Annotated in this window: 110 protein-coding genes, 1 tRNA gene and 1 pseudogene (1 of these 112 running past the window's edge); 45 read left to right on the top strand and 67 right to left on the bottom strand. The window is 62.7% G+C overall.

Annotated features, from left to right (window positions below; translation table 11 throughout):
- Positions 1–881, top strand: the 3' portion of a protein-coding gene (lipA, locus tag PVV74_RS00555; RefSeq protein WP_274591862.1) for a lipoyl synthase. The gene continues 67 nt to the left of window position 1, outside the view; the window shows 881 of its 948 coding nt (coding positions 68–948); its start codon lies off the left edge, out of view; the stop codon is at positions 879–881.
- A gap of 192 nt (positions 882–1073) precedes the next feature.
- Here lipA and PVV74_RS00550 read toward each other — a convergent pair whose 3' ends face one another.
- Positions 1074–1643: a YcbK family protein gene (locus tag PVV74_RS00550; protein ID WP_103761248.1), complete on the bottom strand. Its 570-nt coding sequence runs from the start codon at positions 1641–1643 to the stop codon at positions 1074–1076.
- Positions 1644–1978: 335 nt separating this feature from the next.
- Here PVV74_RS00550 and PVV74_RS00545 point away from each other — a divergent pair, with 335 nt between their 5' ends.
- From PVV74_RS00545 to PVV74_RS00530, 4 genes are read left to right on the top strand one after another with little or no spacing between them, the layout of a single operon-like run.
- Positions 1979–3610, top strand: a complete 1632-nt coding sequence (locus PVV74_RS00545) for a L,D-transpeptidase family protein (protein ID WP_274591861.1) — start codon at positions 1979–1981, stop codon at positions 3608–3610.
- 27 nt (positions 3611–3637) lie between these two features.
- Positions 3638–4729 (top strand): UDP-3-O-(3-hydroxymyristoyl)glucosamine N-acyltransferase, encoded by a 1092-nt coding sequence (lpxD, locus tag PVV74_RS00540; RefSeq protein ID WP_274591860.1) that lies wholly within the window; start codon positions 3638–3640, stop codon positions 4727–4729.
- Positions 4730–4758: 29 nt separating this feature from the next.
- Entirely contained in the window at positions 4759–5019 is a 261-nt protein-coding gene (locus tag PVV74_RS00535; protein ID WP_103761245.1) for an acyl carrier protein, read from the top strand.
- Entirely contained in the window at positions 5016–6227 is a 1212-nt protein-coding gene (locus tag PVV74_RS00530; protein ID WP_274591859.1) for a beta-ketoacyl-[acyl-carrier-protein] synthase family protein, read from the top strand. The genes PVV74_RS00535 and PVV74_RS00530 overlap by 4 nt, the downstream gene beginning before the upstream one ends.
- A 139-nt stretch (positions 6228–6366) precedes the next feature.
- Here PVV74_RS00530 and PVV74_RS00525 read toward each other — a convergent pair whose 3' ends face one another.
- Positions 6367–7071 carry an invasion associated locus B family protein gene (locus PVV74_RS00525; protein WP_245890359.1) on the bottom strand — a complete coding sequence of 235 codons (705 nt, stop codon included), beginning with the start codon at positions 7069–7071 and terminating at the stop codon, positions 6367–6369.
- 529 nt (positions 7072–7600) lie between these two features.
- Here PVV74_RS00525 and PVV74_RS00520 point away from each other — a divergent pair.
- Positions 7601–9142: a helicase HerA-like domain-containing protein gene (locus PVV74_RS00520; RefSeq protein WP_274591858.1), complete on the top strand. Its 1542-nt coding sequence runs from the start codon at positions 7601–7603 to the stop codon at positions 9140–9142.
- A gap of 228 nt (positions 9143–9370) precedes the next feature.
- Here PVV74_RS00520 and PVV74_RS00515 read toward each other — a convergent pair whose 3' ends face one another.
- Positions 9371–10342: a phosphotransferase gene (locus PVV74_RS00515; RefSeq protein WP_274591857.1), complete on the bottom strand. Its 972-nt coding sequence runs from the start codon at positions 10340–10342 to the stop codon at positions 9371–9373.
- Positions 10343–10445: 103 nt separating this feature from the next.
- On the opposite strand from PVV74_RS00515, the gene PVV74_RS00510 reads away from it, so the two are divergent.
- Genes PVV74_RS00510 through dxs form a run of 3 tightly spaced genes read left to right on the top strand, consistent with a single transcriptional unit; the run spans position 10446 to position 13521 of the window.
- Entirely contained in the window at positions 10446–10688 is a 243-nt protein-coding gene (locus tag PVV74_RS00510) for an exodeoxyribonuclease VII small subunit (protein ID WP_103761844.1), read from the top strand.
- Positions 10688–11551: a polyprenyl synthetase family protein gene (locus tag PVV74_RS00505; RefSeq protein WP_274591856.1), complete on the top strand. Its 864-nt coding sequence runs from the start codon at positions 10688–10690 to the stop codon at positions 11549–11551. Before PVV74_RS00510 ends, PVV74_RS00505 begins: the two co-directional genes overlap by 1 nt.
- Positions 11552–11595: 44 nt before the next feature.
- Positions 11596–13521, top strand: coding sequence for a 1-deoxy-D-xylulose-5-phosphate synthase (gene dxs / locus PVV74_RS00500; protein WP_274591855.1), 1926 nt, complete (start codon positions 11596–11598; stop codon positions 13519–13521).
- 55 nt (positions 13522–13576) lie between these two features.
- On the opposite strand, the gene PVV74_RS00495 is transcribed toward dxs, so the two are convergent.
- Together PVV74_RS00495 and PVV74_RS00490 are read right to left on the bottom strand one after the other, a co-directional pair.
- Positions 13577–13762: a Flp family type IVb pilin gene (locus PVV74_RS00495; RefSeq protein ID WP_103761238.1), complete on the bottom strand. Its 186-nt coding sequence runs from the start codon at positions 13760–13762 to the stop codon at positions 13577–13579.
- A gap of 64 nt (positions 13763–13826) precedes the next feature.
- Positions 13827–14033, bottom strand: a complete 207-nt coding sequence (locus tag PVV74_RS00490) for a hypothetical protein (RefSeq protein WP_146049943.1) — start codon at positions 14031–14033, stop codon at positions 13827–13829.
- A 562-nt stretch (positions 14034–14595) separates the two neighbouring features.
- Between PVV74_RS00490 and PVV74_RS00485 the strand changes: the two genes are divergently transcribed.
- A complete protein-coding gene (locus tag PVV74_RS00485; RefSeq protein WP_103761236.1) occupies positions 14596–15024 on the top strand; it encodes a hypothetical protein in 429 nt (142 codons plus the stop codon).
- Positions 15025–15062: 38 nt separating this feature from the next.
- Here PVV74_RS00485 and PVV74_RS00480 read toward each other — a convergent pair whose 3' ends face one another.
- On the bottom strand, positions 15063–16070 hold the full coding sequence (locus PVV74_RS00480; protein ID WP_103761235.1) for a GlxA family transcriptional regulator: 1008 nt from the start codon (positions 16068–16070) through the stop codon (positions 15063–15065).
- Between the two features lie 169 nt (positions 16071–16239).
- On the opposite strand from PVV74_RS00480, the gene PVV74_RS00475 reads away from it, so the two are divergent.
- Positions 16240–17610 carry a class II 3-deoxy-7-phosphoheptulonate synthase gene (locus PVV74_RS00475; protein WP_103761234.1) on the top strand — a complete coding sequence of 457 codons (1371 nt, stop codon included), beginning with the start codon at positions 16240–16242 and terminating at the stop codon, positions 17608–17610.
- 141 nt (positions 17611–17751) lie between these two features.
- On the opposite strand, the gene PVV74_RS00470 is transcribed toward PVV74_RS00475, so the two are convergent.
- Together PVV74_RS00470 and PVV74_RS00465 are read right to left on the bottom strand one after the other, a co-directional pair.
- Complete coding sequence (locus tag PVV74_RS00470) at positions 17752–17868, bottom strand: lipoprotein (RefSeq protein ID WP_057789274.1); 117 nt, start codon at positions 17866–17868, stop codon at positions 17752–17754.
- A gap of 29 nt (positions 17869–17897) precedes the next feature.
- Positions 17898–19730 (bottom strand): extracellular solute-binding protein, encoded by a 1833-nt coding sequence (locus PVV74_RS00465; RefSeq protein WP_425061867.1) that lies wholly within the window; start codon positions 19728–19730, stop codon positions 17898–17900.
- Between the two features lie 323 nt (positions 19731–20053).
- Here PVV74_RS00465 and PVV74_RS00460 point away from each other — a divergent pair, with 323 nt between their 5' ends.
- Both PVV74_RS00460 and PVV74_RS00455 read left to right on the top strand, forming a co-directional pair.
- Complete coding sequence (locus PVV74_RS00460; protein WP_103761232.1) at positions 20054–20827, top strand: 3-hydroxybutyrate dehydrogenase; 774 nt, start codon at positions 20054–20056, stop codon at positions 20825–20827.
- A gap of 45 nt (positions 20828–20872) precedes the next feature.
- Positions 20873–21916 (top strand): patatin-like phospholipase family protein, encoded by a 1044-nt coding sequence (locus tag PVV74_RS00455; RefSeq protein WP_425061866.1) that lies wholly within the window; start codon positions 20873–20875, stop codon positions 21914–21916.
- 147 nt (positions 21917–22063) lie between these two features.
- On the opposite strand, the gene PVV74_RS00450 is transcribed toward PVV74_RS00455, so the two are convergent.
- From PVV74_RS00450 to PVV74_RS00440, 3 genes are all read right to left on the bottom strand, one after another.
- Positions 22064–22807, bottom strand: a complete 744-nt coding sequence (locus PVV74_RS00450) for a DUF502 domain-containing protein (protein WP_274591853.1) — start codon at positions 22805–22807, stop codon at positions 22064–22066.
- A gap of 63 nt (positions 22808–22870) precedes the next feature.
- Positions 22871–23806, bottom strand: a complete 936-nt coding sequence (locus PVV74_RS00445) for a pseudouridine-5'-phosphate glycosidase (protein WP_274591852.1) — start codon at positions 23804–23806, stop codon at positions 22871–22873.
- Positions 23803–24696 carry a PfkB family carbohydrate kinase gene (locus PVV74_RS00440; RefSeq protein ID WP_274591851.1) on the bottom strand — a complete coding sequence of 298 codons (894 nt, stop codon included), beginning with the start codon at positions 24694–24696 and terminating at the stop codon, positions 23803–23805. Before PVV74_RS00440 ends, PVV74_RS00445 begins: the two co-directional genes overlap by 4 nt.
- A gap of 75 nt (positions 24697–24771) precedes the next feature.
- Between PVV74_RS00440 and PVV74_RS00435 the strand changes: the two genes are divergently transcribed.
- The 6 genes from PVV74_RS00435 (at position 24772) to tsf (ending at position 29871) form a co-directional block, all read left to right on the top strand.
- Positions 24772–25380, top strand: a complete 609-nt coding sequence (locus PVV74_RS00435) for a hypothetical protein (RefSeq protein ID WP_274591850.1) — start codon at positions 24772–24774, stop codon at positions 25378–25380.
- A 212-nt stretch (positions 25381–25592) separates the two neighbouring features.
- On the top strand, positions 25593–26666 hold the full coding sequence (locus tag PVV74_RS00430) for a hypothetical protein (protein WP_274591849.1): 1074 nt from the start codon (positions 25593–25595) through the stop codon (positions 26664–26666).
- 11 nt (positions 26667–26677) lie between these two features.
- Positions 26678–27349 (top strand): hypothetical protein, encoded by a 672-nt coding sequence (locus tag PVV74_RS00425; protein WP_146049942.1) that lies wholly within the window; start codon positions 26678–26680, stop codon positions 27347–27349.
- A gap of 10 nt (positions 27350–27359) precedes the next feature.
- A complete protein-coding gene (locus PVV74_RS00420; RefSeq protein WP_170067089.1) occupies positions 27360–27824 on the top strand; it encodes a HEAT repeat domain-containing protein in 465 nt (154 codons plus the stop codon).
- Positions 27825–28025: 201 nt separating this feature from the next.
- Positions 28026–28907, top strand: a complete 882-nt coding sequence (gene rpsB, locus PVV74_RS00415; protein WP_103761223.1) for a 30S ribosomal protein S2 — start codon at positions 28026–28028, stop codon at positions 28905–28907.
- An 88-nt stretch (positions 28908–28995) separates the two neighbouring features.
- Entirely contained in the window at positions 28996–29871 is an 876-nt protein-coding gene (gene tsf / locus PVV74_RS00410) for a translation elongation factor Ts (RefSeq protein ID WP_103761222.1), read from the top strand.
- Positions 29872–30530: 659 nt separating this feature from the next.
- Here tsf and PVV74_RS00405 read toward each other — a convergent pair.
- Together PVV74_RS00405 and aroQ are read right to left on the bottom strand one after the other, a co-directional pair.
- Positions 30531–31286, bottom strand: a complete 756-nt coding sequence (locus PVV74_RS00405) for a LuxR family transcriptional regulator (protein ID WP_103761221.1) — start codon at positions 31284–31286, stop codon at positions 30531–30533.
- Positions 31283–31726, bottom strand: a complete 444-nt coding sequence (aroQ, locus tag PVV74_RS00400) for a type II 3-dehydroquinate dehydratase (RefSeq protein ID WP_103761220.1) — start codon at positions 31724–31726, stop codon at positions 31283–31285. Before aroQ ends, PVV74_RS00405 begins: the two co-directional genes overlap by 4 nt.
- Before the next feature lie 331 nt (positions 31727–32057).
- Here aroQ and PVV74_RS00395 point away from each other — a divergent pair, with 331 nt between their 5' ends.
- Entirely contained in the window at positions 32058–32447 is a 390-nt protein-coding gene (locus tag PVV74_RS00395) for a DoxX family protein (protein WP_274591848.1), read from the top strand.
- Between the two features lie 40 nt (positions 32448–32487).
- Here the strand turns inward: PVV74_RS00395 and PVV74_RS00390 are convergent, their stop codons facing one another.
- A complete protein-coding gene (locus PVV74_RS00390; protein ID WP_103761218.1) occupies positions 32488–33711 on the bottom strand; it encodes an acyl-CoA dehydrogenase in 1224 nt (407 codons plus the stop codon).
- 105 nt (positions 33712–33816) lie between these two features.
- Here PVV74_RS00390 and PVV74_RS00385 point away from each other — a divergent pair, with 105 nt between their 5' ends.
- The gene (locus PVV74_RS00385) at positions 33817–34725 is read left to right on the top strand and encodes a LysR substrate-binding domain-containing protein (RefSeq protein ID WP_103761217.1); all 909 of its coding nucleotides are present in this window, start codon (positions 33817–33819) and stop codon (positions 34723–34725) included.
- A 142-nt stretch (positions 34726–34867) separates the two neighbouring features.
- Here the strand turns inward: PVV74_RS00385 and phoB are convergent, their stop codons facing one another.
- The 11 genes from phoB to PVV74_RS00330 all read right to left on the bottom strand — a co-directional run bounded on the left by phoB (position 34868) and on the right by PVV74_RS00330 (position 44564).
- Positions 34868–35557, bottom strand: coding sequence for a phosphate regulon transcriptional regulator PhoB (phoB, locus tag PVV74_RS00380; protein ID WP_103761216.1), 690 nt, complete (start codon positions 35555–35557; stop codon positions 34868–34870).
- 18 nt (positions 35558–35575) lie between these two features.
- Positions 35576–36301 (bottom strand): phosphate signaling complex protein PhoU, encoded by a 726-nt coding sequence (gene phoU / locus PVV74_RS00375; protein WP_103761215.1) that lies wholly within the window; start codon positions 36299–36301, stop codon positions 35576–35578.
- A gap of 12 nt (positions 36302–36313) precedes the next feature.
- Positions 36314–37111, bottom strand: a complete 798-nt coding sequence (gene pstB, locus PVV74_RS00370; RefSeq protein WP_103761214.1) for a phosphate ABC transporter ATP-binding protein PstB — start codon at positions 37109–37111, stop codon at positions 36314–36316.
- Positions 37112–37125: 14 nt separating this feature from the next.
- A complete protein-coding gene (gene pstA, locus PVV74_RS00365) occupies positions 37126–38460 on the bottom strand; it encodes a phosphate ABC transporter permease PstA (protein WP_103761213.1) in 1335 nt (444 codons plus the stop codon).
- Positions 38457–39929, bottom strand: coding sequence for a phosphate ABC transporter permease subunit PstC (gene pstC / locus PVV74_RS00360; RefSeq protein ID WP_274591847.1), 1473 nt, complete (start codon positions 39927–39929; stop codon positions 38457–38459). The genes pstA and pstC overlap by 4 nt, the downstream gene beginning before the upstream one ends.
- An 83-nt stretch (positions 39930–40012) precedes the next feature.
- The gene (locus PVV74_RS00355; protein WP_103761211.1) at positions 40013–41053 is read right to left on the bottom strand and encodes a substrate-binding domain-containing protein; all 1041 of its coding nucleotides are present in this window, start codon (positions 41051–41053) and stop codon (positions 40013–40015) included.
- Positions 41054–41235: 182 nt separating this feature from the next.
- Positions 41236–42294 carry an ATP-binding protein gene (locus PVV74_RS00350; protein ID WP_103761210.1) on the bottom strand — a complete coding sequence of 353 codons (1059 nt, stop codon included), beginning with the start codon at positions 42292–42294 and terminating at the stop codon, positions 41236–41238.
- The gene (locus PVV74_RS00345) at positions 42291–42821 is read right to left on the bottom strand and encodes a gamma carbonic anhydrase family protein (protein WP_103761209.1); all 531 of its coding nucleotides are present in this window, start codon (positions 42819–42821) and stop codon (positions 42291–42293) included. The genes PVV74_RS00350 and PVV74_RS00345 overlap by 4 nt, the downstream gene beginning before the upstream one ends.
- On the bottom strand, positions 42822–43460 hold the full coding sequence (gene gmk, locus PVV74_RS00340; RefSeq protein ID WP_103761208.1) for a guanylate kinase: 639 nt from the start codon (positions 43458–43460) through the stop codon (positions 42822–42824).
- Positions 43457–43696: a hypothetical protein gene (locus PVV74_RS00335; RefSeq protein ID WP_274591846.1), complete on the bottom strand. Its 240-nt coding sequence runs from the start codon at positions 43694–43696 to the stop codon at positions 43457–43459. The genes gmk and PVV74_RS00335 overlap by 4 nt, the downstream gene beginning before the upstream one ends.
- Positions 43686–44564 (bottom strand): YicC/YloC family endoribonuclease, encoded by an 879-nt coding sequence (locus tag PVV74_RS00330; protein ID WP_274592345.1) that lies wholly within the window; start codon positions 44562–44564, stop codon positions 43686–43688. The genes PVV74_RS00335 and PVV74_RS00330 overlap by 11 nt, the downstream gene beginning before the upstream one ends.
- Positions 44565–44926: 362 nt before the next feature.
- On the opposite strand from PVV74_RS00330, the gene PVV74_RS00325 reads away from it, so the two are divergent.
- Positions 44927–45628, top strand: a complete 702-nt coding sequence (locus PVV74_RS00325) for a PAS domain-containing protein (RefSeq protein WP_274591845.1) — start codon at positions 44927–44929, stop codon at positions 45626–45628.
- On the opposite strand, the gene PVV74_RS00320 is transcribed toward PVV74_RS00325, so the two are convergent.
- The 5 genes from PVV74_RS00320 to trkA form a co-directional block, all read right to left on the bottom strand.
- A complete protein-coding gene (locus tag PVV74_RS00320) occupies positions 45616–46242 on the bottom strand; it encodes a pyridoxamine 5'-phosphate oxidase family protein (RefSeq protein WP_274591844.1) in 627 nt (208 codons plus the stop codon). The genes PVV74_RS00325 and PVV74_RS00320 overlap by 13 nt on opposite strands.
- Positions 46243–46329: 87 nt before the next feature.
- A complete protein-coding gene (gene hflX / locus PVV74_RS00315) occupies positions 46330–47607 on the bottom strand; it encodes a GTPase HflX (protein ID WP_274591843.1) in 1278 nt (425 codons plus the stop codon).
- The gene (gene hfq / locus PVV74_RS00310) at positions 47604–47843 is read right to left on the bottom strand and encodes an RNA chaperone Hfq (RefSeq protein ID WP_057789335.1); all 240 of its coding nucleotides are present in this window, start codon (positions 47841–47843) and stop codon (positions 47604–47606) included. The genes hflX and hfq overlap by 4 nt, the downstream gene beginning before the upstream one ends.
- 179 nt (positions 47844–48022) lie before the next feature.
- Entirely contained in the window at positions 48023–49609 is a 1587-nt protein-coding gene (locus tag PVV74_RS00305) for a TrkH family potassium uptake protein (RefSeq protein WP_274591842.1), read from the bottom strand.
- Positions 49560–50951, bottom strand: a complete 1392-nt coding sequence (gene trkA / locus PVV74_RS00300; protein WP_371931573.1) for a Trk system potassium transporter TrkA — start codon at positions 50949–50951, stop codon at positions 49560–49562. The genes PVV74_RS00305 and trkA overlap by 50 nt, the downstream gene beginning before the upstream one ends.
- A gap of 21 nt (positions 50952–50972) precedes the next feature.
- On the opposite strand from trkA, the gene PVV74_RS00295 reads away from it, so the two are divergent.
- Positions 50973–51512, top strand: a complete 540-nt coding sequence (locus PVV74_RS00295) for a hypothetical protein (RefSeq protein WP_103761202.1) — start codon at positions 50973–50975, stop codon at positions 51510–51512.
- A 128-nt stretch (positions 51513–51640) separates the two neighbouring features.
- Here PVV74_RS00295 and ntrX read toward each other — a convergent pair whose 3' ends face one another.
- The 5 genes from ntrX to dusB form a co-directional block, all read right to left on the bottom strand.
- Positions 51641–53056: a nitrogen assimilation response regulator NtrX gene (ntrX, locus tag PVV74_RS00290; RefSeq protein ID WP_274591841.1), complete on the bottom strand. Its 1416-nt coding sequence runs from the start codon at positions 53054–53056 to the stop codon at positions 51641–51643.
- Positions 53057–53065: 9 nt separating this feature from the next.
- Positions 53066–55306 carry a sensor histidine kinase NtrY-like gene (locus tag PVV74_RS00285; RefSeq protein ID WP_274591840.1) on the bottom strand — a complete coding sequence of 747 codons (2241 nt, stop codon included), beginning with the start codon at positions 55304–55306 and terminating at the stop codon, positions 53066–53068.
- Between the two features lie 153 nt (positions 55307–55459).
- Positions 55460–56824 (bottom strand): response regulator, encoded by a 1365-nt coding sequence (locus PVV74_RS00280; RefSeq protein ID WP_274591839.1) that lies wholly within the window; start codon positions 56822–56824, stop codon positions 55460–55462.
- Positions 56825–57904 (bottom strand): two-component system sensor histidine kinase NtrB, encoded by a 1080-nt coding sequence (locus PVV74_RS00275; protein ID WP_103761198.1) that lies wholly within the window; start codon positions 57902–57904, stop codon positions 56825–56827.
- Positions 57901–58893, bottom strand: a complete 993-nt coding sequence (gene dusB, locus PVV74_RS00270) for a tRNA dihydrouridine synthase DusB (protein ID WP_274591838.1) — start codon at positions 58891–58893, stop codon at positions 57901–57903. Before dusB ends, PVV74_RS00275 begins: the two co-directional genes overlap by 4 nt.
- 167 nt (positions 58894–59060) lie before the next feature.
- On the opposite strand from dusB, the gene PVV74_RS00265 reads away from it, so the two are divergent.
- The 4 genes from PVV74_RS00265 to PVV74_RS00250 are packed head-to-tail and all read left to right on the top strand — an operon-like array spanning position 59061 to position 61640.
- Positions 59061–60194, top strand: a complete 1134-nt coding sequence (locus tag PVV74_RS00265; protein WP_274591837.1) for a bifunctional 2-C-methyl-D-erythritol 4-phosphate cytidylyltransferase/2-C-methyl-D-erythritol 2,4-cyclodiphosphate synthase — start codon at positions 59061–59063, stop codon at positions 60192–60194.
- A complete protein-coding gene (locus tag PVV74_RS00260) occupies positions 60191–60688 on the top strand; it encodes a phosphatidylglycerophosphatase A family protein (RefSeq protein WP_103761195.1) in 498 nt (165 codons plus the stop codon). The genes PVV74_RS00265 and PVV74_RS00260 overlap by 4 nt, the downstream gene beginning before the upstream one ends.
- On the top strand, positions 60685–61152 hold the full coding sequence (locus PVV74_RS00255) for a CinA family protein (protein ID WP_274591836.1): 468 nt from the start codon (positions 60685–60687) through the stop codon (positions 61150–61152). Before PVV74_RS00260 ends, PVV74_RS00255 begins: the two co-directional genes overlap by 4 nt.
- 56 nt (positions 61153–61208) lie before the next feature.
- Positions 61209–61640 carry a GFA family protein gene (locus PVV74_RS00250; RefSeq protein ID WP_274591835.1) on the top strand — a complete coding sequence of 144 codons (432 nt, stop codon included), beginning with the start codon at positions 61209–61211 and terminating at the stop codon, positions 61638–61640.
- Positions 61641–61650: 10 nt separating this feature from the next.
- Here the strand turns inward: PVV74_RS00250 and PVV74_RS00245 are convergent, their stop codons facing one another.
- Positions 61651–62949, bottom strand: a complete 1299-nt coding sequence (locus PVV74_RS00245) for an MmgE/PrpD family protein (RefSeq protein WP_274591834.1) — start codon at positions 62947–62949, stop codon at positions 61651–61653.
- Positions 62936–63391 carry a type II toxin-antitoxin system RatA family toxin gene (locus PVV74_RS00240; RefSeq protein ID WP_274591833.1) on the bottom strand — a complete coding sequence of 152 codons (456 nt, stop codon included), beginning with the start codon at positions 63389–63391 and terminating at the stop codon, positions 62936–62938. Before PVV74_RS00240 ends, PVV74_RS00245 begins: the two co-directional genes overlap by 14 nt.
- A gap of 127 nt (positions 63392–63518) precedes the next feature.
- Here PVV74_RS00240 and PVV74_RS00235 point away from each other — a divergent pair, with 127 nt between their 5' ends.
- Positions 63519–63698 (top strand): hypothetical protein, encoded by a 180-nt coding sequence (locus PVV74_RS00235; protein WP_103761190.1) that lies wholly within the window; start codon positions 63519–63521, stop codon positions 63696–63698.
- A gap of 158 nt (positions 63699–63856) precedes the next feature.
- Here the strand turns inward: PVV74_RS00235 and PVV74_RS00230 are convergent, their stop codons facing one another.
- Positions 63857–65047, bottom strand: a complete 1191-nt coding sequence (locus PVV74_RS00230; RefSeq protein WP_274591832.1) for a carboxylate--amine ligase — start codon at positions 65045–65047, stop codon at positions 63857–63859.
- Between the two features lie 226 nt (positions 65048–65273).
- Between PVV74_RS00230 and PVV74_RS00225 the strand changes: the two genes are divergently transcribed.
- The 6 genes from PVV74_RS00225 (at position 65274) to PVV74_RS00200 (ending at position 70876) form a co-directional block, all read left to right on the top strand.
- Complete coding sequence (locus PVV74_RS00225; RefSeq protein WP_170067088.1) at positions 65274–65936, top strand: RraA family protein; 663 nt, start codon at positions 65274–65276, stop codon at positions 65934–65936.
- Between the two features lie 35 nt (positions 65937–65971).
- Positions 65972–67042 carry a hypothetical protein gene (locus tag PVV74_RS00220; RefSeq protein WP_146049939.1) on the top strand — a complete coding sequence of 357 codons (1071 nt, stop codon included), beginning with the start codon at positions 65972–65974 and terminating at the stop codon, positions 67040–67042.
- Positions 67039–68085 (top strand): Ldh family oxidoreductase, encoded by a 1047-nt coding sequence (locus PVV74_RS00215; protein WP_338020408.1) that lies wholly within the window; start codon positions 67039–67041, stop codon positions 68083–68085. The genes PVV74_RS00220 and PVV74_RS00215 overlap by 4 nt, the downstream gene beginning before the upstream one ends.
- Before the next feature lie 63 nt (positions 68086–68148).
- Positions 68149–68799, top strand: a complete 651-nt coding sequence (locus PVV74_RS00210; RefSeq protein WP_274591831.1) for a YdcF family protein — start codon at positions 68149–68151, stop codon at positions 68797–68799.
- A gap of 206 nt (positions 68800–69005) precedes the next feature.
- Entirely contained in the window at positions 69006–70466 is a 1461-nt protein-coding gene (locus tag PVV74_RS00205; RefSeq protein WP_274591830.1) for a hypothetical protein, read from the top strand.
- Positions 70454–70876: a DCC1-like thiol-disulfide oxidoreductase family protein gene (locus PVV74_RS00200; RefSeq protein WP_274591829.1), complete on the top strand. Its 423-nt coding sequence runs from the start codon at positions 70454–70456 to the stop codon at positions 70874–70876. Before PVV74_RS00205 ends, PVV74_RS00200 begins: the two co-directional genes overlap by 13 nt.
- Before the next feature lie 39 nt (positions 70877–70915).
- Here PVV74_RS00200 and PVV74_RS00195 read toward each other — a convergent pair whose 3' ends face one another.
- The 8 genes from PVV74_RS00195 to PVV74_RS00160 all read right to left on the bottom strand — a co-directional run bounded on the left by PVV74_RS00195 (position 70916) and on the right by PVV74_RS00160 (position 82168).
- Positions 70916–72496, bottom strand: a complete 1581-nt coding sequence (locus tag PVV74_RS00195) for a glucosamine inositolphosphorylceramide transferase family protein (protein WP_443217211.1) — start codon at positions 72494–72496, stop codon at positions 70916–70918.
- A gap of 217 nt (positions 72497–72713) precedes the next feature.
- Positions 72714–73988, bottom strand: coding sequence for a glycosyltransferase family 4 protein (locus PVV74_RS00190; protein WP_274591827.1), 1275 nt, complete (start codon positions 73986–73988; stop codon positions 72714–72716).
- Positions 73989–73993: 5 nt separating this feature from the next.
- Positions 73994–74872 (bottom strand): glycosyltransferase family 2 protein, encoded by an 879-nt coding sequence (locus PVV74_RS00185; RefSeq protein ID WP_274592343.1) that lies wholly within the window; start codon positions 74870–74872, stop codon positions 73994–73996.
- Between the two features lie 282 nt (positions 74873–75154).
- Complete coding sequence (locus tag PVV74_RS00180) at positions 75155–75862, bottom strand: sugar transferase (protein WP_103761180.1); 708 nt, start codon at positions 75860–75862, stop codon at positions 75155–75157.
- Between the two features lie 300 nt (positions 75863–76162).
- Positions 76163–77578, bottom strand: coding sequence for a hypothetical protein (locus PVV74_RS00175; protein WP_274591826.1), 1416 nt, complete (start codon positions 77576–77578; stop codon positions 76163–76165).
- Positions 77579–77669: 91 nt separating this feature from the next.
- Positions 77670–78773, bottom strand: a complete 1104-nt coding sequence (locus PVV74_RS00170; RefSeq protein WP_274591825.1) for a glycosyltransferase — start codon at positions 78771–78773, stop codon at positions 77670–77672.
- Between the two features lie 12 nt (positions 78774–78785).
- Complete coding sequence (locus tag PVV74_RS00165) at positions 78786–80999, bottom strand: GumC family protein (RefSeq protein WP_103761177.1); 2214 nt, start codon at positions 80997–80999, stop codon at positions 78786–78788.
- Positions 80996–82168, bottom strand: a complete 1173-nt coding sequence (locus PVV74_RS00160) for a polysaccharide biosynthesis/export family protein (protein ID WP_274591824.1) — start codon at positions 82166–82168, stop codon at positions 80996–80998. Before PVV74_RS00160 ends, PVV74_RS00165 begins: the two co-directional genes overlap by 4 nt.
- A 305-nt stretch (positions 82169–82473) precedes the next feature.
- Here PVV74_RS00160 and PVV74_RS00155 point away from each other — a divergent pair, with 305 nt between their 5' ends.
- A complete protein-coding gene (locus tag PVV74_RS00155) occupies positions 82474–83967 on the top strand; it encodes an oligosaccharide flippase family protein (protein ID WP_274591823.1) in 1494 nt (497 codons plus the stop codon).
- A 679-nt stretch (positions 83968–84646) separates the two neighbouring features.
- On the opposite strand, the gene PVV74_RS00150 is transcribed toward PVV74_RS00155, so the two are convergent.
- From PVV74_RS00150 to PVV74_RS00075, 16 genes are all read right to left on the bottom strand, one after another.
- Positions 84647–86290, bottom strand: coding sequence for a hypothetical protein (locus PVV74_RS00150; protein ID WP_274591822.1), 1644 nt, complete (start codon positions 86288–86290; stop codon positions 84647–84649).
- Positions 86291–86669: 379 nt separating this feature from the next.
- On the bottom strand, positions 86670–87338 hold the full coding sequence (locus PVV74_RS00145; protein WP_274591821.1) for a hypothetical protein: 669 nt from the start codon (positions 87336–87338) through the stop codon (positions 86670–86672).
- Positions 87339–87674: 336 nt separating this feature from the next.
- Positions 87675–87751, bottom strand: a tRNA-Arg gene (locus PVV74_RS00140).
- Between the two features lie 280 nt (positions 87752–88031).
- A complete protein-coding gene (locus PVV74_RS00135) occupies positions 88032–88331 on the bottom strand; it encodes a hypothetical protein (protein ID WP_103761172.1) in 300 nt (99 codons plus the stop codon).
- Positions 88332–88399: 68 nt separating this feature from the next.
- Positions 88400–89620 carry a cysteine desulfurase gene (locus tag PVV74_RS00130; protein ID WP_274591820.1) on the bottom strand — a complete coding sequence of 407 codons (1221 nt, stop codon included), beginning with the start codon at positions 89618–89620 and terminating at the stop codon, positions 88400–88402.
- Between the two features lies 1 nt (position 89621).
- Positions 89622–90233, bottom strand: a complete 612-nt coding sequence (locus PVV74_RS00125) for a Yip1 family protein (RefSeq protein ID WP_274591819.1) — start codon at positions 90231–90233, stop codon at positions 89622–89624.
- Positions 90230–90715: a YIP1 family protein gene (locus PVV74_RS00120; protein WP_274591818.1), complete on the bottom strand. Its 486-nt coding sequence runs from the start codon at positions 90713–90715 to the stop codon at positions 90230–90232. The genes PVV74_RS00125 and PVV74_RS00120 overlap by 4 nt, the downstream gene beginning before the upstream one ends.
- Positions 90715–92001, bottom strand: a complete 1287-nt coding sequence (gene sufD, locus PVV74_RS00115; RefSeq protein ID WP_103761168.1) for a Fe-S cluster assembly protein SufD — start codon at positions 91999–92001, stop codon at positions 90715–90717. Before sufD ends, PVV74_RS00120 begins: the two co-directional genes overlap by 1 nt.
- On the bottom strand, positions 92001–92756 hold the full coding sequence (gene sufC / locus PVV74_RS00110; protein ID WP_274591817.1) for a Fe-S cluster assembly ATPase SufC: 756 nt from the start codon (positions 92754–92756) through the stop codon (positions 92001–92003). Before sufC ends, sufD begins: the two co-directional genes overlap by 1 nt.
- Before the next feature lie 30 nt (positions 92757–92786).
- A complete protein-coding gene (locus PVV74_RS00105; protein WP_274591816.1) occupies positions 92787–93389 on the bottom strand; it encodes a hypothetical protein in 603 nt (200 codons plus the stop codon).
- Complete coding sequence (locus tag PVV74_RS00100; RefSeq protein ID WP_274591815.1) at positions 93386–93661, bottom strand: hypothetical protein; 276 nt, start codon at positions 93659–93661, stop codon at positions 93386–93388. The genes PVV74_RS00105 and PVV74_RS00100 overlap by 4 nt, the downstream gene beginning before the upstream one ends.
- A complete protein-coding gene (locus PVV74_RS00095) occupies positions 93661–93975 on the bottom strand; it encodes a heavy metal-binding domain-containing protein (protein ID WP_103761165.1) in 315 nt (104 codons plus the stop codon). Before PVV74_RS00095 ends, PVV74_RS00100 begins: the two co-directional genes overlap by 1 nt.
- Before the next feature lie 4 nt (positions 93976–93979).
- A complete protein-coding gene (locus PVV74_RS00090) occupies positions 93980–94198 on the bottom strand; it encodes a hypothetical protein (protein ID WP_274591814.1) in 219 nt (72 codons plus the stop codon).
- A gap of 92 nt (positions 94199–94290) precedes the next feature.
- A complete protein-coding gene (sufB, locus tag PVV74_RS00085) occupies positions 94291–95811 on the bottom strand; it encodes a Fe-S cluster assembly protein SufB (protein ID WP_103761163.1) in 1521 nt (506 codons plus the stop codon).
- Positions 95812–95832: 21 nt separating this feature from the next.
- A complete protein-coding gene (locus PVV74_RS00080) occupies positions 95833–96852 on the bottom strand; it encodes a cysteine desulfurase family protein (protein ID WP_274591813.1) in 1020 nt (339 codons plus the stop codon).
- Between the two features lie 127 nt (positions 96853–96979).
- Positions 96980–97441, bottom strand: coding sequence for an Rrf2 family transcriptional regulator (locus tag PVV74_RS00075; RefSeq protein ID WP_103761161.1), 462 nt, complete (start codon positions 97439–97441; stop codon positions 96980–96982).
- Positions 97442–97622: 181 nt separating this feature from the next.
- Between PVV74_RS00075 and PVV74_RS00070 the strand changes: the two genes are divergently transcribed.
- From PVV74_RS00070 to PVV74_RS00055, 4 genes are all read left to right on the top strand, one after another.
- On the top strand, positions 97623–98276 hold the full coding sequence (locus PVV74_RS00070) for an alpha/beta hydrolase (protein WP_103761160.1): 654 nt from the start codon (positions 97623–97625) through the stop codon (positions 98274–98276).
- 4 nt (positions 98277–98280) lie between these two features.
- Positions 98281–98544, top strand: a complete 264-nt coding sequence (locus PVV74_RS00065) for a hypothetical protein (RefSeq protein WP_103761159.1) — start codon at positions 98281–98283, stop codon at positions 98542–98544.
- Positions 98545–98654: 110 nt separating this feature from the next.
- Positions 98655–99629: a quinone oxidoreductase family protein gene (locus PVV74_RS00060; protein WP_103761841.1), complete on the top strand. Its 975-nt coding sequence runs from the start codon at positions 98655–98657 to the stop codon at positions 99627–99629.
- 215 nt (positions 99630–99844) lie between these two features.
- The gene (locus PVV74_RS00055; protein WP_274591812.1) at positions 99845–101020 is read left to right on the top strand and encodes a DUF2254 domain-containing protein; all 1176 of its coding nucleotides are present in this window, start codon (positions 99845–99847) and stop codon (positions 101018–101020) included.
- Positions 101021–101242: 222 nt separating this feature from the next.
- On the opposite strand, the gene mfd is transcribed toward PVV74_RS00055, so the two are convergent.
- Both mfd and PVV74_RS00045 read right to left on the bottom strand, forming a co-directional pair.
- Complete coding sequence (gene mfd / locus PVV74_RS00050) at positions 101243–104689, bottom strand: transcription-repair coupling factor (protein WP_274591811.1); 3447 nt, start codon at positions 104687–104689, stop codon at positions 101243–101245.
- 10 nt (positions 104690–104699) lie between these two features.
- Positions 104700–105224, bottom strand: coding sequence for a component of SufBCD complex (locus PVV74_RS00045; RefSeq protein WP_103761156.1), 525 nt, complete (start codon positions 105222–105224; stop codon positions 104700–104702).
- A gap of 140 nt (positions 105225–105364) precedes the next feature.
- Between PVV74_RS00045 and hemB the strand changes: the two genes are divergently transcribed.
- The 3 genes from hemB (at position 105365) to PVV74_RS00030 (ending at position 107609) form a co-directional block, all read left to right on the top strand.
- Positions 105365–106363, top strand: coding sequence for a porphobilinogen synthase (gene hemB / locus PVV74_RS00040; RefSeq protein WP_274591810.1), 999 nt, complete (start codon positions 105365–105367; stop codon positions 106361–106363).
- A 138-nt stretch (positions 106364–106501) separates the two neighbouring features.
- Entirely contained in the window at positions 106502–107062 is a 561-nt protein-coding gene (locus PVV74_RS00035) for a YSC84-related protein (RefSeq protein WP_103761155.1), read from the top strand.
- A 91-nt stretch (positions 107063–107153) separates the two neighbouring features.
- Entirely contained in the window at positions 107154–107609 is a 456-nt protein-coding gene (locus PVV74_RS00030) for a hypothetical protein (protein ID WP_103761154.1), read from the top strand.
- A 21-nt stretch (positions 107610–107630) separates the two neighbouring features.
- Here PVV74_RS00030 and PVV74_RS00025 read toward each other — a convergent pair whose 3' ends face one another.
- Both PVV74_RS00025 and PVV74_RS00020 read right to left on the bottom strand, forming a co-directional pair.
- The gene (locus PVV74_RS00025) at positions 107631–108077 is read right to left on the bottom strand and encodes a BrnA antitoxin family protein (protein WP_211286092.1); all 447 of its coding nucleotides are present in this window, start codon (positions 108075–108077) and stop codon (positions 107631–107633) included.
- A gap of 166 nt (positions 108078–108243) precedes the next feature.
- Positions 108244–108513, bottom strand: a complete 270-nt coding sequence (locus PVV74_RS00020) for an usg protein (RefSeq protein ID WP_103761153.1) — start codon at positions 108511–108513, stop codon at positions 108244–108246.
- 244 nt (positions 108514–108757) lie between these two features.
- Here PVV74_RS00020 and gyrA point away from each other — a divergent pair, with 244 nt between their 5' ends.
- The 3 genes and pseudogenes from gyrA (at position 108758) to PVV74_RS22810 (ending at position 112079) form a co-directional block, all read left to right on the top strand.
- The gene (gyrA, locus tag PVV74_RS00015) at positions 108758–111487 is read left to right on the top strand and encodes a DNA gyrase subunit A (RefSeq protein WP_274592342.1); all 2730 of its coding nucleotides are present in this window, start codon (positions 108758–108760) and stop codon (positions 111485–111487) included.
- A 240-nt stretch (positions 111488–111727) separates the two neighbouring features.
- A complete protein-coding gene (locus PVV74_RS22815) occupies positions 111728–111934 on the top strand; it encodes a DUF6614 family protein (protein WP_338020407.1) in 207 nt (68 codons plus the stop codon).
- A pseudogene (locus PVV74_RS22810) lies at positions 111852–112079 on the top strand (DUF6614 family protein). Before PVV74_RS22815 ends, PVV74_RS22810 begins: the two are co-directional and overlap by 83 nt.
- Before the next feature lie 29 nt (positions 112080–112108).
- On the opposite strand, the gene PVV74_RS00005 reads toward PVV74_RS22810, so the two are convergent.
- A complete protein-coding gene (locus PVV74_RS00005) occupies positions 112109–112285 on the bottom strand; it encodes a hypothetical protein (protein ID WP_274591809.1) in 177 nt (58 codons plus the stop codon).
- Positions 112286–112388 lie beyond the last annotated feature (103 nt).

The following is a 112388-nucleotide window of genomic DNA, read 5'->3' as shown; positions in this document are numbered from 1 at the left end:
CGAAAAAGCCGGACTGGATCCGCGTCAAGGCGCCCGTCGGCAAGGGCTATCTGGAAACCCGCCGGATCATGCGCGAGCACAAGCTGGTCACGGTCTGCGAGGAAGCGGGCTGTCCGAACGCGGGCGAGTGCTGGAACCAGGGCCACGCCACCATGATGATCATGGGCGAGGTCTGCACCCGCGCCTGCTCCTTCTGCAACATCGCCACCGGCAAGCCGCCCGAGGAGCTCGACCCGTTCGAGCCCGGGCGCGTGGCGGACGCGGTGCAGAAACTGGGGCTGAACCACGTGGTCATCACCTCGGTGGATCGCGACGACGTCACCGATGGCGGGGCCGAGCATTTCGCCCAGACGATCCGCGCGATCCGCCACCGTTCGCCCGGCACCACGATCGAGATCCTGACGCCGGATTTCCTGCATTGCGACCCTGCGGTGCTCGAGGTCGTGGTCGCGGCGCAGCCGGACGTCTTCAACCACAATCTCGAAACCGTGCCGGGGATTTACCCCGAGGTGCGCCCCGGTGCGCGCTATTTCCATTCCCTGCGCCTGCTTCAACGGGTCAAGGAAATGGATCCGGGCATCTTCACCAAGTCGGGCATCATGGTGGGCCTGGGCGAAGATCGGCAAGCCGTGCACCAGGTGATGGACGACATGCGCGCCGCCGATATCGATTTCCTGACCATCGGCCAGTACCTGCAACCCACGCCCAAGCACCACGCCGTGGATCGCTTTGTGCATCCCGACGAATTCGCGGCTTATGAAAAGGCCGCCTATGGCAAGGGTTTCCTGATGGTCTCGGCCACGCCGCTGACGCGCTCGTCCTATCATGCGGGTGACGATTTTGCCCGGCTTCGCGATGCGCGGATGGCCAGGCTGGGATAGGGGCGCGGCCCGTCGAGAACAGCAAGCGATCCCGGGTCAAGCCCGGGATGACGTCTGCGTCAGGATCGTACCGGACACAAGCCGCGTCCGACCATTCCGGACGTGATCCGGATTCTCATCTCGGCAAACAAAAACACCGACCTCGCGGGGCCGGTGCTTAACAGAAATAGTCGCGTTTTGTCGCGCGGAGCCTTAGCGCCCCCAGCTGCGGACCGGGCCGCAATCCATGTGCACGAAGTTGGAGCCGGAGTAGCGGCCCACGCCGCCGCCGCGACAGGCCGAAGCCGCGCGGTAGATCTGGTTCACCGAGCGCGAGTTCAGCCGCAGGTCGGCTGCCTGGCCGCGCAGGTGGCGCGAATTCTTCGCCACGCCGCTGGAGCGCGAGCGCAGCATCGCGTTGGTTTTCGGGCTGCGGTAGCCGGACAGCAGCAGGTAGGGCTCGTTCACATCCATCAGGTTGTGGGCCGCTGCCATGATGTCCATCGTGCGCATGTCGATGTTGTGGACGTCGTTGGTACGCCAGTCGCGCATGAAGAGGTTGATCTCGCGGACCGCGTCCTTGATGTATTCGCCTTCGATCCAGTAGATCGTGTCGATCTTTTCACCGGTGCGGGGCGAGGCCATGGTCAGCCGACGAATGTCGCCTGCGCCTCGAAGGAACCCTGCTGCGTTGGAAAACGTTGGTGCTGCGACCACTGTCGTAGCTGCAAATGCACCCAGTAACGCACGCCGCGTTACGCTCGTCGAGCTTTGATCGGTCATGTTGTTAGCGCCTGTCCCGTCGCTTGCCTGTTGCCGCGTTAAGTAGCGGCTCTGTTCATCTCATCCCCAGATGTGTGATTGTTATGGCATATCAGGAATCGGTTACCAAGGGGTGAAAGTCGGAAGGTTCCATAGCACAAGAGATTTCGGCAAGAATTTGCGCAAATTCCGTGCAGCCGTGTTTCCAGACCACAGCTGGCTTTGCGTCCTGGCGGCCACATGTTCCGGTTTTTACCTTTAAAACCAATTGTGATTGGACAGCTCATTCGCGATAGGAACAAATGATTGCGTGCGCTTGTTGCGCAGGCAGGGAATTCGTTGATTTGGAGAACGGCATGAGCAGCGCGTTGCGCACCTTTGGACACACCAGCATTTTCACCACCATTGTCAGTGGCCTGATGGCCGTTGTTTTCTGGATGTCCGCGTCACAACCCGCCGCCGCGCAGGTCACCGCCTTCAAACAGGCCGTCGCCGAGGCCGCCTCGGACGACCGCGATCTCGCCGCCTTCTATCGCAGCACCGGTTTCACGGGCATCTGGACCGACCAGGACGCGCACAGGGCCCGCCGACAGGCACTGTTCCTCGCGCTGCAAACGGTGTCGGCCCACGGCCTGCCCCAATCGCGCTACGACATCGACGCGCTGGAACAGACGCTGCGCGCCGCGCGCACGCCCCGCGATATCGGCTTTGCCGAGGTCGCGCTCAGCAAGGCGTTTCTGAACCTGGCCGATGACATGCGCACCGGCGTGCTCGACCCGCGCCGCGTGGTGCCCGCGATCAAGCGCGAGCTGCGCGATTATGACCGCACCCGCACGCTGACCGCCTTTGCCGCCAGCGACGAGCCGCGCCAGTTCATCCGCCAGCTGGCGCCCTCGACCAACGAATACAAACGCCTGATGAAGGAAAAGATGCGGCTCGAAGGTCTCGTCGCCGAGGGCGGCTGGGGGCCGACCGTTCCGGGCGGCAAGCTCGAACCGGGCGCGTCCGGTGCGGCCGTGACGGCGCTGCGCAACCGGCTTATGGCCAAGGGCTATCTCGGGCGCACCGCCACGCAAAGCTATGACGCCACCATCCAGAAAGCCGTGCGGGAGTTCCAGCGCGACCACGGGCTGGAACCCGACGGCGTTGCCGGCGAAAGCACCCTGCGCGAGGTCAACGCCACCGCCGAGGACCGCCTTCAGTCGGTGACCGTGGCGATGGAGCGCGAGCGCTGGCTGAACCTGCCTGAGGGCCGGGGCAAGCGCCACATCCTCGTGAACCTCACCGACTTTTCCGCCCGCATCATCGATGACGATATCGAGACCTTCCGCACGCGGGCCGTGATCGGCGCCAAGGCCGCCGACCGTCAAAGCCCCGAGTTCTCGGACGAGATGGAACACATGATCATCAATCCGACCTGGCACGTGCCACGCTCGATCGCGGTCAAGGAATACCTGCCCAAGATGAAGCGCAACCGCAACGCCGCCGGTCACCTGCGCCTCGTGGACAGCCGCGGCCGCACGGTCAGCCGCTCCCGCATCAATTTCGGCGCCTACAACGCCCGCAATTTCCCGTTTGCCATCAAGCAGCCGCCCTCCAGCCGCAATGCGCTTGGCCTGGTGAAGTTCATGTTCCCCAACAAGTACAACATCTACCTGCACGACACCCCGCAGAAGCACTTGTTCGACCATGAAACCCGCGCCTACAGCCACGGCTGCATCCGCCTGCACCAGCCCTTCGATTTCGCCTACGCCCTGCTGGCCGTGCAGGAGGCCGACCCGAAGGGCAAGTTCCACGGCATCCTGAACACGGGGCGTGAAACCAAGGTCGATCTGGAAAATCACGTGCCGGTGCACATCATCTACCGCACCGCCGTGACCTCTCCCAAGGGGCACGTGAACTACCGCCCCGATGTCTATGGCCGCGATGCGCGGATTTGGTCCGCGCTGGAACGCGCAGGGGTTTCACTGCCCGGCGTTCGCGGATAAACCGGCCCCGAACGAAGGGGTTGCCACATGTCCTATACCATAGACCAGATCGCGCGCGCGCTCGGGGCCAACGCCATGGGCGCGACCGACATCGCCATTGATGGCGTGTCCGAACCCGCCGACGCCGGGCCGGACCACCTCGCGCTGGCCATGAAGCCGGAATATGCCGAAACCCTCTCGCAGGGGCGTGCGCGCGCCGCGCTTGTCTGGGAGGGGGCCGACTGGCAGGCGCTGGGGCTGGAGGCGGCGATCGTCGCGCCGCGCCCGCGCTACGTCATGTCCGGGCTGAGCACGCTTTTCGATCCCGGGCAAGGCTGGGACGACGGGATTCACCCCTCGGCCGTCATTCACGACAGCGCCACTTTGGGGGACAATGTCACGGTCGGTCCGCTGGCGGTGATCTGTGCCGGCGCCCGGATCGGCGCGAACAGCGTGATCGGCCCGCAAAGCTTTGTCGGCACCGACGCGGTTCTGGGCGAACAGGCCTTCCTGCGCGAAGGTGCCCGCATCGGCGCGCGCGTGGTGATCGGCGACCGTTTCATCGCACAGCCCAACGCGGTCGTGGGCTCGGACGGGTTTTCCTATGTCACCCCTAACGTCTCGGGTGTCGAACGCGCCCGCCAGACCCTGGGCGACCAGGGCGACATTGCCGCGCAATCCTATGTCCGCATCCACAGCCTCGGCGCGGTCCGCATCGGCGACGATGTCGAGGTCGGCGCCCATGCCTCGCTTGACCGGGGCACCATCCGCGACACGGTGATCGGCGACCGCACCAAGATCGACAATCTCGTGCAGATCGGCCACAATTGCGTCATCGGCACCGACTGCCTGCTTTGCGGACAGGTCGGGCTGGCCGGCTCGGTCAAGGTCGGCAACAGCGTCGTTCTGGCGGGGCAGGTGGGGGTCGGTGACAATATCTTCATCGGCGACAACGTCATCGCGGGGGGCGGCACCAAGATCCTCGCCAACGTGCCCGCGGGCCGCGTCATGCTGGGCTACCCGGCGATGAAGATGGACACCCAGATGGAGGTCTATAAGTACCTGCGCCGGATCAAGCGGCTCTTTGCCGACGTGGCTGACCTCAAGAAAGCTGTTTCAAAACCGGATCAGAGTGACTAAAGCGGTTCGCGGAAAGAACGGGGTGCACCATGGATACCAAGGACAAGGTCATCGAAATCATCGCCGAACAGGCCGTGCTTGAACCATCCGACGTCACGATGGACAGCACGCTGGAGGAACTGGGCATCGACAGCCTCGGCCTCGTGGAAAGCATTTTCGCCATCGAGGAAGCCTTCGACATCTCGGTGCCCTTCAACGCCAACGCCCCCCAGGAAAGCGATTTCGACATTTCGTCCGTCGCCTCCATCGTGGCGGGAATCGAGAAGCTGGTGGCGGAACAGAAAGCGTGAAGCGGGTCGTCATAACAGGCGCGGGCACGATCAACGCGCTCGGGGCCAGCGTGCCCGAAACGCTCGAGGCGATGCGCGAGGGCCGCTCAGGCATCTCCGAACTGGATATCCGCGACGTCGACCGGCTGGCCATCAAGATCGGCGGTCAGGTCAAGGGCTACGAGCCCGAGGAACGCTTCAACCGTCAGCAACTGGCGCTCTACGACAGGTTCACGCAATTCACCCTCGTCGCCGCCCGCGAAGCCATCGCGCAGGCCGGACTTAAGTTCGAGGGCGAACTGGCCGCGCGGGCCGGCGTGGTGCTGGGCAATTCGGGCGGCGGCATGACCACGCTGGATGAAAATTACCGCTCGGTCTACGAAGAGGGCAAGAACCGCGTTCACCCCTTCGTGGTGCCCAAGCTGATGAACAACGCCGCGGCCAGCCACGTGTCGATGGAATTCAACCTCAAAGGTCCGTCCTTCACCGTCTCGACCGCCTGCGCGTCCTCGAACCACGCCATGGCGCAGGCGTTCCAGATGGTGCACGGGGGTCTCACCCCGGTGATGATCGCCGGCGGTTCGGAATCCATGCTCTGCTTCGGCGGCGTGAAGGCGTGGGAAGGGCTGCGCGTCATGTCCAAGGACGGCTGCCGTCCGTTCTCGGCCAACCGCAATGGCATGGTGCAGGGCGAGGGCGCGGGCATCTTCGTCTTCGAGGAACTGGAACACGCCAGGGCGCGCGGCGCCGAGATCCACGCCGAGGTCGCCGGCTTCGCCATGTCCTCGGACGCCGCCGACATTGTCATGCCGTCCAAGAATGGCGCCTCGCGCGCCATTTCCGGCGCCATGCTGGACGCCAAGATCAACCCCACCGACGTGGGCTATATCAACGCCCACGGCACCGGCACCGCCGCCAATGACAAGACCGAAAGCGCCGCGGTGGCAGATGTCTTCGGCGCCCATGCCGACCGGCTGATGATCTCGTCCACCAAGTCGATGCACGGCCACCTCATCGGCGGCACCGGCGCGGTCGAACTGCTGGCCTGCATCATGGCCCTGCGCGACGGCATTGTCGCGCCCACCATCAACTATGACGAGCCCGATCCCGAATGCGCGCTCGACGTGGTTCCGAACGAGGCGCGCGAGGCAAAGGTCGACGTGGCGCTTTCGAACGCCTTCGCCTTCGGCGGCCTCAACGCGGTGCTGGCGCTCAAGCGCTTCGCCTGACGATTGGCCTGCGGCCTTACGTCCGCGCGATGGATGATTGCCAGCCTCTTCAAAGGTTCAAACCGGACAGTCCGCCCCACAGAAACGAAAAACGCCGCCCCGAAGGACGGCGTTCCAAGTCGCAAGGTGGTGATGCGGCTTACTGGTCCAGCACCGACACCTCGTTATAGGCCGCGGTAAAGCCCGCCAGCGAGGCTTCGATTTCGACCACCTGGTCGGGGGCCTGCGCCGGCACCAGCGTCAGGCGCGCAGCGGCACCTGCCTGAAACGCGTCGATGTCGGCCTGGGTGAACCCGATACGGGCAAAACAACCACCCATCGAGCAGAACGAGTAGTTGTAGTTCTTGGCCTTGCCGCCATCGACCGAGATCTTCAGCCCCTGCGGCAACAGCGTGCCCAGCGGCACCGCGATCGTGGCACCCGCCACGGCCTGGCCGTCACTGGGCAGCTTGAACAGGCTGAACTCGGCCACGGGGTTCCCGCCTTCCTCGCGCAACAGCTGGTACATCTGGCAGGGGTCTTCGCCTGCCTCACTGCGGAAGCATTGAAGCTGCCAGTCGTCGAAGGTCTCCTTGATATAGGATGGATCTTCCTGCTCCTCGCGGCCCAGGTCCAGCCCGCTGGCCGGGTCGGTCTGTCCGGCGGTATCCGCAGCGTCGTCCGTTTCCGCCTGCGCTTCGGTTTCGGTCTCCGTTTCGGTTTCAGTCTCCGATCCAGTGGCGTCCGTCTCGGTCGCCGTGGCACCATCTGCAGTGCCTTCGGTCTCTTCCGTTTCCTGTGCGCTCAACGCCGAGCCGACGCCCAGCAGAACGAGAAAGGGAAGGGTGTGCAAAAGTCTGGTCATGTGGACCCCGTTATCTAGTCTGAAATCAAGCTGCGTGCGCTCTAACATGGGTGATCGCAAGTGTCAGGATAAAACCGTAACGCCCGTGCCAGTGCAAGGCGGATTTTCGCTGCCTCTGAACCGGGGCCGTGCAGCGCTATCCTCTTGAAATAACAGCAGAACATTCCCCATGAAAAAGGAAAAGAGACCCAAAAGGTCTCTTTCCCAATTCTCCCTGCCGGACTGGCCGACTTATCTATTGAGCCGACGCTAGGACAGTTCCGACGAGCCGTCAACAGGCAATCATCAAAAAAACTTATCGAGCCATTTCAAGAGCATGCCCGCTATGGTTGTGCCCGCGCCAACCGCCGGGAACCTTGCCGCAACAAGCCCAGAAAAAGGGCCGCACCCGAAGGCGCGGCCAGTCTGACAGGGAGGAAGTCGCCCCGGACCAAGAGGACACGAGGCCCGGGACGAGATAAACACTGGCAGACAATCCTTAATTTTGTATGTTCGCATCGTGAAAAAACTTGGACGAGGGGGCAGGGGCTTGGAAAACAAGGTTTTCTTGGGCGGTGGCGGCGTCGATTACGCCGAGAAACAGGGGCTCAGCCTCAAATACGCGAACCGCCACGGCCTTATCGCCGGGGCCACGGGCACCGGCAAGACCGTCACGCTGCAGATCCTGGCCGAGGGCTTTTCCGCCGCCGGTGTCCCGGTCTTCCTGTCGGACGTCAAGGGCGACCTTTCCGGCCTCGCCGCCGCAGGATCGGCGGATTTCAAGCTGCATGAGGCCTTCATGAGCCGCGCCGAGACCATCGGCTTTACCGACTATGCCTATGACAGCTTTCCGGTGACCTTCTGGGACCTTTTCGGCGAACAGGGTCACCCCGTCCGCGCCACCGTGGCCGAAATGGGCCCGCTTCTGCTCAGCCGCCTGATGCAACTGACCGAGGCACAGGAGGGGGTGATGAACATCGCCTTTCGCGTCGCCGACGAACAGGGCCTGCCCCTGCTGGATCTCAAGGATCTACAGGCCCTTCTGGTCTGGGTCGGCGAGAACAGCAGCGAGCTTTCCCTGCGCTACGGTAACGTCTCGCGCCAATCCGTCGGGGCGATCCAGCGCTCGCTGCTCGTGCTGGAAAACCAGGGCGGTGCCCAGTTCTTTGCCGAACCCGCGCTGGAGCTGTCCGACCTGATGACCACCGCCCACGATGGCCGGGGCCAGGTCAACATCCTCGCCGCCGACAGGCTGATGGGCGCGCCGCGCCTCTACGCCACGTTCCTTCTGTGGCTTCTCAGCGAGTTGTTCGAGACGCTCCCGGAGGTCGGCGATCCCGACAAGCCCAAGCTGGTCTTCTTCTTCGACGAGGCGCACCTGCTGTTCGAGGACGCGCCCAAGGCGCTTATCGACAAGGTCGAGCAGGTCGCCCGCCTGATCCGCTCCAAGGGGGTCGGCGTCTATTTCATCACCCAGAACCCCGATGACGTGCCCGAGGATATCCTGGGCCAGCTCGGCAACCGGGTGCAGCACGCGCTGCGCGCCTTCACCGCCCGCGACCGCAAGGCGCTGGAACGCGCCGCCGAGACCTATCGCCCCAATGACCGCTTCGATACCGCCGACGCCATCCGCGATGTGGGCACCGGCGAGGCGGTGACCTCGATGCTGCAAGACAAGGGCGTGCCCGGCATCGTCGAACGCACGCTCATCCGCCCGCCATCCTCGCGCCTGGGTCCCATCGACACGGCCGCCCGCCAAGGCGTGATCGCCGCCTCGCCCGTGGCGGGCAAGTACGAGACCGTCCTGGACCGCGACTCCGCCTACGAGATCCTTGCAAAACGCGCCGAGACGGCCGCGCAAGAGGCCGAAAAGGCCGAGACCGCCGCCGAGGAGAAATCCGCCGCCGAACGCGAGTTCAACGCGGGTCGCCGCTACTCCGGGTCCCGGGTCGATCGCTCGTCCTCGCGCAGCCGCAGGGACAGCGACAGTATCGGCGGTGCCGTGATGAACGCCGTGGTCAAGGAACTGGGCGGCACCACCGGGCGCCGGATCGTGCGCGGCATTCTGGGCGGGCTCTTCAAGGGCAGGTAGCCCCATCGCCGTCCCGGTCCTTCACACGGCGCGGCAGTCGGATCCTTGGCTGCAGGAGATCCCGGATCAGGTCCGGGAAGCGGCCCGCTTTAACCAGCTCTTAACGGCTAAGGCGCACGGTTTGTTAAATTCGGTCGCCGGAACCTGGCACCGTCGCGACACCGTAGGAATACCGACGCTTTACCGACGTGGTTTTCGCACCTCCGCTGCCGTTAACCTTCGAGTCGCCTAGCGCCCGATCCGTTCCAGGTCGGCCAGCAGCGCCTCCGACATTTGCCGGGCCCGCCGCACCCGGCTTTGCGAGAGGTTCCGGGTCTCGGCCCGCAACAGCGCCTCCACCGCGATGAAGAAGGGGAGGGTCAGTTCCCGCTCTTCCGCCGACAGCCGGAACGCGTCGCAAAAGGCGATGAAGCCTTGCCGGTCCACACCAAGGCAGGCCTCGCCCGACGGGATCATCGCGCGACGGCCCATATGCATCAGGAACCGCGCCATATCCTTGTATATGGGCGCCGGACGCGACCCGCCACAGTCAATTCCGGTCACCATATTTTCGTTCACGATCAAATTGTTGGGGTGAAAGTCCCCATGCGACACGGCAAACCGCCACTGGCTTTTGTCCATCAGCGGCACCAGGCGCTGGATTTCCTGCAGGATCGGCTTTTCCACTTGTTTCAACCGGGTGAACGCCTGCGTCTTCGACGCCCGCTCGGCCCGCTTGGCCCATCCCGCGGGCTGGGCGGCGGCCTCGGTTTCGGTGCATTCCGTATAAGCCCGCAACCACCGCGCCGCGGGCTCCAGGTACCGCGCCCGCTCGGCCTCCGGCGCGCGGTAGATCCATTGCAGCAAGGGCGTGCCCTCGACCTCCGACACCGCCAGAAGGCCGGCTTCGGGTGCAAATCCCAGCGGCGCGCAGACCCGCAATTCGCCTTCACGCATCTTTGGCCAGATACGGCACAGCTCGTTCCAGTCCCGTGTGCAGTCCTCGACCCGGTCGAGATAGAGCCGGAACACCGCCCGCTGCCCCCCGATCCGGCCACGCAGCACGACCCGCTTACCCGCAACCTCGCGGATGAGCTCCGTCACCTGAGCCGTTGAAAACGCGGCATCTTCCGCCGTCGCAGAATCCAGCCGCCGGGCGACTAGACTGGACAAGTCGGGGTCGGCCACGGGCGCGGCATCGGACGTGGAAAAGGGCTTCATGGCCGGTATCCTTCCCCATGCCCTGCGGGGCGTCAACCGAATTGAAGCCCGCGCCGCGCACCGCTATGGTGCCTGTTGAAAACCCATGCAAGAGGCCCCTGAAATGGACGACGACGCGATCAACACCATGTCTTTCGAACAGGCGATGAAGGCGCTCGAGGACGTTGTCACCCGGCTGGAGCGCGGCGACGTGCCGCTGGACGAATCCATCGCCCTGTACGAGCAGGGGGCCAAGCTGAAAAAGCGCTGCGAAACCAAGCTGAAAGAAGCCGAAGAGAAAGTCGCGGCCATCACGCTCGACGGCGAGGGCACCCCCAAGGGTACCACCCCGGTCGAGGGGCTCTGATGCTTCAGTCCGCGCTCGCGGCGGACGCGACGGCCATCCGACGCTGCCTCGAGGCGCAAATCACCGGCGATCTTCCCCTGCATGCAGCGATGCGCCACGCGCTCTTCGGCGGCAAGGCTCTGCGCGGCTTTCTGGTGATGGAAACGGCCCGTTTGCACGATGTTAATCCTTCGCGGGCAGTCTTTCCCGCGGCAGGAATCGAGGCAATGCACGCCTACAGCCTGGTGCATGACGATCTGCCCTGCATGGATGACGACGACCTGCGTCGTGGGCAGCCCACGGTGCACGTGAAATGGGACAAAGGCACAGCCGTTCTTGTGGGCGACGCACTGCAATCGCTGGCGTTCGAACTTGCGGCCCATCCCGAGGGCGCCGACACATCCGAGGCCCGCGCCGAGCTTGCGCTGACGCTGGCGCGCGCAGCGGGAAAGGACGGCATGGTCTTGGGGCAGGCCCTTGATATCGCGGCGGAAACAGCGCCGGACCCATTGACGTTGGACCAAATCATCGCGCTGCAGGATGGCAAGACCGGCGCGCTTTTCGGCTGGGCTGCCTGCGCAGGCGCGGCCATGGCCCGCGCCGACATTGCGCCGCTCGCCGCCTATGCCAAGGCGCTTGGCCTGGCGTTCCAGATCCAGGACGACGTCATTGACGAGACGGGGGATGCCGCCGCCGTGGGCAAGGCGGTGGGCAAGGACGCCGCCGCCGGCAAGGCCACGTTCGTGTCGCTTCTCGGTCTCGAAGGGGCGCGACGGCGCGCCGCTGCCCTTGTTGACACCGCCTGTGACAGCTTATCTGCTTACGGAGAGGGGGCCGACCGCTTGCGCGACTTGGCCCGCTTCGTTATCTCGCGGCAGAGCTAGCCGCCCGGTCCAGGCCGGCAGCCAAATTCAAGGAGCGGCGACGCGTGACACGCCCCCAGACCCCCTTGCTGGACACGGTGTCCAGCCCCGCCGAGCTCAAGCGTTTCTCCGATGCGGAGCTGCGTCAATTGGCCGACGAACTGCGCACCGAAACCATTTCGGCCGTGTCGGAGACCGGTGGGCATCTGGGCGCGGGCCTCGGCGTGATCGAACTGACCGTCGCGCTGCACCACGTTTTCGACGCGCCGCGGGACAAGATCATCTGGGACGTGAGCCACCAGTGCTATCCGCACAAGATCCTGACCGGCCGCCGTGACCGTATCCGCACCATCCGGCAGGAGGGGGGCCTCAGCGGCTTTACCAAGCGCTCTGAAAGCCCCTACGACCCTTTCGGTGCCGCGCATAGCTCCACGTCGATCTCCGCCGCCCTGGGTTTTGCCGCGGCGCGCGACCTCGGCGGGGCCAGCGACACCGGCCATGGCGATGCCATCGCGGTGATCGGCGACGGGGCAATGTCTGCTGGCATGGCCTTTGAGGCGATGAACCACGCGGGCCACCTGAACAAACGCCTGATCGTGATCCTTAACGATAACGAGATGTCCATCGCCCCGCCCGTGGGGGCGCTGTCATCCTACCTGTCGCGCCTCTATGCGGGTGAACCGTTCCAGGAGTTCAAGGCCGCCGCCAAAGGTGCGGTGTCACTGCTGCCCGAGCCGTTCCAGATGGGCGCGAAACGGGCCAAGGAGGTGCTCAAGGGCATGGCCGTGGGCGGGACGCTGTTCGAACAGCTGGGGTTCAGCTATCTCGGTCCGATCGACGGGCATGACATGGACCAGTTGTTGCCGGTACTGCGCACGGTCAAGGCCCGCGCGCAGGGTCCGATCCTGATCCACATGATCACCAAGAAAGGCAAGGGCTATGCCCCCGCCGAAGGCCGGCGCGACGGGGGGCACGCGACCGCGAAATTCGACGTGGTCACGGGCGAGCAGAAGAAATCGCCCTCGAACGCGCCCAGCTATACCAAGGTCTTTGCCGAGGCGCTGCTGAAACACGCCGCCGAGGATGACCGGATCTGCGGCGTCACCGCCGCCATGCCGGACGGCACCGGGCTGGACCTGTTCGAGAAGCGTTACCCGTCGCGCTGTTTTGACGTCGGCATCGCCGAGCAGCACGCCGTCACCTTCTCCGCCGGGCTGGCCGCGGGCGGAATGCGGCCGTTCTGTGCGATTTACTCCACCTTCCTGCAACGCGGGTTCGACCAGGTCGTGCACGATGTCGCCATCCAACGCCTTCCGGTGCGCTTCGCGATCGACCGCGCGGGGCTGGTTGGGGCCGACGGCGCCACCCATGCGGGCAGCTTCGACGTGGCCTTTCTTTCAAACCTGCCGGGCTTTACCGTCATGGCCGCCGCCGATGAGGCCGAGCTGGTGCACATGGTCGCGACCGCCGCGGCGCATGACAGCGGGCCCATCGCGTTCCGCTATCCCCGCGGTGAGGGTGAGGGCGTCACGATGCCCGAACGCGGCGAGGTGCTGGAGATCGGCAAGGGCCGCATGATCCGCGAAGGCTCGCGCGTTGCGATCCTGTCCTTCGGCACCCGTCTTGGCGAGGTGATGAAGGCCTGCGAGGGGCTGGGCGCGCGGGGTATCACGCCGACCGTGGCCGATGCGCGGTTCTCAAAGCCTCTGGACACCGACCTGATCGACCGACTGGCCGCGGATCACGATGCGCTGATCACGATCGAGGAGGGCGCCATCGGCGGGTTCGGCAGCCACGTGGCGCACCACCTGGCAGAGCAGGGTGTGTTCGACGAAGGCTTGCGGTTCCGCTCGATGGTGCTGCCGGACATTTTCATTGATCAGGCGAGCCCGGCCGACATGTACGCCGTGGCCGGGCTCAATGCCGCGCAGATCGAGGCGAAGGTGCTGGATGTGCTTGGGGTTGGCCAGATCGCGGGAAGACGAGCCTGAGCGGGCTACACCGGATCGGCGCGACGGATGGCCCGCAGCATCGGGCGCGTCCGGCTCATTGATCTTCGACGGACTTGACCGAGATGCCTTGCTCTAGTGCCGACGCCAGATTGTTAACCCCGCCTTGTGCGGTTTGCAGTGCGCCCAGGCAAAGCCAGGTGACGGCCGCCGCCATCACGACCCAGTCCACGGTCACGGCGCCGTCTTCTTCGGCGATGAATTTCTGGAGTGCGGAAAACATGGCAGTGTCTTTCCTAGTTGGTTGCGGAGCCGGTGCCCTTGGCGTTGCCGGCGAAAGTTAAGGTTCAGGGGTCAACACCCTCGACTGTCTTCGTTTCGACCGACGTCTTGATCGAGTCGGCAAGGCCAAAGGTTCCGTCCCGGGCCGTGCCGACTGTCAGGCATCCAAGGCAGATCACGCTGAAGCCAAGAACGATCCAGTCAACGCTCACCACGCCGGTGTCGTCGGTCAGAAAGTTTCTCAGGTGGTCCAGCATCCGGCTTCGGGCCATTGGTATTGTCTCGGTCTTTCGAAGTTGCCGCGTTTCGAAAGCAGCTTCGGCACGCATCGACGAGGATGAAGGTGGGTCTGAAATGGGGCGGAAATGTGGCAAATGGGGCAAAAGCGGGATGTTAACCTTTTCTAGGGCCAAATTTATGCCCCTTTCTGTGATGCCGAGATTTCAATGGAGCCGCATGTCGAAAACCGTTGAGTAGAGCGAAACAGTCAAACCGGGTCGGACAACGCAAATGCCATCTGATTGTCACATTGCACGAATCAATTTTAGCAAATTTTGCGTTGTCAGCGGATATGCTCAGTCTGCCTGATCAAGCGTAGCGCCTTTGAAAAAAGGCCGGTGCGCCGAGCTACGATACAAGCACCGCGACGCAAGCGCCCAAAGTGAGCAGAAATTTGAACCCACGCGCCTCATTTTGACCCAGTTTCGACGGGCAGCCTCCACAGAAGACCTTAGCGCAGGGCGTCAGCCGTGTAGGACCGCGACCTCTAGGCAATCAGGACCGTTCATGGCAACCTGACTGCGATATCGTTTTGGGAATATTGGGATTAGAAGCATGTCCAGATATTTCGCCGCCCTGCTTGCCATCGTGACGATCAACTTGGCGGCTCCCTCTGCTGCACAAGAGAACCCCGAGTCTGTCTTTCGGGATTATGACCACATGCGCAGCATCATGGATGACGGCATGATGAACCAGAACATCGTCATGCTGATGCGCGCGTTCGGTGCGTCCGACGAGATGACGGCCGACGAATTGCAAAGCCTCGAGGCACAGGTGAAAGCGCTCTTTCCCAAGCCGCTGGATACGGTCGAAGTCATGAAATCCGAAAAGCTGGGCGATCATTGGACGCGCGAGATGTACGTCTACTACAGCGGAATCAATTACATCTACGCCTTGGTGCTGTTTCATACACGGCCAGACGCCGTGGTCGCCGTCAACTTCAAGTTCAACACCGATCCCATTGTTCTGCTGGGCGAATTCTGAGCCACCGGGGCAGGGCGGTTACACCCGAGGCGCGTGAACTAGACAGACAGCCTTGCCGCCTGGCTGCCACGCTCGCGGTAGGGCGTGGTGTTGTAATGCGAACGGTAGCATTTCGAGAAATGCGACGGCGAGGCAAAGCCACAGGCAAGGGCCACGTTGATCACTGTCATGTCGGTCTGCATCAGCAGGTTGCGGGCTTTTTGCAGGCGCAGTTCCATGTAGTAGCGCTTCGGCGAACGGTTCAGATAACGCCGGAACAGCCGCTCCAGCTGCCGCGTGGACATGGCCACCTGCTTGGCCAATATCGCGGGGCTGATCGGCTCCTCGATATTGCTCTCCATCATCTGGATGACCTGGCTGAGCTTGGGATGCCGGACCCCGATGCGCGTGGGCACGGACAGCCGCTGCGTGTCCTGGTCGGTGCGGATCGAGGAATAGATCATCTGGTCGGCCACTGCGTTGGCCAACTGCTCGCCATGGTCGTCGGCGATGAGTTTCAGCATCAGGTCGATGGACGAGGTGCCACCGGCCGTCGACATGCGGTTTCCGTCGACCACGAAGACGGACTTCGTCAGTTCCACCTCGTCGAATTCCTCGGTAAAGCTGTCGTGGTTTTCCCAGTGGATCGTCGCGCGCTTGCCATCCAGCAGCCCGGCCTTGGCCATGATATAGGACGCCGTGCAAAGCCCGCCGATCCGCGGGCCCCGGCGCGCTTCGCGGCGCAGCCAGTTCAGCATTTTCTTGGTAGCCGCTGTCTGGATGTTGGCTCCGCCACACAAAAGGACGACGTCCTCGCGGCGCAACTCCTCAAGCCCGATATCGACCTTGAACCGCGTTCCTGCCGAGCAGGATACGGTCTCCTCGTCGTCGGAGTCACCCGCCATAACCCATTCGTACAGGGTCTCGCCGGCCATGCGATTGGCGATACGCAAACAATCAAGCGCCGAGGCAAAGCTCAGCAGCGAGAAATTCTCCAGCAATACGAAAACGAAACGTTTTGGCCCGGACGTGGGGCCAGCGCTTGTTTTGGTCGCTTCCGTGCGCATGTTCTCTACTCCCTGCGCAATGGCCTATCGGATAGCTGTTCCACGAAAACCGCGAGGTTGGCAAGAGCACCGGCGGTCAATTTCCGACATATTCTGTCGAACTCGTATGGTGTCGTCCGGCCTGCTTTAGTATAGACGGGTCTCGTAATTCGATGAGCGGAGAAGAACGATGAGCGATTGGCAGAAATCGGACTGGCGCAGCAAGCCGCGGATCCAAATGCCCGATTACACCGATGCAGAGGCGCTGCAAGCGGTGGAGTCGAAGCTGTCCAAGTATCCGCCTCTGGTGTTTGCTGGCGAAGCACGACGCCTGAAGAAAGAGCTCGGCGCAGCATCGCGGGGCGAAGCGTTCCTGTTGCAGGGCGGTGATTGTGCAGAAGCGTTCGACCAATTCTCGGCCGACGCGATCCGCGACACGTTCAAGGTGATGCTGCAGATGGCGATGGTGCTGACTTACGGTGCCAAGGTGCCGGTGATCAAGGTCGGACGCATGGCCGGTCAGTTCGCCAAGCCGCGCTCGGCACCGACCGAGGTGGTCGATGGCATGGAATTGCCCAGCTACCGCGGCGACATCATCAACGAGCTGGCCTTCACGCCGGAGGCACGGATCCCCGATCCGAACAAGATGCTGCAGGCCTACACGCAGGCGGCCGCCACGCTGAACCTCCTGCGGGCTTTTTCAACCGGGGGTTATGCCGACGTGAACCAGGTGCATGCTTGGACGCTTGGTTTTACCGACGGCGAAAAGGCGGAACGCTACCGCGAGATGGCGTCGCGCATTTCCGACACGCTGGACTTCATGCGTGCGGCGGGCGTCGACAGCGCCAGCGCTCCGACGCTGCACTCGGTCGATTTTTATACCTCGCACGAAAGCCTGCTGCTGGAATACGAAGAGGCGCTGGCGCGCGTGGACTCGACCTCGGGCAACTGGCTGGCGGGGTCGGGGCACATGCTGTGGATCGGCGACCGCACGCGGCAGCCGGACGGCGCACATGTTGAATTCCTGCGCGGCGTGCTGAACCCGATCGGCCTGAAATGCGGCCCGACGATGGAAACGGATGACCTGAAAAAGCTGATGGCGACGCTGAACCCGGAAAACGAGGCCGGGCGTCTGACGCTGATCGCACGCTTCGGTGCGGGCAAGGCGGGCGAACACCTGCCACGTCTTATCAAGACTGTTCGCGAAGAGGGGGCCAACGTGACCTGGGTCTGCGACCCGATGCATGGCAATACTATCAAGTCGGCCTCGGGCTACAAGACGCGCCCCTTCGACAGCGTGCTGCGCGAAGTGCAGGAATTTTTCGGCGTGCACCGGGCCGAGGGCACCATCCCCGGTGGCGTGCATTTCGAGATGACGGGTCAGGACGTGACCGAGTGCACCGGCGGCGTGCGGGCGGTGACCGAAGAGGACCTGTCGGACCGTTACCACACGGCCTGCGATCCGCGGCTGAACGCCTCTCAGGCGCTTGAGCTGGCCTTCCTCGTGGCGCAGGAACTGTCGGACCTGCGCGAAAGCCGGGCGGCTCAGAAAGTCAGCTGAAGCGATTGAAAAGAAAAGGAAAAGGCCGGCGCATTCGCGTCGGCCTTTTTTCGCGGAGCACCGTGAACGCGCGCGCAAAAACGCATTCGCCTTCGTGACCGAAGACGTGAAAAGGTTCTGCCTGGCAGCTTTAGCGCGGCCTCAGAACCAGCTTTGAACGCCGCGCGACGCGCCGGAAATATCCCGGCCGACACCTTCGATCGTGGCGCAGCCAGACAGGGCTGCGGCGATCAGCGCGAAAACAGCGATTTTCCTCATGATACCTGCTCGATTGTTACTGTCGTTTTTTATTGTTCACTTGCCTCGGACCACCAGACCTCGGGCAGGAACCAGATCCCGTCCCCGTAGACCGGCAGTCGGTCGGAAGGGTATTTCAAGTGGCTGAGATGCGCAATCCTGCCGACGGCATACTCGTGGATCGGGATGACATAGCGACCTGAAATCAACACCCTGTCCAGCGCGCGCACAGCGGCGACAAAGTCTTCGCGGCTGGTGGCGTTCAGCATAGTGTCGATCATCGCCTCGGCGGCGGGGGACTTCATGCCCATCACGTTGCGGCTGCCGGGGAAGTCGGCGTACTCGGCGCCCCAGTAATATATCTGCTCGTTGCCGGGGCTGAGCGAGAACGCGCGGCGAAAGAAGGTGAGGTCGAAATCGAAATTCTGCTCGCGCTCGTTGTACTGCGCGGGATCGGTGGTCTCAACGGTCAGGTCGATGCCGAGACGCTCCAGCGCCTGGGCGTAGATCTCCATGTAGGTCACGGCCTGCTGCAGCAGCCCGTCCTGACGCAAAAGTACGGTCAGCTCCAATTGCGCGCCCTCGGCATTGCGCAATTCGCCCTCTTCGACGGTCCACCCGGCTTCGTTCAGCAGGTTCATCGCCTTGCGGATATTGCCGCGGTTGCGCTTGGTGCCGTCGCCGTGGGGCACCGTGTAGCCCTCCAAAGCCCCGGGCAGAAGCGTATCGGCGTAAGGTTCCAGCAACGCGCGCACGCGGCCCGTTGCGGGGCCGTCGCGCATACCCAGTTCGGAGCCCGAAAAGTAGGAAGTGATGCGCGGCTGCCGTCCGCCGGTCAGCGTGTCGTTGATATATTCGAAATTGAAGGCGAGGATCAGCGCCTCGCGCACGCGCCAATCGTCGAGCGGCGCGCGGCGGGTGTTGAACACGAAGCCGGTCATGCCCGAGGGCTTGCCGTGCGGGATTTCCGACAAGGTGACATCCCCGGACTGCACGGCCGGAAAGTCGTATTGCGTCGCCCATTTCTCGGCGTTCAGTTCGCGAACGTAAGAGATCGCTTGCGCCTTGAACGCTTCTTTCAGAACGGCATCGTCGCCGTAGAACTCGATGCGGATCTCGTCGAAATTGTTGGTGCCACGCCGAAAAGGCAAGTCATTGCCCCAGTACTCCGGGTTGCGCTTCAGCGTCACATGCCGCCCGACTTCATAGTCCGCGACCACGTAAGGCGCCGAACCGATGGGCACGTCGGCCAGCGCGGCCTCGGAGAAATCCTTGCCTTCCCACTGGGCCTTTTTAAGGATCGGCCGCAGACCGGCAATGAGGGCCAATTCGCGGTCCTCTGTGTTGAAGGTCAGCCGGACGCTGCGCGGGCCTGTGGCCTCGATCTTTTCGACCTTCTGCCAGAAGCCGCGATAGCGACCGTGACCTTCGGTGCCAATGGTCTGGTAGGACCAGATCACGTCGTCGACCGTGACGGGGGTGCCGTCGGAAAATTCGGCCTCTTCGCGCAGGGTGAATTCGACCCATTCACGGTCGGGACCCGTTTCGACCGATTCGGCCAGAAGGCCGTAAAGCGAGAACGGCTCGTCATAGGAGCGGCCCATCAGCGACTCGTGCGTGAGGTGGCGCAACTGCCAGGGTGGTTCGCCTTTCTGGACGAATGGATTGAGGCTGTCGAAGCTGCCGACATTGCCGCTGACCAGCCGACCGCCCTTGGGCGCATCGGGGTTGGCGTAGGGTAGGGACACGAAATCTGGGGGCAGGGCGGGGTCGCCGTACATAGCTATGCCATGCGACGGCTCGGCCATGCCGGGCGCGGCCGCTAAACCGGCGCCAAGAATCGCGACTGCGCGCAGCGCGCGGTGGAAAAAATCTAATCCCATTTGGGCAACAATCCTGCTCGGGCCTTGTTTGTCTGACCAACGAGGTTAAAGGCGGATTTACGTCTTTTCAAACTTTTAGCTTGGATCATCACGATGAATTGCGTATAAAGGTGTCACTGCTCGATAGGTTTCTTGCCTGTATGAAACCTGCCTCAATAACTTAACGCCGGCCTTGTGCCGGCGTTTTTTTTACGCGATCGGCAGTTTTTTCTCAACATGACCAACATGCGCCCATATGCGCCAAAACCCGTGTATGGCAGGTTTTCAACGGCCCGCGAAACGCGCTAGGTCTGACGAGCAAGTTAACAAAAGGGTGCTGTCTCATGTCTCTCGCCGGAAAAACCGCAATCGTCACCGGATCGACCTCGGGAATCGGTCTTGGAATCGCCACTTCTCTGGCCGAGGCAGGAGCGCGTGTCGTGCTGAACGGGCGGGCCGCGCGGGACGAGAATTACGAAATCGCGGAAAGAATTCGTAAAGACACCGGGGCGGAGGTGGAATTCATCGCCGCGGACATGAGCGACCCCGAGGCCTGCCGCAGGCTGATCGAGGAGGCCGGAGGTTGTGACATCTTGGTGAACAATGCGGGCGTGCAGCACGTGGCGGGCATCCCGGACTTCCCGGTCGAGAAATGGGACCAGATCATCGCGGTGAACCTGAGCTCGGCCTTTCACACCACCGCCGCCGCGCTGCCGGTGATGCGCGAACGGGGTTGGGGCCGAATAATCAACATCGCCAGCGCCCATGGCCTGACCGCGAGCCCGTTCAAATCGGCCTATGTGGCGGCCAAGCACGGGATCGTGGGGCTGACCAAAGTGACGGCGCTGGAGACGGCGGAAGAGCCGATCACCTGCAACGCGATCTGCCCCGGCTACGTGATGACGCCGCTGGTGGAAAAGCAGATCCCGGACACGATGGAAAAATACGGCATGGGCCGCGACGAGGTGATCCGCGAGGTGATCCTGGAACGCCAGCCGTCCAAGCAGATGGCGACGGTGGAGCAGATGGGCGGGACGACGGTCTTCCTGTGTTCCTCTTCCGCAGAGCAGATCACCGGCACGACGATCAGTGTCGATGGCGGCTGGACGGCGCTGTGACAGGACGGGCCGAGGGGCCAGCCCCTCGGGCTCCCCGGGATATTTATGGCCAGAAGAAGAGCGTGTGACTTGGGTGGCAAACGGATCAATCTGGCATTGCAGGGCGGGGGCGCCCACGGGGCGTTTACCTGGGGTGTTCTGGACCGACTTCTGGAGGAGGAAGCGATTGAGATCGCAGGCATTTCCGGCACGTCAGCCGGGGCGCTGAACGGGGCGGCGCTGAAGGCCGGCCTGTTGGCCGGAGGCCGGGAGGGGGCGCGCGAGAACCTTGATTGGCTTTGGGCGCAGATGGGCGCGGTGGAGGATTTTCGCCTGCCCGCGTGGATGGCGGGCCGGTTGCCCGGGATCGGCACGTTCAGCGACGTGCTGGAGCTGTCGCCGGCCTATACGCTGGCCGACGCGGCAAGCCGGGCCATCTCGCCCTATGCCTATGGTCCGTTCTACGTGAACCCTTTGCGGCGGGTGGTGGACAGGTTCGCCTATGACAGGGTCTGCAAGATCTGCGAGCCGCAATTCTTTGTCGGCGCCACCAACGTGCATACCGGCAAGATTCGGGTGTTCGAGGGCGATGCGATCACGTCAGACAGCCTGCTGGCCTCGGCCTGTCTGCCGACGCTGTTCCAGGCGGTCGAGATTGACGGCGCGCATTACTGGGATGGGGGGTACAGCGGGAATCCTGCACTATTTCCGTTATACCGCAAGGAGTTGCCGGACGACATCGTGGTCGTCAACATCAACCCGCTGGTGCGCGAAGAGGTGCCGAAATCGCCGCAGGAGATCCAGAACCGGATCAACGAGATCAGCTTTAACGCCGCGCTTCTGCGGGAGTTGCGGGCGGTTCATTTCGTGCAGGGCCTGATCGATGCCGGCACCATCGCGGAGGGTGCGATGAAGCGGGTCAGGGTGCACATGATCGCCGATGACGACCTGATGCGGGAGCTGTCGGTGGCCACGAAACTGGTGCCGAGCCCGCTGGTGCTGGACCGGCTGAAACGGGCCGGACGGGCGGCGGCAGAGCGGTTCCTGGAGACGGATTTCGAGGCTGTCGGAACGCGCGATACGGTCGATCTGGAGGCGATGTTCGGCTGAGTCGCCGCCGCATGGTTAACGGCGCCGGACAGGCCAAAACCGGACGTCGGTATCGCGTCGGTATTCCAGAGGTATTGCGACGGTGCGAAAATCCCGTTCGGCGCGGATCAAGAGACCGGTTGCCGCATTTACCGGCCGGTAACCATTTCAGTGCTCACTGTCGGGCGGGACCACCTTGCCATTCTGCCCCGGATAAACCAGCCCGGCGGAGATCACCAGCTTGGCCGCGTCCTCGATCGACATGTCCAGCTCGATCACGTCGGAGCGTGGAAAGAACAGCAGGAAGCCCGAGGTCGGGTTCGGTGTCGTGGGCACGAAGACGCTGAGCATGTCCTCTGATATCTGCGCCTTTTCGGCGACCTCGCCCTTGGCCTGGGTCGAGATGAAGCCGACGGCCCAGATGCCCTTGCGCGGGTACTGGATGAGGCAGGCCTTTTCGAAGCTGCGTTCGGATTGGGCAAAGACCGTCTCGGCGATCTGCTTGACCCCGGAATAGATCGAGCGGACGACCGGCATCCGGTCCACCAGGCTTTCGCCGTAGCGGATGAGCGAGCGGCCGATCAGGCCCTTGGCGACCCAGCCCACGAAAAGCGTGAACACGAGAAAGACGATCACGCCCACGCCGCGAATGTTGAAGTGGACCCAGTCGGCATCGTCGGGGCGCGTGTTGCCCAGAACGAAGCGGTTGATCAGGTATTCCGGCTGATAGATGTCCGGGACAAACGGCAGAACGAACCCGTCGACCCAGCCGACCAGCGTCCAGATCAACCAGATGGTCAGAACAACCGGCGCAATCACCACGATGCCGGTCAGAAAGCTGGCGCGCAGCCCCGCGAACCGTCCGGGTTTCTTGGGCGGGGGCGGGGGATCTTCGTCGAAAGGGGTGTTCATTGGCGCCTTCGGGGGTTCTGTCTGGCGATATCTAGGCGCTTCAAGGGGACGCTACAACGGATTTCAGCGCCGAGCGCCGCTTTGAGGCTCATTGATTAGGCAGGTGGCGATTTTCGCGGCAAGCCTGGCATTGTTGACAACCAGCGCGATATTGGCGTCGAGCGAGCGGCCCTCGGTAAGGGTGTAGATCCGGTCGAGCAGGAAGGGCGTGACCTCCTTGGCGGTGATGCCCCGGTCGGTGGCCTCTTGCGTGGCTTGCGCTATGATGGGCGTGATCTCGGCGGCGGGGATCTCGGCGGCGGCCGGGATGGGGTTGGCGACAAGCTGTCCGCCGGGCAGGCCGAGCGCGGCGCGGGTGAGATGCGCGCGGGCGATCGCGTGCGCATCGTCGAGGCGCAGGGGCGCGGGCAGGTTCGAGCTGGCGGACCAGAAGGCCGGCAGGCTGTCCTGACCATAGGCGATGACCGGCACGCCGAGGGTTTCCAGCACTTCCAGCGTCTTGGGCAGGTCGAGAATGGCCTTGGCCCCGGCGCAGACCACGGTGACGGGGGTTTGCGCCAGTTCCTGCAGGTCGGCGGAGATGTCGAAGCTGTGTTCGGCGCCGCGATGCACACCGCCGATGCCGCCCGTGGCGAAGGTGGCGATGCCGGCGATGTGCGCGGCGATCATGGTGGCGGCGACGGTGGTGGCGCCGGTGCCGCCGGTGGCCAGGCAGACCGCGAGGTCGGCGCGGCTGAGCTTGGCGACGTTCTGCGCCTTGGCGAGCGCTTCGAGCTGGCCTTCATCGAGGCCGATATGCAACTGCCCCTCCAGCACGGCGATGGTGGACGGGGTCGCGCCCGCCTCGCGCACCGCATCCTCGACCTGCCACGCCGTTTCCAGGTTCCGCGGATAGGGCATGCCGTGGGTAATGATGGTGCTTTCGAGCGCCACGATGGGGCGCCCCTCGGCGCGGGCGGCGGCGACCTCGGGCGAGAACTGCAGGGGCAGGGTGGTCATGACGGGATCTCTCCGGAAATGTGGGTGGCGGCGGCCTGAAGCGCGCGGTCGAGGGCGGTGGCGCGGTCCTCGCCACGAGTTTCGGCGGCAATATGCGCGGCCATGAATGTGTCGCCCGCGCCGGTGACACGGGTGACGAGCACGGGCGCCGGCTGGCCGGTCAGAAGGCCGCTCGGATGGGCGTCGGCGGCGGTCTCTGCGCCGTTGGTGACGACGGCGCGGGCGGCGCCCCGGTCGCGCAAGGCCTGCGCTGCGCCGGAGGCGGAGGCAAAGGTTCGGCCGCAGAGGATGCCTGCCTCTTCGAGGTTGACATAGAGGATGCCCCGCCCGGTTTGCAGGAACGGCAGCAGGCGTTCGGCCTTGCCCGGCGAGGCAGGGGCGACACGAAGGTCGGCGGCGGGAAAGGCGGGGTCGTGGGCGATCCGGCTCAGCAGCGTGGTCGTCAGGTTGCCGTCCAGCGCGATGGGGCCGGTATGTGGCTTGGCGGCGCTGCCCAATGTGCCGTCTTGCAGCGGCGCGAGAATCCGGTCTCCGGCGGCTTCGAGCGAATGGGCGTCGGCGATGGCCGCTACCAGCCCGGCCGCGTCCTCAATGGCCATGTATTGATCGGTCGGCAGCTCGGACGAGCGCCAGACATGGGACGTGTCGATGCCGCGCGCGGTGCAGAGCGCCAGAAGCTCTTCGCCCGGGGCGTCGCGGCCCACGGCGCTGAGCAGGGCGGGGCGCAGGCCGAAGCGCAGCAGGGTGAGCGCGATGTTGAGCGCCACGCCGCCGGGGCCGCGGGCGATGCGGCCGGGCACGTCCGATCCCTGGCGCATCGCGCTGGCGGAGCGGCCGATGATGTCCCACAGGACCGAGCCGATGCAGAGGATGTCGGGCGGAGGCGTCATGCGATCATTTGCACCGCCGGGAACGGCGAGAGCAAGCGGTTTGCGAGGCGCGGTGACGCGGCGTAGGGTGGCGCAATGGAAAAGGCTCGTCGCTTTCGCATCCCGCTGAGACCCGTGCTGGCGCTTCTGGTGTTGGCGGCGGTTGCCGCGAACCTGCCGGCCTCGTGGTTCACCGAAGAGACGGCAAAGGACCGGCGGGCGGAAGTGTTTTCCGCCTTTACCAACCTCAGCGCCGCGCCGGGGGAGGGGGCCTTTGCCTTTCTCGGCACGGTCGCGGACCTGTCGGGACAGGAGGCGCGGGTGCGTCGGGACCGGCGGGCGCATGTGTTGCCGGGGCTGCTGGACGCCTATGCCGACCGGATCGACATGCCCGCCGACTGGCTGCGGGACGCGGTGCTGGACCCCGACTATGCGCATCCGTTCGATATAGCGGCATTCGAGGTGACCGCGCCCGCATTCGACCGATACGGGTCGCAGGGCGACTGGCAGTGGGGTCTGGCGGCCAGCGGGACCGAAGGTCTGTCGCCAGAGGACGCGGTCACGAATTGGTGCGCACGATGGCTGGTGGTTTGGGATGATGCGGAATGGTTTTATGCGCCGGTCGGGACCGAGGTCCTTGAAGACATGCTGGCCGAGGCAGCGCCTGAACTGGCGGAGATCCGACTGAGCGAAGTGTGCCTTTAGCCCAAAGTCTTGGAGCGGGCTGGTGCAGATTACCAGCGGAAGTTTGACGATAGTTGCGCGAAGAAGGCGTTAATGGTACACTTATTGCGCGAGTGCCGGCCCTGGGCGTTTTTGTATCCACGGGTCGCCGGCCCTGTGTGCATAGTTTTTTAAATCTATTTCCAAAGCCGCCTGAACTGGCGTCAAAACTTTGATATTACGGAGAATTTTTCATGGCTATCTCGATCAATTCAAACACCGGAAACATCTCGGCAGGCGGTGACAACACCGATGGTGACCTGCTTTTGAACGCCAATGACGGCACGCGGCGCATTCACCTGGATGCGGGCAGCGGCAACGCGTATCTGGGTGGCAACGGCGCCGACGGGGACCTGGTGCTTATGCCCGCCGGGGCGACCAGCCAATCGGCCTCGGCGGGTACAATCCACATGAGCGGCGACTCGGGCAACTATCGCGCCGGGGGCAATGGCGCGGACGGGGATATTACGCTGAATTCGAACAGTGGCGACCGGCGCATCCATCTCGATGCGGGCGGCGGCAACCTGTGGCTGGGGGCGAATGGCGCCGACGGCGACCTGGTTCTTTTGCCAAGTGGTGCGACCACCCAATCGACCGCCGCGGCGACAATCCACATGAGCGGCGACTCCGGGAACTACCGCGCTGGCGGTAATGGTGCCGACGGAGATATCACGCTGCAGGCCGATAACGGCGACAACCGCATCCGGCTGGACGCGGGAGGCGGCAACATGTGGATCGGTGGGAATGGCGCCGACGGCGACATCGTGGTGTTCGCTTCGGACGGGGATAACACGACGCTGAGCCAGGCCACGATCCATATCAATGGCGACGCCGGTGACATCATCATGCAGAACGCCGACTTCGCCGAGGATTTCGACGTGGCCGCCTGTGCCGTGGCCGAAGCAAGCCCCGGCACGGTCATGTCGCTCACCGATGACGGATCGCTGGTACCGTGCGAGCGCGGCTATGATCCGAGGGTCGTGGGCGTGATCTCGGGCGCCGGAGACTTCAAGCCGGGGATCGTCATGGACAAGCGCCACGACGTCGAGGACCGGATGCCGATCGCTCTGGTCGGCAAGGTCTATTGCAAGGTCGATGCGCGCATGGCCGCGATTTCGGTCGGAGACCTGCTGACCTCGGCGGACATGCCGGGCCACGCGATGAAGGCGGTCGACCGCCAGCGCGCATTCGGCGCCGTGCTGGGCAAGGCGCTGGCACCGCTGGAGCAGGGCACCGGCCTGATCCCGGTCCTGGTCAACCTGCAATAGGAGGCCGGGACATGAGTGCAAGCATCAGAAACGTGGCGGACACGTGCCTGGACAAGACCGGGCGCCTGTCGCTGCGCGAGGACATCCTTGGCGTCTATGCCAATGACAATCCCCGCAACCGGTCGGTCCTGGCGCAGATGGACCGCATCCAGAACATGCCCTTCGTCAAGGTGGCGCTGGTCACGATCCAGGGGGCCACGCCCCAGATTCAGCGCGACCTGGACAATGGCAATGACGTTTACCAGAATGAGTGCGATGTCTGGATCTATCCCACGGACAGCATAACCGTGAACAACCCCGGGCTGCTGGTGTTCGAGCAGGACGATTGCCGGGGCAGCGGGCACAGTGTGAGCGACGACGAGGACGAACTGTTCGACCTGGGCCGGAACCTGGGTGCGAATATCGTCGGGTATTACGTCAACAACCCCAGCCCGTTCGGCTGTGCCGCGCACCCGTCCGACCGGCGCGGATTCTGGGTGGGGCCGGGGGCGTCGCCCTGGACTTGGGTGCATGAATTGACCCACGTTGTCGGGGACAATCCCCATATCGACAGCGATGACAGTTGCGACCTGACGAACCTGATGACCGGGTGCGGCACCAACAACATCAACGTCGCGCTGCCCAACCTGAACAACACGCAATGCGACAACATCAACGACGACGACGATGTCGAGGAATGCTGAGGAGGCAACAATGGCAGAGCTAGACAACATTGCCGAGCGCATGCTGGCCACCGATTGCGGCCATTCGCTGGAGGAACTGGCCCGCAAGGCGACGGCCGAGGACCTTGCCGCGCTGGTCCGGGTGATCGAGGAGAACAGCGCACCCGATGCCCGGAAGATCCGTGCGATGTTCGTGCTGGGGCGCATGAACAAGAAGGAAGCGGTGCAACCGATTTTGAAAGCGCTGCCCAAGCTGGACACGGGCGGAAAGCTTGCGGCGGCGGATGCGCTTGGCCGTCTGGGCGGAGCCAAGGCTCGGGGTGAGTTGGTCAAGATGACGGCAGCAGATGATGCTCAGATCCGCAAGGTTGCTTCGCAGGCGCTGGCACGGATCGGAGACAAGGCGGCAATGGACCGGTTGAAGGAGATCGCCGAGAGCGATGCCGAAGCCTTTGTGCGCCGTGCCGCCCGAAAGAAACTGGACCGCGCGAAATAGACCCGCGCGGGCGCCGACGCTGCGCGGCGCACGGCCTTTCCAACAACGCTCTTGCAAAGCGATCGGCTTTGGTTTAGGTCCGCGCCATTCAATCCCGCAGGTATGGGCGGGCTTTTCGGGAGAGACATCCCCGGAAGTCCACCGGTTGAAGCATCCGCTTCTCATCCCGTACCGAGGCGCAAACCGGAAAGGAAAAAGACCATGGCTCTTCCAGAGTTCTCCATGCGTCAGCTGCTTGAAGCTGGCGTTCACTTCGGCCACCAGACGCAGCGTTGGAACCCCCGTATGGGCGAGTTCATCTATGGCGCGCGCAATGGCATCCACATCATGGACCTGACGCAGACCGTGCCGATGCTCGACGCGGCGCTGAACGTCATCCGCGAGACCGTGGCCAAGAACGGCCGCGTGCTGTTCGTGGGCACCAAGCGGCAGGCCAGCGCGCCGATCGCCGAAGCCGCTGAAAAATGCGCGCAATACTACATGAACCACCGCTGGCTGGGCGGCACGCTGACCAACTGGCAGACCGTGAGCCAGTCGATCAAGCGCCTGAACGAGATCGACGAGATCATGGAAGGCGGCGCCGAGGGTCTGACCAAGAAAGAGCGTCTGGGCCTTGAGCGCGACCAGGAGAAGCTGAACGCGTCGCTGGGCGGTATCCGCCAGATGGGTGGCGTGCCCGACCTGCTGTTCGTGATCGACGTCAAGAAAGAATCGCTGGCCGTGGCGGAAGCCAACAAGCTGGGCATTCCCGTGGTCGCCGTGGTCGACACCAACTGCTCGCCCGATGGCATCGACTACATCATCCCCGGCAACGACGACGCGGCACGCGCGATCTCGCTTTACTGTGACCTGGTGTCCCGCGCCGCGCTGGACGGCATGTCGGCCCAGATGGGTGCGGCCGGAATCGACGTGGGCGCGATGGAAGAGGCCCCGACCGAGGAAGCCGTGAGCGAAGCGCCGGCCCCGGCCGCCGAAGCGCCCGCACCGAGCGACGAGGCGATGCACGACGACTCCATGTCCAAGGACGCGCCGCTGGACATCGAGTCCGCCGAAGAGGTCAAGAAAGAGGCCGCTGACAGCTGAGCCTGTCACGAAACCTATACCTTGTTGATATAACTGGGCGCGGGTCGACCTGCGCCCATGACAGCCCCAATATTCGAGGAGAGCCAAGATGGCGATCACAGCTGCAAGTGTGAAAGAGCTGCGCGACAAGACCGGCGCGGGCATGATGGACGCGAAGAAAGCGCTGACCGAAACCGATGGCGACATGGACGCCGCCGTTGACTGGCTGCGCACCAAGGGCCTGGCGAAAGCCGCCAAGAAATCCGGCCGCACCGCCGCCGAGGGCCTGGTGGCCGTCAGCGTGACCGGTGGCACGGGCGTTGCCGTCGAGGTGAATGCCGAGACCGACTTCGTTGCCAAGAACGCCGATTTCCAGAAGATGGTGGGCGACATTGCCGCCGCCGCCGTGGGCGTGGCCAATATCGACGCGCTGCAATCGGCAGAGATCGGTGGCAAGAGCGTGGCCGACACCATCACCGACAAGATCGCCACGATCGGCGAGAACATGGGCCTGCGCCGCATGGAGAAGATCGAGGGCGACACCGTGGTGAGCTACATCCACAACGCCGCCACCGATGGCATGGGCAAGATCGGCGTGCTGGTCGCCATGAAAGGTGGTGACGAGGCGTTCGGCCGCCAGGTCGCGATGCATATCGCCGCCACCAATCCCGCCGCGCTGAACGAGGCGGAGCTGGATCAGGCCGTTGTCGACAAGGAACGCCAGGTGCAGATCGACATCGCCCGCGAATCCGGTAAGCCGGAGCAGGTGATCGAGAAGATGATCGAGGGCCGCATGAAGAAATACATGTCCGAGATCACGCTGGTGAACCAGTCCTTCGTCATCAACCCCGACGTGACCGTCGGCGCCGCCGCTGCCGAAGCGGGCGCCGAGATCACCGGCTTCATCCGCATGGAAGTGGGCGAGGGGATCGAGAAGAAAGAAGAGAACTTCGCCGAGGAAGTCGCCAAGGCGGCTCAGGGCTGAGCTTGGCTTGACCGTGGGACCGAGGGGCCAGCCCCTCGGGCTACTGGTTCAAAGCGGGGGGCAGCCCCCCCGCACCCCTCGGGATATTTCCGGCCAGAGGAAAATGGGCGCGTTCCGAGTCATCGGGGCGCGTTTTTTGCTTGGTTCGACGCAAGAGTTGTTGCTAGATCGGAGCCGGGCAGAGGCGATGACGTCGCCGGGCCGGGTGGCGTTGTCCTTTCATCACATCCTGTACGCCGGGGCCGTCGGAAGATCGGCGGCCGCGCGATTTGCGTGTCGTATCTGCGCGACGCCTTTGCTTTTGGCGGCAAGCTGCATTGGACGGGTAGGGCGCCAAGAGAAACGGTGCCGCCCGGGCGGACGACACCGTCATTCCTTGCACCTGAAACGGGATGAGACGGTGCAGGCAAATCCGGCCGGTCCGCCGATGAATAGGCAAACCGACCGGCCTCCGGCAAAACCGGCAGGCCGGTTTCTCCCTGGTATCGCAGAGAGGTCCGACCCATGTTCCCAGGCTTAAAAGCCACCACTCACGGAACGCCCCAATAATGCGACGTAACGTCAATTCGGGGAAGTAAGGGAATCCTTACCAAGTGGTAAAACATGTCGCCAGGATGGAAGTATTTGAAACTATATTTCGCGCATAGGTTGCGCCGATGTCAGGTTTCGAGCACGAAGATCTGATTCTGGAACGCGGCCTTGAGCACCGCCTGAGCGGTGGTCTCGACGCTCAGGGCCTCGCGCGCGAGGCGCAGGTGCTTTTCCACCGTGGCCGGTGTCAGTTCCATCAGGAGCGCGATGTCCTGGATTGTTTTGCCGTCGCCAACCCAGCCCAACACCTCTTTCTGGCGCCTGGTCAAGGACCGGCCCGGGGCCTCGTAGGGCAGGGTGAGGATGCGCAGATGCACGATGTTGTTGAGCAGGATGATGTCGTCGCCATGCTGTTCCCACAGCGTGTCGCAGGCCGCCTGGTCACGATCGGCATGCGCAGTGAGCGCGACGGCGCCCTTGGTGCGCGGCGACATGGATTTGAAACTGATCGAGTAGCCGCAGGTCACGCCCATCGAGGCGTTGAATTCGACCACCTTGCGTTCCTGCGGGGTCAGCGTATCGGTTTCCAGCATCTCGGCCATGACCCGCCAGGAACAGGCGCCTTCGTTGTCCAGCGCCCAGCGGACCATCGGCGCGTGGTGATAGAGACCGTCGCCGATGAACGTGTCCATGTATTCGGGCGAATGGTTGCTGAGCAGGACAAAATCGTCCGGGTCACCCAGCGACGTCGACGTCCGGTACCGGGTGAAGCCGTAGATCAGCCGGTCGAAGCCGTAGTCGGCCATTTGCGCGACGTGCATATCCCAGAGCTCTTCGACGCTGGGTGCGTTCAGGAGCGTGTTGAGATGCGCGGTTGAGATCACGTGGTAGCCTCCAGGTGGTTGGCCATGGCCTGAAGCGCCAGCGTGTAGCCATGCGCGCCGAAACCGCAGATCACCCCGAGGGCGACTTTTGCGATGTAGGAGGTGTGACGAAACTCTTCGCGTGCGTGGATATTGCTGAGATGCAGCTCGATCGTGGGGATCCCGACGCTGGAGATCGCGTCCATGAGAGCGATGGAGGTGTGTGTGTAGGCGCCGGCGTTGAGGATGAGGCCGTCATGCGTGCCGCGGGCCTCATGGATCATGTCGACCATCGCGCCCTCGGAATTGGATTGGGCAAAGGCGAGGGTCAGGCCGAGCGACCGGGCCGCCTTGGTGCATTGGGCCTCGATGTCACCCAGCGTCGTGGTCCCGTAGACCTCTGGCTGGCGGGTGCCGAGGAGGTTGAGGTTGGGCCCGTTGAGGATCAGGATGGAAGTCATGTGGCGCGCGTCCTTTCCGCTACGTCATAGACCGTGACATACGGTGGTGTCGAGTGAGAGTTGCGGGGTCTGGCTCTCTGTGCGGCAGTGTGGCATCGTGGCTGACGACTTCGGTACGAGGGTGAGCTGATCCGGTCAAACCTTTGCTGTGTCTGGGTTTTAGCTGGCCGAGGGAGTTTTCCGGGATGCCTACATATTTAACATAATACTGATTATGCGCTTACCACGTATCAGGAAGTGTCCGGTTGGAAACTTCTCGCCCCGTGTTTGCGTGGCTTTACATGACCTGTATCCGCGCATGGACCGGGACACGACGCCAGGGAGACGCTTGATGGCCGCGACAGACCCCACCCCGACCGCAACGCCAGTGACCCTGCGCGTGGGACGCACGTTGATCGCGGTGTTGTTCCTGGCCGGTGCGGTGCAGAAAGCGTTGGGAACAGAGCAAGGCATGGCGCTGCTGGGTAATCTGGGCTTGCCCGGTTGGCTGATCTGGCCCGCGCTGGTGTTCAACGCGGTGGCCGGTCTGGCATTGTTGATGGGATACGCCACGCGTTGGGTGGCGCTGGCGCTGAGCGTCTATTGCATGGTGACGAGCATTTTCCACTTCCAGCCCGAGGATGGCTGGCAGATGTCGATCTTCGTCAAGAACTGGGCAATTGCCGGCGGCCTGCTGGTGCTGAGCGATTACGCGCGGCGGTTCACCGGCAACGGCCCGTAGAGCAGGGCAGTCCCCTGCCCCGCAACGCCTTGTTTCGGCTTCAGAAAAACGCCTGAAGCCCGGTTTGCGCGCGCCCGAGGATAAGCGCGTGCACGTCGTGTGTGCCTTCGTAGGTGTTGACGGTTTCGAGGTTCATCATGTGGCGGATGACGTGGAATTCCTCGGAAATGCCGTTGCCGCCATGCATGTCGCGGGCCTGTCGCGCGATATCGAGCGCCTTGCCGCAATTGTTGCGCTTGATGAGGCTGATCATCTCGGGCGCGGCCTGGGCGTCGTCCATCAGGCGACCGACGCGCAGCGCGGCCTGAAGGCCAAGGGCGATTTCGGTCTGCATGTCGGCCAGTTTCTTTTGAAAGAGCTGGGTCTGGGCCAAGGGACGCTTGAACTGCTTGCGGTCGAGGCCGTATTGGCGCGCGGCGTGCCAGCAGAACTCGGCCGATCCCATGACGCCCCACGCGATGCCGTAGCGGGCGCGGTTGAGACATCCAAAGGGGCCTTTAAGCCCTTGAACATTCGGCAAAAGTGCATCCTCTCCCACCTCGACGCCGTCCATGACGATCTCGCCGGTGATCGAGGCGCGCAAGCTTTGCTTGCCCCCGATCTTGGGGGCGCTGAGGCCTTTCATGCCCTTGTCGAGCACGAAGCCGCGGATCTTGCCGTCATGGGCGTCGGACTTGGCCCAGACGACAAAGACATCAGCGATGGGCGCGTTCGAAATCCACATCTTGGAGCCGGAAATCTTGTAGCCGCCATCGGTCTTCTCGGCGCGGGTTTTCATTGCGGCGGGATCGGAGCCCGCATCGGGCTCGGTGAGGCCGAAACAGCCGATCAGCTCGCCCGAGGCAAGGCCCGGCAGGTATTTCCGGCGCTGTTCCTCGCTGCCATAGGCGTAGATGGGATACATCACGAGGCTGGACTGCACCGACATCATCGAGCGATAGCCGGAGTCGACGCGCTCGATCTCGCGCGCGACGAGGCCGTAGGTGGTGTAATTGGAGCCAAGCCCGCCGTATTCCTCGGGGATGGTGGTGCCCAGAAGGCCCATCTGCCCCATCTCGCGGAAGATGCCCGGATCGGAGGCCTCGGTCGCGTAGGCGTCCTTGACCTTGGTCTGCAGCGTCTCCTGCGCGAAGGTGCGGGCGCTGTCGGCGACCATGCGCTCGTCCTCTTCCAGCTGGGCGTTCAGCAGGAAGGGATCGGCCCAGTCGAACCCGGCGAGGTCGGGCTTGTCCTTGTCGCGCAGTTTGGGGGCGTCGAGGCTCATGGCGGTCTCCTTATACAGGGCGAATGTGCTTTGGCTTGAATTTATCCTGAGATAAGCGCAATAAAAAGCGGCAATTCGGCATATGTTCATGAGGAAACCGCATAGATGTCCCTGCCCCGTCGCTTTCTGCCATCGCTGGGCGCCTTGCGCGCGCTGGAGGCGCTGGAGCGGCTGGGCAGCCTGACGGCGGTGGCCGAGGAGCTGAACCTGAGCCAGAGCGCGGTGAGCCGGCAATTGCAGACGCTGGAGAGCCAGCTGGGCGTGCCGTTGTTCGTGCGCGAAGGGCGGCGCGTGCGGCTGACACCCGAGACCCGGGAATACGCCGGCGAGACGCGCGCGGCGCTGACCCGGATCAGCCAGGCCTCGCTTAAGCTGGCGCTGAACCCCGGGGGCGGCAGTCTGAACCTGGCGATATTGCCGACCTTCGGGATGCGCTGGCTGGTGCCGCGGCTGCCGGAGTTTGCCGCGGCGCATCCGGAAGTGACACTGAACCTGTCGACCCGGTTGAAGCCGTTCAACTTTGCCGCGGAACCGTTTGATGCGGCTATACTTTTCGGGGATGGTGGCTGGCCCGGCACGCAAAGTCTGCGGCTGAAAAGCGAGGCGGTGGTGGCAGTTGCCGCGCCAGCGCTGCTGGAACGGATGCAGGTATCGGGACCGGGCGATGTGCTGTCCCTGCCTCTCATGCATATCGAGACGCGGCCCGAGGCGTGGCGCGCGTGGTTCGCCGCGCACGGTGTCGAGACGGGCACGGTGGCGGGCACGATCTATGACCAGTTCTCGACCATCACGCAGGCCGCCTTGCACGGGCTGGGCGTGGCGCTCTTGCCGGACTACCTGGCCGAACAGGACCTGGCCACGGGCAAGCTGGTGACCGTTTGGGGTGGGCGCACGGACAGCCCGGGCGCCTATCACCTGGTCTGGCCCGAGGAGAAGGCGCAGGACAGCGCGGTGGTGAAGTTCCGCGACTGGCTGGCGCCGCAGGCGGAGGACGAAGACCCCCTGCCCCGGTAACATGTGGCGTGACCCAATTGTGTGGCTGCGCCACGCTTTATTTGTTTGGTTTGAGTATTTGGAGCAAGAAAAAGCCGGGCGCATCCTGCTGCTTTTTCTTGCCGAAAATACTCATGTCTCGCCGCCGACCACGGGCGCGCGGTCAGCCGAGGGAATACCCGGCTCCGCGCACCGTGCGCAGCGGGTCGTCGCCGCCATGCTGACAGAGCGCCTTGCGCAGCCGGCCGATATGGACATCGACGGTGCGGGTGTCGACATAGATGTCGCGGCCCCAGACGCGGTCGAGCAGTTGTTCGCGGCTCCAGACGCGGCCCGGTTTTTCCATGAAGGTCGAGAGCAGCCGGAACTCGGTCGGGCCCAGTTTCAGGCCCTCGCCCTTGCGGGTGACGCGGTGGGTCTCGGAATCGAGGATGATATCCTCGTATTCCAGCCGTTCGCCGACAGTCGAGGGCCGCGTACGGCGCAGTTGCGCGCGGACGCGGGCCATGAGTTCGATGACCGAGTATGGCTTGATCACGTAGTCGTCGGCGCCGGTTTCGAGCCCCCGCACGCGGTCCACCTCCTCGGAACGGGCCGAGAGCATGATGATGGGCACGTTGCGCGTTTCCGAGCGGGTCTTGAGCTGGCGGCAGACCTCGATGCCCGACACGTTGGGCAACATCCAGTCCAGCAGGATGAGGTCGGGCGCGCCTTCCTCGACCAGCATCAGGGCCTCTTCGCCGTTTTCCGCCTTGGTTACGGCAAAGCCGTCGGCCTCGAGGTTGTAGGCCAGCACTTCGCGCTGTGCCGGTTCATCCTCGACCAGAAGAACGCTGGGCTGTTCGCTTGCCATGACGATTGATGTCCTTCGTTATGCGCCGACCTGGGGCGAGACCTTGGGATCCAGCGATGTCTTGTCGCTCTTGGGGCGGCCGTCCTCCGGCATGGTGCCGGTGACGAGATAGACCACCTGTTCGGCGATGTTGGTGACGTGGTCGCCCATGCGCTCGGTGTTCTTGGCGATGAAATGCAGGTGCATGCAGGGCGTGATGTTGCGCGGGTCTTCCATCATGAAGGTCAGGAACTCGCGGAAGAGCGCGTTGTACATCTGGTCCACGTCGTGGTCGCGCTGGATCACCTCGCGGGCCAGCTCGGCGTCGCGCTGGATATAGGCGTCCAGCACGTCGCGCAGCATGCGTTCGGTCTCGCGGGCCATGCGGCGCAGCGAGGCGGTGGCGCCGGTGATCGGGGTCATCTGCGACAGCACCGTGGTGCGCTTGGCCATGTTCTTGGCGTAGTCGCCGATGCGCTCCAGGTTCGAGGCGATTTTCATCACCGTCAGGATGACGCGCAGGTCGATGGCGGTGGGCGCGCGCAGGGCGATGGTCCGCGCGGTTTCCTGGTCGATCTGCTCTTCGAGGTCGTCGATCACGCGGTCGCCGGCACGGACCTTTTCGGCCAGTTCCTCGTCGCGGGTGTCGAGCGAGATGGCGGCGTTCATGATCGCCTCTTCGACCAGGCCGCCCATCTTCATGATTAGCGCCTGGACGGTTTCGAGGTCGCGGTCGAAGGCCGATGAGATGTGTTCGTCGTTCATAGCGTGCGCTCCTTAGCCGATCCGGCCGGTGATGTAGCTTTCGGTGCGGGGATCTTCGGGGTTGGTGAAGATCTTGCCGGTTTCGCCGAATTCCACCAGGTTGCCCAGGTGGAAGAAGGCGGTCTTCTGGCTGACGCGCGCGGCCTGCTGCATCGAGTGGGTCACGATGACCACGGAATATTGCGTGCGCAGCTCGTCGATCAGTTCCTCGACCTGGGCCGTGGCGATGGGGTCGAGCGCTGAACAGGGCTCGTCCATCAGGAGCACTTCGGGCTCCGTCGCGACGGCGCGGGCGATGCAGAGACGCTGCTGCTGGCCGCCCGAAAGCCCGGTGCCGGGCGCTTGCAGGCGGTCCTTGACCTCGTCCCAGATGGCGCCGCGGCGCAGGGCACGTTCGACGATCTCGTCCAGGTCTGCCTTGTTCTTGGCCATGCCGTGGATGCGGGGGCCGTAGGCGATGTTGTCGTAGATCGACTTGGGGAACGGGTTGGGTTTCTGGAACACCATGCCGACCTTGGCGCGCAGTTGCACCGGGTCCACTTTCTTGTCGTAAATATCCTCGCCATCGAGCAGGATATCGCCCTCGACCCGGCAGATGTCGATCGTGTCGTTCATCCGGTTGAGACAGCGCAGGAAGGTGGACTTGCCACAGCCGGACGGCCCGATGAAGGCGGTGACGGTCTTGTCTTCCAGCGCCACGTCCACGTCCTTGATGGCGTGGGTGTCGCCGTAATAGACCTGAACGCCCTTGGCCGAGAATTTGATGTCTTTCTGATCCACGGCTCTCTCCGTATTTGGCGTATCGTACATGGGGAGGTCCCTTTCTACCAGCGGCGCTCGAAGCGGCGGCGCAGGATGATGGCGATGATGTTCATGGTAAGCAGGAAGGCCAGCAGGATGATGATCCCGCCCCAGGCTTTCTCATAGAAGCTGGCGTCGGCGCGGGCGGCCCAGGTGTAGATCTGGGCGGGCATGGCCGAGTTCGGTTCGGTGAAGCCGGCGACGAAGCCGTCGGGGTAGCCGCGGGCGACGAAGCCGACCATGCCGATGAGCAGCAGCGGCGCGGTTTCGCCCAGGGCCTGCGCGAGGCCGATGATGGTGCCGGTCAGGATGCCGGGCATGGCCAGCGGCAGGACGTGGTGAAAGACCGCCTGCATCTTGGACGCCCCGACCCCGAGCGCCGCGTCACGGATCGACGGCGGCACGGATTTGAGCGAGGCGCGGGTCGAGATGATGATCGTCGGCAGGGTCATCAGTGTCAGCACCAGCCCGCCCACCAGCGGGGCCGATTGCGGCAGGTGCATGAACTGGATGAAGACGGCAAGGCCAAGGATGCCGAAGACGATGGAGGGCACGGCGGCGAGATTCGAGATGTTGACCTCGATGAGGTCGGTGAAGCGGTTCTGCGGTGCGAATTCCTCGAGATAGATCGAGGCGGCGACGCCGATGGGCAGCGACAGGACCAGCACCACCAGCATCATGAAGAACGAGCCCACGACCGACGCACCGATGCCCGCGCCGCCAGGGTTGTCCACGCCGGAATCCGCGCCGGTGATGAAGTTCCAGTTGAACTCGGACTTGATGATGCCTGCCTCGGCCATGGCATCCACCAGATCAAGGTCGGAAGCCATGAGGAACCGGCTGTCCTGCATGCTTTCGCGGGTGACGCGACCGTTGAAATAGCCGTCGACGCGCGACGAGGCCGAGAGCGAGAACTCCACCGGCTCGCCAATGCGGTTCTGGTTGCCGGCATAGTATTCGCGCAGGTTGCCGCCGACCTTGCCCAGCAGGCGTTCGATGGCGGCTTCGTCGAAGTCCAGCTCCAGCCCGCGTTCTTCGAGTTGCTGCTGAAGCTGGGTGATGAACAGGTTGGAATAGGCCTTGGTCTTGAAAAGCTGGCCCTCGGCCTCCTCGTACTGTTCCTGCGTGATGGTGAACTCCATCTCCACCACGGTCTGGGTGAAGGCCGGAAGGCCCGAGCGGATGATCGAGAAGAACAGCACCACGAGGAAAAAGAGCCCGATGCCGATGGCCGCCATGCCGTAGGCGCGGAAGCGTTTCTCGGCCGCGTTTCGCCGTTTGGTGTTCGCGTCGATGGTCTTGAGCGAGGAGCGGCCGTGGCCGCCGCCGCTGGCGCCGTTGAGCGTTGCGTCGGTCATTCGTACTGCTCCCGGTATTTGCGCACGATGTAGAGGGCGAAGACGTTGAGCCCCAGCGTGATGACGAAGAGGGTCATGCCCAAGGCGAAGGCGACCAGCGCTTCGGGCGAGGCGAAGTCGGCGTCGCCCGTCAGCTGGCTGACGATCTTGGCGGTGACGGTGGTCATGGCCTCGAACGGGTTGAGGCTGAGCCTTGCGGCGGCCCCTGCCCCCAGAACCACGATCATCGTCTCGCCGATGGCGCGGGACGCGGCCAGCAGGATGGCGCCCACGATGCCCGGCAGCGCGGCGGGCAGCACCACCTGGCGGATGGTTTCCGATTGCGTGGCGCCAAGGCCGTAGGAGCCGTCGCGCATGGACTGGGGCACGGCGTTGATGATGTCGTCGGAAAGTGAGCTGACGAAGGGGATGAGCATGATGCCCATCACCAGACCGGCGGTCATGACGGCGGTGCCGGCCTGCATGATGCCAAGCCCGTCATCGCCGAAGACCTTCAGCAACAGCGGGCCGACCGTCAGCAGGGCGAAAAGACCGTAGACGATGGTGGGGATACCCGCCAGCACCTCGAGCAGCGGCTTGGCGACAGAGCGAACCTTGGGCGAGGCGTACTCCGACAGGTAGATGGCGGCGAAAAGCCCGATGGGCACGGCCACGGCCAGCGCCACGATGGAGATGTAGAACGTGCCCCACAGAAGCGGCAGCACGCCGAGGTCGGAACTGCCGCCCCGGCCCGAGAAGCTGGGCGCCCAGTTGGTGCCGAAGAAGAAATCGGACGCGGGATAAAGCCGGAAGAACTCGATCGTGTTGAACACGAGCGACAGGATGATGCCGATCGTGGTCAGGATGGCGATGGAGGCCGCGCCGATCAGCAGCGCGCGGATGCTTTTCTCGACCGTGTTGCGGGCACGGAAATCGCCGTGGGATTCGCGCAGGCCCCAGAGCGCGCCGAGCACGGCCAGCACGAGCACCGCGATGGTCATCATGAGGTTGCCGGTGGCGTTCATGACCCGGTAGCGCTGTGCAGCGTTCAGGATGGGCTGGGTCACCTCGGAGGTGACGATCTGGCCCGCATCCTTGAGCCGCTGCGTGACATCGGCGAGGTCGGCGCGGGCGTTGTTGACGAAGTCTTCGTCCATCAGCCCCTGGGCCACGGCATTGTCGAGGCCTTCGGCGGTGCGGCGAACCTCGGCCATCACCAGCCCCAGCGAGCCCTTGTTGTCGACCGAACGGTCAGGGATCATGCCCGAGATCGTGTTGCCGACCACGATGGGCTGGATCAGCAGCCAGGCGATCATCAGCAGAAAGGCTGGCACGACCACTTTGATCAGGACGTTCGATCCGTAATAGGACGGCAGGGAGTGGAGCTTGCGGTTGTCGCCCTCCACGCTTTGAAGCGCCCGCCCGCGCCCGAGCACATAGCCCGCGGCCGCGATGCCAAGCACGATCAGGAATAGCCAGAGTGTCGGCATGAGCCCCCCATCCGTCTGTCTGGAAAAATTACCTAAAAGGGGTTGGGGGCGGCGGAATATGCCGCCCCCGGAAGGTCAGAGGCTCAGGAGCCGCTGCCCATGGTTTCTTCGGCCTCGACAGCCGACTGCGTGGCCGCCAGTTCCGGGTCCGCGACCAGGCCGTAGTTCGACAGCGGGCCACCGGGGCCTGCGATCTCGTCGGCGACGAAGAACTGGGCGTACTCTTTCAGGCCGGGGATCACGCCGATATGCGCTTTCTTGACGTAGAAGAACAGCGGGCGCGACACCGGGTATTCACCCGAGGCGATGGTGTCGGTCGAGGGCTCGATGCCGCTCATGGTGGCGACCTTCAGCTTGTCGGTGTTGTTCTCGTAGAACGCCAGGCCGAACACGCCGATGCCGTTGGTGTTGGCGTCGATGCGCGCCAGGGTTTCGGTGTAGTCGCCGTCGATATCGACCGACTTGCCGTCCTGACGGACGTCGAGGCACGAGTCCTCGGCTTCGTCTTCGCTCATGCCGCTGTCCAGCATGGCCTGCATCGCGCCGGTTTCCTCGCAGCCGATCAGCAGAACCTTCTCTTCGAAGACTTCGCGGGTGCCGTGCTTGGTGCCGGGGATGAACATCGCGATTTCGGCATCGGGCAGGTCGGAGTTGAACTCGGCCCAGCTTTCGTGGGTGTTCTCGACCAGCTCGCCGTCTTTCAGGACGGTGGCGCCGATGGCGTTGAAGATGTCGGTGGGCTCGAACGCGGTGAACGCGGGACCGGACTGCTGGCTGGCGAAGACGATGCCGTCATAGCCGATGCGCACTTCGATGATGTCGGTCACGCCGTTGTCGGCGCAGGCCTGGATCTCTTTTTCGCGGATGGCGCGCGAGGCGTTCGCCACGTCGATGGTGTTTTCGCCAACGCCTTCGCAGAAGCGTTTCAGGCCAGCCGACGAGCCGCCCGATTCCACGACCGGGGTCGGGAAGTCGGTGTTTTCGCCGAAGAGCTCGGCCACGATCGACGCGTAGGGCAGAACGGTGGAAGAACCGGCAACCTGGACGTTGTCACGTGCAGCGGCAGCGGTGGCCGAAACGGCCGCGATCGCCAGGGTGGAGGCGGTCATTTTCATGAAGGACATATATAGCTCCTGATATCCATGTATCCCGGTCACCTTGCAGCGGGCGACCTTGGCGCTCTGCTACGCCTCGGGCACGACGCTTCTGTTACAGTTTTGTAACGGTTTCATGACAGGCCGCATTTTCCGGGCGTTAAGGTCGAATTAATTGAGGTTGACGTCGGGGCGCGAAAATGAGCGGTGCATCAGGTCTGCTGCGCGGTCGGGCGCGAGGGCAGAATCACGTCGAATCGGGTGCCCTGCCCCAGTTCCGAATGCACCTTCAGTCGCCCGCGGTGGCGGTTGACGATGTGCTTGACGATGGCCAGCCCCAGCCCGGTGCCGCCCATCTCGCGCGAGCGGTGGCTGTCGATCCGGTAGAATCGTTCGGTCAGGCGGGGGATGTGCACCTCCTCGATGCCGGGGCCCTGGTCGATGACGGAAATCACCGCCGAGGGGCCGCGCAGCGCGGGGTGATCGGCATGGGCCTCGAGCATCAGGGTGACGGTCTTGCCGGGGCCGCCATACTTGATGGCGTTCTCGATCAGGTTGGTGAGGATCTGATGCAGCTGGTCGGCGTCGCCGGGCACGGTGACGTCGGACAGAGTCGTCTCGAACGCGATCTCGACGCCGGCCTCGTCCGCGATGGGGCGCGTGGCGTGGATTACGGCGCGCATCAACCGGACCAGATCGACCCGGTCGGTGGGACGCACGCGTTCCTGCGCCTCGACCCGGCTGAGCGAAAGCAAGTCCTTCACCAGACGCTCCATCCGGCTGGCCTCGACTTGCATGGTGCCCAGGAAACGCTCGGTCGCGGCGGGATCATTGCGCGCCGGGCCGCGCAGGGTTTCGATGAAACCGAGAAGTGCGGTCAAGGGCGTGCGCAATTCGTGGCTGACATTGGCGACGAAATCGCGGCGCATCTGGCCCACCTGTTCAAGATGGGTGACATCCTCGAAACACAAGAGCACGCCGGAGCCCGCCTCGGTCTCGACCGGGCTGCAGGTGACGGCAAAGGCGGTGTCCTGCGTGCCCGCGCTGGAAAGGTAACGTGTCTGGCGCGTCTCGCGGTCGCGCAGGGACGCCTCGACCGCGTCCAGCACGGTGGGCTGACGAATGGCGGTGATGAAATGGCGGCCGATCAGCCCCGGCCCCAACAAGGCCGCGGCGCGGTCGTTGGCACCGAGAATGCGCTCGCCCCGGCCGATCAGCAACGAGGCCAGGGGAATCGCCTGCAAGAGCGTGGCGATATTGCCCTGGTTCATTCGATCTCGACGCGGCGCATCCCCGCCCGGTAGCGCGCGGCGTTCTTCTGATAATGCAGCGCGGTGGCCTTGAACGCCGCGATGGCCTTGTCGTCCAGGTCGCGCACGATCTTCCCGGGCGCGCCCATCACAAGGCTGCCATCGGGGATCTCCTTGCCCTCGGTGATCAGCGCACAGGCCCCGATCAGGCAGTTCTTGCCGATCTTCGCGCCGTTCAGCACCGTGGCCCCCATGCCGATCAGGGAGTTCTCGCCGATGGTGCAGCCATGCAGCATCGCCTTGTGCCCGATGGTACAACCGCGCCCGATGGTCAGCGGAAAACCCGGGTCGGTGTGCATGACGGTGTTTTCCTGCACGTTGCTGCCCTGCCCCACGACGATGGGCTCGTTGTCGCCGCGCAGCGTGCAGCCGAACCAGACCGAGGCGTTTTCCTCCAGCACCACCTTGCCGATGATGTTGGCGTCAGGCGCGACCCAGGCGCCCTCCTCCAGTTGCGGTATCACGTCGTCAAGCGCGTAAATGGGCATTCATCTCTCCTCGAATTCGGCCTGAAGGCGTTGCACGTGGGCATTCAGGTCGGGCTGTTGCAGGCGGCGCAGGCGGGCGGCCGAGACGATGGTCTTGAGGGCTTTGTCCGTTGTCTCGAGGTCGTCATTGACCAGCACGTAGTCATATTCGCCCCAGTGGCTGATCTCGTCCCAGCTTTTCTGCATCCGCTTGGCGATGGTCTCGGGGCTGTCCTGGCCGCGGGTTTCCAACCGGCGGTGCAGCTCGGTGATGCTGGGCGGCAGGATGAAGATCGACAGGGTATGCGGGCCGAGGACCGAATTCTGGATCTGCTGCGCACCCTGCCAGTCGATATCGAACAAAACGTCGCGGCCTTCGTCGATGGCGGCCTGCACGGGGCCGCGGGGCGAGCCGTAGAAATTGCCGAAGACATGGGCGTGTTCCAGCATCTCGCCGGCCGCCACCTGTTTGCGAAAGGTGCTGTCGTCAAGGAAGTGATAATCCTGCCCGTCCACTTCGCCCGCACGCGGGGGGCGCGTGGTGGCCGAGACGGAAAACGAGATCGTCTCGTCCCAGTCGCGCAGGCGGCGCGACAGCGTGGATTTGCCCGCGCCCGAGGGCGAGGACAGGATGATCAGAAGGCCGCGGCGGTGTTTCATGGGGCCTCCGGTGTGGGCGCATGGCCCGGCTTTTTCTTGCCCAAAATACTCATGCAAGCGCCGAAGGCGCGCTGCGGCGACGCCGAAGGCGGCGCAAACCCTTTGGCCTGGAGGTCCCGGGTCATGCCCGGGACAGGCAGGGTCAAGCCCGGGACGTGGTAGCGCAAAGAGGCCAGGAGATCCCGGATCAAGTCCGGGATGACCTGCAAAATTTTGTTTTGCAGGTCACTCCACATTCTGCACCTGTTCGCGCATCTGCTCGATCACGCTTTTCAGCTCCAGCCCGACGCTGGTCAGGTCGCTGCTTTGGGCCTTGGAGCACAGCGTGTTGGCCTCGCGGTTGAATTCCTGCGCGAGGAAATCGAGCTTGCGGCCCGCGGGGCTGCCCCCGGCGATAAGGTCGCGGGCGGCAGCGACGTGGCTGCGCAGGCGGTCGATCTCCTCGGTGACGTCGGACTTGACCGCCAGCACCGCCAGTTCCTGGGCGATGCGGGCTTCCTCGATGCCGTCGGTGTTGTCCAACACGCGCTGAAGCGCGGCACGGAAATTGGCCTCGGTCTCGGGGCGGCGGGCCTCGGCGGCGGTGGCGGCGGCGTCCGTCAGCGCGGCGATCCGGTCCAGCTGGCCGGTCAGAACCTCGGCCAGCGCCACGCCTTCGCGGCGGCGCATCGACTGGAAACTGCTGAGCACGGTTTCGAAATCGGCCACCAGCGCCTTGCCCAGGGCGGCGGTATCCTCGTCCTGCGCGCCCGGCTCGAACACGCCGCGCAAGCCCAGCACATCGGCGGCGTTGGCGGGCGCGAGCGACAGGCCAAGCGCCATGGCGCGGGATTCGATCTCGGTCATTGCCGCCAGGACGCGGTCCAACTGCGCCGTGTCCAGTTGCGCGGCCGCGCCGCCATCCTGGGCCTGCAGCTTCAGTGATAAGGTGACATTGCCACGCCCGAGCGCCTTGGTCAGGCGTGCGCGCAAGGCGGGCTCAAGCCCGTCGATCCAGTCCGGCACCCGCAGCCGCAGATCCAGTCCGCGCCCGTTGACCGCGCGCAAGTCCCATGTCCAGCCGAAGCGGCCATGCATTCCCTGCCCCGAGGCATAGCCGGTCATTGAGTTCAGCTGCGCGGGGGCTTGGGTCACGGTCATTTGATCCTTTGCGGGGCGGGCCGCGAAAGGCCCGTTGTTGCAATGGTTTCCTAGTGCGTCGGCGGCCTGTTCGCAAGCGTCACGCGACGCCGGGCGTTAACCACTCGGCAAGAAAGTTGAACAAAATCGGGCGGAAATGTGGCAAGCTTGTTTCAAGTCGAACTGCATCCGATTCAAGTTGAGCCTTTCAGGTGGATCGGGCCGCAGGGACGCGCCGGGGCGGCTTGCCTCGGTCGCGGAACCGCAGGACCGGGGCGGGTGTCCCTGGTGACGGGATTGAAAATTGAGTGGCGAGACCGGCCCCTGCGCCGGATGGGGAAAGACCGATGAAGGATGATTCTGGAAGCTCGTTTCTGGACAAGTTTGCCGATCTGCGGCCCTCGGGCAGCGGCGGTCACAGCGCCCGCGTCGAGGCCGATCTGCAAAAGTTCGTCGGCTACTGGTCGGGGATGCGCCGAGGCGGCGACGTGCCGCTGCGCACCGAGATCGACCCGCGCGGCATCGAAAGCCTGCTGAGCAACGCCTTCATCGCCGAGAAGGTCGCCCCCGGCATCGCCCGGCTGCGGATCGCCGGCACGCACCTGTCGGACGTGATGGGCATGGAAGTGCGCGGCATGCCCCTGTCGGCACTGATCGCGCCCGAGGATCGCGGACAGCTGGCCGACGCGATGGTCGACCTGTTCGAGCGGCCTGCGACGCTGCGGATGGACCTGACAGCGCCCGGCGGCCTGCGCCGCGCGGCGATGGCCGCGACGCTGATCGTGCTGCCGCTGCGCAGCGACTTGGGCGATATCTCGCGTGCGCTAGGGTGTTTCGTGTCCTCGGGGCCGATCGGCACCACGCCGCGCCGGTTCAAGATCGTGGAGAGCAAGGTGACGCCGCTGGACCTGTCCGACACCAAGGTCACCGGATTCAGTGAAGAGCAGGCGGCACTGGCCGCCCCTGCCCCGAAGGCCCGCGACGAGCAGCCCGCGGACCTGTCACATCCCAGCGAGCGGCCCTACCTGCGGTTGGTTCACAGCGACTGAGCCGCGTCCAGCCGGGCCTTGAGAGCGGCGTTTTCGGACCGCAGATCGGCCAGTTCCTGCTGGAACGGCGCGAGGATGGGGTCGAGTTCCTCCATGGTCAGGCGGACGGGAATGTGCTGCGGGCAGTTCCAGTCGAAGCCTTCGACGGTGATGACAACGGCCCGTTCTGGGCGCGCCTTGTAGCCCTCGTCCATCAGTCGGGATATCAGATCGGGGTCGTCGCTGATCCGCACGCGGCCCAGGATCTTGAGCCGGGCGCTGTTGGGGTAGTCCATCAGGATAAGCGAGATACGGTCGTTGTCCGCCAGGTTGCCGGTGGAGATATACTGGCGGTTGCCGCGATAATCCGCATAGCCCAGTGTCTGGTCATCCAGCATCTTCAGAAAGCCGCGCGGGCCGCCGCGAAACTGCACATAGGGCCAGCCCGTGGCGCTGACCGTGGCTTGGTAGAAGCCGTCGCGCAGGGCGATGAACTTTGCCTCGTTGGGGCCAAGACGGTCGTCGGCGGGGGCCTCGGGGGCAAGGCTGCGGGCGTACATCGCCGCCGAGCCCTGTTTTTCCTGCATGGCGCGGACCGCGTCGGTGAAGGCGAGTTCGTGGAAGGTCTTGGCCATGTCTTGCGTCCTTTCGGGTACTTCTGCCCGCTAGATCGGCATGCGCGTCGGTTTTCGCAAATCACGAGGCCGCGAGGCATGGTGTGCTCAAAGCCCGTCGAACTGCGATTTCTGCGTCTCGTTCCAGCGCACGGTCAGGGTGTAGCCGTCCTCGTCCTGCACCTCGTCCTCGACAAGCCCCTTTTCGAAGAGCCATGCGCGTTTGCGACCGGCGTCAAAGCCCAAGGTGAACGTCTCGACATGGGTGGTGCCCGCCAGCCGAGTGATGATGGTGTCGCTGAGTGCGTCCATGCCCTCGCCGGTGATGGCCGACAGAAGCTGCACGTTCTCCATCCGGCTGGCGCGGTTTTCGACCAGGGTGCGGTCCTGGGGCGTCAGACGGTCGATCTTGTTCCAGACCTCGATCTGGGGCGTGGTGTCCAGCACGCCAAGGCTGGTGAGGATGTCGTGCACGTCGCCGGCCTGGTCCTCGGTCTCGGGGTGCGAGATGTCGCGGACATGGACGATCAGGTCGGCGGCCAGCACTTCCTCGAGCGTGGCGCGGAAGGCGGCCACCAGTTCGGTGGGCAGATCGGAGATGAACCCGACGGTGTCCGACAGGATCACCTCGGGGCCACCACCGGGAAGCGCGATCTTGCGCATGGTGGGGTCGAGCGTGGCGAAAAGCATGTCCTTGGCCATGACCTCGGCCCCGGTGAGGTGGTTGAAGAGCGTCGACTTGCCGGCGTTGGTGTAGCCCACGAGCGCCACGATGGGGAACGGCACCTTGGCGCGCGCCGCGCGGTGCAGGGTGCGGGTCTTCACGACCTTTTCCAGCTGGCGGCGCAGGCGGACGAGCTGTTCGTCGATGGCGCGGCGGTCCGCCTCGATCTGGGTCTCGCCGGGGCCACCGACAAAGCCCAATCCGCCACGCTGACGTTCGAGGTGGGTCCAGGCCCGCACCAGCCGGGTACGCTGGTAGGACAGCGCGGCCATCTCGACCTGAAGCACGCCCTCGCGGGTGGCGGCGCGGTCCGAGAAAATTTCGAGGATCAGCCCGGTCCGGTCGAGCAGCTTGACGCCCAGCTTCTTTTCGAGATTGCGCTGCTGCACGGGCGAGACCGGCCCGTCGATCAGGACCAGCTCGACCTCGTTGTCTTCGACAAGCTGCTGCAGCTCGGCCATCTTGCCCTTGCCGAAGAGCATGCCGGGATGCGGGTCGCGCAGGCGCACGACCGAGCCGCCCAGCACCTCCAGCCCCGGCAGGGCGTGGGCCAGCGACACGGCCTCTTCGAGCGCGAGCGCGGGGTCACGCTCGCGGTCTGAACTGGGGATATCCGGGTGCAGGACCCAGGCGCGGGTGTCCGAAACGTCGGTCTGGGTCAAGACCCGTCATCGCCCTCGTACAGGCTGACCGGCTGGGACGGCATGATCGTGGACACGGCATGCTTGTAGACAAGCTGTGACTGCCCGTCGCGGCGCAGCAGGATGCAGAAATTGTCGAACCAGGTGATGACACCTTGCAGTTTGACGCCATTGATAAGGAAAACAGTGACCGGGATCTTGGTCTTGCGTACCTGATTCAGAAATGCGTCTTGCAGATTTTGTCGGTCTGTCGCCATTGTTTTTATAGCCTTTGTTCTTGCATGAGGCCACTTGCGGCCCCGGTCTCCCTCGGGAGGGAGTATGGAGTGCGCGTTTCGGAGTTTCCAGCCCAAAAATCAAATCGTTGCGGTGTCTTGCCGGGGTGGTGTTTCAGGAGTGTGACAACATTGCCGCGCGGGGCGGATATTCCCGACGGTCAGCGGCGCCACAGGCTGGGGTTGAAAAGCGCGATCAGGGCCAGCGTCTCCATCCGGCCCAGCACCATCGCGGCGGAAAAGACCAGCTTGGCCGCCGGGTGCATTTCAAGCAGGGCGATGGGCGCGTCGGCGCCGACTTGCGTGAGCGGCCCGGCGGTGGCCAGCGCGGCGGTCGAGAGTACGATGGCGTTCTGCAGGTCCTCGCCGAAGGCCGCCATCAGGACGGTCACCAATGCCAGCGACAGCGCGAAAAGCATGAAGAAGATCCACGCCACGAAGGCGCCCTCGCGCCGCATGCGGCGGGTGTGGACCCCCGCGCGGCCCACCGAGGAGGGATGGATCAGCCGCTCCATCTCGCGCTGGCCGTTGAGGTAGAGCGCGTAGATCCGCAGGAGTTTCACACCGCCCGCCGTGGTGGCCACGCCGCCGCCGAACATCGCCAGCCCCATCAGCAACAGCCCCGGCGTGCCGAGACCCGACCAGGATTGCGCGGCCTCCCACGCCGCACTTTGAAAGCCGGTGGTGGACAGGAAGGACATGACGGTAAACGTGCCGCCCCAGAGCGCCTGCAGTGCCTGGCCCAAATCCTCGACCTGGTCGACGTCGAAGGCGCCCAGCCAGTGGCGCGAGAACAGGACCAGCGGCACGCCCAGCACCAATGCACAGCCGATGCGGAACTCGGGGTCGCCCAGCACGCTGGTGGACTTGCTGGTCAGCGTGTCCGACGAAAAGGTCAGCCGCGACAGGGCGAAGAACATGAACAGGAAGATCACGATCTCGCCGCCAAAGCCGCTGCCGGCATTCTCGACCCCGCCGACGGCGGAGATGCCGCTGGTGGCCATCGTGGACATGGCATGCACCGCCGCCACCAGCGGACGGTCACCGCCGATCACAAGCAGGAACCACACGACCCCGGTGAGGCCCACATAGACGGGCGCCAGCGCCTGCGTGCTTTGCGCGATGCGACGGGCAGAGCTGGCGCGGCGGAACCGGCTGAGCGCATCCTCCCCCTGCCCCGGTTCAGCCGAGACGGTGATCTCGAACCCGCCAAGGTTCATGGGCGCCAGCACGGCCGAGGCGGCAATCCAGATCAGAAGCCCGCCGAACCAGCCGACCACACCGCGCCACAGATGCAAGCTGTCGACCAGCCGCGCGGGATTGTCGAAGAGAGTGGCGCCGGTCGTCGTCAGGCACGACACCATCTCGACATAGGCGTTCAGAAAGCGCGTCGTCTCCAGCCCCTCGTAGAAGGGCAGCGCCAGGAACACCGGCAGCGCGGTATAGGCCAGCGCCAGCGAAGCGAGGTTCTGGATGTCCGAATTGTCCTGTTGCCGGCGGCCCGCGATGGCCAGGCCGACGAGCAGGATGAAGGTGACCCCCAGCACGCTGGAATAGAGAAACGCGCGGGCGACGGAATGATCGTCCTGCACGAAGGCGTGCAGCGCGGGGCCGAGCATGGCGATGCTGGCGATCCCGGTCAGTACGAGGATGAGTGGGAACCGCAGCAGACGGGCCGTGAGGCCCGGCGAGGATGTCTCAGAAGAAATCAATCGAGACCTGCAGGAGCTGTTCCACCCGGCCCACATCCGAAGCCAGCGCGAAGATCACCACCACGTCGCCCGCCTCGATCCGCATGGACCCGGAGGGTTTTAGCACCTTGCCGTCCCGCAGCACGCCTCCCACAAGCACCCCTTCGGGAAAGTCGATCGCGCGGATCGCGGCGCCGGCGATGTTGGACGTGGACATGACCTCGGCCTCGATCACCTCGGCCTCGGCATCGCCGATGGAATAGACCGAGCGCACGCGGCCATGGCGGACATGGCGCAGGATCGAGCTGACGGTGGTGGAGCGCGGGTTGATATAGGCGTCGATGCCCAACGGCTCCATCATCGGCAAGAGCGTGGGGTCGTTGATCAGCGCGATGGAGAAAGGGCAGCCTTCGGACTTGGCGCGCACGGCGGCCAGCATGTTGGTCTTGTCGTCGTCTGTCACCGCCAGCACCGCATCGGTGCGCGAGATATTCGCCTCGGCCAGCAATTGCGCGTCCAGCCCGTCGCCGTTGAGCACGATGGTGCGTTCCAGCGCGTCGGCGGCGCGTTCGGCCACCTTGCGGTCGCGCTCGATCACCTTGACCCGGGTGCGCTTGCCGCGCTTCTCAATCCGCTTGGCGACGCTGAGGCCGATATTTCCGCCGCCGATGATGACCAGCCGTTCCTGTGACTGCGAGGTCTTGCCGAAAACCTCCATCGTGCGCGGCACGTCCTCGGAGGGCGCGAAAACATAGGCGTCGTCGCCGACGAAAAGCTGGTCCTCGGCCTCGGGCGCGAACAGCTTGCCGTCGCGGCGGATGGCCACGACCACCACTTCGAGGGTCGAAAAGAGATCCGTCAACTGTCGCAGGGGCGTGTTGACGATCGGGCAGTCATCCTCGATCCGCAGGCCCAGAAGCTGCGCCTTTCCTTCCATGAAGGTTTCGGTGTCGAAGGCGGCGGGGGCGGCAAGGCGTTGCAGCGCGGCCTCGGCCACCTCGCGCTCGGGCGAGATCACCACGTCGATGGGCATGTGGTCGCGGCGGTAGAGGTCGGAGTAGATCGCGTCCAGGTAGGATTGGCTGCGCAGGCGGGCGATCTTTCGGTTGATGGAAAAGACCGAATGCGCCACCTGGCAGGTGACCATGTTGACCTCGTCCGAGTAGGTGGCGGCGATGATCATGTCGGCATCGCGCGCCCCGGCCTGGTCCAGCACGTTGGGATAGCTGGCAAAGCCGTTGATGCCCTGCACGTCCAGCGTCTCGGTCGCGCGGCGAACCAGGTCGGGGTTGTTGTCGACGACGGTGACGTCGTTGCGTTCGCCCGACAGGTGGCGCGCGATCTGCCAGCCGACCTGCCCTGCCCCGCAGATGATGACCTTCATGGGCTGTGCCCTTATTGACCCAATCGAGGGCTTTGCATGACAGATGGGGCAGTCACGGTCAATTGCTTTGTCCTGCGCGGATTTGCGGATAAGCTGGCGGTTATGAGATGGTACCTTGTCCCGATTTTCGCCTGTGTCGCGCCGCTGTTGGCGGGCTGCCTGCCGACCACTGTCTATTACAAGGAAGGCGCCCCGGTGAGCGGGGTCGCGCGGGACCGCACGCAATGTGACGTGGCGGCGCTGCGCGAAGTGCCGGTGCGCACGCTGACGCGCTATATCCCGCCGACCTACAGCTATCGCCCGGTCTGCAACGCGGCGGGCGCGTGCAAGACGGTCCGGGTGCTGCTGTCGCCCGGGCGGTGGGAAAGCTATGACGCCAACGAGGGGCTGCGCGCACGGGTGGCCAAGCAATGCATGGCCGACCAGGGGTACCAGAAGGTCAGCCTGAAGCCCTGCCCGCCCGAGGTGGTGGAGGCCACGGTGATCACCGCGACGCGGGTGCAGCCGCCACTGACGGAAAACTCCTGCGCGATCCGCATCAAGGGCGGGAAATACCAGATCGTGAACCCCGAGTAGGTCTGCGTCGCCTAAAGGAGCGCCTGCGGCGCGCTTGATATCTCGGCGGCCGGGTCGTCTCGGGTTTGCCTCAGGCGGGGATGTTTTTGACCAGGGGAAGCGAGGCGTGTACGCGATACCCTGCCCTGTCAGCCCGTCGCGGCCTGCTGGCTGTCCTCTTCGTCGTCGGACACGCGTGCGCCCTTGGTCCCGGTGACGACCCCCAGCGATTTCAGCTTGCGGTGCAGGGCGCTGCGTTCCATGCCGACGAATTCCGCCGTGCGGCTGATATTGCCGCCAAAGCGGTTGATCTGGGTCATCAGGTATTCACGCTCGAACGCCTCGCGGGCCTCGCGCAGGGGCATGGTGGCCACCGTGCCCGACAGGACAACGCGATCCCCGTCGCTGGGCGTGGCGCTGTCGCCGGGGATTTCGCGCGCGGTGATGTCACCGTTGGACTCGCCCAGGATCAGCACGCGCTCGATCACGTTGCGCAGCTGACGGACGTTGCCGGGCCAGCGCATGGTCTGCAGGAGCGCCGCCGCCTCGTCGGCCAGGGCGCGGATGGGCAGGCCCTGTTCGCTGTTGAGCTTTTCGATGAAATAGGCCGCCAGCACCGGTATGTCCTCGCGCCGGTCCTCGAGGCTGGGTACGGCGATCGGCACCACGTTCAGGCGGTGGTAAAGCTCGCGGCGGAACCTGTCGGCCTGGATCTCGGCCTCGAGATCGCGGCTGGTCGAGGAGATGACGCGCAGGTCGACCTGCACCTTGTCGCTGCCGCCCACCCGCAGGAAGGTCTGATCGACCAGCACGCGCAGGATCTTGCCCTGCGTGACCAGGGGCATGTCGGCGACCTCGTCGAAATAGATGACGCCGGTATTGGCCTCTTCCAGCAGGCCGGCGGTGACGGTGCCGTCCTCGGCCTCGCGCCCGAAGAGGACCTCTTCCATCCGGTCGGGCTCGATCGAGGCGCAGCCGGCGCAGACGAAGGGGCCATTGGCACGGTCGGAATTGGCGTGGATGTAGCGCGCCGCCAGCTCCTTGCCCGAGCCGGCAGGGCCAGACAGCATCACCCGGCCATTCGACCGCGTGACCTTGTCCAGCTGGCCCACCAGCGTGCGGAAGACGGGGCTTTCGCCCAGCATGTCGGCGGGGCCGCTGCCCTGCCGCTTGAGCGCGAGGTTCTCGCGGCGCAGGCGGCTGGTTTCCATGCCGCGGCGGATCACCACCATCAGCTGGTCGATGTTGAAGGGTTTCTCGATGAAGTCGTAGGCGCCCTGCTTGATGGCCGCCACCGCGATCTCGATATTGCCGTGGCCCGAGATGATCACCACCGGCACCTCGGGGAAGTCGCGCTTGACCGCCTTGAGGATGTCGATCCCGTCCATGTTGCTGTCTTTCAGCCAGATGTCGAGGATCAGCAGGCCCGGCGGCTGGTTCCGGATCTCGGCCATGGCCTCGTCGGAATTGCCCGCGAGGCGGGTCGTGAAGCCTTCGTCCTGCAGGATGTCTGAAATCAGTTCGCGGATATCGCGTTCGTCGTCGACAATCAGGATGTCACTCATGGGTCTACCTCATACGGCCTGTCGTTGGTCATATTCGTTCAAATCGGGGTCGGTATCGGGGTCGGTATCCGGCGCGGCCTCGGCCCGGGTCAGGGGAAGGCGGATCACGGCCATGGCGCCGGGGCGCGCGCCCTCGGCGAAGGGCTCGGCGTCTTCCAGGCCAAGGCTGCCGCCATGTTCCTCGATGATTTTCTTCACGATGGGCAGGCCAAGGCCGGTGCCCTTTTCGCGGGTGGTCACGTAAGGCTCGAACAGGCGCGAGCGATCCTCGGGCAGGCCGATGCCGTTGTCGGAGATGCAGATCACGGCCGCGTCGTCCTCGCGCGTGCTGGTGACGCGGATCTGCGGCTGGTGCCCGTCGGAGCCTTCTTTTTCATAAAGGCTTTCAATGGCTTCGCCGGCGTTCTTGATCAGGTTGGTCAGCGCCTGGTGCAACATGGTGCCGTCAACTTCGGCCATCAGCGCGTCATCGGTCAGCGTGGCCTCAAACGTGACATCGGGCTGCCCGGCTTCCTGCAGCAGGACCGCCTCGCGCAGCAGGTGCGTCAGGCTTTCGACCTTGGTCTGCGGTTCGGGCATGCGGGCGAACTTGGAAAACTCGTCGACGATGCGGCGCAAATCGTTGGTTTGGCGCACGACCACGTCTGTCAGCTGTTCCAGGCTGGCGGCCTGTTCGTCATCCAGCACGCGGGTAAACTTGCGCTTGATGCGTTCCGCCGACAGCTGGATCGGGGTCAGAGGGTTCTTGATCTCGTGCGCGATGCGGCGGGCGACGTCGCCCCAGGCGGCCATGCGCTGGGCGGTCACGAGGTCGGTCACGTCGTCGAAGGCCACCACGTAGCCTTCGCGTCGGCCGCCGTCATTGCTACGGGTCGACATGCGCACCAGCAGGTTTTCCATCCGGCCCGTGCGGCTGACCTTGATCTCCTCCTGCGCGAAGCCGGTGTTGGACTCCTTCAGCCGGTCAAAGAGCGCGCCGAATTCCGGGATCGCCACGGAAAGCGCCAGCGATTGCTGGTCCTCCTGCCAGTCGAGCAGGCGTTCGGCGGCACGGTTGACGAAAGTGACCCGGCCCTTGGCATCCAGCCCCACCACGCCGGACGACACCGAGCCCAGCACGGAATCGAACAGCCGCCGGCGGCGTTCGATCTGCTCGGTGTTGGTCAGCAGCGTGTCGCGCTGTTGCTTCAATTGCCGTGTCATCTGGTTGAAGTAGGTCGAGAGCATGCCGATCTCGTCATCGGCATCCTCTTCGCGCACCTGGGTGTCCAGATCGCCCTCGCCCACGCGCTGCGCCGCGCTGGTCAGGCGGCCCACGGGACGGCTGAGACGTTCGGCAAACCACATGCCCAGCCAGACGGCGGCAAGGATCAGGATCAGCGCGAAACCGAGATAGAGCACGCCGAACTCGAAGAGCACGCGGTCGCGCTCGTCCTCGCGCTGCTGGTAGAAGCGCGCGGTTTCCTGCGTGTCATCCAGCAGGCTGAGGATGTCGCCGTCGACATTGCGGCTGACGTAAAGATAGCGGTCGGGGATCTCCTCCAGCGGAAGAAGCGCGCGGAATTCGTTGTTGTCCCAGTCGCGGATGATGACGACGCCCTCTTCGTTGGCCTCGTCGAACATCTCGCGCGAGGGTTCCTCGTAGTCGAAAAGGTAGGAGCGTTCCCCGCGCGAGCGGATGTCGCCGGTGCCGTCGATGACGAACGCCTCGCGCAGGCCGCGCTGGATTTCGCGCTGGCCGCGCGACAGTATCTGGCGGATGTCGCCATCATCCAGGAAAACGGCGGCGCGCTTGGTGGCGTTGATCAGCGACGCCAGGGCGCGGGCATCGACCAGCAGATCGCGGCGGTGTTCATCCTCGTAGGCCTGCGCCGCGGCAACGGAGTTGTCGACGACGCGCCCCACCCTGTCGGAGAACCATGCCTCGAGCCCCATGTTCACCGACAGCGTGGCGAAGACGGCGACGGTGATCGTGGGCAAAAGCGCCATCAGGGCGAAGACCCCCGTCAGGCGCAGGTGCAGGCGCGAGCCCGCTGATTTGCGGCGGCGGGCGGCGACCATCTGGGCGACGCGCTGTAGCACCAGCGCGGCGACCATGATAATGTAGACCATGTCGGCCAGCAGGATGATGCGCAGAACGTTGGACGAACTGCCCTGATCGAGCGGGCCCATCACCAGATAGGTCAGAAGCGCCAGAACGGGGCCAAGCACGACAAGGCTGAAGGCGGCGGCATTGCGCACGCGTTTCATGCGCCGAAGGCGCCCGAGCTTTTCCCACGTCAGTCTGCGTGCTTTTACAGCCACGCAATCCCCCCATCAGGTTGTGGCGCGGGATGCGCCAGACCTCCAGATGTGGCTTGGAACCTGGCAGAGCTTCCGAAGGGCCACAGTGATGTTGCAGTTTTACATCAACTTGCGGCGCCGTGTCACGCGAATATCAAGGTCGGTGATTTTCTTGCGCAATGTATTGCGGTTAATGCCCAGAAGGTCGGCACATTTGGCCTGGTTCCCGCCCGTCGCATCGAGCGCGATCTCGATCAGGGGCATCTCCATTTCCTTGAGGATTCGCCCGTAGAGGCCCGGTGGCGGCAGGGTGTTGCCGTGCAGGTCGAAGTAGCGGCGCAGGTGGCGCGAGATCGAGGTCGAGAGGGTCTCACCGCCGCCGCCACCGACCACGGGCGCGGCCTCGGGCTGGTTGCCCAGCACCGCCTCGACCTCGGAGCGGGTGATCTCGGCCGACCGCGCGGTCAGGCCAAGACGTTGCACCGCGTTTTCAAGCTGCCTCACGTTGCCCGGCCAGCTATAGGCGCGCATCAGCTCCATCGCATCCTCGGACAAGGTGCGGGGCGGCTGACCCTCGCGCTCGGCCTTCAGCAGGAAGTGCTGGGCCAGAAGCGGGATGTCGTCGACGCGGGCGCGCAGGGACGGCACCTCGACCACGGCACCCGACAGGCGGTAATAGAGATCCTCGCGCAGCTTTCCCTCTTCCAGTCGGTCGGCCAGACGCCCAAGGGACGTGGCCATGAAGCGCGGCACGTGATCGCCGGGCGCGTCCATCATCCGCACGACGCGGGCCTGCGCATCGGTGCTGAGGTCCCCCACCCCGTCCAGCACGATGGTGCCGCCCTTGGCGCGGGCCATGACCCGCGCGGGCCCTTCCAGATCGGCCAGGTCGCTGGGCGTGACGGTGACGAAGGGCAGCGTGCGCCGGTCGGAAAAATCGTGGATGGCGCGGGCGATGAGCGTCTTGCCGGTCCCGGATTCGCCGGTGATCAGCACCGGCAGGTCGGTATTCATCAGCCGCGCGACGACGCGGTAAAGCCCCTGCATCGCCGCGGTGCGCCCGACCAGCGGCAACTCGTCCGGGCGGTCCTCGGATTTCGCCTCGGCCGGGGTGCGTGTGGTCCGGGCGTCGAGCGCGCGGGCGGTGCGCTTCATCAGGTCGGGCAGGTCGAACGGCTTGGGCAGATAGTCGAAGGCCGCGGCCTCTTCGGCCTGGATGGCGGTCATGATGGTGTTCTGGGCCGAGATCACGATCACAGGCATGCCGGGGCGGTCCTGGTTGATCTTGGGCAGCATTTCCAGCCCGTTGCCGTCGGGCATCATGACGTCGGTGATCACCGCGTCGCCCTTGCCCTCGCCCACCCAACGCATCAGCGTGGTCAGCGACGAGGTGGCGTGCACCCGGCACCCCGCCCGCGTCAGGGCCTGCGTCAGAACCGTGCGGATCGTGCGGTCGTCATCGGCGACCAGTACCGTGCCATCCATCTAGCTTTCCTCCATGTCCTTGCCGGCGCGCGGCAGCGATATCCTGAATACTGTGCGTCCCGGCACCGAGTTGACCGAAAGCCAGCCATCGAGGTCCGAGACAATTTTGGCTGCGAGCGCGAGGCCGAGGCCGGTGCCGTTCTCGCGGCCCGAGACAAAGGGTTCGAACACGTTGCCGGCGATTTCGGGCGGCAGGCCGGGGCCGTCGTCGATCACCTCGATCTGCAGAGGCAGCGACTTGCCCGGCCCCCCGCCGTCGCGGCGGACGCGCAGGGATTGCTCGTAATAGCTGTGCAGGGTGATCGTGCCGCCCTTGTCGCCCGCGGCCTGGGCCGCGTTCTTCAGCAGGTTCTGGATCACTTGCAAGAGCTGGTCGGAATCGGCCAGCGCCAGCGGCAGCGACGGGTCGTAATCCTCGACAATGGTCATGTGCGCGGCAAAACCCACCAGCGCCGAGCGGCGGGCGCGATCGAGCACGTCATGCAGGTTGACCGCACGCAGCTTGGGCAGGCTCACGTTGCCGAACTGCTCGACCTGTTCCAGCAGGCCGACGATGCGGCGGCTTTCCGACACGATGAGGTCGGTGAGTTCAAGGTCGTCCTGGTCGAGGTTCATCGACAGAAGCTGCGCCGCGCCGGTGATGCCGGCGAGCGGGTTCTTGATTTCATGCGCCAGCATTTCCGCCATGCCGATGGCGGACTTGGCGGCGGATTTGACCGATTGGCTTTGCGTCACGCGGCCCGCCAGTTCGCGGGGCGAGATCAGCAGGATCATGTGATCGTCCCAGCCCGAGACCGGCGCGATTTGCAGGTTGCACTGCATCGGTGCGCGGTCGCCGGTGCCCACGTCCACGTCATTGACGAAAAGCGGCGCGGATTTCTCTCGGGCGCGTTCCAGCGCCTCTTCGATGGGCGCGTCGACGGCCAGCTTGTCCCATACGGGCTGGCCGACGATCGAGCGGGCCGAGGTCATCAGGAAGCCCTCGGCGGCGGGGTTGATCTGCGCGATGCGGTCCTGCCCGTCGAGGATCAGCCCGGGCACCGGCAGCGAGGTCCAGACCATTTCGTCCAATCCGGTCATGCGGCGGTCCTTTCGGGGGCGCTCATGGCGTCTTCGAGCAGGCGGTTGACATTGGCGGGGTCGCGTTCGGTCAGGATGCGCTTGCGCAAGGCCTGGGGCGTGTCGCGCCCGTCCATGTACCAGCCCAGGTGCTTGCGGGCGACGCGGATGCCCAGATCGCTGCCATAGAAGGAAAGCATGGCGTCGTAATGATCCTGCACCAGTCGCGTCAGGTCCCCGCCCTCGGGGATCTGCGGCGCGGGCGTGCCGTGCAGCTCGTGCGCCACCTGTGCCAGCAGCCACGGGCGGCCCTGTGCGCCGCGGCCTATCATCACGCCGTCCGCGCCGGACTTCATCAGCGCGTCGCGGGCTGTGGGTGTGCCGGTGATGTCGCCATTGGCGATGACGGGGATGCTGACCGCATCTTTTACGGCGCGGATCGCGGCCCAGTCGGCATAGCCCTTGTAGAACTGGCACCGGGTGCGCCCGTGGATGGTGATCATGCGCACCCCTGCCCCTTCGGCGCGTCGCGCCAGCTCGGGCGCGTTCAGGTTGGTATCGTCCCAGCCCAGCCGGGTTTTCAGCGTCACGGGGACCGAGACCGCGCCGACCACCGCTTCGATCAGCGACAGCGCGTGGTCGAGATCCTTCATCAGCGCCGACCCGCTGGCGCCAGAGCCGCTGGCGCTGGTCACTTTCTTGGCGGGGCAGCCCATGTTGATGTCGATCACCTTGGCGCCATTGCCCTCGACCTGGCGGGCGGCCTCGGCCATCCAATGCGCCTCGCGACCCGCCAGTTGCACGGAGGTGTCCGCCGCTTCGAAACCCAATTCCGCCTTCTCGCGCACGCCGGGCTTGGACTGCACCATTTCCTGGCTGGCGACCATCTCGCTGACCACGAGCCCCGCACCGAACCGGCTGACGAGGGTGCGGAATGGCAGGTCCGTAATGCCCGCGAGCGGGGCAAGAAGGACCGGGGGATGTAGGTTTCGGGGGCCGATGTTGAGCATGGGTGCCTAACGAATGAGCATGTGGAGCTTTTATTTCCGTGCGGCGCCAAGTACAATTTATGCATGCCCAATTTGAAATCAAAAAAGTGCGAGTGATTAAAAATTAGGCAGATGCCCGCAATGACGCCCCCATTGCATGCCCCAGCCTGCTTGCGTAAGCAAAGCGTATGAGCACCGCAGCCATCATCGTCGCCGCAGGGCGTGGCACCCGCGCCGGGGGCGAACGGCCCAAGCAATGGCAGCGCGTGGCCGGCAAACGGGTGATCGACTGGACGCTGGCGGCGTTCCGCGCGGTGCCGGCGATCGAGCGGATCGTGGTGGTGGTGCATCCCGACGACATGGCCGAACTGACGGGCGAGACAGGGGTCACGTTGACCGAAGGCGCGGCCACGCGGGCGGGCTCGGTCTGCAATGGTCTGGCGGCGCTGGAGGGGACGGATGTGGCCCATGTGCTGATCCACGACGCGGCGCGGTGCTGCGTGTCCCCGGACCAGATCGCCGATGTCATCGCCGCGCTTGGCCCCGATTGCCCGGCGGCGGCCCCGGCCCTTCCGGTCAGCGATGCGCTATGGCTTGGCCTGGACGGGCTGGTGAGCGGCACGCAGGACCGCGCCGGGCTCTACCGGGCGCAGACACCGCAGGGCTTTGACCGCGACGTGATCGCCGCCGCCCACGCCACCGCGCCCGAGGACGCCGCCGACGATGTCGCGGTGGCCCGCGCCGCGGGCATCCCCGTTCGCATCCTGCCCGGGCGCGAAAGCAACCTGAAGATCACCACGCCCGAGGATTTCGCCCGGGCCGAGACCATCCTGAGAGGCCCCATGGACATACGCACCGGAACCGGCTTTGACGTGCACCGTTTCGGCCCCGGCGACCACGTGATGCTGTGCGGCGTGGCGGTCCCGCATGACAGGGGGCTGCAGGGGCATTCTGACGCCGATGTGGGGCTGCACACGCTGGCCGACGCGATCTATGGCGCGATGGCCGAGGGCGACATAGGCCGGCACTTCCCGCCCAGCGATCCGCAGTGGAAAGGGGCGGAAAGCCATGTCTTTCTGTCCCACGCGGCGGGTCTGGCCGCCGAAAAGGGGTTTCGCATCACCAATGTGGATTTGACCCTCATCTGCGAGACGCCCAAGATCGGGCCGCATGCCGCGGCGATGCAGGCGCGGGTGTCCGAGATCATGGGACTGGAGGTGGAGCGCGTGTCGGTCAAGGCCACAACATCCGAGCGGCTGGGCTTTACCGGTCGCGGCGAAGGCATCGCGGCGCAGGCCGTGGCGACGCTGGTGCGGCCATGAGGGCGGCGCAGCTGATCGCGACTTTCGGCGGCGTGGGCTACCTGCGCCCGGCACCGGGGACCTGGGGCTCGCTGGCAGCCCTGCCTGTGGCGGCTCTGTTGCATGTGCTTGGCGGGCCGGTGCTGTTGGGCTTGGGCGTGGTCGCCTCATTTGCCTTAGGGTGGTGGGCGACTGCACTGGAAACAAAGGGAAAAGACGATCACGACCCGAGCGAGATCGTTATTGATGAGGTCGCCGGGCAATGGCTGGCCTTCCTGCCCGTGTCGATCGGGGCCACCCATGCAGGCGCGGCGCTGACCGCATTGTGGCCGGGTTTCGTGACGGCCTTCCTGCTGTTCCGCCTCTTCGACATATGGAAACCCGGCCCGGTGGGCTGGGCTGACCGGCAGGGCGGGCCATTGGGCGTGATGCTGGATGACGTGATCGCGGGGCTTTTCGCCGCGCTGGGGGTCATGCTCTTCGCGTGGCTATCGCACGGGGTGCTGGGGCTGTGAGCGCCGAGGCCGTGCTGAACGCCGCCAAGGCGGCGGGGCTGATGGTCGCCACGGCAGAATCCTGCACCGGCGGCATGGTGGCCGCCGCGCTGACCGATATCGCGGGCTCCTCGGCGGTGGTCGAGCGGGGGTTCGTGACCTATTCCAACACCGCCAAGGAGCAGATGCTGGGCGTTCGGGCCGACACGCTGGAGGCGCATGGCGCGGTCTCGGAGGAGATCGCGCGGGAGATGGCCGAAGGCGCGCTGGACCATTCCGAGGCGGATGTGGCGGTGTCGATCACCGGCATCGCCGGCCCCGGCGGGTCCGAGCACAAGCCCGAGGGACGGGTCTGTTTCGGGCTGGCGCGCGTGGGCCGGGTGACACAGGTGGAAACGGTGGAGTTCGGTGCCCTGGGCCGCGCCGAGGTGCGGGCACAGGCGCGCGATCATGCGCTGGACCTGCTCTTGCAGGGGATCGGCTAGACGCCCTGCCCTGCGGACATGGATGGTACGGCGCCGTCAGCGAAGGACGACACGACATGACGACACGCGGCCATTGCCATTGCGGTGCAACGCGCTGGGCATTCGAGGGCGCGCCCAACTGGGCCTGCTATTGCCATTGCGACGACTGCCGGCGCAATTGCGGGGCTCCGGTGGTGGCGTGGCTGGGCGTGCCCGTGGCGGCGTTCCGCTGGACCGGCACGGCGCCCGCGACCCGCGAGAGCTCGTTCGGCGCTTACCGGCATTTCTGCGCCGCCTGCGGCACGCCCATGGCGTTCGAGGCGGATCACTACCCGGGCCACATGCATGTCTATGCCGCGTCGCTGGAGGATCCGGGCGCTGTGCAGCCCGCCTTTCACGTGCATTACAGTAGCCGCCTGCCGTGGCTGACGATCGACGACGACCTGCCCAAGTATGACGGCAGCGTGGTCGACCAGCCGAAGGACGCGGTCATTTTCCCCAAGGACTGACCGGCGAGGTCTAACGGACCAGCAGCGCCGCGAATTCCTCCGGCGGGGCGTCGGCCTCGATCGCCTGCCAGATTGCGTCGGCCCGGCCTTCGCCCAGCAGCGTGGCCGCCTTGGTACGCACGCGGTTCTGGCGCGCGGCCAGTCCCGGATCGGCGTCGAGGTCGTGAAAGAGCTCCTGCACGCTGCCGTCCTTCAGCATCACGCGCAGACGGGCCTGCATCTCGGTCAGGCTGTCGTCGCTCTGCACGCTGACCCGTTCGCGCAGCGCGGCAAGGCCGGCGTCGGCGCACAGCGCGTCGTCGAAGGTGTCCAGCCGCGCGGTGTCGTACCCGGTCAGCGCCATGGCGGTGACCATCCGGTAGCTGAATTTCGACTGAAGCCCGCTTTCGGGCGTGGCGATGTTGCAGACGCTCAGCCAGCGGGGATGGGTGGTGATTTCCACGCTCTCGACCGCGTCGGCGCCTGCGTCGAGGTCGCGCAACGCCTCGAGCGTGGCGTGCAGGCCATGGCAGCAGGCGTGGAACTTGTGCTGCACGCTCTCGAACAGCCACTCTTGGCCCAGCGTATCGAACGCCGCGCCCTGCCCTTCGCCATGATGCGTCGGTCCGAAACCGTTCTGCCCGTCCATCGCGCCCGGCGCGCTGACAAATCCGCGCGCGGCCAGCTGCGCGGCCTCGACACCGTTGGAGGCGGCAAGGCCCGCGTTCATCGGTTTGCCCATGGTGCCGAACTGCGCCTTGATGCCCGAGGCGCGGGTGGTGACGAGGCCGATGGCGTGCTGCATCTGTCCCGCGGTCAGCCCCATGAGCCGCCCTGCTGCCAGCGTGGCCCCGAAGGCCCCGGCGGTGGCGGTCTGGTGATAGCCCACCTGGTAATGCGCCCGGCCCAGCCAGACACCCACGCGGATCGAGGCCTCGACGCCGATCAGCGCGGCCTCCTGCATCGCGGGGCCGGAGGCGCCCACCGCCTCGCCCACGGCCAGGGCGGCGGGGATCACGGCGACGGACGGGTGACCGATATGGGCAAAATGCGTGTCGTCATAGTCGAGCGCGTGCGAGATCGTCCCGTTGACCAGCGCCGCCATGCGGGCCGGTATGCGCAACTCGCTGCCGATGAGGGTGGCCTGGGGGGTGCCGCCTTCGTCCGCAGCCTGTTCGCGCAGGACCGTAGCCACGGGTTCGTCCCGCCCGGCCACGCTCACGGCGGCCCAGTCGAGCAGCGACAGGCGCAGGATCTCCATCGCGTTCTGCGCCGTGACTGCGCCGAGCGCGAAGCCGGCCAGCCGTTCGCCGATCTCAACCCCGTCCATAAAGCTTTTCCGCCCGTGCCTCGAAGGCGCGCACGATGCGTTTCATCGCCTCGTAGAAAAACAGCTCCGCCGCGCCCTGCAACAACCTGTTCTTGAACTTGAAATCCACGTCGAACCCGACTTCGCACTGGCCCTCGCCAATATCACGGAACTCCCAGTTGGAGCGCATGTGGTGGAACGGGCCATCGAGGTATTCCGTCTCGATCCGCTTCTGTTCCGGCCACAGGACGACCCGGCTGCTGAACCGTTCGCGGAAGACGCGAAAGCTGATGACCAGGTCGGCCTCCATCACCTTGCTGCCGTCGTCCTGCGGCGTGATGCTGTTCACGCGCGCGGCGGCGGTCCAGGGCAGGAATTCCGGGTAAGAGCCGACATCGGCGACAAGATCGTACATCTGCTGCGCGGTATACGGCAGCGTCCGGGTTTCGGCGTGGGAAGGCATGCGGGCAGATCGGTCCGTAGGGTTGTGGCGGTATGGGACTGTGTCGTAAACTGGCCCGCGAAATGCAAGGGGGGCCGGGTATGCCGCGCGAAAAAGTCATGGGTTTCGGAACGGGACCGGCCCGTCAATGAATCCCAGATGGCTGTTTCGCATGTCCCGCTGGGCGCAGAACCCGCCAAGCGCGGGGCGGGTCAAGTTCGTCTTCGCGATCATCGGGATCTGTTTGCTGATCTTCGGGATCGAGTATTTCGTCGGGCTGCCCGACTGGATGGCGGTCGATCCCAAAAGCGGCCGCTATCGCCCGTGATCCCGCGCGGGACCGCCCAAGATTCTTCGTACGAAGAATCTTGGGCCCAGAAAATTCGTACGACTTTTCATGGCGTCGCGCGGAGCGTATTGACCGTTTCGAGCCAGGCTCAGATTGTCAGGTTGAGAGCAGCATCCCATACTGTCGACTGCGAGCGGTCATCCGTCCGAACGCGAGAGCTTTCTGGCCATCACCCGACCTGAAACGTATCTCAGGCGTGCCAGTTCGGGCCGCGGGTCCTTCACACTCCACATTGGATAGATCTTCCGGCCGGACCTGACGCTCGCAAGCCACTCCCGCACGCTGAGTTCACCACGCCGGTAGAGCTCGATCGAGGCAAACATATCGCGCAACGGGTTCCACAGCCTGATGTCTTCACTGGACTGGGACATCTCAAACTTTTCCTGGCCGGTCAGGTGCGCATAGATGAATTCATCAATCTTCATGCCCGATGCCGTCACCAGGGCATGGCCGCCAGTGAAACGTGGATTGCATTCGATGACCTTGAGCTGACCGTCCCGCTCGTCCCTTTTGAATTCTATGTTGGCGGTGCCCCGCCATGGCATGTATCCGAAAAATTTCCGCCCCATCTCTGCGGTTTCCGGCAGTATCACGGACTTATGGTGGCAGGTGCCTCCGCGGTTGATCGGATAGCGCCGGATGACGCATTTCGTGTAATCGAACAACCTTTCGCCGTGCTGGTCGATATAGGTGTAGTAACTGCTCAGCAACGAGTCGGGACCCGGTATCATCTCGACCAGCATGACGTTCAGTCCGTGCGACTGAGCCAGCGCAATCTTGTGCCGCGCTTCTTCGAAATCGCTCTTGATGATGAACAATTTGCACCCGAACACTTTGGTGAACAGATGCGAATGGATCGGCTTCACCATAACCGGGAAAGTGATCTCGTCCCGAATTGCATCAAGGTCTTCGACACCGTTGACGGTCCAGAAATTCGGTGTCGGCACCCCAGCAGCCCTGGCTATTTCCAGCGTTTCCTTCTTGTCCAGCATGGCCAAGCGAAGCTCTGGATCGAAATCCTCCAAGATGTATCGCTCCTCCAACCAGTCCTTGTTCTGGCAGACAAACGTGATTGAATCGTCGCAAAGCGGAAAGATGACAGAGCCTTCCAATTCGCTATCGGATCGTAGGAGGTCATTCCAGAAGCTCGACGCGTCAATACCCTTGGGCACCGGATAGCGCTTGTCGCAATAACGCGAATTCAACACCCATGCACCGTGCTCGCCGGACGCGGAAACGTGAATACCGAGGGCCGATAGGTTCCGCGCGACAGAAACGCCGTTCTCGCCACCACCAAGTAAAAGCACACCAGCTTTGGGTAAGGTCAATCAAGGTCTCCTCGCTAAATCGTAAACAATTTATTTTTGTCATTTTGATTGCTTTATTCGCAATAGTATTGAACCGTAGTGACTGTGTCACAGATCGGCACGATAGTAGACTACATACAATATGTTATTGAGAGTTTGGTGAAAATTGAAAAAAGATTGTTTCGAAACCAGCGACGGTGCCGTTGCAAAGCCGAAGTCGTCCGAGATGAATCCGGGTCCCGGTTTCATGGTCAGGAAATCATTCGCGCGTGTTGACGAGGACGTCATAGATGGCTTCCGTGAATTCGAGACGACGGATGTCTCCGACGCCTTGAACCGGATGTACACGACGGGCAGTGACATTCAGAACCTGGCCAATCACAAGAGCCTTGTCGGCACGGTCGTCACCGTGAAGGTCTTTCCCGGCGACAACCTGATGGTCCACAAGGCACTCGATCTTGCCAAGCCCGGAGATGTCATCGCCGTCGATGCCAGCCAAAGCAAAACAGCCGCGGTTGTGGGCGACCTGATCGCCAACAAGGCAAAATCCCGCGGGATTGCGGGTTTTGTCATAGATGGTTTCGTTCGCGACCTGCCCGGGATCGTGGAATGCGGCTTGCCGATCTATGCTATCGGGGTCACGCCTTTCGGCCCGCTTCACCGCGGCCCGGGCGAGATAAACTACCCCATCAGCCTGGGAGGCGTTGTCGTCCAAGCCGGCGACATCGTGAGTGCTGACCGCAGTGGCGTTGTCGTCGTGCCCAGTTGGGCCGCCAAGGACACGCTCGAACGGCTGAGGGAAAACCGTGACCGGATGAGTCAATACGTTGCGGACGTCAAGCGCGGCAGGTTCTCGAATGCCTGGGTTGATGATCAATTGAACGCCGAGGGTTGCCAATTCAACGAATGACGCCACCGTAGCAATCGAACAAGGCTACAAAGATCGTGCAGTACCATTTCGAGAGGCTTAGGCGCCGCCTACTAAAGTTGCGGGATCTGGACGCGGTCCTCAAGCGGCGACGGTTTCGAGGGCTGCGCGACGAATTTTATGATCGTCTTTGGGCCGAGGCCGCCCGGGATGTGAGTGCCAAGGTCGAAAAGACCGATGGGCTGACGCAAATCAAGGCCGGTTCGCTATGTACCTTCGTGCATCATTCGGACCTTATGCTGGACGATACGATTACGACACGGGTCATGGCGGACAAGGCCGTGACCTATGGACTGCTTTCAAAGCTCGGGCATCCGGTACCGGATCACTGTGTCTTCTCCATTGACGATTTGGCGAAGGCGCGTTCTTTCCTCGCGCGTCATCCCGGCGGGATCGTCGTCAAACCGGCGCGTGGAACCGGCGGCGGCAACGGCGTCAGCGTGGGCATCCGTTCCAACGAGATGTTAAGCCAGGCGGCCAGACACGCGGCCAGTTTCAATGCGAAACTTCTGGCCGAACCTATCCTCGAAGGGTCAAGTCTCCGCTTGCTTTACCTGGATGGCGTGTATCTGGATGCAGTGCTACGCGACCGCCCCACCGTCATCGGAGACGGACGCGCCACCTTGCGGCAACTTATCAGGAACGAGACGCGAAATCGGCTGATACGAAAACCAATCGTCGCGCTGAACCCTCTGAACATTGATGTGGACTGCCGCAGCTTCCTGACGCGACAGAAACTCGCGCTAAGCAGCCGTCCGAGTGCAGGGCAGCGTATAGCAGTCAAGAATGTCGTGAACGAAAACGCCGCGCGCGACAACCGCTCGGTTCGTGACGCTGTCAATTCGGAAATCATCGAAGCGGGCGGGCAGCTCGTCGCAAATCTGAACGTCCGCCTTGCCGGGCTGGACGTCATCGTGCGCGATCACACGGCCCCGATGCAGGAAAGCGGCGCCTATTTCCACGAGGTGAACATCGGACCGGGATTGCATCATCATTACCTTATCGCCAACCGTGACGAAGGCGTGCCCGTTGCGAGCCGGATCCTCGAAATCATGTTCAGCCAGAAGAAAGGCGTGATCCGGACATGACGGTCACCCCCTGCAGAATCCTCCCCGAGATGCTGTCGGAGTTCATGCGAGACGCACTGGTGCGATCCGGCGCAGACGCTAAGGAGGCCGGTTGTGTCGCGGAAAACCTGATCTGGAACGATCTCGTCGACCGTCGAAACCATGGCTGCGAGAGGCTGTCGATCCTTTGCACCAAAGTGCGGTCGGGCGCGATCCGGTCACCGTCCCGCATGCGGTTCACGAAATTGGGGTCAGGCGCCGGATCGCTGGATGCTGACGACGGGTTCGGGCAGATAGCCGGGCAGCGCGCGATGGCGCATGCAATCGATCTTGCCGGAACCGCCGGCATGGGCGGCGTCAGCGTGTCCGGAAGCAACTTTTTCGGCACCGGGGCGGCCTTTCTTGTCGAAGCGACCAAGGCCGACATGATCGCACTGATCATGAGCAACTCTTTCGCCAAGGTGGCCGCGCATGGCGGGGTGGCGCCTGTCTTGGGCACAAACCCGATCGCCTTCGGAGCGCCCCGACGCGATGGCCGCGCCCTTCTCGTGGACATGTCGACGGCCGGGCTTGCCGGGTCGACCCTGCGCGCGCACCGCAGGCAAGGCCTGGACCTGCCCACAGGGCTCGTGATCGACAAGGCAGGCAATCAGTTGACCGACCCGGAGCTCGCATTGAACGGCACGTTGCTGCCGGCTGCCGGTGCAAAAGGTTTCGGCTTGTCGCTTTGCGTAGAGATTCTTGCCGGCGTCCTGAGCGGCTCTGCGATGTCCAAACAAATCGGCTCGCTATATGCAAACTCCTCGCAACCGGGAAACAACGGGCATTTCGTCCTGGCTTTCGACATCAAGCACTGGATGCCGTTGGAAGCGTATTACGATCGATTCGACGCGATGGCTTCGATGATTGCGTCCTCCAGCCCGGACGGTTCAGTTCGCCTGCCTGGCGAAGCCCGCTGGGACGCGTTGGATCGGAATTCCCGCGAGGGGATAGAGATCGAGCCTGAGACGGCCCGACACCTGGAAGAACTGGCCGCAAATCTGGGGATGCAGACACCATGGTGACGCCAGCATTAACCCGGATGGCTGCAAGGGTCGGCCGGCTTCGAGATTGCACAGGGTAATCCGATGCGTCATTTCGGAAAGCTGCTTTTGTTCCTGCTCGTCGCCTACGTCCTATTGGTAGGCGCTATGCGGGTGTATGTGGAAACGTATAGTCAAGATTTGGTGCAGGGCCCGGTCAGCGCCATCGTGGTCCTGTCATCAGGCCCGATGAGAGACGACCGGGAGGGGCGAACCGGTATGCGCACACGGTCCGGGGTGGATCTGTACTTCAGGCTGCGTAAGGCGGGCGACGACCCGAAACTCGTCCTATCCGGCGGCAAGGTTTATTCTGACCATCCCAGCATGGCCGAGGACATGAGGGACCTGGCCGTCGATCTGGGCGTGCCGCCCGACAAAATCATCGTCGAAGGCCGCTCTGGCTCCACGCTTCAGAACGCCTTGTTCTCCCTCCAGTTACTTGGGGATGAGGCAAGTGGCCAGATTGCCGTGGTCACTGACCGCTTTCATATCCCGCGCGCCTGGACCAGCTTTCGCTGGGCGGGGATGTCGGACCTCGTGATGGTCTCGGCCGACGGGGAAACCGAGCCGGTGGACTGGGACAACCTGATGGGTGAAGGCATAAAATGGCCTGCCAATGCATTACGCGGCTTGGTTTTCTCGATCCTGACCGCACTGGGTCGGGCTGAAGAAGATACTCTGTGGATCATCGAATGAGTCGAAATGCCGTGCGCAAAGCCTGAATCCGGGCGGCTTTTGCGGGCTGATGTGTCCAATTTTTCATCCGCCGACCGACACGCGTCGCTAAATCTTATTATTTAGGTAGGTTTTTTCCGGATTGCGCTTAAAAAGCCTTGAGAGGATGGCGACTCTTTGCAATCTTCGTGAACATCAATTTGCTTTATTTCTGCAAAGTCACAGATATGAATTACCGCAAGTCCTATTCCGAACTGAAAAGCTTAACCGTTTTCTCACATGCCTGGGCCGCACAAAGCCTGGTTCAACTGGTGTTTTTCCATAGTGTTTGGTTCGAGCAAGGCGTGATCCTGGGCTACATTTTCGCCGCGCTCGCGATACTTGTTTTCATGTTTCCCGGCCGGGTCTGGCTCTTCGGCGCCATGATCTTCGCGAGTATCGTCTATTTCGTTTCGCAGTGGCCGTTTGTCGTGAACCACATTTTCATCGACACGTTTATGTCGGCAAGCATGCTGGCGGCCCTGATCTGGATGGTCGTGCATTTCAAGCGTCGGCAAATTCCGTTCGATCGTGACTTGGCTGACGCCTGGTTCGACAAATTCGCCCCGGTGTGTGGCGCCGCTTTCGCATTCATGTACTTCTCCATCATCGTTTCAAAGTTGAACACCGACTTCTTCAACCTCGATATAAGCTGTCTCGCGGGAATGATCGAGGAGGCGCATGACAGGCGCCCGTTGCTGTCGCCCCTCCTTTCGATAGCGAGTGTCGAATTTTACTTCTGGTTCTTCATAGTCGCCGAAGCTCTTCTTCCGCTGATGCTGGCCATCCGCAAGACGCGGCTTCTTGCATTCTACTTCGGCGTCCCATTCCACGTCCTGCTTGGCTTGATGGGTCACTGGCCGTTTTCGTCCTTCATGATCGCCCTTTACGTTCTGGTCGCTGCGCCGGCCCTTGTGGATGTGCTCGGCAAGGTGACGGATTGGGCAGACAGGTTGCGCAATAAATTCGTGCCGGCGGTGTCGTCCACTTTGGGATTTGCGATCGTGAGCGGATTGTTCCTGGCCAGTGTCTGGGTCATCAAACCCAGTTGGGCCTGGCTTATCTGGACGCTCGGCGTCGCGACGGCCCTGCTTTGTGCGACCGTGCGTGAACATATCAAAAACGGCTTGTTCGCCGGGACCGGCGTTTCCCCTATGTGGACCTCGAAACCGGGCTTGCTGTGGGTCTTCTTCGTACTGGTCGTGTTGAATTCCTTGTCACCCTATGTTGGCCTCAAGACCCAGACCAACGTCGCCATGTACAGCAACATGCGAACCGAGGGCGGGGTGAACAATCACATGTTTATGCCAAGGTTTCCGTTGTTCGACATTCAGGACGACCTCGTGGAAATCGTTGCCTCGAACAACGCAACTATCGAAGAGCTGAAGACACATCCGGCCCGGTATGGTTTTGGCGGACAAGACTTCGACGTTTACGTGAATTACTTCGAACTTCGCCGCAGCGTCGCGGGTCTGGAAGATCGGGATCTGGAGATTACCTATATTCGTGACGGTAAGCAGAAGACGTTCAAACGCGGCGAAAGCAACGAAGCCGATTCCGACCTCGATATCGCTCCGTCCATATGGATGCAAAAAGCTCTGTATTTCCGGCCGGTGTTTAAAGGAGATTTATCCTATTGTCTGCACTAGACGCGAATTCCGGAACCAGCACACCGCCGGGCAAAGCGGATAACTGGTTGCTTTATGACGGTGAGTGTCCGTTTTGCAGCCGCTATGTAGAGCTTGTTCGCATCCGTGACGCCGTCGGACCCTTGCGCCTTATCAACGCACGGGACGGCGGACCCGAAGTCGACGAAGTCAAAGCCCGCGATCTGGACCTTGACGAAGGCATGGTGCTGAAGATGTCAGGCAAGCTGTATCACGGGCAGGACTGCATTCACGCTTTGTCTCTGCTGAGTTCGCCGGAAGGCGCATTCAATCGGTTCAACGCGTGGGTGTTTCGTTCAAAGACCCGCGCCGGGCTTTTGTATCCCCTTCTTCGTGTGGGGCGTAACACGACTCTCCGGCTGCTCGGTCGCAAGAAGATGCGGTCGAGTTAACGTGGTAAGGCGGTCAGCCCGCTTCGACGCATGAAACGTCTATCTATCCGGCGACGTCGTGCACCAATCGATCACATATCGGTCCCGCAGCATGTTGAGGTGATGCAGACCAATGCTGCCCGGCTTGTCCTCCGGCGTGAACCTGTGCACCAGCCTTTCTTCGTATGCCTTGTGATCGAGGCGCGTGATCTCCATGATGTTCAGCCCGTACCCGTACACACCGAAGCTGTTGTTCTGAGATGGCCGATAAATGCTCGCCTCCCTCCGGATCACGGACCCCGCGTTACGCGCAACATCAGAGCCGATCACCACAGGATTTTGCGGATGCGGAACGATGGTCGCGAGATCAGGGCCGTCCACCGCAAACAGGTAAAGTTCGCTGGAATGATCCTGGAAGGCATAATGGTCTGAAAGATTGGTCAAGAGCCAGCACTGTCCATCCTCCGTCCGAAACAGGCTGCTATCGGCAAGGTACTCGCCCTCGAACGCTGTCGCGTGCAGTTCCCATTCCGTGGGAAACGTCTTGGCTTTCCAGACTTCCAACCGCATTTTCTGCTGTGTTTCAGGAACCATGAAAATGTCGTTCCCTTCTCGAAACAGGTATGGATAGGAAAGGTGGTATGGACGTTTCAGCGCCACCACCGAAGGCGATAAAAATCCCTCGCCCAGCCGCGCCGCTTCGATCCAACCATTGCTGTCGTTCTGGCCCATGGCCTCGTAGAAGATCCAGGTCTCGCCATCGTGTTCGAACAGAAAGGGATCCGCCATGAAATATGCGTTTGCCGGAAGATCCCAGGCGTCACGCAGGTTGATATCCATCCGGTCGGACGTGCCGCTCATGACCCTCCAGGTAAGATTTGGGCTCGACAGCTTTCCAGGAAGGCGCCGCGCCAGCCTTTCGCAGGCCGTCGAAAGGAAACTGCCGACATAGGGCAGAAGGTCAGCATGGCCCGAGGGCGCGCGTGGTGGCAGTGGTTCCGCCAAGTCGTGGCCGAAGTCCGGGTTGGATTGCAGGTCCTTCAATGTCCGTAAAACCAAAAGGACGGTCTTCTCCGCTACGAACGCCCCGGTCAGGACGGCCCCCGGCTTTGGATTGTAAGCCGCACGCCGCAGGGTTCGCCCAATCGTTTCCCCAAGCTTTCGGAGTACGATGTCCACCTTGATGTTGGGCGCTGTGAATACGGTGCGACAGGTCCCGATCCAATCGGGTGTCGAGGACCCCTCGTAGGTGACGGAAACCTCACCGACGCGCGCCAATTGCAAGTGCTTTTGCGCAAGCGTACTTGCGCCCAACACAAGAGCGACGTCAAAGACAGGCCGTGCGGCCTCGTCACGGATCTCGGACAGCTCTGCCAGCCGAGCGGTCGCCGCCGCTGTGTCGTATTTGGCAATACGGCGGCTCATGAGATATCGCTCCGCCGCCAGCACCCAACGAACAAGGAAAGGCGGGCGTTGCATTACAGTCAGCCGTTGACCTGCAAGCTTTCCGACAAGCTGAAACTCTCCCGACGCGCTTAGTCGGTCAATCAGCATGGCTTGCGCATCGGTCAGCGTCTCCCCGGGTGTGTAAGCCAGCGCCAACCTCAGGGGCGTCGACGGTTTCGTGCAAGTATCACGCATGATCAAGCGCGCGCCCGGAGATGTTTGCATCAACGGCAAACGGGACAGAAATCACCACCGCGACGTGCTGGAGAAACATTGGAGTATCACCTGTAGAAAACTGTTGAATCAATCTGTCGTAAAAATCGCATACCATCGCCAGTCAAACCCAAGCCTGTCGAAAACAGAAGCGATTTCGGGCCAAATATGCGATTTCTCGGAAACCAGTCGTTCCCGGCTAGGTTCGCCCGCCATTTGCCCTCTCAATTGGCGTCAGGCGCGCTCTTGTCTGGCCTTCCACGGTATCTTCGAGCAGGTCCCCGTAGAGGTCGCACAGCGCATCGCACCACTCTTTCGCACTCAACGACAGCTGCCGGCCGTTGGTCTTCGCTGCCTGGGACATGTCAGCCACTGTGCGATCATCACCACTCAACTCCCGCAAGATTGCCGCCAGCGCCTCATGGTTGCCAGCCTTGAAAGTTCGTCCCATGCCAAGCCTGTCTATATCCTGTCCAAGCAGCATACTGTCCGAGATGATTACGGGAACTCCGGACAAAAGCGCCTCGACCGGTGCCAGGCCGAATGGCTCGGGGCCAAGAGTGGGAGCGATCAGCAACCGTGCGTTCTTCATTGCGTCTTGCAGCCCTGCCCGATCCTGCCAACCGCTGTAAACATGCTCGGGATATTCATCGAGAAGCCTTTCCCTATCCCTTCCTTCGCCGACGAAGGTAACAGACACACCAGCTTGCCGGCCTGCCTCCGCCAACAGGAACACGCCCTTGTAGGCATGGATGTCTCCTATGTAGAGAATGCCCCGGTTTCGTTCCGCTGCGACCGGTGTTTCCAAGAGCGGATCGACCGGATTGGGAATTGTACGAACGTGTCCTGCCGCCCCATCCGGAAACAGGCGAGTCTCCATTCCTTCGTGGATCAGGATCGTGGTGACTTCGGGCGACAGCCGCGCCCGAGCGCGGTTCTGCAGCGACTGGCGTGCGACACGCCAAAGCTTCTGCGCATAGCTGCGCTTGTCGCAATTCCTCAGCACACATCTCGAAGACATTGCCCGCCGATCACAGGTTTCTCCCGATCTGAAATCGAAGAACGCCCCGTTCGGACAGGCCAGGAAATAATCATGTGCATGCATGACCGTTCGCGATGCGACGCCTTCAAGGGCGGCAAGCACCGATGGTGAGAGCGTTTGATGATAGCCGTGGACATGGTAGATCGTACCTGGGCTGTCGTTTGCATCTACCCAGTTTCTCAGCAGCCGAAGTGTATTGGCGTTCCAGAGTCCGCCAAGAGCAGCTTTGACCTTGCCCTGCTCCAGCAACCTGTTGCCACCTGCCGAAACCGCGTGCACGCCCGTCACGGACAGGTCATTGGAATCTCCCGAAAAGAAGGTCACGGGCACCGCTCGGTCTGCCAAAGACCGGGCGTGCAGCAGCGCCAGTTTTGACGCCCCTCCCTGGACAGTGGAGAAATCGCTCAGGATGACAACGCGGTCGAGTTGCAACGAAATCACTCGAAAGAAAGGATCTGTTCAGGAGCCAGGCGCCCGCGGGCCAAGTCCCTGAAGGCGCAAAAATTACCTACGAGCCGCCCCCTGCGATCAACCTCTGGCTCCGGTTTCAAAGATTTCACGACATTGCTCACCAGGTTTCGGGACATGATGTTCAAGGCGCGAGGCTTGGACATGGTCCCTTTCTTGGCGAGATATATAGGGTTTGCGATCTGAGAATAGCCGAACCTCAGGCCGCTGCCTCGACCAGTCTTCGTGCCGAGATGAACCCCCCTCAGCAAAGGGGACGAAACGATTTTTCCATAGCGCGCCACCTGGCGGGAAAAGTCGACATCCTCGAGCCAGCAATAGGCTTTAAGCCGTTGATCGAACCGCAGCTTGTTCTGCATGACTGGATTGGCCTTGAGCGCCATGTTGCAACCGTAGCAGTTATATACACCAGCCAGCGCAAAATCTTCAGACGCAACAGGTTCCGATATAAGCCTACGGCCAAAGTCGTGGCTCAGCCCCGGCCCATGAATTCCGTCCGCCAAAACGTGACCGGTGCACATGGCCACGTCAGGATGCTTTTGGAACAGCCGTTCCAGGTTGGCGAGATAGTCAGGCGCAAGAAGGAAGTCATCATCCAGAAAAAGCATGATATCGTCTTCGCGCAAGATGCCCAGAGCCGCATTCCGCTGGATCGTGAGCCCCCTCTCCGTCTGAATTACGGAGACCGGAAACGAGACTTCCGAAACCGAGCCTGTATCGACATCGCTTTCGTCGGCGACGACAAGCAGGGTCAAATCGGGTTTACGGGTTTGACGTTCCAGATCTTTAACCGTCGACATCAGGATCGAACACCGGTTCGTCGACGGGATTGCCACTATAATACGCATATCTGAAGAAGCTTTCTCATCACACCTAATTACAAAAACATCAACGATCCGAAGCATTTATTGACTTGCTTCAAGCGACCCTTCAACATTTGATACAAAACAAAAACAAACGAGCAGTCAAAAATGAAATCCGCTGTACTTGCGAAGCCTACCCTTTGTATGGGTATTGTGAAATCAATTCCAGCCAGCACACACAGAACCGCCGTGTTACTTGGTTGTGCAACTTTCTGGATCGCAGTTATCGGGGCTGTTGCGGCATAGCTTTCCAAGCTTTGTGAACGTCTATTTCGCGCCATCCACCGTAAGCATGACCTTCACGGTCTTCAGTATGATCCGGACGTCCCCCCAGAACGTGCGGTTGCGAACGTATTCAACATCCAACGCGACCCGTTCCTCGTAGGTGGTATTGCTGCGACCACTTACTTGCCAAAGCCCAGTTATGCCCGGGCGGACCGAAAGATAGACGTTGGCATGGCGACCGTAGTGTTCCAACTCGTCCTTGACGATCGGGCGCGGACCGACGATGGCCATTTCCCCGCGCAGAACGTTCCAGAACTGAGGCAATTCATCCAAGCTGGTTATGCGGAAGAATTCTCCGATGCAGCTCACACGTGGGTCATCGTCCAGCTTCTGATTGGCAGCCCATTGGGCACGTGCGTCAGGATCGCTATCGAGCAGTTTCTTCAATTGCTCATCAGCGTCCACAACCATGGTTCTGAACTTGATGCATTTGAATGGTTCGCCGTTCTGACCCACGCGCTTGTGCGCGAAGAAGATCGGTCTGCCCTCTTTCAGAAGGATGACCAGCGAAATTGATAAGATAAACGGCGCAAAGAGTAGAAGCGCCAAAAATGCAAAGGATTTATCGAAGAGCGACCCTAAGATACGGGCACTCCTGTGCTTACGCGGGGTTGGAAACTGGGAACTGACATATCCTGGATGGAATGCCCTTAGATCTGTTTCCCCATGAAGTTGATCTCTAGAGCTCATAACTTATTCACTGAAATATTTAAGATTTGCATGACGGGTACCGCACAAATGACAAAACGAATCGGAACCAATGGTTTGTGAGTTCAAAGACAAGCATAGAACAAACTGCCCTTTTTGACTCAAATCTTTACAGAAAATTAACGAATTGAGGCAAGAAAAAGGCGTAACAGGCCGATTTCAAAAGAGTTTTTTCCAAAAAGATCGTCGAATTTGTCCAAAATGTAACCACTTTAGGGCCTTCGATTTTCCGTTGATTTAAACCAATCCTGCACATTTGCGCTGGTTGTGCAGATCCGCGCACTAAAGCGCGGCGCCCGCCTCGAGCGTCGTGTCTTCGCGACTTGCGGAATTGAACGTTTGAACCGCCTCGTCTCGAGAGACGGTCGCGAGCGCAGCCAAGGACATGAGCAACAGCGTCGGATCGGCCGAAGTTGCCGACAGGAGCATCGAGCAGAGCAACGTCAGGCTGCCGATCCGGCTCGCATAGAACGTGCGCTGGATGTCGGCATCGTGATGCCCGATCGGCCTGATAAGGGCATAATACAGAAAGCCTCCAAAGGCGATCAGCCCCGGCAGTCCAACACTTCCCATAAGAACGGACAACAGCCCGCTCCCCCTCAGCGAACCTACCCCCGCCCCCAGCCCCCACGTTTCCCAGAAGGCGGCGAAGGCGGAATAGGCCCAGGCACGGCGCTCGATACCCGACATTGAATTGCGCTTTTCAAGAATCTGGTGTTCGACCATGTCGGCAATCAGGTCCGGCGCAGGTGTCAAAAGCAGGATCATGCACACTGCAAAGACAACGGTAGCTGCCAGGATGACCAGCATATGCGCAAAGGTTCGGGACAACGTATTTGTAAGAAACCCGCGCCCATGCAGAAGGATCAGCACAAAGGCACAAACCAGCGCCACTGTACCGGTCGACGAAAAGGCGAACACCGTACATATCAGATTGCCTACAGCCAGGACGACATCACGCGTCTTTCGACCAATCAGAGCGGACATGGCGAAATAAGCCGTCAGGGCCGCTGATGTCGTAGCAAAGCTCGCGGGCTCCGAGAACCCACCTATGACACGCGCAATTCCCGCCATTTGCTGCTGATTTGCAAGAGAATAGTCAGCTGTCCTGATTATCGCCAGCAAGTTGTCCAGAGCCAGGAAATCAAGGATGCCCAGAAAGATGTTGATTGACGCCGCGATGACGAGCCCAAGTTCGATGATCTGGCGGCCAAAGCGTTTCGAAGCACTGATCGCCGCGATGAAAAAACCGCAGGACAGCAGGATGTAGAAGGCTTGGGAAATATTGGCGTTACTCGGACGCAGCAGCCACACCGATGATGGAAAGAAGATGCTGACCTGAGTTGTTCCCGCATTGAGGTTCATAGGGAATACGAGAAAATCTCCCGCGAACAGTCGGACGAGAACAAGCGCCGAAAACAGCGCGTAAGCGGCAAAAAATACTAGATATCTACCATCTATGGGTAACAACACCGATGTCCCCGAGGTCCGCGTCGTGATCCAACGCACGACCAATGCAACCATGGTCAGCATCGCGAGAAAATGTGCCAGGAGAAGAGACAAACCGGCGACGCTGATCGCCGCAAACATGCCAAAAGGCAGGACTGCGATCACAAAGGTGATCCCATTCTCCAGCTTGCGCAGAGCCACCCACAACCAAGCGATTATGAATATGGCGGCGAATGGGGCGAAAGACATGTCGGTGTTCCGGATAAGTCACTAGGTGTTGGTCGCGGACGGCGTCGCTGACGTGGGTGAAGCCTGCCGTGGGCCGAACAGAACTGCCAGATCACATTGCCCTGTCTGCAAGCACCCGATCAACAATTTCAGAAAATTCGCGCCGGAAACGGTCTGCCGCGAAAGTTTCAGCATGCGCACGGATCGCCGAAGCATCAAACAGCGCGGCTTGGTCCTCGAACCTTTGGACCACTTCGCGAATGGCATCGGGGGTTTGAGAATAAAAGAACAGGCCCGTTTGGTCCTCCACGACGCTATCCAGCGCTCCGCCGCGTCCGTAGGCCAGAACCGGCGTTCCGCAGGCCATGGCCTCCACTGGAACTATGCCGAAATCCTCTTCCGCCGGGAAAACGAGTGCACGGGACGTCTGATAGAGCTTGCGCAGTTCCGAGGCCGGCACGCTTCCGAGCAACGTCACGTTCGCGGGCAGGTTCTGTTCAAGCTGCGCGCGTTGGCTTCCGTCGCCGACAACAATCAGCTGTCGGTCCAGCCCCCGGAACGCCTCGATCACAAGCTCCGCACGCTTGTAGGGCACCAGTTGCGAAACGAACAGGTAGGTCCCACGCTCCACGCCCGCGTCGGGAAGTCCGTATTGTTCAAGGTCGACAGGCGGGTGCACCACGCTGGCGTCTCGGCGATAGTAGCGCTTGACCCGCGCACCGACGAACGTCGAATTGGCAACGAATTGATCGACCCGCGCCGCTGTCGTCACGTCCCAGATGCGCAGCCTATGGCAAAGCCGGGAATAGTACATGCGGCCCAGGCGCCCCAGCTGCCACTTGTGCAGCTGGTAATGATCCCAGATGTACCGCATCGGCGAGTGAATGTAACAGATATGCGGTGTTCCCGGGGGGACGATCACGCCCTTGGCGGGTCCACTTTCCGACGAAATGACCAAGTCGTACCCCGACAGGTCCAGTTCTTCCAGGGCCCGCGGCATGAAGCCGAGATACTTCTGGTAGTGGCGCTTGGCCCCCGGCAGTCGCGAGACGAAGGTTTCCACAATTCTCTGGTTCGCCAAGAGATCTGACAACTTCTCGCGGTCCGCCACATGCGTGAACAGGTCGGCTTGCGGATAAAGCCGGACAAGTTCCTCGAGAACCCGCTCCCCTCCGCGCATGCCAACCAGCCAGTAATGGACGATCGCAACCTTCACCCTTAGTGCGCCTTAGTACTCGTAATTGAACATGTCGAGTTCCGTAGATTTTGAATGGGAACGACGCACCATCGTCAAAACCGTTCCGACCACATTCGCATCCTTCGCCTTCTGCAGGCGATGCAGCGACTCGGTGACGACCTTGGAAGACGTGCTGTCGCACTTCACCGCCAACAGAGTGGCATCGGACATTCCGGCCAGAAGCAGCGTATCGGAAAGATGGAGTACCGGCGTCGCGTTGATGACGATCATGTCGTACTTTTGCGACACGCGCGTAATCAGTCCCAACAAGACCGGAGAGGCCAGCAGATCGGAGGCATTGTCCGCGCTTCGGCACGGGGCAATGACATCCAGTCCAAGCGACTCAGACCTCTGGATCAGGTTTTGCTGCTTGATCTTGCCTTCAAGGAAATCAACCAGACACCCGCCGTGTTTCGGCATGTCCAGAGCTTGCCGAATATCCGGACGGCGCAGGTCAGCATCGATGATGAGAACGGATTTCTTCGGCTGGATGAGAACTTTCGCCAAGGTGCAGCTCAGCGATGTCTTGCCTTCGTCCGGTACCGACGACGTGATCATGATGACCTTGGGTTGCTGTCCTTGACCGACATTGAAGAGTTCCGTGCGAATTGCCTTGACCCGCTCGAGGTACGGTGAGCCCTGCTCTGCCGCGAGCTCAGTTTTGAGCCACGCGTTTTTGTCTTTGAACGCACTGCCGACAAAGGGCAGAACCGCCAGGTTCGGCAAGTTCGTCAGTTCCCTGAGTTCCGAGGGGTTCGAAACGGGCGAGCGAACCAGGTTGCGAAGGAACACGAACCCTATCGCAGCGGCCAGCCCCATAATCATCGTGGAAAGCAGAAAGAGCGTTTTCTTCGGCCCGGACGGGACGACGGGCGTAACCGCCGTAGCAATCACGCGGGCCTCTGGTGTCTGAAAATCGGCCTGAGCCCTGGTTTCCTTGAAGCGCGTGAGGAAGTTCTCGTAAACAAGCCTCGTTGCTTCCGCGGTCCTCTCCAGTTGTCCAAGCCGGACCGAGTCCTTCGACAGCTTATCGGCCTGCTCCGACACGACCAGGATTTGATCTCTCAGTGCGATTTCCCGGTTTCCGGTAACACGCACATTGCTACGCAGTTCTTCCACCCGACGACTCAGCTCGCCATCGATGCTGTTATTGATGTCCGATATCTGCGCCGAGATCCGGACCATGTCCGGATGCCGCGGGCCAAGGGAGCTCTCCAATTGCGCCCTGTTGGCCGTGATCACGGCCAGTTCCTGCTGAAGAGTTTCAAGTAACGGTGAGGTCAGGACGTCTCCCACAGCGTCCAAGCCACCGTCCGCCAGCAAACTTTCGACCTGTTGCAGCCGAATTTCCGAGTCTGCCCGATCTGTGGTGCTCGCGACCAACCTGGTGTTCAGCTCTGCAAGCAGTTGATTGATGGTCTCTTCGCTGCCGCCGGCGTCGTCTATCATTTTGGCCTTGAAATCCACGACCGCGTCGTCGGCTTCCTCCACCTGAACGCTCAATTCGTTCAATCTTTCGGCAAGCCAGGCGTTGACGCGTTGTGTGGCCACGGCCTTGGTATCGAGCAGGCTATCGATATACTCTTCCGTGACTGCGTTCGCGATTTCGGCCGCAAGCTCCGGGTTCTCGCTGTCCACCCTGATCGCGATCACGTAGGACACGCCGACTTGCTCGACGGCGATCCGTTGGCGCAGCGCATCCACGACCCATGACCGAAGGACGCTGTCAGGAAGCCTCTTGGCAACCTCGTGACTGGGCTCGCGTCCCGTGAGGAAACGCTTGAAGAACGGCCAGAGACCCGGCCATCGCGGCACGCGGGGATCGAATTCGGGGTTGTTCGTCAGGTCCAACCTGTCAACGACCCGGCCGATCAGGACGTTCGAGCGTATCGTTATGATTTCACCCGCCAGCACCGCACTCGTCACGTTCAGGTTCGAAATGACCTCCTGCGCAGGGGTTATCTGCTCCTCTCGGGTGTCGAGGATGACCGACGCATGCGCGGAGTATTCAGGTGGTAGCGATTGCAGGTAAACGTAGCCGAGGATAATGAACGTGACGGTGATCGCCAGGATCAGCCGCAGGTTCCGCTCAAGAACCGAGTACATTCCCATCAAATCGATCGACTGAAAGGGCTGCTGAAGCCTGCTCGTCCCTGCCTCGAACGCAGAATTCCGCCAGCCGCGCGTATGGGGTGTCGCTTTCATCCCTCGGTCTCGAGCGTGTCTGGTGACTTGACGACGACCACGAGCAGGTCGCCCGGCAACAATTCGTCATAAGGCTGCAGGACCTCGTTCACGAACTGGCCATTCTCGCGGCGGCGCACCTGGTACTCCAGCAGGTATTCGGTATCCAGCCCCGATGCCGCGTTCATCCATTGGTCCAACAGACGAATCCGGTCTTCGATAGACGCCCTGCTTGCCTTCAGCTTCTTGATATCGCTCCAGAACATCTGCGACTCGTTCAACAGCTGCTTTTTCCAATCGGAGTCGAATTGCGACAGTTCGGATTGGATATCCGCAAGCTGTCCGCGGGCATCCGACTTCTGCTCCTTCAGCCTCAGCAAATCGCTTTGCGCCTGCGCAAATCCCAGTTCGCTTGTGTTGACGCTCGAAGTCTTTACCAGTCCGCGTTCGGCCATGTCCGTGACCCGGGCCAATTCCTCTTCCGTGACCTTCAGTATCTGCAGTTGAATGCCTTCGCGCTGTTCCAGCAATTCAATACGATTGCGAGCCTCCTCCGCCGCATCCGTAAGCAGTTTCCGCCTTTTCGAGACGTCCTCGGCGGACAGGGCGATGATCTGGTCTTCCTTGATCTTGTGCTCGTCGAACAATTCGCGGTTGATGTCGGCCCTGGCGTCTTCCGGCAGGTTCGACCACGTGGCGCTGTCCTGCCCCTGCAATTGCGCCTGTACACGTGCGTATTGCGCCGCCGCCAGCGCCAGGTCGAATTCGTGATTGTTCAGCGCCCCTTTGAGGTTACGGCGTTCAAGCACCCGCGCCTCCTCGTTGTTGGCGGCGATCGTCGGCCCGCCGGCCAGGCCAACCGCCTGTTCCGCGGTCATGAATGGCTGGTACTCGTAGTTGCCAGGTTCACGCACATCGCCCAGCACGGAAATCGGCCGAAACGCTGCGATGGACAACTCGATCGAGGGATCCACGAAGATCTGATGCTTGATGTACTCTTTCCTGATCTGCAACCGTGCGTCCCCGACGGTTTTCGATGAGACGACAAAACTGCCGATGAAGGGAAGTTGCACGGCCCCGTTCCGGCCTACGATGAAGCGCTCCGGCGGGGCGGCATCATCAAGAATGTCCAGCTCAAGTTCGTCGCCCACATTTATCAGGTAGTCTTCGGGTGTTGCTGCCGATACCATTGTGGTCAGAACAAGCATTACAAGTGAAAAAAGCCACGCAAGGCAATGCACACGGGATCCCCAAGATCTGGAAAAAACGGAGTGACCGGCGTCAAAGAACATTTCGAATCATTAAATCCACAGCGAAAAAAAACATGATAGCAATTAAATCTTCATATGCCAGCGGCTTGCATCTGCCAAATTTGTCTTCTGCAAGCTGCACTGTCGCTACCTGACAGCCTCTTTATACTAACAGTGTTAACGACCGCACGCTATTAAGATAAAACAATAATTCAGCTTCAGGTGATAATGAAAGACACTTTCTCATGAGCAAGTCCCACCGGACTAGCGCCAAATCAGCTTCGGCATTAAGAGGCGGATCCTGGACGCTAGTGTCGCGCGTCATCATCCAGGCAATTCAGCTCGTTGTATTTATCGTTGTCGCGCGATGGGTTGATCCGGCGGCATTCGGGGTATTTGCGCTTGTCGCGGCCTGCGTGGTGATACTTGAGCAACTGTCCATGGCGGGCTGGGCTGAATACATCATGCAGAGCGAAACCGCCGAAGAAAAAATGGGAAGCGCGGTCTCCATAGCCGTCGTCAGCGGATGCGCTGCGTCGGTATTGGGTGTAGCGATTGCGATACTGGCGGGGCCGCTCTTCGATACCCCCGACTTGGTCCTGCTTGCCGCGTTCATGTCGATCCGCGTTGTGTTTTCCGCCACGGCAGCCGCCTATGCCGGAGTGCTGAACTGGCAAGACAGGCTGGAGTCGGCCGCGGTCTGCGCCGTCCTGGGCGAGGTCACAAGCCTGGTCGTGTCGATCTGGGGACTCTTGGCAGGGTATGGCATCCTGGCCCTCGCTTTTGGACGTGTTGCCCACGGTGTCACGTGGGCGCTATCGGCAGGCATAAGTGCAGGGATACGCCCGCAGCTTCCGAAAGACGTATCCCTGATCAAGGACATGGTGGGCTTTTCCAGGCACATCATCCTGACCAAGGTCCTTTTTAATCTGCGCCTCCACGCCTCGACATTCATCATCGGCGGCTTTGTGGGGCCGACGGCCGTCGGCCTGTTCCGAGCTGCACAGCGCGTTATCAGCGGCTTTGAAGAGATATTCAGCGAGCCTGTCCGAGTCCTCTCGTGGTCGCTTTTCCGAAAGGCTCGCGAGAGCGAAGAAGGCAACCGGATCGGGAAGTTCGATGAATTGTCGCAGACCTTCTTCCGCGTTCAGCTTTACTGTGCCACGCCGGTGTTTGTGGTCATAGCAATCCTCGGACAGGATCTGATCGTCGGACTGGTGGGCGACGAATGGGCCGCCGCGGGACCCGTGGTTCAGATATTGGCTTTGGCCGGCCTCGTCCGACTTCCCAACCACGCGTCGATCCCGGTCCTTTCACTGGCCGGAAGAGCCGACCTCCTCCCCCGTATAATCCTGCTATTCTCGATGATCACCGTGTCCTGCATCCTGATCGCGGCAAGCTACGGCATCGTGGCGATCGCGCTGTCCGAACTTGCCGCTGCACTAATCGTTTTCGCCATCAACGCGTATATTCTGAAACGTTTTGCGAACATCCACTGGACCCGGATTCTGAAAGGATGCTGGCGAATCCTGCCGGCTTTGGGTCTGGCGGTTGCCGGCCACTTGTTCGCGGTGCGGATGGAGATTGCACAAGAGCTTCCCGCCCTGCTGCGGGTTTTGATCCTGGGTTCTGCGATGGTCGCCCTCTACACACCCGTGATCCTTGTTCTTGACGGCACTATCCGGCGAATGCTGACCAGCCAATTCAGAAAGGACCGCAGCACAAGCACGAAGGTCTAAACACCATTGCAACCTAAAATTGTTTGCCCTACACTCGGCAAGCGTCTACGCGATGAGACGCATACACCGTTTGGACTATCCTGGTGCTGGAAGTGACCAGAAAATAAGCGGTCGGACATCACGCGCGTGACATGCGCCATCGGCCAAATCTTGCGGTAAATCGCGGGTAACGTAAAAAATAGTTATTTTGTTGCACATGAGAGTTACAACGCGGCATGGACATACAAGATCACACCAAGCTTGAAAACTGGCCTTCGAAGCAACAGGCTACGTACCGGTCCAGTCGACAGTGTGTTCCGTTTGGCAAACGCACGCTCAGAATTTCGGTCGTTGCCGGATGTGCCATGACTTGGGTTTTGATAATCTTAGCGTTTGCCCTCTAAGCCCTTGAATAAAAATATTTGTTCACATTAACGAAACAATTCTTCCGACATTAGCCCTCTGTTTCCTGTTGAGAAACAAGCTTCTTTTTGACTTGTGTAAGCGAGTCATCCGCCGACGTGGTCCCTTAGTGACACAACAAGAAGAGCGAGCGGGCATTCGGGCCTGCTCAACCGAAAACGAATCACCACGTACGGGAAGAAATTAAGCTTTCCGAGCCAACCTCCTTGGCTGCCAGATTGCAGAAAAGCCCGGCGATCGACTGAGGAGTCGCCTTGAAACGGGACCACACGCTGCGTCATTCTTCTGCTGACAGCCGAAGCACCTGGATACGTCGCCGCACCGAGCTATCCCCCGAAGGCCCCGTTGGAACCAGCTCGAAATCGATGACGTCACCTGCTTCCAGGATAAGTTCGAAATGATCGAGATCATACGGATCCGAAGACAGCTTTGGCGCCTCCGCAACGATGTTCCGGTTGTGTCGGATGATCAGGCGGGACGGTTCGGAATCGTCTGTCGTCTTCCACCACCCTTCGACGGCATACATGCCGGGCTCATTTGCGGTGAATCGCTCTATAACGTGGTAAGGCTTGCCGTGAAACCGCGCCATCGTGATGCTGGTGTCCCGCACGGCCAGTGGAGCCAGGTCAGGCGAACCACGATAGCTGGTCCACTCCCAGTCAATGATTTCCAGAGGCCTCAGGCTCTTGCCGGCCCGAAGGACCAGGTAACTCCAAGGCGATTGATTGAACTGATACAGACTGTCGGCCACCACCCCTGCGGAGGCTACCGTTACCTCTATGTTGTCTCCGATCACGTAAATCGGAGTTTCGGTCAACACTTCTACCCGGTCGATAGGCCGACCCCGCGTGTCAAAGAACTCGGCCGCTCCGTCCACCTTCAACCGACCGCCCACGCCCCAGACTGCGTAGGCTTTGCTGTCTGAACCGAATTCGAAAACCCGGACGGACGGCAGATCACTGCGCAAGACCGGCCGCCCCAACGGCAACAGGGTCTCCTGGAGAAAGCGAAACGCGTCCGCCGCAGGCTTTTCTGTTGAACCGTCCTCTTCCAGCAATCCCATATTCGGCCACCAAGGTTCGTCGGTCAGCGCATACCAGTGCGCTTCACGCACGCCGGCGGATGCAAGTTCGATCACCATCTTGCTCATGTAGTCCGGCGCGTCTTCCGGATCGTCCAGCCAGATACCGAATTCCGTCGCGTAAAGCGGTTTTTCCCCCCCGAAAAGCTGCATCAGGTCCTTCAGTCGATCAATTTCGACGCGCAGCGTTTCAGGGAAATCGCGATAGGGATGGAACGAAATGCCGTCGCAGGCCAGCAATCCCCCTGCCCGAAAAAAATCGCGGTAGAACTCCATCGCGATCGTATTCAATCCCGTGCAGACAATCTCCGCGCCTGGATTATCCTGTGCCAGTTTTTCGTCCACGGCCCGAACGACCGCAGCAAGGTTCCCTGGCTTATCTTCCGCGAAAGGACCCGTTACGAAATCATCGGAATTCACCTCGTTTCCGATCTCGACCGTCAGGTTTTCTGCACCGTAATGGGTGTAAATCGCACTGATGAAGTTTGCCAATCCTGCAATACCTTCATCGGAATAGGGCGTTTGCCCGCCATCGTATAAAGGGTTTCGGCCCGTAAATACGATGAAAGGCTTGATGCCGGCTTCGATCAAAGGCTCTATGTACTGGTCGGCGACCGAAAAATCGTAAATGCCCTTCGTCGTCTCGGTCTTGCGCCAGTTGATTTCGTCGCGCACCGAGACCGCGCCGAGGTCTGCTGCGCGATCAATAAGGTGTGTCGGCCAACCTTGCTCGAAATGAGTTTGTACCCCGAGCCGGAACGTCGGTAGACCTTGCTCCGCGCTGGCTTCGGGTCCTGCAAGCATCATGGAAGTGAGAAGCAATGGGCGCAGAATGTGCATAGGACTCACCAATTTGAAAAAGGTCCCTGACAAGGGCAGGATTACCCGCAATGGAGTTAGCTATAAACGGGATCACAATAACATACTCAGCCCTGCCCGCGCGACACAAAGCGATCATCCGTGTCAGCCACATGCGTGTCAAAACCATGCTCAAGACGCGCGAAAGAGGTGCTGTATTCTCATGCAACGAGGACGCCGAATGTGGTCGCCGCTCTGTTGCTCTCGACCGGTCCTGTTAAAGACCGACGTGATGCCGTGACTGCACAAGCCACGACCAACCATATCCGAGCCGACCAGTAATTGCCCGAGAAACGGCTTAACCCGCAGAACACGCGGGTTAAGCAAAACCTTCCAGTCGACCTAGGCGGATGCAGGTACCTTAATCGGCCACTGCCAAACTCGCGTATATGTTTTCCCCCAAGGGATCAGAGCCATCGTCGTTAACCTTGATGTACAGCACCGCCGTGCCAGCAGCCTTAACTCTTTCATGGTAAAGGCTGGAACCAAGAAAAGCGACAACATCGCCCAAACTTTCGTTCAGCATCCGGGCCTCCGGGCCGTCATAAAGCGCTCGGATCTTCTCGGGGTCGCCTTCTTCGAGAAACACCGCTTTCGGTTCGGTGTTTGGCCCAGCCTTAAGGCTCGGGAAGACACAAACAGTCGATCCCTCCGACATCCGGACCGGCAGACCGATCGAAAAGTGAGAGGCCGAACGATCCTTGTGCGGCGCCGGATAGGGATTTGCAGCATCGTCATAGACCTTCAGATGCCGCTCGGATATCGTAAAGTCTTTCTCTGCGATGCCGGTAAGCTTGGCCATTCCCTTGCGAAATTCCTCCGCCGCTTCGTCCGAAGGAAACTCGAATACAAACTGTCTTTTCTTGCCTTTGATCTTCCAGTCATCGCTTTCATTCGACGCTTCTGTCATCGCAGCGTCCAGAAAGGTTTGGAGATAATTCCGAAAGTCGTCAGTCAAGACGCCTTTCAAATGAGCGTAGCCCTTCGAGGCGATCTCACCCGCTTGCGTTCCCGGATCATAGTTGAACATCATTTTTCACCCAATTTTGCTAACATCAATGGTTAAGATTACTTATGATTCTCGCTTCATGTCGCTTCAATCAACAAGATATTACCAAACATCCCTATCTTACGCGCGACATGTCAACTGAGATTGTTATTTGAGCGCTGGAAACAACGCTTTTCATCTTTGTGAACAATTAACGATCACCACACCACGCCGCAAAGTCAACGATTCTCACTAATCGCGTTCCGCTCCAACCAGTCTGGAACGGACCACTTCATCGCTCACGCAGCAAAGCTCAACCCTGCGCTCTAAATCAAAGATTGCTGGCGCTACATAATCAATTTTCAAGCGTTGGGAACTTGGCGATCTCACCAGGATTCGAACCTGGGACCTCTACCTTCGGAGGGTAGCGCTCTATCCAGCTGAGCTATGAGACCGACGAGCGTTTACTACCGTGTCCAAAAACCGGGCGCAACAGGAGAGTTTCAGGACCATTTCAGGGCAAGTCTGTTTTCATGTGTTTTTTTATCCATGAAGAACAAGGAGTTGCCGATAGGTGCTTGCCTTCGGAGGGCAGCGCTCCGTCCAGCTGGGCTACAGGGGCCTGCGCGAACAACAACCGCCTCGGTCCAGTGCCGCAACGGTGAAAAACTCCGCGATATGGCGCAGGCCGCCGCTGGTGTCTAGGCCCGGGCGGATGCGCCCGGGCCGGACGGTTCAGGGACGCGCGCCGCCCTGATTCCCGCCACCGGGGTTGCCTCCGCCGCCCGTTTGGGGCTGGCCCGGGGTTCTGGGCGGGGTTTGCGGATAGGTGTCCGGCAGGCACTCATCAGAGCCGCCGGCGGTGCCTTGCTGGCTGCCGCCGGGACAGCCGCCACCGCCCCCATCGCTGTCATACTTGGTCAGGATCGGGTCCGGCGTGATCGCGGCCCGACTCTGAGCCGTGGGCGCCTCGGTGCAGGCCGACAGGGTTGCGCCCGCAAGGGCGACGAGAATGGTGGTGCGAAAATTGAACATGATGATCTCCTTGGTGTTCCGGCCATGGGTCGGCCCACCAAGGTCATTGGTTCAAATGAACCGGATCGTCAGGCGAACAACTCGTGCGCCAGTTCCAGCGCATCGACCAACGCATCGACCTCGGCCTCTGTATTATAGAGCCCAAAGGACGCCCGGCAGGTCGCCGTCAGTCCGATATGATCCATCAGCGGCCCGGCACAGTGGTGGCCGGCGCGCACCGCGACGCCCTTCTTGTCCAGGATGGTCGAGATGTCATGGGCATGCGCCGCGCCGTCCAGCGTGAAGGAAAAGATCGCCGCCTTGTCCGGCGTCTGCCCCTGCACCTGCAACCAGTTCAGACCGCCCAAGCGGCCCACGGCATAGTCGCGCAGCCGGTCCTCGTGGGCGGCGATGTTCTCCATCCCCAACCCCAGCATGTACTCCAGCGCCACACCCAGCCCGATGGTCTGCACGATGCCGGGCGTGCCGGCCTCGAACTTCATCGGCGGGTCGGCATAGGTCACTTCGTCCTTGGAAACCTCGCGGATCATGTCGCCGCCGCCCATGAAGGGGCGCATCTCGGCAAGGCGCTCTTTCTTGACGAAAATCGCGCCCGATCCGGAGGGGCCATAAAGCTTGTGCCCGGTGATGGCGTAGAAATCCACGCCCAGCTCGTCGAGGTTGACCGGCATATGCACCGCCGCCTGGCTGCCATCGACAAGCACCGGCACGCCCTTTTCATGGGCGGCATCGGTGATCGCCTTGATATCCACCTTGGTGCCCAGAACGTTCGACAGGTGCGTGAGCGCCACCAGTTTCGTTTTCGGCCCGATGGCGTCGATCACCTTTTGCGGGTCCAGCGCGCCGGTGCTGTCCGTATCGACCCATTTCAGCGCCACGCCCTGCCGTTCGCGCAGGAAATGCCAGGGCACGATGTTGGCGTGGTGCTCCATCACCGACAGGACGATCTCGTCGCCCGCCTCCATCCGCGGCATGGCCCAGCCATAGGCGACCATGTTGATTCCCTCGGTGGTGCCGGAATTCAGCACGATCTGGTCTTCATCCGCCACGCCCAGGAACCGTGCGATGATGCCGCGCACGCCCTCGTATTTCTCGGTCGCCAGGTTGCTCAGGTAATGCAGCCCGCGATGCACGTTGGCATATTCCTCGGCATAGGCCGTGGTGATCGCGTCGATTACGACCTGCGGTTTCTGCGCGCTGGCCCCATTGTCCAGGTAGACCAACGGCTTGCCGTTCACCTCGCGCGACAAGATCGGAAAGTCCCGGCGGATCGCGTCGATATCGTACATCTCAAACTGCTCCTGTCGTTGCGGCGAAGAGGCCGCCGATAACGCCCATGATGATGGACAGCCCCACCACGACGCCGAAGATCGCAATCACCATCACGCCGAACGCCTTGAGCGGGCTGTCGAAGCCATGCGCCACGTCCATCATGTTGGACACCGCCCACATCCACCAGACGATGAAGACCAAGAGGCCCAGCGACGACAGAAACGGGATGAACAGCCCAACGATGGTAAAGCCGGCCACCATCACGAAGCTGACCGCCTGCAACAGCGTGATCACCGCCAGGATGTCGGGCACCGTGCCCCGTCCACCAAGCGCACGGCCGATCCAGAACAGCATGAAGACCGAGAAAACCGCCCGCGCCCATTGCGTGGCGGCAAAGATCAACGGCGAGCTATAGACCGGCGACGCCTCCAGCAGCCTGCCCAGATCACCTTCGGGCAACGGCGCGGCCTGGACCAGCGCCGCGACCACGGCAGAGGTCACGACAGAGATCAACGTCAGCGCGGTCCACAGCGCCTGGGCGGGCCAATTCAGGGCAATCGCCCGTTCGGCGGCACCGCGCGGGTTCCGGATGGTCGTCACGAACAGGGGTTTCAGCACGGTCGTGTTCATGTCTGCCCCCATCCGGCTTCGCGCAGGTCCGACGCCCACACCCAAAGAAACGCCAGCAGCCATATCGCACCCACCGCCGTCAAGCCCGGCCCGGGCCCGATGAAACCGGCTACCAGACCGTGCAACAGCTTGATCGGGCTGGCCACCAGCCACGCCCAGAACAGCGCCAGACGCGCGGCATAGCCCGAGGCGGTGCCGCCAAAGATCCGCAAGACAAACCGGCTGAGCGTGCCGAAGGCATAGAACACCAGCGGCGCGATGAAGATCCAGGCCATCAGCGACCCGCCCAGAAGCGGGTTCAGTTCCTGCCCGGTCAGATGCGCCTCGCGCGCCAGCCGAGGCCACTCGGAAATGAAGAAGACCGCGCAGCCGGCCATCACGATGGCCAGCGCACGCCCTTCGTTCGCGCCCATCGCCAGCAGGCGACGGAACACCGTTCTCGGGCCGCGATAGGCAGCCACGATATCGGTGGTGACCGGCATCAGCCGCGCCGCCGCACCAGCCAGCCTTCAAGGCGCTCGACGATCCCGTCGCGCAGGCCCTCGTCCTCGATCTCTTCCACGGCCTCGGCCAGGAAGGCCAGCGTCAGAAGGTCGGTCGCGATGGACTTGGGCACGCCCCGCGCGCGCAGGTAAAACAGCGCCTCTTCGTCGATCGCGCCCGAGGTCGAGCCGTGCGAACAGGCCACGTCGTCGGCATAGATCTCAAGCTCCGGCTTGGCCAGGAACTCGCTGTCTCCATCCAGCAGCAGCGACTGGCTGATCTGGTAGCCGTCGGTCTTCTGCGCGCCTTCCTTCACCAGGATCTTGCCCTGGAAGACGCCCGTGGCGCCGTTGCGCAGGACCTTCTTGAACACCTGCCGGCTTTCGCAATTCTCGGCGTCATGGGTGATGAAGACGGTATCGTCGTGGTGAAAATCCCCGTCTCCCACGCAGGCGCCCGCGACATGCGCGATGGCGTCGTCGCCGGTCAGCTCGATCACGCATTCGTTGCGCGTCAGCACGCCATTGGCGGTCATGGTAAAGGACTTGAACGCGCTTTCCCGTCCCAGCCGCGCGAAAATATGCGTGACGGCGCGGCGCTCGTGGTCGCGCCCTTGTGTGCGCACGTGGTTGAACGCGGCGGTGTCGGCCACGTCGACCTCCATCACCTTGTTGAACCGCGCGGCGGCGGGGCCGTTTTCCAGCACGGTCAGCTCGGCCCCCGCATCCAGCTTGATGACATGGTGCAGGATCGCGTCAGACGTCTCGGATTCGTGGTGATAAATCAGGTTGATCGGCTTGCTGGCCTTGCCGGTCACGTGGATCAGCACGCCATCTGTCGCGGCGGCGGTGTTGAGCGTCGCCAGGGGCCGCGCCACGGGCGTCTGGCCATTGGTTTCCAGCGTCCCGTACAGATCCTTGGCCCAATGAATATCGGCCTTCCCGGCCTCGGCCAGGCGGTCGATCTTCACGCCTTCAAGGCTCAGGTCGTCGCTGGCCTCGGCGTCGAACACGCCGTCCCGGAATACGATGCTCAGGCGATCGACATCGTCGAACACCTGCGTCTCGTCGCTCTCGAACACGGCGGCCTTGGGCACCTCCGCGTCGACCAGCGTGTCGGGGCGGGTGAATTTCCAGTACTCGTCACGCCGATGCGGCAGGCCCGCGGCCCGCAGCCGCGCCAGCGCATCCTCGCGCGGCGCTTTCGTCCAGCCCGACGCGTCGGGCAGGCTCAGCGCGGCAAGGCGCGCCTCGGTGGCGTCCTGTTTCGCTTGGGGTAACGCCATTACGCCACCTCCGCCTTGATGTCGGCATACCCGTTCTTCTCGACCTCGAGGGCCAGTTCCGGCCCGCCGGTCTTCACGATGCGGCCATCGGACATGATGTGCACCACGTCGGGTTTGATGTGATCCAGCAGGCGCTGGTAGTGCGTGATCACCAGGAAGCCACGGCCCGCGTCCCGCAGCGCGTTCACGCCCTGCGACACCAGCTTCATCGCGTCCACGTCCAGGCCCGAGTCGGTCTCGTCCAGGATGCACATTTTCGGTTCCAGAACCGCCATTTGCAGGATCTCGTTGCGCTTCTTCTCACCGCCCGAGAAGCCCACGTTCACCGGGCGCTTCAGCATGTCGTTGCTCATCTCCAGCGTGGCGGCCTTTTCGCGCACCAGCTTCAGGAAATCGGCGGCGCTGATCTCGTCCTGCCCGCGCGCCTTGCGCTGCGCGTTCAGCGCGGTGCGCATGAAGGTCATGTTGCCCACGCCGGGAATCTCGACCGGATATTGGAACGCCAGGAAAAGCCCCGCCGCGGCGCGCTCTTCGGGCTCCATGCCCAGGATGTCCTCGCCTTCCAGCGTGGCCGTCCCGCCGGTCACCTCATAGCCGTCCCGGCCCGACAGAACATAGCTCAGCGTCGACTTGCCCGAGCCGTTGGGCCCCATGATCGCGTGCACCTTGCCCGCCTCGACGGTCAGGTCCACGCCTTTCAGGATGGTCTTGTCCTCGTCTTCAAGATCGACCTTCAGGCCTTTGATCTCCAACATCTTTCTCTCCTTTTTCCTGTCGCTGGCGCCTCACGGGCGCAGCATCATCTCGATCACGTTCAACAGCTCGTTTTGCGGCAGGGTCAGCGGTTCCACCTCGAACCCCGCCAAGCGCCCCGTCATCCTTGGGGCGCCAATGAATTCTTCGACCACATGGTACTGCTTGCGCCGTTTGTAGTCGTCGACGAACACCTGCACCGGTCGCTCGGTGCGCAGCGCCGTGGCCATGACGCAGCCCGTGCGGAACCGCCCATCCACCAGCACCACGTCGGGCTGGCGGAATTCGGGCAGGTCCCAGACCTCCAGCGGGTAGCGCGGATAGCGCATGTAGTGCCCCGCATCGGTCGGATAGCCCCACTCCTTCGTCGGCCCGATGTCGGACCAGATCACGTCCACCTCGGTGCCTTTCGCGGGCGCATTTTCCTCGAACCAGGCGCGCATCATCAGCGCCCAGTCCTTGTCGCTTTCCACCGAGAAGACCCGCTTGGCCGGCATCTCGCCCGCCATCACGGTCGACCCGCCCGACCCGTATTCCAGGATCACGTCCGCGCCTGCATAGGCCGCGCGCAGCACCTCCGCTTCGGCCTCCGGCAGGGTCAGTTCGGGCCGCGATATGTTGGCGGTCGGGCTCATGACTGTTTGCCGGACCCCGCCGCAGCACGTTTCATGTCAGCCGCGTATCCGATGTACATCCACCAGATCGCTCCCATCCAGAAGACAAACACCCATATGCAGAACGCGGTAATGTCGGCCCCACGCTGCGTCGCTCCCATCCAGACCGCAGCATCCCTGACCCACGACGCGAGGATCACCAAGCCGACGAACAAGGATATCATTTCCAGCTGTGCGAAAAGCCCGTCCTTCAGACGCGCGATCCGCACCGTAATATGTTGCCCAAAGCGCATCAGTCCAGCACCACCGCCGTCCCGCTGGCCGACACCATAAGCATGGAATCCGCGACCACCTCGTAGTCCAGATCGACGCCCACCACGGCATTTGCACCCGCGGCCTTGGCGCGCTCTTTCAGCTCGCGCATGGCGGTGTCGCGGGCATCCTGCAGCTTGGTCTCGTAAGCGCCCGAGCGACCACCGACGATATCCGTCACCTGGGCAAAGAAATCGCGGAAGACATTCGCCCCCATGATCGCCTCGCCCACCACGATGCCGCGGTAGTCGATGATCTTGCGCCCTTCGATGTTATTCGTCGTCGTGATGATCATTTTATCACTCCGTTTCGTCGTGCGAAGCCGCCCGCGCTCCATTAAGGATTCCGACGAGGTGCACGCTCAGCCACCCCCAGATCACGAACAGAACCAGCCCTATTCCCAGTTCGGCGAGTTCTCCCCGACCCGGTCGGATCCAGCCAGTCTCGACGGCCTGCAGGGCGATTTCGTCATGGCTCATCGCAAGGACGAACACCAGGAAATGGCCAAGCAGCAGCATGGTAAATGTCCGGGTGCCGGACCGCAGGCGCCCCGAATGGCCAAGCCTCGGCAGCCTGGCCCGGGTCGCCTCAGGTGTCCGGCACCCGTTGGTCATCCAACGCTGCCTTCCAGCGAGATCGCCACCAGCTGCTGCGCTTCCATGGCGAACTCCATCGGCAGCGCCTGAAGCACGTCCTTGCAGAACCCGTTCACCACCAGCGCCACGGCCTCTTCCTCGTCCATGCCGCGCTGGCGGCAATAGAACAACTGATCGTCATCCACCTTCGACGTGGTCGCCTCGTGCTCCACCCGGGACGAGTTGTTCTTGACCTCGATATACGGCACCGTGTGCGCCCCGCATTCCGAGCCAATCAGCAAGCTGTCGCATTGCGTGTAGTTGCGGCTGTCCTTGGCCTTGGGATGCATCGAGACAAGCCCGCGATAGGTGTTCTGCGCATGCCCCGCGCTGATGCCTTTCGACACGATCCGGGACTTGGTGTTCTTGCCCAGATGGATCATCTTCGTGCCGGTATCGGCCTGCTGCCAGTTGTTGGTGATGGCGATGGAATAGAACTCGCCCTGGCTGTCGTCGCCGCGCAGGATGCAGGACGGGTACTTCCACGTCACGGCAGAGCCGGTTTCCACCTGCGTCCACATCACCTTCGCCCGGTCGCCCCGGCAATCGGCGCGCTTGGTGACGAAGTTGTAGATGCCGCCCTTGCCTTCCTCGTCGCCGGGGAACCAGTTCTGCACCGTGGAATACTTCACCTCGGCGTCTTCCTCGACAATGATCTCGACGACGGCGGCGTGCAGCTGGCTGGTGTCCCGCTGCGGCGCGGTGCAACCTTCGAGGTAGCTGACGTAAGAGCCCTTGTCGGCGATGATCAGCGTACGCTCGAACTGGCCGGTATTCTCGGCATTGATGCGGAAATACGTACTCAGCTCCATCGGGCAGCGCACACCCGGCGGGACGTAGACGAACGACCCGTCCGAGAAGACTGCCGAATTGAGCGTCGCATAGAAGTTGTCGCTGACGGGCACGACCGAACCGAGGTACTTCTTCACCAGTTCGGGATGCTCGCGGATGGCCTCGGAGATCGAGCAGAAGATCACGCCGGCCTTTTCCAATTCCTTCTGAAAGGTCGTGCCGACGGACACGGAGTCAAAGACCGCGTCCACGGCCACCTTGCGGCCCTCCGCAGGCGCCTCCTCGGCCCCTTCGACCCCGGCCAGGATCATCTGTTCCTTCAGCGGGATGCCTAGCTTTTCATATGTTTCCAGCAGCTTGGGATCGACCTCGTCCAGCGACTTGGGCTTTTGCTCCATGCTCTTGGGCCGGGCATAGTAATACTGGTTCTGAAAGTCGATCTGCGGGTAGTCGACCATGGCCCAGTCGGGCTCTTCCTTCTGCAGCCAGCGTTCGTAGGCCTGCAGACGCCACTCGGTCATCCACTCGGGCTCGCCGTTCTTTTCCGAGATCAGCTTGACGATCTCCGGCGTCAGGCCCTTGGGCGCGTATTCCATCTCGATGTCGGTTTCCCAGCCGTATTTATACGTGCTGATGTCGCGCACCGCATCGACGGTTTCCTTGTCGACGCCTTCCTTGACTTGGGTTTCGTCCAGTGCCGCCATTGGGCCACCTCCTCGGTTATCTCACGCCGCACGGGCGCGGAATTTTTCATGTTGCCTGGCCCAGGCTTGCGCAAAGGCCACAACGTCGTCTTCGCTCGTGTCGGGGCCCAGCGAGACCCGGACGGCGCTGGCCGCCTCTCGCTCGTCGAACCCCATCGCCGCCAGCACGCGGCTGGCCTTGACCTTGCCGCTGGAACAGGCCGAACCGGCCGATATCGCGAACCCCGCAAGGTCCATCGCCATCACCTGCGTCTCACCCTTCCAGCCGGGTGTGATGAAGCAGGACGTGTTCGGCAGCCGGTCATCGGATTTCCCGACAAAAATAGTCGCTGGGGCGGATTCCTCAATAGCGTTTTCTAGAATCCTTCTAAGTTTTTTCACCCGCGCCCATGCGCCCGCCTCCAGATCGCGCTGCGCCGCTTCCGCCGCAGCGCCGAACCCGGCGATGCCGATGATGTTCTCGGTCCCCGACCGGCGGCCCATCTCCTGCCCGCCGCCAAGGCTCAGCGTTGGGATATCCAGCCCCTGCCGCACGATCAGCGCACCGACGCCCTTGGGCCCGCCCAGCTTGTGCGCTGACATAACCGCCATGTCCGCCCCGGACCAGGCAAAGGAAAATGGCAGGCGGCCCACGGCTTGCGTGATATCCAGAAGCAGCAGATCTCCGCCGGTCTCGGGCTGCGTCACGATTCCGGTCTCGGAATTGGCCAGCCCCATCGCGCGCACGATTGGTGCTCCATCGCCCGGCGCGTGATACGCCCACAGCGCGTCATGGGCGGTCGCCTGAACCTCCACGGTATCGAAGACCGCCAGCACCCGCGCGGCCTCGGTCGCGCCCGATGTGAACACCACCTCCTGCGGCTTGCATCCCACGGCAGCGGCCACCTGGCCCCGCGCCCGCTCCACCAGCGCCTTGGCCGTCCGCCCCTCGCCATGCACCGACGACGGATTGCCGACGATATCCATCGCCGCGATCATCGCCTCCCGCGCCTCGGCCCGCAAAGGCGCCGTCGCATTGTAATCGAGGTACACCCGGCTCAAACCGTTCCCCTCTTCTGTTGGCCATGAATATCCCGGGGGTCGTCGAAACACCGTTTCGACGTTGGGGCCAGGGCCCCCGCCCACCGCGACGCGGAACGCGGCGCAAAACCTGTCGCCGAAGGCGCCCTCATTCCTCGTCCACGACGGCAAACAGAGACGGCACCGCGGGACACGGCGCCAGCGAGTTGCCCACCACGTCGCTCAGCCGGGTCTGGTGCAGGAACACGTAGACCTGCGCACTCAACCCCTCCCACAGCCGGTTGGTCATGCTCTGCGCCCGCGAGCCGCTAGTCGCTCCCGACGCGCCCGCGCCCTTGTGCATCGCGTCGATCGTCTCGTCCACCGCGGCCAGGATATCCACCGCCCGGATCTCGGAGGCGGGCCGCGCCAGCTTGTAGCCGCCGCCCGGGCCCCGCACGGACGTCACCAGCTCGGCGCGGCGTAGCTTGACGAACAGCTGTTCCAGGTAGGGCAAGGAAATGCTCTGCCGCCCCGAGATGTCGCTCAGCGTCACCAGCCCGTCCTTTTCCTGCAGCGCGATATCGACCAGCGCCACCATCGCGTAACGCCCCTTGGTGCTCAGTTTCATCGTTTCCCCCCAAAATACCGGCGCTTCAGGGGCTTGACAGGCGGGGAAGTGATTGACCTTGGTCAATCAACCCCCTATCTCGCTTGAAGCCGCAGAATCCATACGGTTGTTTAGAATTGTTCTAAGGTGCTTGATCAATTCCGTCAAGAATTGAGCGGCGCCGAAATGCAAGGGGACACGCATGCCCGAGGTCATCTTTCCCGGCCCCGAGGGCCGCCTGGAAGGCCGCTACCACCCGCAACGCGAGCGCGACGCGCCGATTGCCATCATCCTGCACCCGCACCCGCAATTCGGGGGCACGATGAACAATAAGGTGGTCTACAACCTGCATTACGCGTTCCACAAGCTAGGCTTCACCGTCCTGCGCTTCAACTTTCGCGGCGTGGGACGCAGCCAGGGCGAATATGACCAGGGCGTGGGCGAGCTTTCCGATGCCGCCTCGGCGCTCGACTACCTTCAGTCGATGAACGCCAACTCGAAACATTGCTGGGTCGCGGGCTTTTCCTTCGGCGCGTGGATCGGGATGCAGCTCTTGATGCGCCGCCCCGAGATCACCGGCTTCGTGTCCGTGTCGCCACCGGCCAACATGTACGACTTCTCGTTCCTCGCCCCCTGCCCGTCCTCCGGCCTGATCATCAACGGCAGCGCCGACCGCGTGGCGCCGCCGGCCGACACCCAGTCGCTGGTGGGCAAACTGCATGAACAGCAGGGCATCACCATCACCCACGAACAGGTCGAGGGCTCGGGGCACTTCTTCGAAGAGCCGCACATGGAGACGATGATCGACACCGTCAGCGATTACGTCAAACGCCGCCTGACCGAGACCACGAGATAAGCCCATGGGCGTGACCGAGGATCTGGCAGACGAACTGGCGCTCAAGGTCATCAAGTACGTGGATGCCTCCGGCGACGATGGCGTCATTTCCGAGATCGTCGGCATCCTCGGCGCCACGTCCCAATCCGCCGAAGAGGCGTTCCTGACCTCGATGCGGGTGCGCCGCGCCAACATGGCGGCGCGCGCGCACCTGCTGAACCGGGTCAAGAAATTCCAGGAAAAGCAGGCGGACGGTGGCGACGCGGCCAATGACGCGCCCGAAACCTGACCGCGATTGCAATTCGCATGGGCGATCCCCGTCAAGCGGGCTAGGTGCCCGACAAGACGTGTGCGGCGCATTCCATGACGGCCGCGCATGACAAGCAAGGAGAGACCACAATGGCACGCACCATCATCATCGAAGAGTTCGGCGGTCCGGACAATCTCAAGCTCGTTGACCGCGAGGTGGGCGATCCCGGCCCCGGCGAAGTGCGCATCGCCCATGTGGCTTGCGGGCTGAACTTCATCGACGTGTACCAGCGCACCGGGCTTTACCCGCTGGAGCTGCCCCATGCCCTCGGGATGGAGGCCGCGGGCATCATCGAGGCCGTGGGCGAAGGTGTCACGCATCTGCAAGTGGGCCAGCACGCCGCCTATGCCGCCACGCCCCCCGGTGCCTATTCCGAGGCCCGCGTCATGCCCGCCGCACAGGTCTGCCCCCTGCCCGACGACATCCCGTTCGAGGACGCCGCCTCGATCATGCTGCAGGGCATGACGGTGGAATACCTCTTTCACCGGGTCTCGCCGCTGAAAAAGGGCGACACGGTGCTGTTTCACGCCGCCGCCGGCGGTGTGGGCCTGCTGGCCTGCCAATGGGCCCGCTCCGAGGGGATCACCCTGATCGGCACCGCCGGGACGGACGAGAAATGCAAGCTGGCGGTCGATAACGGCGCGTCGGCCTGCATCAACTACCGCACCGAGGATTTCGTGGCCGAAGTCAAGAAACTGACCGATGACAAGGGCGTGGACGTGGTGATGGACGGCGTCGGCAAGGACACGTTCGACCGTTCGCTCGACTGCCTGAAGCCCTTGGGCATGATGATGTCCTTCGGCAACGCCTCGGGCCCGGTCGAGCCGGTCAGCCTGCTGACCCTCGCACAGAAAGGCTCGCTCAAGCTGACGCGTACCACGCTCTTCACCTTCCTGGCCGATCACGAACGCTGCCAGGACATGGCAAAGCACCTCTTTTCCAAGGTGCAGTCGGGCGACGTGAAGGTGAATATCGGCCAGACATGGAAGCTCGAGGATATCGCCGAGGCGCATCGCGCGCTCGAGGCGCGGGAAACCACCGGCTCGACCATCCTCACGCTTTGATCACGTCTTCGGGAACTTTCCCGCTCCGGGTGCAGTTACCTTCCTGCACGCCACGAGCGGGCACGCCAATTGTGCCCGCCCGGCAAACCGGAGTAGAAGACCCATGAACAATATCATCTATATCGTCGGCCTTGTTGTCATCGTCGTTGCCATTCTTTCGTTTATCGGTATCGGCTGAAGCAGGTCCCGGGGTCCGACCTCCAGGGAAGAACTGAATGAACAAACGGGCGCTCTTGCTCAAACTGGCGCAGGACGTACGCGCCAGCTACTGGTTCATTCCGGCCAACATGGTGTTGTTCGCGATCCTTCTGGCCTACGGGTCGGAATGGCTCGACCACAACGCCGAGATCCTGCCTCACCAGCTTCCCGAAACCCTGATAGATACCCAGGTCGACGGCGCGCGCAGCACGCTGTCGACCATTGCCACGTCGGTGATCGGCGTCACCGGCGTTATGTTTTCCATGACCATGGTCGCGGTGTCCTTTGCCGCCGGCAATTACGGCCCGCGCCTGATCGGGAATTTCATGCGCAACCGGGGCAACCAGATCAGCCTCGGCATCCTGATTTCCACCTTCGTCTATGCCCTTCTGATCCTGCGCGCGGTGCAGGACCCGTCCGAAACCGCCGAAATCGAAGCCTTCGTGCCGCAATATTCCATGTTGCTGGCGATGCTGGGCTGCATCATCGCGGTCTTCACCATGATCTATTTCGTGCACCACGTCCCCGAAACGATCAACGTCGGCAACATCACCGCCGGCCTGGGCCAGCGGCTGGAAACCGAGATCAAGGCCATCATCGACGCCGAGGACGCCCGCGACAAGCGCCGCGAGGTGACCTATCCCGACCGTGACCCCGATCACCGGATCACCATGAACTCCGCCGGTTACATCCGCACGCTGAACTACGGAAAGGTCGAGCAGCTGACCGACCGCGACGACTGGACCCTGCGGATCGAACAGCAGCCTGGCGACTTCGTCAGTTCCTTTACGCCCGTGATGTCTGTCTGGTCACGCGACGCGCTGTCGGACGAGGATATCGCGGAGCTGCGCGACTGCTACGCGCTAGGCACCAGCAAGACCGAGCATCAGAACGTGCTCTTTCTCGTCGATGAACTGGTCGAGGTGCTGGCCCGCGCACTCTCCCCCGGCGTCAACGATCCTTTCACCGCGATCAACTGCCTCAACTGGATGCAGAACGCCCTGTCGGTCGCGCGGCATCATGGTGAGGGCCTGGGCGAGGACGGCGCCGGCAAACATGCGCTCGGCCCGCGCCTGACCTACGACACCCTGTTCGAGCGCAGTTTCCTGGCCTCGAAACCCTATACCGACACTGACGAACTGACCAAGGCGCACTACGACAAGCTGGTGGCGGAGTTGAAACGGTCGGCCTAAGCGCCGCGCGGAATCAAGGCGCGCCCTGCGCGCCGCCGCGCGATCGCCCGCTGACCGAAAGGCGGTTGCAAGCAACCGCCGAAAGGGGGGCCGCCCCCCGGGCTGGCGATTGGGTGAAGTCAGCGCTTCGATTGGAAGTCTCGCGGAATTTGCGGCGATAAAGTGCCCTGAAATGACGTCGGATCGCCACCCCGCGGTCTGGCAATCACGCGGCCGAAGCTCTCACCCCTTCTTGCCTTCCTTCACCTTCTCCGCCAAGTCCCGCGCGATGGCGAACGCGCCCTTGATCTTGTCGGCGTCGGATTTCCAGCTGCGTTTGACCACGATCTTGTTGTCCTTGACCTTGGCCAGCCCCTTCTGATCCTTGATGAATTCCACCAGCCCCTGAGGGTTGGAAAACTTGTCGTTGTGGAACTGGATCGTCGCCCCCCGCGGCCCGCCGTCCAGCTTGGCGATCCCGGCGCGTTTGCACATCGCCTTGATCCGCACGACCAGCATCAGCGTGTTCACTTCGCGCGGCAGCTTGCCGAACCGGTCGATCAGCTCGGCGGCGAAGCCTTCCAGTTCAACTTTGGTCGCCAAGCCACTGAGACGGCGGTACAATCCCAATCTGACATCCAGGTCGGGGACGTAGTCCTCGGGGATCAGAACCGGCACGCCCAGGTTGATCTGCGGCGCCCATTGCTCGTCCGCCTCGCTGAGCCCCTCCAGCTGCCCCGACTTGATCTTGGCGATCGCCTCTTCCAGCATCGACTGGTAAAGCTCGTACCCCACGTCGCGCATCTGCCCGGACTGTTCCTCGCCCAGCAGGTTGCCCGCCCCGCGAATATCGAGGTCCTGAGACGCCAGCGTGAACCCCGCGCCCAGCTGATCCAGACTGCCCAGCACCCGCAATCGCTTCTCGGCGGACGGCGTAAGGCGCATCCGTGGCTTGGTCGTCAAATACGCATAGGCCCGCGTCTTGGCCCGCCCCACACGGCCCCGGATCTGGTAAAGCTGCGACAGGCCGAACATGTCGGCGCGGTGCACCACCATCGTGTTCGCCGTCGGGATATCCAGCCCTGATTCCACGATCGTCGTGGCCAGCAGCACATCGTACTTGCCGTCGTAGAACGCGTTCATGCGTTCATCCAGTTCCTTCGCCGCCATCTGGCCATGCGCCAACACGAAACTGACCTCGGGCACATGGGTGCGCAGGAAGTCCTCGATCTCGGCGATATCGCTGATGCGCGGCACCACGTAGAAACTCTGCCCGCCCCGGTAATGCTCGCGCAGCAGCGCCTCGCGGATCGTCACCGTGTCGAACTCGCTGACATAAGTGCGGATCGACAGCCGGTCGATGGGCGGCGTGCCGATGATACTCAGGTCCCGCACGCCGCTGAGGCTCAGTTGCAGCGTCCGTGGAATCGGCGTCGCGGTCAGGGTCAGCACATGCACCTCGGAGCGCAGCGATTTCAGCCGCTCCTTGTGGGTCACGCCGAACCGCTGTTCCTCGTCGATCACCAGCAGGCCAAGGTTCTTGAACCGGATGTTCTTGGCCAGCAGAGCATGCGTGCCCACCACGATATCCACCGTGCCGTCCGCCAGCCCCGCGCGGGTCTTGGTGGCCTGGCTTGACGACACGAAGCGCGACAAAGGCGCCACCGTCACCGGAAAGCCCCGGAACCGCTCGGCAAAGCTCTGGTAATGCTGCCGTGCCAGCAGGGTCGTCGGCGCGATCACCGCCACCTGCATCCCCGACATGGCGGCGATAAAGGCCGCGCGCATCGCCACCTCGGTCTTGCCGAAACCGACGTCACCGCAGATCAGCCGGTCCATCGGCGTGCCGCTGTCGAGGTCGGCCACCACGTCCTCGATGGCGCGCAACTGGTCGTCCGTCTCCTGGTACGGGAACCGGGCCGAGAACGCCTCCCACGCGTGGTGCTCGGGCTCCAGCACCGGCGCCTTACGTAGCGCGCGTTCTGCAGCGATCCGGATCAGGCGGTCGGCCATCTCGCGGATGCGTTCCTTCAGCTTGGCCTTCTTGGCCTGCCACGCGCCGCCGCCCAGACGGTCCAGCAGACCCTCCTCGTGGCCGTATCGACTCAGCAGTTCGATATTCTCGACCGGCAGGTAAAGCTTTGATTGTTCTGCATATTCCAGCAGCAGGCATTCATGTGCCGCGCCCGCCGCCGTGACCACTTCCAGCCCCGTGTAACGCCCGATCCCGTGGTCGACATGCACCACCAGGTCGCCGGGCGACAGGCTCTGCGCCTCGGTCAGAAAGTTCTCGGCCCGCCGCCGCTTCTTCGGGGACCGGATCAAACGGTCGCCCAGGATATCCTGCTCGGCGATCACCGTCAGACCGGGCGCGGTAAACCCATGCTCCAGCCCCCAGACCGCCAGGTGCAAGCCGCGCTTGCCAATGGCCCCGGCATTCTTGACCGTCACCGCACCCAGCAAACCCTCGTCTTCCAACAGCCCTTCCAGCCGCTCGCGCGCACCGTCCGAATAGGACGCGACCAGCACCGGGCCCTCGGCCATGCGCGCATCAATATGGTCTTTCAGGACGCTGAAAAGGTTGATCTTTTCCTGCTGACGTTCGGGCGCGAAATTGCGGCCTATCCGCCCGCCCGCGTCGATCACCCCCGGCCCCGGCGCCTGCGGCAAGGGCGACAGGGCCAGCACGCGACGGTCCCCCAGGGCGGCCCCCCAGGCATCGTTATCGAGATACAGAAGATCGGGCGCGATGGGCTTGTAAACGCTGTCCTCGCGGCCCTTCTGGGTCATGGCGTGCTTGCGGGCATCGTATTGATCGGCGATGGACACCCACCGCGCCTCCCGCGCCGCCTCGACCTGATCATCCAGGCTGACCGGCGCGCCGGGGATATAGTCGAACAGCGTCTCCAGCCGCTCGTGAAACAGCGGCAGCCAATGCTCCATCCCCGCCTGCTTGCGCCCCGCGCTGACGGCCTCGTAAAGCGGGTCGTCGCTGCCGGCGGCGCCGAACTCGATGCGGTAATTCTGCCGGAACCGGGTGATCGCGGCCTCGTCCAGAATGACCTCGCTGACCGGGGCCAGCTCGATCCGGTCCAGCTTTTCCGTGGTGCGCTGCGTGGCCGGGTCGAACCGCCGCACGCCGTCCAGCACGTCACCGAACAGGTCCAGCCGCACCGGGCCGCTCTCGCCCGGCGGGTAGATGTCGATGATCCCGCCGCGCACGGCATAATCGCCCGGCTCCATCACCGTGGGCGCCTGGGTAAAGCCCATGCGTACGAGGAAGGATTTCAGCGCCTCCTCGTCGATCTGGTAATCGACCTGCGCCGAAAACGCCGCCTCGCGCAGCACGTCCCGCGCGGGCACCCGCTGTGTCGCCGCATTCAGCGTGGTCAGCAGGATGAACCGCGACGGTCCGCCATGCACCAGCCCGGCCAGCGTTGCCATCCGCGTGGCGGAAATGTCGGCGTTAGGCGAGACCCGGTCATAGGGCAGACAATCCCAGCCGGGAAAGCGGATCACCGGCATGTCCGGCGCGAAAAAGCGCAGCGCCTCCTCCATCGCCGCCATCCGCTTGTCGTCGCGGGCGACATGGATCACGGGGCCCTCCGCGCGGGCGGCCTCGTCCAGGATCAGCCTTGCGTCGAAGCCTTCGGGCGCGCCGCCAACGGCGATACGTTTGTTTTCGGCCATTTGCAGCCCCTCAGCCAAGCGCGCCGGTCGACATGTTGACCAGCATGCCCCACATCGCGGTCGCAAGGATCGACAGGATGCCGAGGAACTGCGTCGTGACGCGGTGGTAATGCATTCGCTTGTAAAGCGCCTCGCCCACCAGCCCGTCACGGTTGATGCGGTGGGAGGTATAGATCGACAAAAGCGCCACCAGCGTCATCGGAAAGGCCAGCAGGAACACCGCCTGGCTGAACTCGTTGCGATAGACGAACCCTAGAAGCCCCAGCGTGGTCAGCACGAAACAGGCGAACCCGGCCAGCAGCATCCCGGTTTCGCGCGCGATGTAAAGCAGGCGGTTGCTGTTGATGCGCACCATGTCGTGCAGGTCGATGACCCCCTGCTCATCGCCGCTCCTGGCGCGCTGCACCATGTCCCACGGCACGCCCAGCACCCAGTGGCTGGTCGACGACCACAGCACCGCCAGCACGATCCAGAACCAAAGGTTGCTGAAGCTGCGCATGTCGATCAGCTCGAAAATGGTCTCGATCAGGTCCAATGCCGGTGCCTCGTTGCGTCTTTGCGCTGTGCCGCGTTCTATCCGGGCACCTCTTAGCGCCGCTCTGCGCCAATTCCTACCCTTGAGATGGCGGAATTTCCATGCCACTCAGAAGGCGACTAAGAAAAAGGATGGCTACAATGCGTCCCACCCAAGGGCCCTTCCCCGTCACGCGCCTGCGCCGCACCCGCGCCACGCCGGCAATCCGGTCGCTGGTGGCCCAGAACACGCTGACCCCGGCAGACCTCATCTGGCCGGTCTTCGTGCGCGACGGTGAAGGCCAGGAAGACCCCGTGCCCTCCATGCCCGGCGTCCTGCGCCGCAGCGTCGACCGCGTGGTCGAGGCCGCCCGCGAGGCGCAATCCCTCGGCATCCCCGCAATCTGCCTCTTTCCCTATACCTCGGCCGAGAACCGCACCTCGGATTGCGCCGAGGCGTGGAACCCCGACAACCTATCGAACCGCGCCACCCGCGCCATCAAGGACGCGGTGCCCGAAATTGCCATCATGACCGACGTGGCGCTCGACCCCTATTCCGACACCGGCCATGACGGCTTTGTCGAGGAGGGCGAGATCCTCAACGACGAGACCATCGAGGCGCTGGTGAAACAGGCCCTCAGCCAGGCCGCGGCGGGGGTCGACATCATCGGCCCCTCGGACATGATGGACGGCCGCATCGGCGCCCTGCGCGCCGCGCTGGAATCCGAAGGCCACAAGAACACGCTCCTGCTCAGCTATGCCGCCAAGTACGCCTCCGCCTTCTACGGCCCGTTCCGCGACGCGGTCGGCGCCTCCGGCGCGCTGAAAGGCGACAAGAAGACCTACCAGATGGATCCGGCCAATTCCGACGAGGCGCTGCGCTGTGTCGCCCGCGATCTTTCCGAGGGCGCCGACATGGTGATGATCAAGCCCGGGATGCCCTACCTGGACATCTGCCGCCGGGTGAAGGACGAATTCGGCGCGCCCACCTATGCCTACCAGGTGTCGGGCGAATACGCGATGATCCAGGCCGCCGCGCAGAACGGCTGGATCGACCACGACCGCGCCATGGTCGAAAGCCTGATGGCCTTCAAACGGGCCGGTTGCGACGGCATCCTGACCTATTTCGCCCCCGCCGTGGCGCGGATGCTGAACGGCTGATACCCACGCGGGTTCTTGCTTATCTGCCCGGACACCACAAACTGTGGTGACACCGCCTGTCTTCCCCTCTATAGTGTAGGGACAGGCCGGCATTTTACAAAAGACCGGCCACGGATCAGGCAACGAACAGGCAGTATCATGAAAAACCTTTCCCGGCGAAGCTTCACGCTCGGTGCATTGGCCGCATCCCCCCTTCTGGCCGCTTGCGGCAACGGGGTCGGCAGCGTCGGCTCGCAGAAGATTGACGCCCGCGTCGACTCGACGCTCAATTACCTTTACCAACGCTACCCCCAGACTCGCGACATAGCGGCCAAGTCCGTGGGCCAGCTTGTCATGCCCCTGATCACCGAGGGCGGTTTCATCGTCGGCGGCGGCTATGGCCGCGGCGCCCTGCGCGTGGGCGGTGCGACGGTCGATTATTATTCTGCCGCCAAGGGCAGCGTCGGGCTTCAGATCGGGGCGCAGCAATTCGCCCACGTGTTGTTCTTCATGACCGAAGACGCGCTGGCCGGCTTCCGCCGCGCTTCCGGCTGGGTCGCGGGCGCGGATATCGAATACGTCTTCTCGGACAAGGGCGAAAACCTGCGGGCCGACACCACCACGGCCAGCACGCCGGTGCTCGCGGTGATCTTCGGCCAGGCGGGGGCACTGGTAGGCGCGTCGCTCGAAGGCACCAAGTATACGCGCATCATCCCCTGATCTGCCCCGGGGTTTGAACCCCGGACAGGGATCAGACGACATACAGGGGCGCGTGAACATCTCACGCGCCCTTTTTCAGTGAGGTCACCCCATGTCCCGCACCGCAGCCCTTGCCGCCCTTGTCACCCTCTGCTCTGCCGCGCAGGCCGCCGCCTGCGCCCTGCCTCCGCCGGTCTGCGAGGTCTCGAACGGTCAGCGAGCGATGCTCGAACACGCCAACGGCAGCACCGTGCTTTTTTCGCAGCTTGATCCCGACGCCGCGGGATACCGGCCCACCTACGTGCTGGTCGATTGCAGCAAGCGGCAGGCGGTGGCCCTGGGACACCTGCCGGAAGATGCCGATGACACGGCAAGCCAGGTCCACTTCGATGGCCGCATGGTGATGGATCGTGAACTCTCGACCGGCGCACGCCCGCGGCTGGGCCACGTGCATCGCCAGCTTCAGCGGATGGGGCTGCGCAGTAAGCGGTTCACCCTGCTGAAATCCCATTGCGGCTGTGCCCTGCCCGACTTGCCCCCGCCACCGTCCAGCTGTCCGCCCTATTGATCCGGGCGCAGCTGGCCCGCTTCACTCCTTGTCGTCGCCGAAGTCGATCTTGATCCCCTCGAACGGGTTGTCGTCGTCTGTCGCGGTCTCGTTCAGGCGGCGGGCGCGCTGGTCGTGCAGGATCTCCATCTGCCGGTCCAGGTACTCGGCAAATTGCGGCCCCGCGCCGTTCTCGTCCCAATGCGCATAGACCCGCCCCTCGATCAGGGCCAGCCAGTACAACCGCAGCACCCGGTTGATGCGCGCGCCATAGCCGGGGCCAAGGCGGCGGAACCATTTCAACATGTCGCTGTCCAGCCGGATGGTGACCCGCGTTTTCGGGCGGGCGATCGGCTCGCGGCTTTCCAGCCCCTCCCACTCCTCGGGCAGGGATCGGTCCAGCCAGTGTTCGGTCAGCGATTCCTGCAACTGCCGCAATTCGTCCATCAACGCGGCGCGGGTCTTCTGCGGGGGCGGTGTACGGCGCATCAGGGGCTCCTTTCAGCGGGATGACGCGGGTAATGCCCGTCATGCTGCCGCCGAGAAGTTAACGCCGCTTGGCTGCACCGCCCGGTGCACGGGCGGTGTACGCGGGGTGCACGCCTGTCACCCCCGTGATTTCGGCCCGTTGCGCCGATCGGTTAACCGACCGCGCTCAGTTCATGTAGAACTCGCCGGTGACCTGCCGCCATTCCCCGGGGCTGATCATCTTGCGATGGATGAACTGCACCGAATGCAGCGGCCCCTCGATCTCGTCCTGCCAGAACTCGATGAACTTGAAAAGCTTGGGATGATCCGGCGCGAGGTCATAGTCCTGCCAGACGAAGGTATTGATAACATGCGCATAATCCGGCATGTGGTAATAGAATTCCGCTGTCGTCAGGCCATAGCCTTTCAGCATCAGTTCGGTTTCCGAAAGCTCCATTTCCGTTCCCATGTTGGCACCACTCTTGATTGTTATGTCTTTCAGTGTGCCACGAAATTATTAGTTTTCAATAAAAACAGTATGTTATCACCCTGCCCGGCTGGCTGCCAATGGCGCGGGACACGGGCCATTGCACCCCATATCCTGCCTCTGGTATAGTTTCCGCAACAAGATATAGAACAGTTGCCACAGGACGGGACAGCACGTGAACGACACGCCGGAAACCCCTGAAAACGAAGACGAAATGCCGCCAGAGCGCCCCGCGTATGACGGCCCGACGGTGTCGATCATCGACGAGATGAAGGCGTCCTACCTGGACTATGCCATGTCGGTGATCGTCAGTCGCGCCATTCCCGACCTGCGCGACGGTCTGAAACCCGTGCACCGGCGCATCCTTTACGCCATGCACGAAACCGGCAACACCCACGACAAGGCCTACCGCAAATCCGCCCGCCCGGTGGGCGACGTCATGGGTAAATACCACCCCCACGGCGACAGCGCTATTTACGACGCTCTGGTGCGCATGGCGCAGGATTTTTCCATGTCTTTACCGCTACTTGACGGTCAAGGCAACTTCGGCTCGATGGACGGCGACAACCCCGCCGCCATGCGCTACACCGAGGTCCGCATGGACAAGCCCGCCAGCGCGTTGCTGGCGGATATCGAGAAGGAAACCGTCGACTTCCAGGACAACTACGACGGCAAGGACCGCGAGCCCACGGTCCTGCCGGCGCGGTTCCCCAACATGCTCGTCAACGGGGCCGGCGGCATCGCGGTGGGCATGGCCACCAACATCCCGCCCCACAACCTGGGCGAGGTCATCGACGCCACGCTGGCCCTGATCGACAACCCCGACCTGAGCTCCGAGCAACTGATCGAGTATATCCCCGGCCCGGACTTTCCGACGGGCGGCATCATGCTGGGCCGCTCGGGCGCGCGGAAGGCTTACATCGAGGGACGCGGCAGCGTCATCGTGCGGGCAAAGACCCGGATCGAGGAGGTCAGGAAAGACCGCTATGCTATTATTATAGAAGAGATTCCCTATCAGGTGAACAAGTCGGCGATGATCGAGAAGATCGCTGAAACCGTGCGCGAAAAACGCATCGAGGGCATCACCCACGTGCAGGACGAATCCGACCGGCACGGCGTGCGCGTGGTGGTCGAACTCAAGCGCGACGCCACCGCCGAGGTGGTGCTGAACCAGCTGTTCCGCTTTACCCCGATGCAGACCCATTTCGGCTGCAACATGCTGGCGCTGAATGGCGGACGTCCCGAGCAACTGACGCTTTACGGCTTCCTGAGCGCCTTCATTTCCTTCCGCGAGGACGTTGTGGCGCGGCGGACCGCCTATGACCTGCGCAAGGCCCGAGAACGCAGTCACGTGCTTTGCGGCCTGGCCGTCGCGGTCAGCAATGTCGACGAGGTCGTGGCGACCATCCGTGCCTCCGCCGACGCCGCCGAGGCGCGTGAAAAGCTGATGACCCGGCGCTGGCCGGCTGGCGATATCCTCGAATATATCGCGCTGATCGACGACCCCACCCACAAGGCCAACGAGGACGGCACCTATAACCTTTCCGAAACGCAGGCCCGCGCCATTCTGGAGCTGCGCCTGCAAAGGCTGACGCAACTGGGCGTCAAGGAAGTCACGGACGAGCTGCAGGACCTGGCCGGCAAGATCAAGGAATACCTCGCCATCCTCGCCAGCCGCGAGAGAATCATGCAGATCATCTCGGACGAACTGACCGAGGTGAGAGAGCAGTTCGCCGTCCCCCGCCGCACCGAGATCGTCGACTGGTCGGGCGACATGGAAGACGAGGATCTGATCGAGCGCGAGGACATGGTCGTGACGGTCACGTCAGGCGGCTATATAAAGCGCACCGCGCTGGCCGATTTCCGCGCGCAGAAACGCGGCGGCAAGGGGCTGTCGGGGATGCAGACCAAGGAAGAGGACGTGGTGACCACGCTCTTCGTGGCCAACACGCACACGCAGCTTTTGTTCTTCACCACCGACGGGATGGTCTACAAGCTGAAGACGTGGCGCCTGCCGCTGGGCGGACGCACGTCGAAGGGAAAGGCGATCGTCAACATCCTTCCCATTCCCAGCGGCGTCAGCATCGCGGCGATCATGCCGGTGGATGTGCCGGAAGAAGAATGGGAAAACCTTCAGATATTCTTTGCCACCTCGGCCGGGGACGTACGGCGCAACGCGCTGAGCGACTTCACCAACGTCAAGTCGAACGGCAAGATCGCGATGAAGCTGCCCGACGAAAACACGCGTCTGGTCAACGTGCGCATCTGTTCCGAGGATGATGACGTGATGCTGGTCACCGACTCGGGCCGGGCGATCCGTTTCCGGACAACCGATGTGCGGGTCTTCAAGGGGCGCGACTCCACCGGTGTGCGGGGGATCAGGCTTCAGAATGGAGACACCCTCGTCTCGATGTCGATCATTCGCCATTTCGAGGCCAGCCCGGACGAGCGGGCCGCCTATCTGAAGATGCGCCGCCAGATGGCCGGCGCGGATGACGAGGGCACGGGCGAGGACGAAGGCAATGCCGACGCTCCCCTGCCCCCTGAACGGTTCGAGGAGATGAAAGCGGCGGAGAACCTGATCCTGACGATCACCGAGCAGGGCGCTGGCAAGCTGAGTTCGAGCCACGACTACCCGGTGCGCGGACGTGGCGGCATGGGCGTGCAGGCGATGGACAAGGCGATGCGCGGCGGCGCGTTGGTCGCGTCCTTCCCGGTGGATCTCGAGGACCAGATCATGCTGGCCACTTCGCGCGGGCAGTCGATCCGGGTGCCGGTCGAAGGCATTTCGTTCCGGTCGCGCAGCGCGGGCGGTGTTAAGGTGTTCAACACGGGCAAAGGCGAGAAAGTCGTCAGCGTCGCTTGGATCGCCGAGACCGGAGAAGAGGAACTGCTGGATGGCGAGGCGACGACGGACAAGGCGGAGGACCAGGAGGCAACCTGATTTTCTGAACGCGCCGCGCAAAGCGCGCCGTTTTGAACGACTTTCGCCTCAGCTCGTCGGCAAACAAGATTAAGGAAGCCCCGGATTTCTGCTGCCCCGGGGCGGCAATCGGTGGATCCGGATATCGATGTCGACAACATCTTCGTCGCGATGTGATCCTGACCCGTCGCGTGTGGCGGTAACCAATTGGCAAGGTTTTCGTGCAACGATACGCGCAAACCCACTGGGAAACCGCGTGTCATGAACGTCTATACGTGCCAGATCGACCTCAAGAAAGACGCCAAGTCGTTGCCATTCGCCGCGGCACTGGAAGACTGGAAGTCCCACCTTCAGGCGGGCGGAGATGGTCGGAAACTGCTCGCTGTTGCGCCGCAAGCTGAACCTGGCTTCGGGTGCCCATCGCGACTTCCTGTTGCAAATCGAGCTGTCAGACTTGGCGCAACTTGACCGGGCATTCAGGTGGGTCGGACAACAAAGCGCCTAGGCCGAGACGCTCTACGCTCGGATGCATGAAATGATCGAAAGCGCGGATGTCGCACTGGACCGCCCGTTTCCGGAGCCTGAACGCGCCGAACGGTTGGCGATCATTTGAGCGGTTGGCCACTAATCGGGGGTGTTGTGTCAGTCGGTGACGCGGTTGACCGAAGTGGAGACACCGATGACCGTGCCGATGAGACCCATGATGGTTCTGGCCGAATTGATCGGCGACTCAGTCGCGTAAAGCGTGTCGTCGGGCTGCATGTAAAACTGCCGCGCAGAAAATAGCCCGTCGGCAGACGTGAGGTCGAAGCTGAACACTGATCGGCCCCATCTAAGTGGTCCAATTTGATTGTTAGTGCATGATCGGCCTTTGGTCCATCTGGACTATGGCTTCTGGCGCAGGCGGGCGATAGCCCAGAGC

This window comes from Roseovarius sp. SK2, assembly GCF_028807495.1.
GTDB classification, from domain to species: Bacteria; Pseudomonadota; Alphaproteobacteria; order Rhodobacterales; family Rhodobacteraceae; genus Roseovarius; species Roseovarius confluentis.
Note: the sequence above shows the minus strand (reverse complement) of the source record. Positions and strands in the feature narration are given on the sequence as shown.

Bases quoted from the DNA above. Each gene is read 5' to 3' on its own strand.
- PVV74_RS00550 (WP_103761248.1), bottom strand. From the start codon at position 1,643: ATGACCGATCAAAGCTCGACGAGCGTAACGCGGCGTGCGTTACTGGGT.
- PVV74_RS00545 (WP_274591861.1), top strand. From the start codon at position 1,979: ATGAGCAGCGCGTTGCGCACCTTTGGACACACCAGCATTTTCACCACC.
- lpxD (WP_274591860.1), top strand. From the start codon at position 3,638: ATGTCCTATACCATAGACCAGATCGCGCGCGCGCTCGGGGCCAACGCC.
- PVV74_RS00535 (WP_103761245.1), top strand. From the start codon at position 4,759: ATGGATACCAAGGACAAGGTCATCGAAATCATCGCCGAACAGGCCGTG.
- PVV74_RS00525 (WP_245890359.1), bottom strand. From the start codon at position 7,071: ATGACCAGACTTTTGCACACCCTTCCCTTTCTCGTTCTGCTGGGCGTC.
- PVV74_RS00515 (WP_274591857.1), bottom strand. From the start codon at position 10,342: ATGAAGCCCTTTTCCACGTCCGATGCCGCGCCCGTGGCCGACCCCGAC.
- PVV74_RS00510 (WP_103761844.1), top strand. From the start codon at position 10,446: ATGGACGACGACGCGATCAACACCATGTCTTTCGAACAGGCGATGAAG.
- PVV74_RS00505 (WP_274591856.1), top strand. From the start codon at position 10,688: ATGCTTCAGTCCGCGCTCGCGGCGGACGCGACGGCCATCCGACGCTGC.
- PVV74_RS00495 (WP_103761238.1), bottom strand. From the start codon at position 13,762: ATGTTTTCCGCACTCCAGAAATTCATCGCCGAAGAAGACGGCGCCGTG.
- PVV74_RS00490 (WP_146049943.1), bottom strand. From the start codon at position 14,033: ATGGCCCGAAGCCGGATGCTGGACCACCTGAGAAACTTTCTGACCGAC.
- PVV74_RS00485 (WP_103761236.1), top strand. From the start codon at position 14,596: ATGTCCAGATATTTCGCCGCCCTGCTTGCCATCGTGACGATCAACTTG.
- PVV74_RS00480 (WP_103761235.1), bottom strand. From the start codon at position 16,070: ATGCGCACGGAAGCGACCAAAACAAGCGCTGGCCCCACGTCCGGGCCA.
- PVV74_RS00475 (WP_103761234.1), top strand. From the start codon at position 16,240: ATGAGCGATTGGCAGAAATCGGACTGGCGCAGCAAGCCGCGGATCCAA.
- PVV74_RS00470 (WP_057789274.1), bottom strand. From the start codon at position 17,868: ATGAGGAAAATCGCTGTTTTCGCGCTGATCGCCGCAGCCCTGTCTGGC.
- PVV74_RS00465 (WP_425061867.1), bottom strand. From the start codon at position 19,730: ATGGGATTAGATTTTTTCCACCGCGCGCTGCGCGCAGTCGCGATTCTT.
- PVV74_RS00460 (WP_103761232.1), top strand. From the start codon at position 20,054: ATGTCTCTCGCCGGAAAAACCGCAATCGTCACCGGATCGACCTCGGGA.
- PVV74_RS00455 (WP_425061866.1), top strand. From the start codon at position 20,873: ATGGCCAGAAGAAGAGCGTGTGACTTGGGTGGCAAACGGATCAATCTG.
- PVV74_RS00450 (WP_274591853.1), bottom strand. From the start codon at position 22,807: ATGAACACCCCTTTCGACGAAGATCCCCCGCCCCCGCCCAAGAAACCC.
- PVV74_RS00445 (WP_274591852.1), bottom strand. From the start codon at position 23,806: ATGACCACCCTGCCCCTGCAGTTCTCGCCCGAGGTCGCCGCCGCCCGC.
- PVV74_RS00440 (WP_274591851.1), bottom strand. From the start codon at position 24,696: ATGACGCCTCCGCCCGACATCCTCTGCATCGGCTCGGTCCTGTGGGAC.
- PVV74_RS00435 (WP_274591850.1), top strand. From the start codon at position 24,772: ATGGAAAAGGCTCGTCGCTTTCGCATCCCGCTGAGACCCGTGCTGGCG.
- PVV74_RS00430 (WP_274591849.1), top strand. From the start codon at position 25,593: ATGGCTATCTCGATCAATTCAAACACCGGAAACATCTCGGCAGGCGGT.
- PVV74_RS00425 (WP_146049942.1), top strand. From the start codon at position 26,678: ATGAGTGCAAGCATCAGAAACGTGGCGGACACGTGCCTGGACAAGACC.
- PVV74_RS00420 (WP_170067089.1), top strand. From the start codon at position 27,360: ATGGCAGAGCTAGACAACATTGCCGAGCGCATGCTGGCCACCGATTGC.
- rpsB (WP_103761223.1), top strand. From the start codon at position 28,026: ATGGCTCTTCCAGAGTTCTCCATGCGTCAGCTGCTTGAAGCTGGCGTT.
- tsf (WP_103761222.1), top strand. From the start codon at position 28,996: ATGGCGATCACAGCTGCAAGTGTGAAAGAGCTGCGCGACAAGACCGGC.
- aroQ (WP_103761220.1), bottom strand. From the start codon at position 31,726: ATGACTTCCATCCTGATCCTCAACGGGCCCAACCTCAACCTCCTCGGC.
- PVV74_RS00395 (WP_274591848.1), top strand. From the start codon at position 32,058: ATGGCCGCGACAGACCCCACCCCGACCGCAACGCCAGTGACCCTGCGC.
- PVV74_RS00390 (WP_103761218.1), bottom strand. From the start codon at position 33,711: ATGAGCCTCGACGCCCCCAAACTGCGCGACAAGGACAAGCCCGACCTC.
- PVV74_RS00385 (WP_103761217.1), top strand. From the start codon at position 33,817: ATGTCCCTGCCCCGTCGCTTTCTGCCATCGCTGGGCGCCTTGCGCGCG.
- phoB (WP_103761216.1), bottom strand. From the start codon at position 35,557: ATGGCAAGCGAACAGCCCAGCGTTCTTCTGGTCGAGGATGAACCGGCA.
- phoU (WP_103761215.1), bottom strand. From the start codon at position 36,301: ATGAACGACGAACACATCTCATCGGCCTTCGACCGCGACCTCGAAACC.
- pstB (WP_103761214.1), bottom strand. From the start codon at position 37,111: ATGTACGATACGCCAAATACGGAGAGAGCCGTGGATCAGAAAGACATC.
- pstA (WP_103761213.1), bottom strand. From the start codon at position 38,460: ATGACCGACGCAACGCTCAACGGCGCCAGCGGCGGCGGCCACGGCCGC.
- pstC (WP_274591847.1), bottom strand. From the start codon at position 39,929: ATGCCGACACTCTGGCTATTCCTGATCGTGCTTGGCATCGCGGCCGCG.
- PVV74_RS00355 (WP_103761211.1), bottom strand. From the start codon at position 41,053: ATGTCCTTCATGAAAATGACCGCCTCCACCCTGGCGATCGCGGCCGTT.
- PVV74_RS00350 (WP_103761210.1), bottom strand. From the start codon at position 42,294: ATGAACCAGGGCAATATCGCCACGCTCTTGCAGGCGATTCCCCTGGCC.
- PVV74_RS00345 (WP_103761209.1), bottom strand. From the start codon at position 42,821: ATGCCCATTTACGCGCTTGACGACGTGATACCGCAACTGGAGGAGGGC.
- gmk (WP_103761208.1), bottom strand. From the start codon at position 43,460: ATGAAACACCGCCGCGGCCTTCTGATCATCCTGTCCTCGCCCTCGGGC.
- PVV74_RS00335 (WP_274591846.1), bottom strand. From the start codon at position 43,696: ATGTGGAGTGACCTGCAAAACAAAATTTTGCAGGTCATCCCGGACTTG.
- PVV74_RS00330 (WP_274592345.1), bottom strand. From the start codon at position 44,564: ATGACCGGCTATGCCTCGGGGCAGGGAATGCATGGCCGCTTCGGCTGG.
- PVV74_RS00325 (WP_274591845.1), top strand. From the start codon at position 44,927: ATGAAGGATGATTCTGGAAGCTCGTTTCTGGACAAGTTTGCCGATCTG.
- PVV74_RS00320 (WP_274591844.1), bottom strand. From the start codon at position 46,242: ATGGCCAAGACCTTCCACGAACTCGCCTTCACCGACGCGGTCCGCGCC.
- hfq (WP_057789335.1), bottom strand. From the start codon at position 47,843: ATGGCGACAGACCGACAAAATCTGCAAGACGCATTTCTGAATCAGGTA.
- PVV74_RS00305 (WP_274591842.1), bottom strand. From the start codon at position 49,609: ATGTGGGCCGGGTGGAACAGCTCCTGCAGGTCTCGATTGATTTCTTCT.
- PVV74_RS00295 (WP_103761202.1), top strand. From the start codon at position 50,973: ATGACAGATGGGGCAGTCACGGTCAATTGCTTTGTCCTGCGCGGATTT.
- ntrX (WP_274591841.1), bottom strand. From the start codon at position 53,056: ATGAGTGACATCCTGATTGTCGACGACGAACGCGATATCCGCGAACTG.
- PVV74_RS00285 (WP_274591840.1), bottom strand. From the start codon at position 55,306: ATGAAACGCGTGCGCAATGCCGCCGCCTTCAGCCTTGTCGTGCTTGGC.
- PVV74_RS00280 (WP_274591839.1), bottom strand. From the start codon at position 56,824: ATGGATGGCACGGTACTGGTCGCCGATGACGACCGCACGATCCGCACG.
- PVV74_RS00275 (WP_103761198.1), bottom strand. From the start codon at position 57,904: ATGACCGGATTGGACGAAATGGTCTGGACCTCGCTGCCGGTGCCCGGG.
- dusB (WP_274591838.1), bottom strand. From the start codon at position 58,893: ATGCTCAACATCGGCCCCCGAAACCTACATCCCCCGGTCCTTCTTGCC.
- PVV74_RS00265 (WP_274591837.1), top strand. From the start codon at position 59,061: ATGAGCACCGCAGCCATCATCGTCGCCGCAGGGCGTGGCACCCGCGCC.
- PVV74_RS00260 (WP_103761195.1), top strand. From the start codon at position 60,191: ATGAGGGCGGCGCAGCTGATCGCGACTTTCGGCGGCGTGGGCTACCTG.
- PVV74_RS00250 (WP_274591835.1), top strand. From the start codon at position 61,209: ATGACGACACGCGGCCATTGCCATTGCGGTGCAACGCGCTGGGCATTC.
- PVV74_RS00245 (WP_274591834.1), bottom strand. From the start codon at position 62,949: ATGGACGGGGTTGAGATCGGCGAACGGCTGGCCGGCTTCGCGCTCGGC.
- PVV74_RS00240 (WP_274591833.1), bottom strand. From the start codon at position 63,391: ATGCCTTCCCACGCCGAAACCCGGACGCTGCCGTATACCGCGCAGCAG.
- PVV74_RS00235 (WP_103761190.1), top strand. From the start codon at position 63,519: ATGAATCCCAGATGGCTGTTTCGCATGTCCCGCTGGGCGCAGAACCCG.
- PVV74_RS00225 (WP_170067088.1), top strand. From the start codon at position 65,274: ATGGTCAGGAAATCATTCGCGCGTGTTGACGAGGACGTCATAGATGGC.
- PVV74_RS00215 (WP_338020408.1), top strand. From the start codon at position 67,039: ATGACGGTCACCCCCTGCAGAATCCTCCCCGAGATGCTGTCGGAGTTC.
- PVV74_RS00210 (WP_274591831.1), top strand. From the start codon at position 68,149: ATGCGTCATTTCGGAAAGCTGCTTTTGTTCCTGCTCGTCGCCTACGTC.
- PVV74_RS00205 (WP_274591830.1), top strand. From the start codon at position 69,006: ATGAATTACCGCAAGTCCTATTCCGAACTGAAAAGCTTAACCGTTTTC.
- PVV74_RS00195 (WP_443217211.1), bottom strand. From the start codon at position 72,496: ATGCGTGATACTTGCACGAAACCGTCGACGCCCCTGAGGTTGGCGCTG.
- PVV74_RS00185 (WP_274592343.1), bottom strand. From the start codon at position 74,872: ATGCGTATTATAGTGGCAATCCCGTCGACGAACCGGTGTTCGATCCTG.
- PVV74_RS00180 (WP_103761180.1), bottom strand. From the start codon at position 75,862: ATGAGCTCTAGAGATCAACTTCATGGGGAAACAGATCTAAGGGCATTC.
- PVV74_RS00175 (WP_274591826.1), bottom strand. From the start codon at position 77,578: ATGTCTTTCGCCCCATTCGCCGCCATATTCATAATCGCTTGGTTGTGG.
- PVV74_RS00165 (WP_103761177.1), bottom strand. From the start codon at position 80,999: ATGAAAGCGACACCCCATACGCGCGGCTGGCGGAATTCTGCGTTCGAG.
- PVV74_RS00160 (WP_274591824.1), bottom strand. From the start codon at position 82,168: ATGGTATCGGCAGCAACACCCGAAGACTACCTGATAAATGTGGGCGAC.
- PVV74_RS00155 (WP_274591823.1), top strand. From the start codon at position 82,474: ATGAGCAAGTCCCACCGGACTAGCGCCAAATCAGCTTCGGCATTAAGA.
- PVV74_RS00150 (WP_274591822.1), bottom strand. From the start codon at position 86,290: ATGCACATTCTGCGCCCATTGCTTCTCACTTCCATGATGCTTGCAGGA.
- PVV74_RS00145 (WP_274591821.1), bottom strand. From the start codon at position 87,338: ATGTTCAACTATGATCCGGGAACGCAAGCGGGTGAGATCGCCTCGAAG.
- PVV74_RS00135 (WP_103761172.1), bottom strand. From the start codon at position 88,331: ATGTTCAATTTTCGCACCACCATTCTCGTCGCCCTTGCGGGCGCAACC.
- PVV74_RS00130 (WP_274591820.1), bottom strand. From the start codon at position 89,620: ATGTACGATATCGACGCGATCCGCCGGGACTTTCCGATCTTGTCGCGC.
- PVV74_RS00125 (WP_274591819.1), bottom strand. From the start codon at position 90,233: ATGAACACGACCGTGCTGAAACCCCTGTTCGTGACGACCATCCGGAAC.
- PVV74_RS00120 (WP_274591818.1), bottom strand. From the start codon at position 90,715: ATGCCGGTCACCACCGATATCGTGGCTGCCTATCGCGGCCCGAGAACG.
- sufD (WP_103761168.1), bottom strand. From the start codon at position 92,001: ATGGCGTTACCCCAAGCGAAACAGGACGCCACCGAGGCGCGCCTTGCC.
- sufC (WP_274591817.1), bottom strand. From the start codon at position 92,756: ATGTTGGAGATCAAAGGCCTGAAGGTCGATCTTGAAGACGAGGACAAG.
- PVV74_RS00105 (WP_274591816.1), bottom strand. From the start codon at position 93,389: ATGAGCCCGACCGCCAACATATCGCGGCCCGAACTGACCCTGCCGGAG.
- PVV74_RS00100 (WP_274591815.1), bottom strand. From the start codon at position 93,661: ATGCGCTTTGGGCAACATATTACGGTGCGGATCGCGCGTCTGAAGGAC.
- PVV74_RS00095 (WP_103761165.1), bottom strand. From the start codon at position 93,975: ATGATCATCACGACGACGAATAACATCGAAGGGCGCAAGATCATCGAC.
- PVV74_RS00090 (WP_274591814.1), bottom strand. From the start codon at position 94,198: ATGCTGCTGCTTGGCCATTTCCTGGTGTTCGTCCTTGCGATGAGCCAT.
- sufB (WP_103761163.1), bottom strand. From the start codon at position 95,811: ATGGCGGCACTGGACGAAACCCAAGTCAAGGAAGGCGTCGACAAGGAA.
- PVV74_RS00075 (WP_103761161.1), bottom strand. From the start codon at position 97,441: ATGAAACTGAGCACCAAGGGGCGTTACGCGATGGTGGCGCTGGTCGAT.
- PVV74_RS00070 (WP_103761160.1), top strand. From the start codon at position 97,623: ATGCCCGAGGTCATCTTTCCCGGCCCCGAGGGCCGCCTGGAAGGCCGC.
- PVV74_RS00065 (WP_103761159.1), top strand. From the start codon at position 98,281: ATGGGCGTGACCGAGGATCTGGCAGACGAACTGGCGCTCAAGGTCATC.
- PVV74_RS00060 (WP_103761841.1), top strand. From the start codon at position 98,655: ATGGCACGCACCATCATCATCGAAGAGTTCGGCGGTCCGGACAATCTC.
- PVV74_RS00055 (WP_274591812.1), top strand. From the start codon at position 99,845: ATGAACAAACGGGCGCTCTTGCTCAAACTGGCGCAGGACGTACGCGCC.
- mfd (WP_274591811.1), bottom strand. From the start codon at position 104,689: ATGGCCGAAAACAAACGTATCGCCGTTGGCGGCGCGCCCGAAGGCTTC.
- hemB (WP_274591810.1), top strand. From the start codon at position 105,365: ATGCGTCCCACCCAAGGGCCCTTCCCCGTCACGCGCCTGCGCCGCACC.
- PVV74_RS00035 (WP_103761155.1), top strand. From the start codon at position 106,502: ATGAAAAACCTTTCCCGGCGAAGCTTCACGCTCGGTGCATTGGCCGCA.
- PVV74_RS00030 (WP_103761154.1), top strand. From the start codon at position 107,154: ATGTCCCGCACCGCAGCCCTTGCCGCCCTTGTCACCCTCTGCTCTGCC.
- PVV74_RS00025 (WP_211286092.1), bottom strand. From the start codon at position 108,077: ATGCGCCGTACACCGCCCCCGCAGAAGACCCGCGCCGCGTTGATGGAC.
- PVV74_RS00020 (WP_103761153.1), bottom strand. From the start codon at position 108,513: ATGGAGCTTTCGGAAACCGAACTGATGCTGAAAGGCTATGGCCTGACG.
- gyrA (WP_274592342.1), top strand. From the start codon at position 108,758: ATGCCGCCAGAGCGCCCCGCGTATGACGGCCCGACGGTGTCGATCATC.
- PVV74_RS22815 (WP_338020407.1), top strand. From the start codon at position 111,728: ATGAACGTCTATACGTGCCAGATCGACCTCAAGAAAGACGCCAAGTCG.